Below are 114,630 nucleotides of genomic sequence, written 5' to 3' on the forward strand. Positions count from 1 at the left end.
GTTGAGTTCTCAAGGAACGGACGCTTCCTTCGTACTCACCCGAGAGACTCTCTCGCGGCTTTCCTCCGGGCGCTTCCCTTCGGTGCTTCCAACTCTATCAGATCCTTTCGGACCCGATTCCCAGTCGGCGGGATTCGCCTTTCGGCTGCCTTTCCAGGTTCCCGCTTCCGCGTTTCCCTTTCCGGCGCATCCGACTTTATCAGAGGTTTCAGACCGGACTGACCGGCCATCCATTTCCGATTCATCGGGAGGGCTTCTCTGAAATCACTGTTTCAAGAAGCAGATAGATGCTCACTGTTACCCCGGAGTGGGTGCTACCTCATCTCCAGGCAACTGTTCAAATCTACCTCCCCACCTGGTCCGTGTCAACGGCTCCCGTGGGGCGAAGAGGAGACTAGCAGCTCGGCAGAGGCGTCCGCACATCAGGCGGCCGTGGGCACCGTGGCGCTGCGCTCGGCGGTCTCGAGGTCGCCGGTCTCCCCGGTGCGGGCAGCACGTCCACCTAGGACGTAGACATAGGCCAGGAAGGCCAGCTCGGCGGCGACTCCGATGCTGATGCGGGCCCAGGTGGGCAGGCCGGATGGGGTGACGAAGCCTTCGATGGCGCCGGAGACGAAGAGGACCAGGGCCAGGCCGATCGCCATGCCGATGGCGGCTCGGCCCTCCTCCGCGAGGGCGGTTCGCCGGGTGCGTGGGCCTGGGTCGATGAGGGTCCAGCCGAGGCGCAGGCCGGTGCCGGCGGCCACGAAGACCGCTGTCAGTTCGAGGAGGCCGTGCGGGAGGACGAGGCCGAGGAAGGTGTCGAGGCGGCCGGCCGAGGACATCAGGCCGAAGCCGATGCCCAGGTTGAGCATGTTCTGGAAGAGGATCCACAGGACGGGCAGGCCCAGGAAGACGCCCAGGATGAGGCACAGGGCGGCGGCCCAGGCATTGTTCGTCCAGACCTGGGCGGCGAAGGACGCCGCGGGGTGGCTCGAGTAGTACGTCTCGTACTGGCCGCCGGGGCGAGTGAGCTCGCGCAGTTCACTGGGGGCGGCTATGGAGGACTGCACTTCGGGGTGGGCGCCGATCCACCAGCCGAGGAGGGCCGCGACTGCGGTGGACAGGAGCGCGGTGGGAACCCACCAGTGGCGCGACTTGTAGACGGCGGCCGGGAAGCCGTGGGCGAGGAAGCGGGTGGCATCGCGCCAGGAGGCGCGGCGGGTGCCTGTCACGGCGCTACGCGCGCGTGCCACCAGTTGACTGAGGCGGCCCGTGAGCTGCGGGTCGGGAGCGCTGGACTGGATGAGGGAGAGATGGGTGGCGGTGCGCTGGTAGAGGGCGACGAGTTCGTCGGTTTCGGCGCCGGTGAGGCGGCGCTGGCGGCGGAGCAGGGCGTCGAGGCGGTCCCACTCCGCTCGGTGGGCGGAGACGAAGACGTCGAGGTCCATCGGTGTGCCTGCTCCTCGGCTGTGCGTCGGCTCGTCGTGGATCAGCTTGTCGTACTGCGGCGCGCTGCGCCCTCAGCTTGGCAGACTGGCCTTGTCGGGGGCAGGCCAGGGGAAGGGCGGCGGGCGTGAGTGAGCTGGTGACGGGCGAGGCGGTGGCGTTGGAGCTGCGCCCCGCGAGGCTGCCCAGCAGGGCGCTGGCCGTGTTGCTCGATCTGGTGGTGGCCGTGGCGGTCTACGTCGCCGTGACCATCGCTCTGGTGGCTGCCACCGCTTCACTGGACGAGGCGGCGCAGACGGCTCTGTCGATCGCGTCGTTCGTCCTGCTGCTGGTGGGCGGGCCGATCGCGGTCGAGACGCTCAGTCATGGGCGGTCGCTCGGGAAGATGGCGTGTGGGCTGCGCGTGGTGCGGGACGACGGTGGGCCGATCCGGTTCCGGCATGCGCTGGTGCGGGGCTTGATCGGGGTGATCGAGATCCTGATGACGTTCGGGGTCGTGGCCTGCATCGCCTCGCTCGTGTCGGCGCGCGGGCGGCGGCTCGGGGATGTTTTCGCCGGGACTCTGGTCGTACGGGAGCGGGTGCCGGTCGCGCGGACCGGGTTCGTGCCGCCGCCTCCGCCCTGGTTGGCCGGGCGGTTTGCGGGGCTCGACCTGTCGGCGGTGCCCGACGGTCTGTGGCTGGCCATACGCCAGTACCTGACGCGGATGCAGCAGCTGGACCCGCAGGTGGGGTGGGCCATGGCGGAGCGGCTGGCCTCCGATCTGGCGGATCGTACGGGCGCTCCGGTCCCGCAGGATGTTCCGCCGCCGGCGTATCTGGCGGCCGTGGTGCAGGAGCGGCAGGCGCGGGAGGCGCGGCGGGCCCTCCGGGATGAGGGGGGTGCAGGCGGCGCGACCGGCGTGGGGGCGGAGTACGCGTCCGAGGCGCCGGGAGCGTACGCGCCGCCGGTCATGCCGGCCGCTTCGACGTCTGCGTGGACTGGCGGACCTGCCGTACCGCACACCGCCGGAAGCGGGATTCCGCGGTCTGCCGAGTCCGGCACGGGCGCGGATCCGGCCGGTGGTCAGGGCGAGGGCGGGCCCGCTGCGCCGCAGGACGGGCGGGCGGCCGACCGGCCTGCCACCGGGTTCGCGCCGCCGGCGTAGATCCGCCCGGCTCGCCGCTCCGTCAGGGGAACACCGACGGCGGTGATTCCAGGTCTTCCAGTTCGATGCCGGGGGCTGCCAGGACCACGTCGCCGGCGATGTGCACGGTGTGCTGCTCACCCGTGTCCAGGGCTGTGACCTGGTATTCGTCCACGATCAGAGGGCCGTTGTCAGTGGCGTGTGCTTCTCTTTTCCGCAAGGCCCAGGACTGGTCCACGGTGCGCGGGGCGAGGACCGGGTCGGTGAAGGCGACGAGGCGTACGCGGGTGGCCGAGTCGGAGGGGGTGAGGCGCAGGAGTCGGGTGGTGGCGATGAGGAAGGCCGGGGACGTGCCGGTGAAGGCATGGGCGCGCACATTGCCTTCGGTGGCTTCCGTTCCCGTGGGGTCGGTGCGGACCCAGGTGACGCCGTCGAGGGCGGCGCCGCGCACCTGCCAGTTCGCGGCGTGCAGTTCGAGGCGAATGGGGCGGCCGAGTTCGTCGAGGGTGAGGTCGACGGAGCCGCGGTGATCGCCCGAGGGGGTGGTCAGCTGGGAGACGTAGCGCCAGCCGGACGGGCCGGTGGCGCACTGGAAGTGTTCGTCTGCGAGGGGGGTGTGATCGTGCGGATCGTGGAGCGAATAGCGGCCGCGGGGCATGGAGGTCCTGGGTCTTGACGGGCTGGTCCGGCCGGATGCGCTGGTCCGGTCAAAGGGGCAGGCCCCCGGCACGGGGGTGCGGGGGCCTGCCACGGAGGACCTGCTGCTGAGGGGCGCGTCGGTGCACGGACGCGCCCACAACAGGCCGGCTCAGTAGCGGTAGTGGTCCGGCTTGTACGGGCCCTCGACCTTCACGCCGATGTACTCGGCCTGCTCGGGGCGGAGCGTGGTCAGCTTCACGCCGAGCGCGTCGAGGTGGAGGCGGGCGACCTTCTCGTCGAGGTGCTTGGGCAGCACGTAGACGCCGATCGGGTACGCGTCGGTCTTGGTGAACAGCTCGATCTGGGCGATGGTCTGGTTCGCGAAGCTGTTGGACATCACGAACGACGGGTGACCGGTGGCGTTGCCCAGGTTCAGCAGGCGGCCCTCGGAGAGGACGATGATCTTCTTGCCGTCGGGGAAGGTCCAGGTGTGGACCTGCGGCTTGATCTCGTCCTTGACGATGCCGGGGACCTTGGCGAGGCCGGCCATGTCGATCTCGTTGTCGAAGTGGCCGATGTTGCCGACGATGGCCTGGTGCTTCATCTTGGCCATGTCCGAGGCCATGATGATGTCCTTGTTGCCGGTCGTGGTGATGAAGATGTCGGCCGTCTCGACGACCTCGTCGAGGGTCGTGACCTGGTAGCCGTCCATCGCGGCCTGGAGGGCGCAGATCGGGTCGATCTCGGTGACGATCACGCGGGCGCCCTGTCCGCGCAGGGACTCCGCGCAGCCCTTGCCCACGTCGCCGTAGCCGCAGACGACCGCGGTCTTGCCGCCGATCAGCGTGTCGGTGGCGCGGTTGATGCCGTCGATCAGGGAGTGGCGGCAGCCGTACTTGTTGTCGAACTTCGACTTGGTGACGGCGTCGTTGACGTTGATCGCCGGGAACAGGAGGGTGCCTTCGCGCTGCATCTCGTACAGGCGGTGGACACCGGTGGTGGTCTCCTCGGTGACGCCGCGGATCTCGGACGCCAGCTGGGTCCACTTCTGCGGGTTCTCGCTGAGGGTGCGGGTCAGCAGTTCGAGGATGACGCGGTGCTCGTCGGACTCGGCGGTGTCGGGCGAGGGGACCTTGCCGTCCTTCTCGTACTCGACGCCCTTGTGGACGAGGAGGGTGGCGTCGCCGCCGTCGTCCAGGATCATGTTCGGGCCGCCGGTGGGGCTGTCCGGCCAGGTCAGGGCCTGCTCGGTGCACCACCAGTACTCCTCCAGGGTCTCGCCCTTCCAGGCGAAGACCGGGATGCCCTGGGGGTTGTCGGGGGTGCCGTTCGGGCCGACGGCGATGGCGGCCGCGGCGTGGTCCTGGGTGGAGAAGATGTTGCAGGACGCCCAGCGGACCTGGGCGCCCAGGGCGGCCAGGGTCTCGATGAGGACGGCGGTCTGCACGGTCATGTGCAGGGAGCCGGTGATGCGGGCGCCGGCGAGGGGCTGGGCCTCGGCGTACTCCTTGCGGATCGCCATCAGGCCCGGCATCTCGTGCTCGGCGAGGGTGATCTCCTTGCGGCCGAACTCGGCCAGGGAGAGGTCGGCGACCTTGAAGTCCTGTCGCTTGTCGACAGTCGTCATTACGAGCTGCTCCTCGGGGTTGGGTCGAGGTGGGTACGGCTGATCTGCGCGGCGGCGGACACAGGGGTGCCCGAAGAGGGCACAGGCATGCCCGCGTACGCGCAGCGCAGTCCGTCGGAGGCCCTCTCTCCCTCGGCCGGCCAACGTCGGGGCCGCCCGACCGCCATCAGCAGCGACGTCTGGCTCCGTCCCAAGCTACACCGGACGCCCCCGCCATCCCCAGTCCGCCTCCGAACACATCAGGACGATCACGAAACGTGCAGGAGGTCCGCTCGGGTGGCACGGAGAGTTCACGGTCGGCCGCTACCCTCTGCCGCCGCGGATGGGCCGCGTGGGGAGGGTGAGGGATGGGGACGGTACGGAAACTCGCGGTCCTGGCGGGGGTGTTCGGGGCGTTCGGGCTCGTGCTGGCGAGCGGGTGCGTCGTGGTTCTGGTGACGGGCTACGCGGCGAGGACGGTGGCGAGCGACAGCATGGCGCCGTCCTACGCGGCCGGGGAGCGGGTCGTCTTCGCGCGGGTCGGTGGGGACGAGGTGCGGCGCGGCGATGTGGTGCTGTTCAGCGCGCGGGAGCGGTACGGTTTCGACGCGGGGGTCATGCAGCGGGTCGTCGGCGTGGGCGGTGATCGTGTGGCGTGCTGCGCGGGCGCGGGTACGGCCGGCGAGCGGATCACGATCAATGGGAAGCCGCTGGATGAGCCGTACGTGGCGGACGGGGTCGCCGACGGGCTGCGGCGGCCGTACGACGTGCAGGTGCCCGAGGGGCGGTCGTTCCTGCTCGGTGACCACCGGACGAACTCGATGGACTCGCGGTTCTTCAGTCAGGACCAGGGTGGGACGGTGCCCGTCGGCGCTGTGCGGGGCAGGGTGATCGACGACTGGACCGGGCCGGCGCTGCTCGCGTCGGGTGCGTTGCTCGGGCTGGTCGCCTCGCTCGCCGGGCTGGGGCTCGCGATCGCCGCCGTGGTCGTACGGCGGCGGAGGGCGGCGGCCGCGGCGGCGCCGTGGCCGGTGCGGGTCTGACGGGTGGCAGGCGGCAGGCAGCGGGCAGAAGGCAGAAGGCAGAAGGCAGAAGGCAGCGGGCAGCGGGCAGCGGGCAGCGGGCAGCGGCGAACGGACGGGGCCCGCCGAAAGTTCGGCGGGCCCCGTGGGCGTAGTGGGGGTCAGTGTGCCTCGGGGTGCGGGGCGGGGCCGCCGGGGCTCGCCTCGCGGTCGGGGCCCTTGACCGCCTCGGTCTCGCTGTAGATGTCCGGCTCGAGGTAGATCACGCGGGCGATCGGGACAGCCTCGCGGATGCGGGTCTCGGCGGCGTTGATGGCGGAGGCGACCTCGGCGGCCGTGTCCTCGTGCTGGACGGCGATCTTGGCGGCGACCAGCAGCTCCTCGGGGCCGAGGTGGAGCGTGCGCATGTGGATGATGCGGGTGACCGTGTCGCCGTCGACGATGGCGGCCTCGATCTTGTGGACCTCCTCGACGCCCGCCGCCTCGCCGAGCAGCAGCGACTTGGTCTCCACGGCGAGGACCAGGGCGATCAGGATGAGCAGGACGCCGATGCAGATCGTGCCGATGCCGTCCCAGACGGCGTCGCCGGTGGCCAGGGCCATGCACACGCCGCCCAGCGCCAGGATCAGGCCGACGAGCGCGCCGAGGTCCTCCAGGAGGACCACCGGCAGCTCGGGGGCCTTGGCGTGGCGGACGAACTCCTTCCACGAGCGCTTGCCGCGCAGGAGGTTGGACTCCTTGATGGCGGTGCGGAAGGAGAAGGTCTCGGCGATGATCGCGAAGACGAGTACGCCGACCGGCCAGTACCAGTGCGTCAGTTCGTGCGGGTGCTTGATCTTCTCGTAGCCCTCGTAGAGGGCGAACATGCCGCCGACCGAGAACAGGACGATGGAGACGAGGAAGGCGTAGATGTAGCGCTCGCGGCCGTAGCCGAAGGGGTGCTGCGGGGTGGCCTCGCGCTTCGCCTTCTTGCCGCCGACCAGCAGCAGTGCCTGGTTGCCGGAGTCGGCGACCGAGTGCACGGACTCGGCGAGCATCGACGACGAGCCACTGAAGATGAACGCCACGAACTTCGCTACCGCGATCGCGAGGTTGGCGACCAGTGCCGCCACGATCGCCTTGGTGCCGCCTGACGCGCTCATGTGTTCGCGTTGTCCCTTCGTACGCCGTTTCCGGGCTCTGTCGTACGCCGTCGTACGCCGTCCCGGACATTGCCCGTGCTTGACGGTGGGCCATTGTTGCAGCCCGGTCGGGCAGCGGTATGTCAGGTAGCCGTCATGGGGACATTCATGCGACCACGGTGGCGCGGAAGAGGGTGCCGGTGCCGGACACTTCGGCCTTTTCGCCTGCGGGGACGAAGACGGACCGGCCCGGGTTCAGCTCGTGCTCCCCCGCCCGTACGGTGCCGGCGGTGCAGAGCAGGATCTGAGCGGTCGCGAGGGTGAGGTCGTGGGCGGCGGCGCCGGGCGGGAGGACGTACCGGGAGAGCCGGAACTCGTCGATCGGGGTCTCGTAGACCTCCTCGCCGTCGGGGGACGCCTCGGGGCGCAGCACGCCGGGGTCGCTCGGCTCGAAGCGGACGATGCGCAGGAGTTCGGGGACGTCGACGTGCTTGGGGGTCAGGCCGCAGCGCAGGACGTTGTCGGAGTTGGCCATGATCTCGACGCCGAGGCCGCTCAGGTAGGCGTGCGGGACGCCGGCGCCGAGGAACAGGGCCTCGCCGGGCTGGAGCCGGACGTGGTTGAGCAGCATGGCGGCGATGACGCCGGGGTCGCCCGGGTAGTGGTGGGCGATGTCGGCGTACGGGGTGTAGGCGCCGCCGAGGCGGGTGCAGGCGGCCGCGGCCTCGGCGACGGTGCGGGCCATCTCCTCGGGGTCGGCGCTGAGGATCGCCGTGAGGACCTCGCGCAGCGCCGCGTCCTCGGGATGGGCGTGCAGCAGGTCGACGTACGGCTTGAGGGAGTCGACGCCGAGGTCGTCGAGCAGGCCGGCGGCCTGGAGTGGGTCGCGGAAGCCGCACAGGCCGTCGAACTCGGTCAGCGCGCAGATCAATTCCGGCTTGTGGTTGGCGTCCTTGTAGTTGCGGTGCGGGGCGCCGACGGGGATGCCGCGGCGCTCCTCGTCCTCGTATCCCTGCTTCGCCTGCTCCCGGTCGGGGTGCACCTGGAGGGAGAGCGGGGCTCCGGCGGCCAGGATCTTGAGGAGGAAGGGCAGGCGAGGGCCGAACTTGGCGACCGACGCCGGTCCGAGTTCCTTCTCGGGGTCCGCGTCGATGACCTCGACGAGCGTGCCCCGGTCGGTGCGCGAGGGTGCGCCCGGGTGGGCGCCCATCCACATCTCCGCCTGCGGCTCGCCGGTCGGTTCGACGCCGAGCAGATGCGGGATGGCGGTGGGGGAACCCCAGGCGTAGGGGCGGATGGTGTTGTCGAGGCGGTCCATGGGGTTCTCTCTGCGGGTTCTGTGTGCGTACGCGCGCATGCGGTGGTTTCGGCGGGCCTACGACGGTCAGGGTCAGGGCGTCGTGGGCAAGGTCAAGCCCTCGAAGCGAGCGCCAGGTAAACGGCGGCGAAATCCGTCATGGCGATCAGTTCCGCGAGGGTCTCCAGTTCGTCGCCCGCCTCCGGCTCCAGCTCGCTGATCGGCGTGTCGTGGCTGAGGGCCAGGTCGCGGGCGGTCGGGGCGGCGGTGAGGTCGCCGATCGGGCGGTCGCGGAGCAGGACCACGCGCGCGTGCAGGGCGGGCGGCTCCTCGACGCGGTCGCGGAAGAAGTCCTCGGGGTCGGCGCCGGCAGCGAGAGGGCCGGCGAGCAGGGCGCTGTGCGCGGCAAGCGCCTCGGGCAGTTCGGCGACGACCGCGGGGGTGCCGGACAGTTCGGCGAGCGCGGCGGCGAAACGGCGGCCGGCCGGGCCGGCCGAGATGCCCTCGGTCCACACGATCGGGAGGGCGTCGGCGAGCTCGGCGGCCAGGGTCTTGGCGGGGTTGCTGTATGTCGCGATGGCGGGCCCGCAGCGTTCGGCGATGTGGTCGAGGCGGTCGGCGACCTTCTCGATCGCGTCGGGCGGGGCCGCGAGCAGGCCGGTGCGGTCCAGGAGCGCGAGGAACGGGGTCAGCAGCGCCCACAGCACGCCGGGCGCGGACGCGGCGAGCGGCTCGTCCTGGTCGTACGGGGCGGTGGCCATCGGGACGAACAGGCCGTGCGAGCCGTGCAGGGCGTCGGCGAGCGGGGAGCGGGACGGGGCGACGGCGACGACGGTGCAGCCGCGGCGGTAGGCCTGCTCGGCAAGGAGCGCCAGGCCCGGTTCGGAGCCGTCGGGCGTCGCGATCAGGAGCAGGTCGACGGAGCCGGCCCAGCCGGGCAGTTCCCAGCGCAGGGCGCCCGCGGCGGGGGCGACGCCGGTGGGGGCGAGGCGGGTGACGGGGCTGCCGGCGCCGGCGAGGGTGCCGAGCAGGTCCGCGGTGTGGGTGGCGGCGGCGCCGGGGCCCGCGATGAGGACGGCGCGGGGGCGGCCGTCGGGTTTGAGGTCGTTGATGCCGGCCTCGGCACAGTGCCGGGCTGCGGTGCGGACCCGGGCACCGGCCTCTGCGGCGCCACGGAGCAGGCCACGGTGGTCGGCCTGGGCGAGGCCCTCCGGGGAGTCGAGCAGCGATTCGTCGAGCATGGGCGGGCGCCTCCGATGGCCGGGGTCCGTTACGACGTGTCCGTTACGACGGTGTCCGTTGCGCCGGTTGTGTATGCACCGGGCGCCGGGCCGGATGGGTTCGCACCGGGCGCGTGAACGGGGTGAGGGCGCCGGGTGTGTGCCCTGCGGGTGGTGGCACCGGGTGTGCGCCGGGGCGTTACGCGGGGCGGCGGGCCTCGTCGACGAGGAGGACGGGGATGCCGTCGCGGACGGGGTACGCCAGGCCGCAGTCCTGGCCGGTGCAGATCAGCTCGGTGTCCTGCTCCTTGAGGGGGGCGTGGCAGGCCGGGCAGGCGAGGATCTCCAGGAGGCCGGCTTCGAGCGGCATGGGGGTTCCCTTCGAGGGCGGGTGTGCGCGTGTGGCTGTGGTGTTGTCCGTGTGCTGTGCGGATGTGCCTGGTCAGGGTACCGCCGGTGGGGGTGGGATGGCGGGGGTTGGGAGGGTCGGCTGGGGAGCTGGGCTGGGGCGGGTGTGTGGGTCGCCCCCGCCGCCCCTGCCCGTCCCATCCCGAGGGGCTCCGCCCCTTCGACCCCGCAGGGCGCTCGCCCCCCTGGCCCCCCGGCCTCGCCCGCCCACCACCCGGATCGGTTGGCCAGAGGGGCGAGGCAAGGTGTGGGGCTCTCAGCCTCTGATGATGGCCAGGGCCTCGTCGCGGATCTTGGTCATCGTCGTCTCGTCGCGTGCCTCCGCGTTCAGACGCAGCAGCGGTTCCGTGTTGGAGGGGCGGACGTTGAACCACCAGTCGGCGGAGGTGACCGTGAGGCCGTCCAGTTCGTCCAGTTCGATGCCCTCACGGCCCTCGTACGCGGCGCGGATGGCGGCGAGGCGGTCGGCCTGGTCGGCGACCGTGGAGTTGATCTCGCCGGAGCCCACGTAACGGTCGTACTGGGCGACCAGGCCGGACAGCGGGCCGTCCTGGCCGCCGAGGGCCGCCAGGACGTGCAGGGCGGCCAGCATGCCGGTGTCGGCGTTCCAGAAGTCGCGGAAGTAGTAGTGCGCGGAGTGTTCGCCGCCGAAGATGGCGCCGGTGCGGGCCATCTCCGCCTTGATGAAGGAGTGGCCCACGCGCGTGCGTACCGGTGTGCCGCCGTTCTCCTTTACGACCTCCGGGACCGACCAGGACGTGATCAGGTTGTGGATGATCGTGCCCCTGCCGCCGTGCCTGGCCAGCTCGCGGGAGGCCACCAAGGCGGTGATCACCGACGGGGAGACCGGGTCGCCGTGCTCGTCGACGACGAAGCAGCGGTCCGCGTCGCCGTCGAAGGCGATGCCGAGGTCGGCGCCCTCCTCACGGACCCGCTTCTGCAGGTCGACGAGGTTGGCCGGGTCGAGCGGGTTTGCCTCGTGGTTGGGGAAGGTGCCGTCCAGCTCGAAGTACATGGGGACGAGGTCGACGGGCAGGCCGGAGAGGACCGTCGGGACCGTGTGGCCCCCCATGCCGTTGCCCGCGTCGACGACGACCTTCAGGGGGCGGATGGAGGTGAGGTCGACGAGGGAGCGCAGGTGTGCCGCGTAGTCGTCCAACGTGTCGCGCTGCGTGATCGTTCCCCGGTGGGTGACCGGCTCGGGCGCGCCCGACTCGCTCCAGCGCTCGACGAGTTCGCGGATCTCGGCCAGGCCGGAGTCCTGGCCGACCGGGGCGGCGCCCATACGGCACATCTTGATGCCGTTGTACTGGGCCGGGTTGTGCGAGGCCGTGAACATCGCGCCCGGCAGGTTCAGCGCGCCCGAGGCGTAGTAGAGCTGGTCGGTCGAGCACAGGCCGATCTCGGTCACGTCGGCGCCCCGTGCCGTCGCCCCGCGCGCGAAGGCGCGCGACAAGCCGGGGGACGAGGGCCGCATGTCGTGCCCGACCACGATGGCGCTCGCGCCGGTCACCTGGACGAAGGCGGCCCCGAAGAGCTCGGCCAGGGACTCGTCCCACTGGTCGGGGACGACACCGCGTACGTCGTACGCCTTCACGACCTGCGACAGATCAGCAGCCACGGCCAGCCTTCCTTGAAGTCCTATCGGTCATCCCAAACTACCCGCACCCGCTGACACTCCGCTGTCCGTCCGCCGAGCGGACCACGAGACGTAACCTCAGGTCAGGGCAGCATCAGCTCAGGACCGGCGTGCTCTGCCCGACGACGACCAGGCACATCACCAGCAGCAGCCCCAGGCTCCACGGCAGCACCTCGCGCAGCAAGTCCCCCTCGCGGCCCGCCAGTCCGACGGCCGCGCAGGCGATGGTGAGGTTCTGCGGGGAGATCATCTTGCCGAGCACACCACCAGAACTGTTGGCGGCGGCCAGGAGTTCCGGCGACAGCCCGGACTCGCGGGCGGCGGTCACCTGCAGGGCGCCGAAGAGCGCGTTGGCCGAGGTGTCCGACCCGGAGACGGCGACGCCGAACCAGCCCCGCACCGGTGACAGGAAGGCGAGCCCGGCTCCGGCCGCCGCGACCAAGTGGCCGATGGTCGCGGCCTGCCCGGAGAGGTTCATGACGTAGGCGAGTGCCAGGACGGAAGTGACCGCAGGATCGCGAACCGCAGCTCGTGCACGGTCGCCACCCACTCCTTGACCGCCACGCGCCCGTGCACCCCGATCACGGCCGCCGTGCCCACCCCGGCGAGCAGTACGAGCGTGCCGCCGGTGGAGACGACCGGCCAGGTGATGAGGTTGCCGCCGACCGGCTCACCCTCCGCGTCGGCCACGTTCAGGAAGGGCCAGTCGTAGGTCTGCGTGGCTCCGGCCAGCCAGTCCTTGACGGCCGGGATCTGCGCGACGGAGAAGATCGCGACGACGAGCGCGTAGGGAGCGTACGCGCGTACGACCTCCGGGCGCGGGTCGTGCTCGTCGAGTTCCTCACTGCGTACGCCGGTCAGCACGGACGCGCGTACGGACTCGGTCGCGGGCACGCGCGCGTGCGGGACGGCGACCAGGGCGCCCGCTCCCGCCAGGGCCGCTGCGATGACGGCGAGTTGCGCGGAGACGTGGTTGGCGGCGGCGAACTGGGCCACGGCGAAGGCCGCTCCGCAGGCCAGCGCGGGCACCCAGGTCTCGCGCAACCCGCGCCGCCCGTCCACGAGGCCGACCAGCACCAGGGGCACGACGAGGGCCAGCAGCGGTGTCTGGCGGCCCACCACGGAGGCCACGGAGTCCAGGGGCAGCCCGGTGACCTGGGCGAGCGTCACGACGGGCGTGCCCATCGCGCCGAAGGCCACCGGCGCGGTGTTGGCGACGAGCGCGACGACGGCGGCCCGCACCGGCTCGAAGCCGAGCGCGACGAGCATCACCGAACAGATCGCGACAGGCGCCCCGAACCCGGCGAGCGCCTCCAGCAGGGCACCGAAGCAGAAGGCGACGACGAGCGCCTGGATGCGCGGATCGTCGGACAGCCGCCCGAACGACCGGCGCAGGATGTCGAAGTGCCGGGTGCGGACGGTCATCCGGTACACCCACAGGGCGTTGACGACGATCCACAGGATGGGGAAGAGGCCGAAAGCGGCTCCCTGTGCGGCGCTGGAGCGCGTCTGGCCCAGCGGCATGCGGTACGCGAGCCAGGCCACGAGAACGGCGGCCAGCAGGCCCGTCAGCCCCGCTACTGATGATCTTCGCGTCGTGTCGCGCTGGTGCTGGCGATCGCCGCAGCTCAGGCGCGCGGTCGTCGGCGACATCACGCGGCGAAATTCAGTAAGTGCGCTTTCATGCGGACACCGCCGAGCAGCACCAGGACGAGCACGAGGGGCAGGGCCGCCACGAGGGCGGACAGGCCGAGCGAGCCGGCGACGGGTTCCCGTTGCTGCACGTACACGGACGCCTCCCCGGATTCCGTCATGCGAAAGCGATTTCTCGCACTCAACCGGAATGGTCGTGTCCGCGCCAATTCGGCGTCAATGGGCCCGTGACACCGGGCGCAGCGGAGAGGGATGGCCGTGCTCAGGGGGGCCGGGCTCAGTTGTCAGGCGACCGCAGGACCCGCAGATGCCCGCGCCGCGCGACCTCCATCGGGTCCGCCGCCCGCGCTGCGCCGCCGGCCCCGGCCGCGCGCCCCTGAGGGCGAGCAGCCTCGCGTACGGCGTTGGCAAGCGCTTCCAGGTCGTCACCGCTGGGCCGGGCCGGAGCCGAGCCGTCGAGGAGCCGGACGACCTCCCAGCCGCGCGGGGCGGTGAGGCGCTCGGAGTGCTCGGCGCACAGGTCGTAGCAGTGGGGTTCGGCGTAGGTGGCGAGCGGGCCGAGGACCGCGGTCGAGTCGGCGTAGACGTACGTCAGCGTCGCGACGGCGGGACGGCCGCAAGCGGTGCGCGAACAGCGACGTACAGGGCTCACGATGTTGGACGGTACCGCACTCTTGAGCGGGCCGCGACGACTCTCCACCAGGTCACTCCACCGTGTCGTGCTGTGAAACGCCCCACACACCCCTCCTGACCCGCCTCTCTGACCTGCCCGGACAGCCCCGTCCGGGATGCCGAACGATCCTGAAACCGGTCACCACTCGATACAAATCCCATCAATTGACTTGTTCTCGCCGGTCTCGGAGAGAACGGAAACGAGCCCAACCTTGGCTGGAATGGTCATGTAGCGACATGCCGTACGGGTCGGCGGGATGCGGTCCGGGTTGCCGTGCGGTGCCGGGCACGCGGGCGCGGCGGGGACTACCCTTCACCAGTGATGGACAACCCCGTAACGCCCCGTGCCGCCGGCCGCGGGCCCCGCCGCCGTGATCGCCACGGTCGGGGCATGCGCGGCCCGATCGCACCGCCGCAGGTGCCGCTCGCCGCGAGCCGCGCAGAGGCGTTCGCGGACCTGGTGCAGGACTCCGTGGAGCGCCTGGAGCGACGCTGGCCGCAGCTCGCCGACATCGATTTCCTCGTCCTTGAGGTGCCGCGGCTGGACGGGCCCGGCCAGGCATGGAGCGACGAGGCGGTTCCGCTCGGCGGCACGATTCCCGCGCGTGAGGGACGTCCGGCGCGGGTGGTGGTGTATCGGCGGCCGGTCGAGATCCGCACGAAGGGGAGGGACGAGCGGGCGGCGCTGGTGCACGAGGTCGTCGTGGAGCAGGTTGCCGAGTTGCTCGGGTTGACGCCGGAGACGGTGGATCCGCGGTACGGGGAGGACTGAGGGGCGGTTGGGGGGCGGGTTGTCTTGCCGCTGGTGCTTGCAGGTGCACGTTGCTGCGGCTGGGACGGGCCACAGACCCACGGGCCACGGGCCCGCCCGCCCTACCGCTGCAGTACCGACAAGTCCTCGTCCGCCTCCGGTACCGCCACCGTCCCCCGGTCGTCCGGCAGGGTCTGCACCGTGAAGCCGGGGACCCCGTCCTCCGTCGCCGACAGCGTCCGAGCCGCGTAGACCGGGCCGCCCGACAGCGGCTCGACCGTGAGGGCGTACGTGCCCTTCAGGCCGTTCGGGAGCGGCGGCTCGACGTCCTGGGTCGTGCCGGCCTTGATCGTGTACGTCTTGGACACCGCCGTACCGCCCTCGCTGCCCGCCGACGCGGTGACCTTGACGGTGGCGGTACGCCCGGGAGCGGTCAGGGACAGGGTGCTGCCCTTCGCGCTGTTGTCCGCGGACGTCGCGCGCGTGCCGACCGGCCGTGTGGCGGGGATGAACGCCGTCTCCTGCTTGTCGCCCTTGCCCCGCACGACCCGGACCGCCGCCACGACCGGCACCGACCGGTCCGTCGGCGTCAGCACCAGGGACCCCGCCTCGCCGCGCGTGACCTCGCCGAGGTCGACGGCGGTCGTCATGCCCCCCTTGACGTGCAGCGTCTCGTGTCCGGCCGGTGTGATCAGCCCGGAGGGAGACGCCAGTCGCACCTTCAGGTCCGCGTCGGCGTCTCCGGGCGTGAACGCGATCAGCCGGACGGCGGTCGCGTCCTTGGGGATGCCCGGCAGGACCAGGCTGCCCGCCGGATCCGTGGACGCGGCCAGCCAGTCGCCGCCGAGCTTGTCGTCCAGGGCCTGCACGGCCGCGCCGATCCGCCCGCTGCGCACGCTGACGTGCACGGTGAGGTTGGTCTGCGGCTCGTCGGTGAGCGTGGACAGCAGGATCGGCTCGCTGGAGTGCGGCTGGACGGTGATGCCCTCCCCCGTCGTCGACTTGAGGTCGCCGTCCTTGCCGTACAGCTCGAGGTCGACCACGGCGGCCGAGTCGTCGGGGTTCGTCAGGTGCACGTAGTCGGTCCGGTCGGCCGCGGTGCTCGCGCCCGGGAACCAGAAGTCCGTGTCGGGCGGCGTGCAGTTGACGCCCTGCAGCCCCCGCCCCGTGCCCGCGGCGACCTCCGTCGTCTCCTGCACCGTCCAGCCGGGCGCGAACTTCCCCTCGGCGGTCCCGACGAGCGCGGGCGCGTCGGCGCCGGAGGTGTCCCCGGTCACCGGCGTGCCGGGCTCCTTGGGTTCCAGGACGGGCTTGTCTGCCGCCTTCTGGTCGTCCTTGCCCTTCTCGCCGCCGGTGTCCGTGTCCCCCGACTCCCGTTCGGCCGCCCGCAGTTCGGCCTTGCCGCCACTGTCCGCGCCCTTCGTGACGGGCGTGAACGACGTGTACGACGTCTCGGCCAGATCGGACGTGCTGGGCGCCGGACACAGCAGGCTCGTGCGCTCCACGGGCAGTTGGGCGGCCGCCTTGGCGGCGGTGTCCGGGCCGGAGGCGTCCGGCGAGGACAGCGCCGCGAATCCGGTGACGGCGGCGAGCGCGCTCGCGCCGGCGATCAGGGACAGGGTGGTGCGGTTCACTGCTGGCTCCCGTCGGGACGCTCGCTGCCCGTGCCGTGGGGGTGGTGCGGTTGCGCGGGGTCGTACGCCGGGTCGTAACCCTGCTGGTACGTCTGGTCGTACGACGGGTCGTACGAGGCCGGCTGGGACGAGCCGCCGTACGCGTACGGGTCGTACTGGCCGCCCTGGTACGGGTCCGCCTGGTACGGCTGCCCGTACCCGCCCTGCGTGTACTGCTGGCCGCCCTGGTACTGCTCACCGCCGTACCCGCCGTACTCGGCACCCGGGTAACCGGCCCCGTCCCACTGGCCGTGGGACTGCTGCTGCGGAACCGCCACCGGGGTCTCCTGGGGCGGCACCGGCGCAGCCGCGGGCGGCTGGGGGAACTCCTCGCCCCGGCCCGCCTCTCCGGCCTCGGCCTCGGCCTGGGCGCGCAGACGCCGCGCCCGGCGGCCCTCGCCGGCGACGGCCTGCGCGGGAACCACCGGCTCGTCGGGCAGGTCGTCGTCGACGTCGCGGCGCCGGCCGGGCAGGGCGAGCACGACGAGGACGACGGCGAGGAGGCCCTGCGCCCACAGCCAGACGGTGTGGCCGAGCGGGTCGTCGTAGGTGACGTCCAGCTTGCCGCCGCTTGCGGGGAGTTCGAAGCCCTGGGCCCAGCCGTCGACGGTCGTGCGGGTGAGCGGCTTGCCGTCCAGGGTGGCGGTCCAGCCCTCGTCCGCGGAGTCGGCGAGGCGCAGGATCCGGCCTTCGGAGCCGGACGGGATCGTGGTGTGGATCTCGACGGGCCCGGCGGCGACGGGCTGCGGCTCACCCGAGCCCGTGCCCGAACCCGAGTCGGAGCCCGACTCAGATCCGGCGCCGGCGCCGGATCCAGCCGCAGAGCCGGAACCGGAACCGGACACGATCGTCGCCCGCGCCACCTCCTGGTCGACCCGCCACAGTGCCCCGCCCGCCTGCTGGCTGAGCCGGGTCAGGCCCGGCGTGGCGTCCAGCACGCGGGTGACCTCGCGGGGCGCGCCCTTGTGGACGAGGACGTAGCGCACGGCGAAGCCGCCGAGCTGGTCGGCCTGGTCGGCGCCGGAGCCGGCGACGAGGTTGGCGACGACCTTGTCGAGCTTGGCGTTCTCACCGTCCGCCGCGGCGAGTTCGCCGTCGCCCATGCGCGCGCCGGAGCCGCGGACGAGCATGTAGCCGACGTGGGCGGCGGAGTCGCTGTCGAGGACGAGGGTGCGGGCCTGGTCGCGCGTGCCGCTCTCCTCGGCGACGAACGCGGGCACCTGTGTGGGGTCGCGCCGCTCCAGCGGACCGTCGGCGCCGCGGATCATCCAGCCGGCGGCGACGAGCAGCGGACCCGCGGCCGAGGCGAAGGCGATCAGCACGGCGACCGGCTGGCGCCAGCCGAAGCTCTGCTCGGCCACACGCGCGCGTGCCCCGTCGGCGCCGAGCACGGCGGCCGCCAGGAGGGCGATGCCGTAGACGAGGGTGGCGGGCCCGGCCCACGTGGAGCCGTTGGACAGGACGGCGAAGACGAACCCCACCAGCGCGACAGCCCAGGCCGTCCAGATTCCCAGCTGGCGCTCGGAGCGCAGCAGGGCGGCGAGCGCGGCCAGCACGACGCCGATGAGCATCAGCCCGCTGACGGTGCCGGGCCCGCCGGGGCTCGCGCCGAGCAGGTCGAGGGCGGACGCGGCGGAGGAGCCGTACTCCAGTCCCGCCTGCTGGAAGAAGCCGAACGGGAGCAGCGACAGCGACCAGGGCGCGAGGACCAGCAGCGGCGTTCCGACCTGTGCCAGGAAACGCGGTCCGTACGCCGTGATGTCGCCCCTGCGCAGGACCAGCACTCCGGCGCCGAGGAGCAGGGCGATGGGCCACACGATCGGCGTGAACGCCGTGGTGATCGTCAGCAGCAGCGCGTACGCCCAGGTGGCGCGCCAACTGCCGCGCGCGCCCGAGGGGTTCGCGAGGCCGCTCGCGGCGATGCCCGCGCGGGCGACGAGCGGCAGCAGGACGGCGAGGACGGCGGTGCCGATGCGGCCGCCGGCGAGCGCGCCGGTGGCGGCGGGCAGGAAGGCGTAGACGACGGCCGCCCAGGCGCGCAGCAGCCGGGACGGGACGAGGGGCCGGGAGGCGAAGTAGGCGGCGAGGCCGGCCAGCGGCACGGAGCAGACGAGCAGGACCGTGACCGCGAGCCCGGTCGAGCCGAACAGCAGGGAGGCGAGCAGCGCCACGATCGCGAGGTACGGGGGCGCGGCCGAGGTGCCGCCGGCGCCCACCGGATGCCAGGCGTCCGCATAGCGCGACCACAGCTCTCCCGAGCCCGCCGGGGCGGGCAGCAGGGCGCCGCCCGCGAGGGCTCCGCCGCCGAGGAGGGCGCGGCAGGCGACCAGGGAGACGAACAGCAGCACCAGGAAGAGCACCGGGCCGGGCTTGCGGGCGATGCGCTTGAGCCGGGCGAACTGCTCGATCTCCAGGAAGTCGGCATCGTCGCCGCCGGGGCCCGACTCGACGGCGCCGCCGTGCCGTCCCGCGCCGAAGGTGACCTCGGGGTCGGAGCGGCCGACGAGGTTGCCCGCGACCTGTTCGACGGTGACGCGGACGGTCGCGCCGGGCGGCGGGAACAGCGCCCGCAGCTCGCCCTTGTCGATCTGAGGGGCGCCTCTTCTGCGCCGCCCGGCGATGATCCGCTCGGGCCGCAGCAGCGTGCCCATGAGACCGCGGATCTCGTCGACGGCCTGCCCGGGGACCTTGCCGACGAGGTAGGCGAGGGTCCGCAGCAGCGTGCCCACAACGAGGCGCAGCAGCACCCAGGGCAGCACGGCCGTACGGGCGTTGACGAGGAGGGTGTAGACGGCGCCGGCCTTGTCGACCTTGTGCGGGGAGGCGGACGTACGGCCCACGCAGTCGACGGTGCGGCGCTCGCGGGAGGCCGCCTCGGCGTGTCGGACGACCGCCTCCGGGGCGACGAGGACCCGGAATCCGGCGGCGTGCGCGCGCCAGCACAGGTCGACGTCGTCGCGCATCAGGGGCAGGTGCCGGTCGAATCCGCCGAGCTGTTCGAAGACGTCGCGCCGGATGAGCATGCCGGCGGTGGACACCGACAGGACGGGACGGACGTGGTCGTGCTGGCCCTGGTCCTGTTCGCGGCGGTCCAGACCGGTCCAGCGGCGGCCGGAGTTGGCGATGGTGACGCCGACCTCCAGCAGCTGCCGGCGGTCGTACCAGCCGCGCAGCTTGGGGCCGACGACGGCCACGTCCTCGCGGCCGAGCTCGTACTCGTTGTCCACGACCCGCAGCAGCTGGGCGAGGGCGTCGGGTTCGGGGGCGCAGTCGTCGTGCAGCAGCCACAGCCACTGCACCGGCTCCCCGTGCGGGAGGTCGGGCAGGTCGTAGGTGTCGTCGCGCCACGTGCGCGTGACGGGGTCCCAGCCGCTGGGCCGCTTCAGGTACGGCAGGTCGTCCGGGGTGAGGTGGGGCGCGATGCGGTGGCACTCCTCGACGGCCTGGCCGAAACCGGTGCGCCGGGCGAGGTGCAGCACGCGGTCGTCGCCGAGCGCCTCGGTGACCAGCCGGGCGGAGGCGTCCGCGCTGCCGGTGTCGGCCGCCATGGCGTACTGAACGGGGCGCTCCTGGCCGAGCAGCCCGGCGAGCGCGTCGGGCAGCCAGCGGGCGCCGTCGTGGGAGACGAGGACCGCGGTCACCACATGACGCGGAAACTCAGGGGTGGCAGCCGTGTCGTGATGGGCTGCCGTGTGGCTGTGCACGGACATCGAGGTACGGGCCCCGGTTCGGTGGACTGCGGTGGACGCCTGTGCCCGGTGGGGGCAGCGTGGCGTCTCGGACGAGCGACCACACTATCGGCTGGGCAACACGGCGGCCCGCCGCCTGTGGATAACCCACCTGCGACGGGCCGTTCGAGACGTATGTACGGAAGAGTCCGTATGACGTCGGTACGGAAGCGTCCGTGCCGCCGTGTGCAAGAGGCTTCAGGAGCCTTACCGCTGCCGGTGACGTACCGGTGCGGCCGGTCGGTCAGACCGCGGCCTTCTTCAGCCTGCGACGCTCCCGCTCGGACAGGCCGCCCCAGATGCCGAAGCGCTCGTCGTTGGCGAGGGCGTACTCGAGGCACTCGGAGCGCACCTCGCAGGCGAGGCAGACCTTCTTGGCCTCCCGGGTGGAGCCACCCTTCTCGGGGAAGAAGGACTCGGGGTCGGTCTGGGCGCACAGCGCGCGCTCCTGCCAGCCGAGTTCCTCGTCCGCGTCGTCGACCAGCAGTTGCTGCACCAGCTCGGTCATGTGCGCCCCTCGTCTGTTCTTTCCGCGTCCCCGTGATGTAGCCGTTACCGATTTCGGCTGAACGACACGAGTGAAATTACAAGTGTGCTGCTCCGGGCGAGTCAAGCCGAGATCTGCTATTGAGCCCCTTATTCACTCTGCGGAACCAAGGCCATGCGGAAAGTGTTCAAATCGGCATAAACCTTGACACACGGACGAGGCTCACGCGGGTCACCTGTCCGCACAGAGCCTGTACGGAAAAGGACGCCCAGGCGTTCGATCTCGTTCCGGCGCGCGCGTCGAAGCGAACCGGATCACAGTCGGATCACGAGATCGCAACGAGGCTCGGCCGCCCGGTTGGACGCCATGTGTCCCGGGAGGGCCATGAGTAAACCTTTCACCTTCCAGGTGAACCGGATGAGGTGAAGCACATCCCACATATCGGGCGCCGAGTTGACAGTGGAGGTGTGAACCGGTGTCCTTGTGGGCATGCTCGCGAATTCGGCACTCACCCCGACCCGCTCCGCCGGGTCCCTCGGTGCTGCCCGCGCTCGCTGTAGCTGTTGCTGTTCCAGCTGTTGAGCCCAACGCGCTCCGGCTGCCGCTGAGTCACCCACGACTCGGCGTCCGATTCCTTCGCTCACACCAGGGCATCCCTCGTCGTCGCCCGCGACCCGGGCACAGGCGGCGCGACACCCCCCACCTACTTTCCTCTCCTGGCCAAGGAACCACCGCACCCCATGAACAGCGACAGCGACCTTCAGATCGCCGGCGACATCCTCGAAGTCCCGCACCTGCTCCAGGCCCCGCGCGAGCACCCGGCCACCGTCGCCGAGTTCGTCGGACTGGCCCGCTCCATCGCCGCCGACCGCTCCCAGTGGGAGCACCTCGTCCAGTACGACGCGACCACCCGCTGGTACCACCGGCTGCGCACCGGCCCCGGCTACGAGGTGTGGCTGCTGTCCTGGGTGCCCGGGCAGGGCAGCGGGCTGCACGACCACGGCCGCTCCTCCGGGGTGCTGACCGTGCTGGACGGCACGCTGACCGAGCGCACAGAGCGCGGCACGCGCGCGTTGCGGGCGGGCGCGGTGGGGCTCTCCCCGCTCGAGCGGAGCCGAGAGTGGGGGAGGGTGTTCGCACCCGGCTACGTCCACGAGGTCGTGAACGACGCGCTGGAGCCGGCGGTCAGCCTGCACATCTACTACCCGGGCCTGACCGAGATGCAAATGCTCCCCCAGTCTCAACTTCGTTCGACCGGGGGGACCCCCATCACCCCGCACTGCGAGGCGCGCCCGGAATCCCGCACCGTGACCGCCTGACGCGCGAACGCCACACCGTGACCGCCTGACGCCCCGCATCCCGCGACTGGCCGACGCGTTGTCGTACCCGCCTGCAAGACTGCTCCCATGCGCATTGTGGTTCTGGCAGGCGGCATCGGCGGTGCCCGTTTCCTGCGCGGTCTGAAGCGGGCCGTGCCGGACGCGGACATCACGGTCATCGGCAACACCGGGGACGACATCCACCTCTTCGGGCTGAAGGTCTGCCCGGACCTCGACACGGTGATGTACACGCTCGGCGGCGGCATCAACGAGGAGCAGGGCTGGGGGCGGGCCGACGAGACCTTCCATCTCAAGGAGGAGCTCGCGGCGTACGGCGTCGGGCCGGAGTGGTTCGGGCTGGGCGACCGCGACTTCGCCACGCACATCGTCCGTACGCAGATGATCGGCGCCGGATACCCGCTGAGCGCGGTGACGGAGGCGCTGTGCGACCGCTGGAAGCCGGGCGTGCGGCTGATCCCGATGACCGACGACCGCGTGGAGACCCACGTGGCCGTCGAGATCGACGGCGAGCGCAGGGCGATCCACTTCCAGGAGTACTGGGTGCGGCTGCGGGCCTCGGTCCCCGCCGAGGCGATCGTCCCGGTCGGCGCCGAGCAGGCCAAGCCGGCGCCGGGCGTGCTGGAGGCGATCGCCGAGGCGGACGTGATCCTCTTCCCGCCGTCCAACCCGGTCGTCTCGGTCGGCACGATCCTCGCCGTGCCCGGCATCCGGGAGGCGATCGCCGACGCCGGGGTGCCCGTCGTGGGCCTGTCCCCCATCGTCGGGGACGCGCCCGTGCGGGGCATGGCCGACAAGGTGCTCGCGGCGGTCGGCGTGGAGTCCACGGCCGCGGCGGTGGCCGAGCACTACGGCTCGGGCCTGCTGGACGGCTGGCTCGTCGACACGGTCGACGCGGCCTCGGTGGAGCGGGTCGAGGCGGCGGGCATCCGCTGCAGGGCCGTACCGCTGATGATGACCGACGTGGAGGCGGCCGCGCAGATGGCCCGGGAGGCGCTGGCGCTGGCGGAGGAGGTGCGGGGGGCGTGAGCGGACCGCTCACCGACGGCTACCGGGTCTGGGCCGTGCCCGGCCTGCCCGAGGTCCAGCCCGGCGACGACCTGGCCAAGCTGATCGCCGCCGCGGAACCGGGGCTCGCGGACGGTGACGTGCTGCTCGTCACGTCCAAGATCGTCTCCAAGGCGGAGGGCCGGATCGTCCAGGCGGCGGACCGGGAGGCCGCGATCGACGCGGAGACCGTACGGGTGGTCGCCCGGCGGGGCGCCCTGCGGATCGTCGAGAACCGGCAGGGGCTCGTCATGGCCGCGGCCGGGGTCGACGCCTCCAACACCCCTGCCGGGACGGTGCTGTTGCTGCCCGAGGACCCGGACGCGTCCGCGCGAGCGATCCGGGCCGGGCTGCGTGACGCCCTCGGCGTCGACGTCGGGGTCGTCGTCACCGACACGTTCGGCCGGCCCTGGCGCTCGGGGCTCACGGACGTGGCGATCGGCGCGGCCGGCATCCGCGTACTCGACGATCTGCGCGGGGGCACGGACGCGTACGGCAATCCGCTCAGCGCCACCGTCGTCGCCACGGCCGACGAACTCGCCGCCGCGGGCGACCTGGTCAAGGGCAAGGCCGCCGGGCGGCCCGTCGCCGTCGTGCGCGGCCTCCCCCACGTGATGGCCGAGGAGGACGGAGAGGGGGCGCGGGCCATGGTGCGCGGCGCGCGCGACGACATGTTCCGGCTCGGCACGTCGGAGGCGGTACGGCTGGCGGTGACCCAGCGCCGCACGGTCCGGTCCTTCACGGACGAGCCGGTCGACCTGGGGGCCGTACGACGTGCGGTCGCCGCCGCCGTCACGGCACCGGCGCCGCACCACACGACGCCGTGGCGTTTCGTCCTGCTGGAGTCGGAGGAGTCGCGCACCCGCCTGCTGGACGCCATGCGAGACGCCTGGATCGCGGACCTGCGCCGCGACGGCAAGACCGAGGAGTCCATCGCCAAGCGGATACGGCGTGGGGACGTGCTGCGCAACGCGCCGTACCTGGTGGTGCCCTGCCTGGTCATGGACGGCTCGCACACCTACGGGGACGCGCGCCGCGACGGGGCCGAGCGGGAGATGTTCGTGGTCGCCGCGGGCGCCGGGGTGCAGAACTTCCTGGTCGCGCTGGCCGGGGAACGGCTGGGCTCGGCCTGGGTGTCCTCGACGATGTTCTGCCGGGACGTGGTGCGCGAGGTGCTGGAGCTGCCGGCCGACTGGGACCCGATGGGGGCGGTGGCGGTCGGGCATCCGGCCGAGGAGCCGAGGCCGCGGCCGGAGCGGGACGCGGGGAGGTTCATCGAGGTGCGGTGACACAGGCCGGCCGGCGCCTACTCTCATAGGGCCCTACTCCTCACTCCGGGACTTCATTCGTGGCAGGACGGTTCGCTCCCCGGCCCACGCGTACGACGGTGCGCGGCGGCCATGTCGCCGTGCCCGCCGGCATACCGCGCCAGGCGCCGGCCACGGGGCGGGTGCGGACCTGGGTGCCGGACGGGCCGCTGGACCTCGGGCTGGTCCTCGGGCCGCTGCGGCGCGGGCCGGCGGATCCCACGTTCCGGGCGACGCCGGACGGCTCCGTGTGGCGAGCCAGCCGGACGCCGTGCGGGCCCGGGACGCTGCGGGTGCGGGCGTACGGCGACCGGGTGCGCGGTGAGGCGTGGGGGCCGGGGGCCGAGTGGCTGCTGGAGCAGTTGCCGGAGCTGCTCGGAGCCGCCGACGATCCGTCGGCCTTCGAGCCCCGGCACCGGCTGGTGGCACTCGCCCGGCACCGGCGGCCGGGACTGCGGCTGACACGGACCGGACTGGTGCTGGAGTCGCTGATTCCGTCGATTCTCGAGCAGAAGGTCACGACGGATGAGGCGTACCGGGCGTGGCGGCTGCTCGTACGTAAGTTCGGGGAGCCGGCGCCGGGGCCCGCGCCCGGGCGGATGTACGTGATGCCGGAGCCGCGGACCTGGGCGCTGATCCCCTCCTGGGAGTGGCACCGGGCCGGAGTCGACAACAAGCGGGCGTCCACGATCCTGCGGGCCGTACGGGTCGCTGCGCGGCTGGAGCAGGCGGTGGGGATGCCTCCGGCGGACGCGCAGGCCCGATTGGAGGTCGTGCCGGGGATCGGGCCGTGGACGTCGGCGGAGACGGTGCAGCGCAGTCATGGGGCGGCGGACGCGGTGACCGTCGGGGATCTGCATCTGCCGCGGATCGTGGGGTGGGCTCTGGCCGGGGACCGGGACGCGGACGACTCCGTGATGCTGGAGCTGTTGGAGCCGTATGCCGGGCAGCGGCATCGGGCGGCTCGGTTCATTCTGCTGAGCGGGCGGGTGCCGCCGCGGCGGCACCCGAAGATGCCTCGGGTGGATATCGGGCAGCTGTGACGTCAGCGCCCGTCTCCCCCGGCCGGGCCGGCCGGCGGCTGGCCGACGTGGCGCCGGAGGGCGGTCGGCGCCGCCGGGGAGCGGTGTCCTGCGCAGGACGGCTCCGCCCTCACGCAGGCCGGCCGGGGCACGAGCTTCGGCGTCGCGGGTTGCCGCCTGCCGCGCGTCTGCCGGAGTGGTCGTCGGTGCTGCTCGGTCTCGCGGGTGCCGGGCTGCTGGGTGTGGCGGCACGTCGGCGGTTCGGCGGGAGGAGGGTGGGCGGGCGTCCGTGACGGATCGTCACGGACGCCCGCGACGGGCGGTGGGCCGTCGCCCGCGCCCCGATTCCCCTACTGGTCCGAGGAGAAGCGCACCGCCCCCGCCGGAATCCGCGCGTCACACCACACCCGCACGCCCTCCCGCAGCTCGTTGTCCGCGCCGACCACCGCGCCGTCGCCTATCACCGTGCCGGTGAGGACGGAGCGTTCGCCGACGCGGGCGCGGGTGCCTATGAGGGAGTCGGTGATCACCGCGCCGGGCTCGATCACCGCGCCCGGCAGGATCGTGCTGCCGAAGACGCGTGCGCCCTCCGCCACGAACGCGCCCTCGCCGACCACCGTGCCGCCCGCCAGCTTCGCGTCGGGGGCGACTCTCGCCGTCGGCAGGACCAGACGGTCGCCGCAGCGGCCGGGGACCGCCGGGGACGGGGCACGCCCCAGCACCAGGTCCGCGGAGCCCCGTACGAACGCGGCCGGGGTGCCGAGGTCCAGCCAGTACGTCGAGTCGACCATGCCCTGCAGATGGGCCCCGGCGGTCAGCAGGTCCGGGAAGGTCTCCCGCTCCACCGACACCGGGCGGCCCAGCGGAATCGTGTCGATGACCGACCGCCGGAAGACGTACGCCCCCGCGTTGATCTGGTCGGTGACGATCTCCTCCGGGGTCTGCGGCTTCTCCAGGAACGCCAGGACCCGGCCCGTGTCGTCCGTGGGGACCAGACCGTAGGCCCGGGGGTCCGTCACCTTCGTCAGGTGCAGGGACACGTCCGCGCCCGTCGTCTCGTGGGTGCGGACCAGGGCCCTGATGTCCAGGCCGGTGAGGATGTCGCCGTTGAAGATCAGCACCGGGTCGTCGGGGCCCGAGTGCAGACGCGACGCCACGTTGCGGATCGCGCCGCCCGTGCCGAGGGGCTCCTCCTCCGTCACGTACTCGATGTGGAGCCCGAGCGACGAGCCGTCGCCGAAGTACGGTTCGAAGACCTCGGCCAGGTACGAGGTCGCCAGCACGATGTGCTCGACGCCCGCCGCTCTCGCTCTGGCCAACTGGTGTGTGAGGAAGGGGACCCCGGCCGCCGGGACCATCGGCTTCGGCGTGTGCACCGTGAGCGGGCGCAGCCGCGTGCCCTTGCCGCCGACCAGGAGGATCGCTTCTGTCACCTGTCGTCTCTGCTTCCTGCCGGGACCGGCCGAACTGTCTTTCGGCCGGCCAGTGTATGCAGACCGTTCCGTGGCGCCTTCGATGGCCGTGCGGTGTCCCGCCCCCTGCCCCCCGATGGCGGTGAACGCGGTCTCCGGCAGGTCAGCCGCCGTCTCAGCCGCCCGGCTCAGCGGCCCGGCTCAGCGGCCCTGGTAGCGGGCCGCCGTCTTTCGGGCCGAGCCGAGCTTGCCGTAGAGCTTCCCCCCAGGGCACTCCGTGGCGAAACCGTCCCGGTGACCGGAGATCACGTTCAGTCGTACGTTCTTGCCCTTTCGGTAGAGATTGCCACCGCCGGACTTCAGGTATGTCTTCCCTTTGGGATTCATCCCGTACAGACCGAGCTTCCACGCGGTGAGCCGGGCGATGGCCTTCACGGCGGAGGACGAGGGCTTGGTGGAGCCGTACGAGCCGATGACGGCGATGCCCATGCTGTTGGAGTTGAAGCCGAGGGTGTGCGCGCCCAGGACCGGCTTCGCCACGCCCCCGGCGCGGCCCTCGTAGATCCTTCCGCACTTGTCGATGACGAAGTTGTAGCCGATGTCGCGCCAGCCCATGCTCTTGACGTGGTAGCGGTAGATACCGCGAATGAGTGAAGGCGCCTGCGAGCAGCGGTAGTTGTTGCCGGAGGCCGTGTGGTGCACGAAGGCCGCCTTCACCTTCTTCGTGTAGACGAACTTCTTCTCGCGCAGCTTCTCGTTCGCGCCCCAGCCGCGGCGCGTGACGATGCCGGGGCGCGGGCCGATGTACGGCTTCGCCTGCTGCTGTCCCGTCAGGCCGGCGCCGCGCAGGGCGAGTGTTTCCCGCTCGGTGGCGGCGCGGCTCAGCGCCGGGATCTCGGTGGCGCCGAGGGGGGCGAGGTCGGCGTTGGCGGCCGAGGCGGCGGTCGCCTCGGCGTTCAGCCCGCCGGCGCGGAGGCCGCCCACGGCCGCGCCGGGCGGTGGGGCGGCCTCGCCGGGGTCGACGAGTTCCAGGCGCAGGCCGGCGGGAAGCAGCCGGGAGGCGGGCGTCACGGCCCGCGTACCGGCGTGGTCGTCGTGCCCGGGCTCCGCCCGGACGCGGACCTCGACACCGTCCGAGTCGCCCACCCACAGCGGTGCCGTGGCGCCGCGTACCCGGCCCGAGGTGCGCTCGGGGGTGTCCGGGTCGGCGGCGTGGTCGGCGTTGTGCGTCTCGACGTCCTGCCAGCCGGCCCAGGTGCCGGTGGCGACCGAGCGGGTGCGGACCTGGACGCGGCCGTGCAGTTCGGTGTCGGGGTCGTCCCAGACGACGCCGACGAGGGAGAAGTGCCGTACGTCCCGGCGGTGCAGGCCCTGGTCGGCGGCGCCGAGGGTGCGGTCCTGGGTGAGGGGTTCGAGGGGCAGGGACTGGGTGCTGCCGGGGACGTACGGCTCGGCAGCGGGCCCCGCGGGGCGGGCGACGGTCGTCCGTCCGGCCGCCGGCGCGGCGGTCGTGGCCGCTTCCGCGGTCGGCGCCGGGCTCGCGGTCGACGCGACTGCGGGCGGGGCCAGCGGAAGAACGAGGGTGGCCGCGCAGGTGACACCGATTGAGGAAGCAAGGAATCCACGCATGCCCCTGATCTTGGACATATCTACTTATATCTGTCCATCGGGGAGTTGACGGGGCGTCGGGGGGTGTTGGTCCGAACCGGTGGCGTCCGCGTGGCGATCCGGTGACCCGGTCGCGCGGTGCGGGACGGCCGCGCCGCGTAGGCTTGCACGGGTGAACGCCACCGATCGCACCCCTGCCGACCTGCTGAGTTCCGCGCTCGCCGCGGACCCGGGACGCCCCCTGGTGACCTTCTACGACGACGCCACGGGCGAGCGCGTCGAACTGTCCGTGGCCACCTTCGCCAATTGGGTGGCCAAGACCGCGAATCTGCTGCAGGACGAGCTGTCCGTCGAGCCCGGGGACCGGGTCGCGCTGCTGCTGCCCGCGCACTGGCAGACGGCGGTGTGGCTGCTGGCATGTGCGTCGGTGGGGGTGATCGCGGATGTCGCGGGGAATCCGGCGGCGGCCGATGCCGTGGTGAGCGGGCCGGACTCGCTGGAGGCGGCGCGGGCCTGTTCCGGTCCGCGGGTCGCGCTCGCGCTGCGGCCGCTCGGAGGGCGCTTTCCGCAGGCCCCGGAGGGGTTCACCGACTACGCCGTGGAAGTGCCGGGGCAGGGCGACCGGTTCGTGCCGTACGCGCCGGTCGATCCGGAGGAGCCGGCGTTGATCGTGGCCGGGCGGGAGTTCAGCGGGGCCGAGGTCGTCGAGCGGGCCCGGGCGGAGGCGACCGGGCTGGGGCTGACGGGGCCGGGGTCGCGAATTCTGTCGGGGTTGCCGTACGACACGTGGGAGGGGCTGAACGCGGGGTTGTACGGGCCGTTGGCCACGGGCGGTTCCGTGGTGCTGTGCCGGCATCTGGAGCGGTTGGGGGATGAGGCGCTGGACAAGCGGGTGGAGAGCGAGCGGGTCACGGCGATCGCCCGGTAGCCGAGCCGGGTCTGTGGGCACCCGGCGCCGGGGCTCCCCTCCCCCATTCGGCTCAGCACCACCCAGCCCCCACCGCTCCCCCGGGCCATGGTCGTAAGAGCAGCAGCACGCACCGCAATGCGACGCGACGCACCGCACGCTCGTACGCCATGAGGGGTGGAGCCGGTCATGAGCGACACCGCAGGGGGTCTCGGGTCCGGGAAGGCGGGGGCCTTTGCCACTGGGCGGGGGCTGGGGAGGCGACGTCGGCGGCGGTGGGTGCGGGGGGCCGGGCTCGTGACGGCCGTGGTGGTGCTCGGGGCCGCCGGCGTGGGGTGGGCGGTGTACGCGAAGCTCGACGGGAACATCACGCCCGACGAGGCGGCCGCGGCCGAGCTCGCGCGGTTCGAGAAGGAGCGGCCCACCTCGCTGGTCAAGGACGCGCGGAACATCCTGTTGATCGGGTCGGACTCCCGCTCCGGCGACGAGAACCGCCGCTACGGACGGGACTCGGGCACCGAGCGGTCCGACACCACGATCCTGCTGCACCTGTCCGGAGGCCGGCGCAGCGCCACCGCCGTGTCCATACCCCGCGACCTGATGGTGGACGTGCCCGGCTGCCGCCGGCCGGACGGCAGCCGCAGCGAACCCACGTTCGCGATGTTCAACTACGCCTTTCAGGTGGGCGGTTCGGCCTGCACCATCCGAACGGTCGAGAAACTCACCGGCATCCGCATCGACCATCACGTCGTCGTCGACTTCCACGGCTTCAAGGAGATGGTCGACGCGGTCGACGGTGTCCAGGTGTGCCTGAAGGAGCCGGTCGACGACAAGGCCGCCAAGCTCAAGCTGCCCGCCGGGCGGGTGACGCTCAACGGCGAGCAGGCCCTCGGCTACGTCCGCGCCCGGAAGTCCCTCGGCAACGGGAGCGACACCGACCGGATGGAACGGCAGCAAAGGTTCCTCGGCGCGCTCGTCAACAAGGTGCAGAGCGATGGCGTCCTGTTGAATCCGGTGAAGCTGTACCCCGTGCTGGACGCGGCCACGTCGTCCCTCACCACCGACCCGGCGCTGGCGAGTCTGCGTGGTTTGTACGAACTCGTGCGCGGCCTGCGCGACATCCCTACCGAACGGGTGCAATTCCTGACCGTTCCCAGGGAGTCGTATGTCTACAACGCCAATCGCGACCAACTCGTGGAACCCGAGGCGGAGAAGCTGTTCGAGCGGCTGCGCACGGACGCGCCGTTGGTGGTCGCGCGGGGCGTTCCCCGGAGTTCTGCCGCACAAAGCCGGGAAAGCGGGGATTCGTACGAGCTGTCGTACGGGAATTCGTACACGGATTCCGCCGCAGGGTCTACGGAGTCGTACGACCTCGGCACGGACGGTGACGGAAAGGCCGAGGGGAAGCAGGGTGGAAAGGCCGACGGGAAGGCCGCCGGGGAGCGGGCCGACGAACCGTCCGCCCCCACTTCCCCCGCACCGACCTTCCGCGGGAACACCGCCGCCGAGGACGGCTGCGGGTAAAGCCCTCGCAACGCGGTGAACTTTTGTCCGAGGAAATGGGCGAATTGCCCAGTTGTAGGGACGTGGAATTTGTCACCGGCGTCGCCCGACGCTGAACTGGGCGGTTAGTGTGAGCGATCCGGTGCGTCCGGCCCTGAGGTCCGTAGGTCCGTCCTGAGGTCGCGCACTGCAGAACGAGACCCGAGCGCCTTGGAGGGGAAAGGCGCCGCGTGGCCCCGACGGAGGATTCGGACAACCGTGGACGCGCAAGGCCGTGGGCGGGCGGAGAACATCGACCCCGCAGACCAGTGGGTGCTCAATCCGAACACCGGCGAATACGAACTGCGACTGGGCCCTTCCGCACCGCAGTCGGCGGTCCCCGGGCCCCGCAGACCGGCCTCCCCCGGCGCGGGCGCGAGGGTGCGCGGTCGGACGGCCGCACCCGGCCGTACGCGGCCGTCCGAGACGCCCGGCCGTGACGTCCCGCCCCCACGCAGGCGCCGCGGGGCGCCCGCCGAGCCGCCGCCGGGGCGGCGCGGGCGGCGCCCGGCGAAGAAGCCGAAGGCGAAGAAGGTCCTGCTGTGGACGGGCGGCACGATGGCGTTCGTGCTCGTCGCCGGGGCGGGTGCCGGTTATCTCTACATCGAGCACCTCAACGGCAACATCACGTCCGTCTCGGACGACGGCGCGAGCACCGGTGGCTTCAGCAAGGACAAGGCGATCAACATCCTGCTGATCGGCACCGACAAGCGCACCGGCAAGGGCAACGACAAGTACGGCGACCACGGCAGCCCCGGCCACGCCGACACCACGATCCTGCTGCACGTCTCCAAGGACCGCTCGAACGCGACCGCGCTGAGCATCCCCCGCGACCTCATCGTCGACATCCCCGACTGCCCGACCACGCAGGAGGACGGCTCGACGAAGATCATCCCGGGTTCGCAGGGTGTCCGCTTCAACACCAGCCTCGGCCAGGACGGCCGTACGCCGAGCTGCACCATGCGGACCGTCACGGAACTGACCGGGGTCAAGCCCGACAACTTCATGGTCGCCGACTTCAACGCGGTCAAGACGCTGACCACGGCGGTCGGCGGTGTGGAGGTGTGTCTGGCCAAGGACATCGACGACCCGGACTCCAAGCTCAAACTGTCCAAGGGCACGCACACCATCGAGGGCGAGCAGGCGCTGGCGTACGTGCGGACCCGGCACTCCGTCGGGTTCGGCGGCGACCTGAGCCGCATCGGGCTGCAGCAGCAGTTCCTCAGCGCGCTGATGCGGAAGCTCAAGTCCAACGACACGCTCACCAGCCCGTCGAAGATGATCAAGCTGGCCGAGGCGGGCACCAAGGCGCTCACCGTCGACTCGCAGCTGGACAGCATCAACAAGCTGAAGGACCTCGGCCTGGAGCTGGGCAAGCTCAACACCAAGAACCTGACGTTCACGACGATCCCGGTGAACGACAACCCCGCGGAGAAGGTCAAGGCGACCGTCGTCCTCGACGAGTCCAAGGCCCCGCAGGTGTTCAAGATGATCCGGGACGACGTGTCGTTCACCGAGGTCAAGCAGAAGGAGAAGCAGAAGAAGACCGCCGTCGCCGCCCGTCTGAAGGGCACCAAGGCGCCGGCCTCCGAGGTGCGGGTGCGCGTCCTCAACGGCGGAGCGGCCCCCGGCAGCGCCCAGGAGACCCTGACCTGGCTGCAGACCGAGGAGGGCGTCACCAAGTCCGAGAACGCGGGCAACGCGCCGGCCGTACTGAGCAGGACCACGCTCGAGTACGCGCCCGACCAGGCCGACCAGGCCCGCCGCCTCGCCGACATCATGGGTCTGTCCGCCTCGGCGATGAAGCCGGGCGAGAGCGTGACCAACTCGCAGGGGCTGCCTGCGATCACGCTGACCCTGGGCAAGGACTTCGAGGGCGCGGGCGTGCCCCTCACCACTCCGTCGAAGGCGCCGGAGGGGGTCCAGAAGTCCACGGCGGACAAGGTCGAGTGCGCCAAGTGACCTGACGGGCCTGCCGTACGTCCTGCGGGGCGTACGGCAGGCCTGTTCGATGCCGTACGCCGCACCGGGCGTACGCACGCCGTTCGACGGCGCAGGGGTGGGAGGCAGAACGATGACGCGGAGCGGTGTGCACGGGGAGGGAACGCGACCGGGTGTCGTACCTCGGCAACGGGGCGCGGACGACAGGGCGGCGCGGGACGGCGGCGGTGAGGGCCCCGGCAGAGACGGCGGCAACGACGGCGGGGGCAGACCCGGCGGCAGCCGGGGCGGAGGCGGCCGGGGCGGAGGCGGCCGGGGCGAAGGCGGCCGGCGCGGCGGACCGCGGTCCGGGCGGGGGCGCCGCGCGGTGCGCTGGTCGGCGACGACCCTGGCGCTGCTGATCTTCCTCACGGCCGGGGCGGGTTACCTGTACTACCGGCACCTGAACGGAAACCTCCACAAGGGGCAGCGCAGCAGCGGCGACTCCAAGGTGCGGAAGGCGGAGCCGAACGCGGCCGGGCAGACGCCCCTGAACATCCTGCTGATCGGCTCCGACAGCCGGAACACCGCCGCGAACCTGAAGCTCGGCGGCAGCAAGGACAGCGTCGGCAGCAAGCCGCTGGCCGACGTGCAGATGCTCATCCACCTGTCGGCGGACCGCAGGAGCGCGGCGGTGGTGAGCATTCCGCGCGACACCCGCGTCGACATCCCCGAGTGCACGGACCCGAAGACCGGCGAGACCTATCCGGCGACCAACACCATCATCAACGCGACGCTGGCCCGTGGCGGAGCCGGCTGCACCCTGGCCACCTGGCAGAACCTCACCGGCGTCTACATCGACCACTGGATGATGATCGACTTCGCGGGCGTGGTGAAGATGGCGGACGCGGTCGGCGGCGTCGAGGTCTGTGTGAAGCAGAACGTGTGGGACCGCCCGCTGCCGGGTGTGCCCGGCGGCTCCGGGCTGAAGATGACGGCCGGCACGAAGAAGGTCAAGGGCAAGCAGGCGCTGCAGTGGCTGCGCACGCGGCACGCCTTCTTCAGCGACGTGGGGCGGGCCAAGGCCCAGCACATGTACATGAACTCGATGATCCGCACGCTCAAGCAGCAGAACGTCTTCACCGACACCGGGCGCCTGACGGACCTGGCCGAGGCGGCCACCAAGTCCCTGAAGGTCTCGGAGGAGATCGGCTCGGTGAAGAAGCTCTACGACCTCGGCACGCAGCTCAAGACGGTGCCGACCGACCGGATCACCATGTCGACCATGCCGACCGCGCAGGACGCGCAGAACCCGAACCACCTCCTGCCGGCCGGGGCCGACGCCGAGAAGATCTGGTCGATGATCCGCGACGACGTGCCCTTCGACGACAAGGGCAGGCAGTCGGGCGCGAAGAAGATCCCCGAGAAGACCCCCGAGAAGACCTCCGAGGACCCCGCTGCCCCGGACGACGAGATCGGCGTCCTGGTGCGGAACGCCACGCGGTCCGCCACCCTCGGCCCGGTCGGCGGCCGCGCGGGCGCGCTGGCCCGGCTGCTCGTGGACAAGGGCTTCACGAGGGCCGCTGCGGACACCTCGGCGCCTGTGTCGGAGGAGAAGACCGTCGTCCGCTACCCGAGCGCGGATCTGGCGGGCGATGCCCTGCGCGTCGCCGAGTCGCTGGGGATTCCGGCGAGTTCGGTGCAGCGGTCGACCGGCGTCTCCGGTGTCACGCTGGTGGTGGGCGCCGACTGGCGGGAGGGCTCGGCCTATCCCAAGGAGCCGGCGCCGAAGCCCGGGGACGTCCCGGAGAGCGCCGACGCCATCAACGGGTCGGACAGCGGCCAGTGCATGGACGTGTACGCGCCCTACCGCTGGTAGCGGGCCGACCCCGAACGCCCTGGTGCGGTGGGCGAATCGGTCACCGGCCTCACGGTCCCTCACTGCTCCCGCCAAGGCGCCGGACGGGGAGAGGTCCACGGCCGACAAGGTCACCTGCGCGAGTTGACGTTTCCAGGGCAACTGACGGGCCCGTCGTGCGTCTAACAGGACGCATGACGGGCCTGTTCCATGGCGTGAGGGGCGGGAGGGACGGGGAGAGTGACCCAGAAAACGGTGGGACCGGACGAGACGGTCCGGGACGTCCGGGCTGAACCCGCCCCGAACGGCGGCCCGTTGGACGACGGCGGCCCGTCGGGCGGCAAGGCCGACACCCTGCACGGCCGGCGGCGTCCACGGCCCGGGCGCCGCGTGCTCAAGTGGTCGGCGGCCGTCCTCACGGTCCTGGTACTCGGCACGGCCGGCGCCGGCTACCTCTACTACCGGCACCTGAACGCCAACATCGAGCAGGACCCCCTCAACCTGGGCGACAGCAAGGTCGCCGCGCCGACGCCGAACGCCGCGGGCCAGACCCCGCTGAACATCCTGGTCATCGGCTCCGACGCGCGGGACACCGAGGAGAACCGGGAACTCGGCGGCGCCCGGGAGACGTTCGGCTCCACACCCCTCGCGGACGTCCAGATGCTGGTGCACCTGTCCGCCGACCGGACGAACATGTCGGTGATCAGCATGCCGCGCGACACCCTCGTCCACATACCGAAGTGCACCGACCCGGACGACGGGAAGGTGTACCCGGCGAGCAACGGGCGGGTGATGACGAACCAGAGCCTCGGGCACGGCGGCCCCGGCTGCACGGTGGCCACCTGGCAGGAGCTGACCGGCATCCACATCGACCACTTCGTCATGGTCGACTTCGCGGGCGTGGTGTCGATGGCGGACGCCGTCGGCGGCGTCCCGGTGTGCGTGGACGCCAACATCCACTCGCGCACCTCCGACGGCAAGGGCTCGGGCCTGAAGCTGGAGAAGGGCACCACGGACATCAAGGGCGAACAGGCCCTGCAATGGCTGCGGACCCGCTACGGCTTCGAGGACGGCAGCGACCTCGCCCGCGCCAAGGCCCAGCACATGTACCTGAACGCGCTGGTCCGCCGGCTGCGCGAGAACGCCACCCTGAGCAGCCCGAACAAGCTGCGCAGGCTGGCCGAGCGGGCCACCCGGGCCCTCACGGTCGACCCCGGCCTCGACACCGTCAAGAAGCTCTACGACCTCAGCGACGAGCTGCGGAAGGTGGAGCCGGAGCGGGTCACCATGACCACGATGCCGAACCGGTACGTGGGCGCACGGGTGGAGCCGACGGAGGACGCCGAGAAGCTCTTCCGGCTGGTGCGCGAGGACATCGCCCTGGACGGCAGGGACAACAAGAACAACGAAAACAACAAGGACGACAACGACAAGAAGGGCGCGACCGGCGAGAAGACCGAGGAACAGGCCTCGGACGACCCGGCCGCGGCCGACGGCGAGATCGCGGTCCAGGTGCGCAACGGCACGCGCACCGACACCCTGGCCGCGGCCCGCGGACGCGCGAGCGCCGTGGCCGGCGTGCTGGCCGAGAAGGGGTTCACCCGGGCGTATCCCGACACGACCGGGTCACTGAGCGAGGACCGCACCCTCGTCCGCTACCCGAGCGCCGACCTGGAGGGCGACGCCCAGCGGATCGCCGAGTCCCTCGGTATTCCGCCGAGTTCGGTCCAGCGCTCCACCGACGTCTCCGGCGTCACGCTCGTCGTGGGCGCCGACTGGCGCGCGGGTACGACGTACCGGGCGCCGAAGGAGGACGACAGCGTCCCGGAGTCGGCCCACGCGCTCAACGGTGCGGACGACAAGGCCTGCATGCACGTGAACCCGGCGTTCACCTGGTGACCGGGCCGGGGCCCGGCGGGCTCAGCCGCTCACCTGACGGGAGCCGAGCACCGCCGGACGCCGGGACGCGATGACCTTCCTCGCCAGCGACCGAGGGCTGGTCAGGAAGCCCCAGCCCCACGACATGTGCATGGTGGCCAGCGCGACGGGGATCTGCAGCCGCGCCTTCAGCGGCAGCCCCTTGCCCGCCGGTATCGAGCCCAGGACGATCGCCGCGAGGTAGCCGCCGGGCACCACGAAGCCCCACGGCGTCAGCACGGCGCCCACCACGATCCCGGCCGCGATCGCGCACACCGCGGTCGGCGGGGCCAGGTAGCGCAGGTTGATGGAGCCCTCGTGGTACCGGGCGACGACGTGCCGCCACCGGCCGTAGTCCTTGTACTGCTTAGCCAGCGCGCGCACGCTCGGCCGCGGCCGGTACGACACCTTCAGCTCGGGCGAGAACCAGATCAGCCCGCCGGCCTCACGGATGCGGTAGTTCAGCTCCCAGTCCTGGGCGCGGATGAACTCCTCGTTGTAGCCGCCCTGCTGCTCCAGCGCCTCCCGCCGGAACACGCCCAGGTAGACGGTCTCGGCCGGGCCGGCCTCGCCCCCGGTGTGGAAGGCGGCGTTGCCGACCCCGATCCTGGACGTCATCGCGGCGGCCACCGCGTGCTCCCAGTCGTTCTCGCCCTCGGCGTGCATGATGCCGCCGACGTTCTGCGCGCCGGTCTCCTTCAGGAGCCGTACGGCGGTGGCGATGTAGTTCGGCGAGAGCATGCCGTGCCCGTCGACCCGGACGACGATCGGATGCCGGGAGGCCTTGATCGCGGCATTGAGCGCGGCCGGCGTACGGCCGCTCGGGTTGGGCACGGTGTGCACGCGCGGGTCTTCGGCCACGAGCTCGGCGGCGATCTCGTCCGTACGGTCCGTGGACGGACCGAGGGCGATCACGACCTCCATCTCGCCGGCGTACTCCTGCGCGAGGATCGCTTGGACTGCTCCGCGCAGATGCCGCTCCTCGTCGAGGACCGGCATGATGACAGACACGGCGGGCAGCTGCACGTCGGGATTGGCGTTCATAGGGGGCTCACGTTACCGCGAACGGGGGACACCGTTGCGCGCCGCCGGAGCAGGTGACCCGGGCCACAGATCGTATGGGCCTACGGTGCTTCCGGATCCCACGTACGGCCGTCGTCCGGAGGAGTCCCCTTGCCCACACCGCCCCGGTCCCCCCGGCCCCAGCCCGCCCCGCAGCGCCGCCCGCAGCCGTCCCGCCGTCCGGCCCGGCCGCCCGTACCGCGCGGGAAGCCGCGCTGGGCCATGCGGGCCGTGACCACGCTGTCCGTGGTGGTGATGGCGTCCGCAGGGATCGGGCACACGGTGATGTCCAGCCTCGACGCGGACATCGACCGGGTCGACCCCTTCAAGGACATGAAGAACCGTCCCCGCGCCGGGCACGGCATGAACGTCCTGCTCGTCGGCACCGACGGCCGCGAGGAGATCTCGAAGGAGGAGCGGCGCAGGTACCGGCTCGGCGGGGCGCCCTGCCACTGCACCGACACGATCATGATCGTGCACATCTCGGAGGACCGGGAGCGGGCCAGTGTGGTGAGCCTGCCGCGCGACTCGTACGCCGTGATGCCCCCGCACACCGACCGCAACAGCGGGAAACGGCACGGCGGGCACGCCATCAAGCTCAACGCGGCGTACGCGGAGGGCGGGCCGCAGCTGACCGTGCGGACGGTCGAGCGGATGACGCGCGTGAAGATCGACCACTACCTGGAGGTCGACTTCACCAGCTTCATGAAGACGGTGGACGTGGTCGGCGGCGTGGAGATCTGCACCGCCGATCCGCTGAAGGACAGTCACACCGGCCTGGACCTGCCGGCCGGCCGCCACACCCTCAAGGGCGGGCAGGCCCTGCAGTACGTGCGCGCCCGGTACGTCGACGGGGCCTCCGACCTCAGCCGGATGAAGCGTCAGCAGCGTTTCATGGCGGCGCTGGTGGACCGGGTCACCTCCTCCGGGATCCTGCTGAACCCGATGAAGTTCCGGGAGGCGACCCGGGCGGTGCTCGGCTCGGTCCGGGCCGACAAGGGCTTCGGCACGGACGAACTGCTGGACCTGGGGCGGGCGATGCGGAACTTCTCCCCCTCCTCCTCCGAGTTCACGACCGTGCCGATCGGGCGCATGGGATACGCCGTGAAGGGCGTCGGCTCGACGCTGAAGTGGGATCCCGTGAAGTCCGAGCGCCTCTTCCGCGCCCTGCGCGAGGACCGGCCGCTGTCCGTCACGCGGCCCCGCAGCGCGGCGGTGCTCGTCCCCGTCGCCCCGCAGCAGGTCCGGGTCCAGGTGGAGAACGGCACGAACACGCCGGGCCTCGGCCGCAAGGTGGACGCGGCGCTGGCGGCGAGCGGGTTCCGTACGACCCGGTCGCCGGTGAACGCGAAGGACCGCTCCGTCCGGCGCACGATCGTCCTCCACGACCCCCGCTGGGACCGCTCCGCCAAGTCCCTGGCGACCGCCCTGCCGGGCAGTGAACTCCGGGCGGTGAAGGGGCTCGGGGCGACGCTGAAGGTGATCGCCGGGGCCGACTTCAGGCAGGTGCGCAAGGTGCGGGCGGAGAACCAGGCGGAGGGGGAGTTCGGGGTGGTGCGGGGGGATGAGGTCCGGTGCGCGTCTTAAGCCACCCGGCGCTGTTGTCAGGGGCCGGGTGGGTGTGCGACCCGCCCGGCACCACCAGCCCCGCACAGGCGCCGCGGGCACCAGTCAGTCCGCGTACCCCTCCGCCGCCCGCTTCTCGCGGAGTTCCATGATCGCGCGGCGGCGGGCCAGGCGGTGGGTGCGGCGGATCTGGGCCTCCTGGTAGCGGCGTTTGTCCTGTTCGGTCTCGGGGATGACCGGCGGCACCCTGCGCGGCTTGCCGTCGGCGTCCACGGCGGCGAAGACGAGGTACGCGGAGCCGACCTGGGTGGGCGGGGCGGACTCGTTCCAGCGTTCGGCCAGGACCCGGACGCCGACCTCCATGGAGGTCGAGCCGGTCCAGTTGACCTGGGCCTTCACATGGACGAGGTCACCGACCCGGACCGGCTCCAGGAAGGCCATCTCGTCCATCGACGCGGTGACGGCGGGACCGCCGCTGTGCCGCCCGGCCACCGCACCCGCCGCGTCGTCGACCAGCTTCATGATCACTCCGCCGTGCACGGTACCCAGCAGGTTCGTGTCGTTGTGCGTCATGATGTGGCTGAGGGTGGTGCGGGACGCCGAAGTCGGCTTGCCCGGGATATCCGGAGTTACCGAATCCGCAGCTGAGGCCTGGTCTGTCATGGCCTCCACCTTATGCCGAGGCGACATGCGGGGGATTTGTGTCAGCTTCGCCACAGCCTTGCCCTGATTTTCCGACGACCCTTGTATGGCGGACAGCCCTGGCCTGCACACTGGGGCGCATGAATGAGTGGCCCGAGGCATGGTCCGACGACAACCGCGGCAGACGGTACGGACGCGGAAGCGCGAGCGCACAGCCTGAGAGCGCACGTGTCATGCGGCAGGTCCGCCGCGGTCCGGCGGCGCCGCCCGGGCAGGGCGCCTACGGCGGCCCCGGCCGGCAGGCACCGCCGTACGGCGCCGCAGGCGTGCCGCAGCAGCCGTCGTACGTGGACGGCCGCGGCTACGGCGACGGCACCGCCGTCGACGGTTACGACAGCGGCTACAACACGGGGCAGGTCTACGGCTCGCCCGGCGGCCGGGGCCCCGGCGGCGACGGCACGTACGCGCCGCGTCCCGCGCCGAACTGGCGGCGCCGGATCAAGGTCACGGCGATCACGGTCGCGACCGTGCTGGTCGTGACGACCGTCGCCACGTACTTCTGGGCCGACTCCAAGCTCAACCGCGAGGTCGACCTGTCGAAGGTCATCGACCGGCCGGAGGTGGGCGAGGGCACGAACTACCTGATCGTCGGCTCCGACAGCCGGGCCGGCCTGTCCGACGAGCAGAAGAAGGAACTGCACACCGGGTCCGCCGACGGCAAGCGCACGGACTCGATGATGATCCTGCACACCGGCAGCAACGGCCCGACGCTGATCTCGCTGCCGCGTGACTCCAACGTCACCATCCCGTCGTACAAGGGCTCCGACTCCGGCAAGCTCTATCAGGCCACCGGCCGCCAGGTGAAGCTGAACGCGGCGTACTCGGAGGACGGCCCCGAGCTGCTGGTCCGCACGGTCGAGGCCAACACCGGTCTGCACATCGACCACTACGTGGAGATCGGCTTCGCCGGTTTCGCGAACATCGTGGACGCGGTCGGCGGTGTCGAGATCGACGTCCCGCAGGACATCAAGGACGCCAAGTCCGGCGCGGACCTCAAGAAGGGCAAGCAGACCCTGAACGGCGAGGAGGCCCTGGCCTTCGTCCGCACCCGGTACGCGCTCAAGGGCTCGGACCTGGACCGTACGAAGAACCAGCAGAAGTTCCTCTCGGCGCTCGCCAACCAGGTCGCCACCCCGGGCACGATCCTGAACCCGTTCAAGCTGTACCCGACCATGGGCGCGGGCCTGGACTCCCTGATCGTCGACAAGGACATGGGCCTGTGGGACCTGGCATCGATGTTCTGGGCGATGAAGGGCGTCAGCGGCGGTGAGGGCACGTCGATGAACATGCCGATCTCGGGCAACGCCCCCAACGGCAACCTCCAGTGGGACACCGCGAAGGTGAAGACGCTGGTGGACCAGCTGAAGAACGACGAGAAGGTCACCGTCTCGGGCAACTGAGCGGCCGGCACACAGGACTCGGGGGCACCCGGAAGGCAGGTGCCCCCGAGGGCTGTCGGACGGTCGTCACATCGTGGCGCCCGCCATCGCGCGGCACGTCTGTGCACAGCGGCGACACGCCTCGGCACAGCGCATCATCTGGGCGTCGTCCGGCATGGACATACACGCCTCGGCGCACATGTCGCAGGCCCGGGCGCACATCGCGCACATCTCGGCCGACATCGGCGAGCGGCGCATCATCATGTCGGCGCACATGCGGGTCATCTCGGCGCAGTCCATCAGCGCGCGCATGATCTGCATCTGGGCCTGGCCGCCCATCTGCAGGCAGGAGCTCATGGTCTCCTCGCACATGGCGTGGCAGGCCATGCAGGCGTCGACGCAGTCCTGCATCTCCTTGCTCATCGGGGTGGTGGTGGCGGGCTGCTGGGTCATGGTTCCTCCTGGGGGACGGCGGAGACCGGGTCGGCCCCCGGTCCTTCCGTCCTACGCCCACTTCCCCCGGTCCGCCACGGGGCGGACGGAAACAGCCCCCGGCCGGGTGGCGGGGGCTGTGCCGGAGCGGGAGCCGTTCGGTTACGGCAGGTTGCGCGCCATGACGATCCGCTGGACCTGGTTCGTGCCCTCGTAGATCTGCGTGATCTTCGCGTCGCGCATCATGCGCTCCACCGGGTAGTCACGGGTGTAGCCGTAGCCGCCGAGGAGCTGGACCGCGTCCGTGGTGACCTCCATGGCCACGTCGGAGGCGAAGCACTTGGCGGCGGCGCCCTGGTAGGTGAGGTCGGAGTCGCCGCGCTCGGAGGCGGCTGCCGCCTGGTAGGTCAGGGCCCGGGCGGCGGAGATCTTCATGGCCATGTCGGCGAGCATGAACTGGATGCTCTGGAAGTCGGCGATCGGCCTGCCGAACTGCTTGCGCTCCTGGACGTAGCCCTTGGCGTAGTCGAGGGCGCCCTGGGCGATGCCGAGGGCCTGGGCGGCGATGGTGATGCGGGTGTGGTCGAGGGTCTTCATCGCCGTGGCGAAGCCGGTGCCCTCCTCGCCGATCATGCGGTCGGCGGGGATGCGGACGTTGTCGAGGTAGACCTCGCGGGTGGGCGAGCCCTTGATGCCGAGCTTCTTCTCGGGGGCGCCGAAGGAGACGCCCTCGTCGGACTTCTCGACGACGAAGGCGGAGATGCCCTTGGAACGCTTCTCGGGGTCGGTGACGGCCATGACCGTGTAGTACTCGGAGACGCCCGCGTTGGTGATCCAGCGCTTGACGCCGTTGAGGACCCAGTGGTCGCCGTCGCGGACCGCGCGGGTCTTCATGCCGGCCGCGTCCGAGCCCGCCTCCGGCTCGGAGAGGCAGTACGAGAACATCCCGTCGCCCTTGGCGAGCGGGGTCATGTACTTCTTCTTCAGCTCCTCGGAGCCGGAGAGGATGACCGGGAGCGAGCCGAGCTTGTTCACGGCCGGTATGAGGGAGGAGCTGGCGCACACGCGGGCCACCTCCTCGATCACGATGACCGTCGCCAGCGCGTCGGCGCCCGCGCCGCCGTACTCCTCGGGCACGTGGACGGCGTGCAGGTCGTTGGCCACCAGTGCCTCGAGCGCCTCCTGCGGGAAGCGGGCCTCCTCGTCCACCGCGGCGGCGTACGGCGCGATCTTCGCCTCGGCCATCGAGCGAACGGCGTCACGGAGCATGTCGTGCTCCTCGGACGGGCGGTACAGGTCGAAGTCAGCCGATCCGGCCAAGGTCTCTCACGCTCCAAAACGCTGCGATGGTGGCGCTAACTACCGTTAAGTAATCAAAAGTTTATGGGGTCGCCCACACCAGTGATACGTGAGCTTGGCGACAGCGCGAAAGTCGCCCGGTGAAGCGCGTTCCCCTGCCCCGGATATGCTCGGGCGCGCACCACCTGCCGCAGACCTCTGGAGCATCCATGGCCCTCAAGATCACCGTGATCGGCACCGGTTATCTCGGCGCGACACACGCCGCGGCCATGGCCGAACTGGGCTTCGAGGTACTCGCCCTGGACATCGTCCGGGAGAAGATCGAGAAGCTGGAGCGCGGCGAGGCTCCGATGTACGAGCCGGGCCTGGAGGAGCTGCTGCGCAAGCACGTCGCCGGGTTCGAGGGGACCACGGGCCGGCTGCGCTTCACCCAGGACTGGGCCGAGGTCGGCGCGTTCGGCGATGTCCACTTCGTCTGTGTGAACACCCCGCAGCGGCACGGCGAGTACGCCTGCGACATGTCGTACGTCGACTCCGCGATCGCCTCGCTCGCGCCGCATCTGAAGGGCCCCGCCCTGGTCGTGGGCAAGTCCACCGTGCCCGTCGGCTCCGCCGACCGCCTGGCCGCCTACCTGGCCGACCACGCGCCGGCGGGCGGGGACGCCGAGCTGGCCTGGAATCCGGAGTTCCTGCGTGAGGGCTTCGCCGTCCAGGACACGCTGCACCCGGACCGGATCGTGGTCGGGGTGCGCAGCGAGCGCGCCGAGAAGCTGCTGCGCGAGGTGTACGCGACGCCGATCGCCGAGGGTTCGCCGTTCGTGGTCACGGACTTCCCGACCGCCGAGCTGGTGAAGACCTCCGCGAACTCCTTCCTCGCCACCAAGATCTCCTTCATCAACGCCATGGCCGAGGTGTGCGAGGCGGCGGGCGGTGACGTGGCCAAGCTGGCGGAGGCCATCGGCTACGACGACCGGATCGGCAAGAAGTTCCTGCGGGCCGGGATCGGCTTCGGCGGCGGCTGTCTGCCGAAGGACATCCGGGCGTTCATGGCCCGGGCCGGTGAGCTGGGCGCCGACCAGGCACTGACCTTCCTGCGGGAGATCGACTCCATCAACATGCGCCAGCGCGGCCAGATGGTGGAGCTGACCCGGCAGGCGCTGGGCGGCGGGCCGTTCCTCGGCAAGCGCGTGGCGGTGCTCGGCGCGACCTTCAAGCCCGACTCGGACGACGTACGGGACTCGCCCGCGCTCAACGTCGCCGGGCAGATCCACCTCCAGGGCGGCCAGGTCACGGTGTACGACCCGAAGGGCATGGACAACGCCCGCCGCATCTTCCCGACCCTCGGCTACGCCGACACCGCGATCGAGGCCGCGCGGGGCGCCGACGTCGTCCTGCACCTGACGGAGTGGCGGGAGTTCCGCGAGCTGGACCCGGAGGCCCTCGGCGAGGTCGCGGCGGCCCGCGTCATCCTCGACGGGCGCAACGCCCTGGACCCGGAGCGGTGGCGCAAGGCCGAGTGGACGTACCGGGCGATGGGACGCCCGAAGGCCTAGTAGCGGTACATACATACGGGTGACGCCGGTTCGGCCGAGGCTCAGTCGGCCGAACCGGCGTCTTGTTGCATTCTGCACCACCGGGCGTCGGCACGGCCGCGTCACGGCTCCTTCGCCCGGTACCGCCGCATCTTCGCCCGCGCCCCGCACACCTGCATCGAGCACCAGCGGCCCCGGCCCGCCGGGCTGCGGTCGTAGTACGCCCAGTGGCAGTCGGCGGCCTCGCAGGCCTTCAGCCGGGTCCAGGTGCCCGCGACCAGTGCCTCGGCGACGGCCGCGGCGACGCGGGAGAGCAGCGGGCGCCCGTCGGCGGGGGCGAGTGCGGCCGAGCCGTCCCCCGCGTCGACCGTCACCACCAGCGGCGCCCCGGCCAGCAGCTCGCCCAGCGGGGTCACCTCGCGGTGCGGGGCATGGCCGGCGTGGGCGAGCAGCGTCGCGCGCAGCGACTCGCGCAGCTCGCGCGCCGGCTCCACGTCCTCTTCCGTGAGCCCGAAACGCGCCCGGCCCTGCGCCGTGTCCAGCGAGTCGGCGCCCGACTCGATGTCCAGCGTGTTCACCAGGGACTCGACCAGTGCCAGGCCCCCGGGCGCGGGCGATCTCTCCGTCATGGCTGGACCGTACCTCCCGGGTTTCCCCTTGCGACGTTACCCCCAATAGGGGAGCATGGAGTAACGGTTACTGGTTACTCGCCTCTACAGGTAACTTCCGGCGGGTGACTTTCCGGCTTCGAGGAGGAAGTCATGGCTCTGGCCAAACTGGATGTCGTCGTCCTGGACTGTCCCGACCCGCACGCGCTGGCCGGTTTCTACGCCGAGGTGCTGGGCGGAACCGTCGAGGACCAGGGCGACTGGGTGGACCTGAAGGTGCCCGGCGGACCGTCCCTGGCCTTCCAGGCCGCCCCCGGGTACGTACCGCCGCGGTGGCCGGCGCCCGACCATTCGCAGCAGTTCCACCTGGACCTGACCGTCGACGACCTGGACACGGCCGAGAAGGGCGTGCTGGCCCTCGGCGCGCGGCCGCTGGACGCCGAGGACCGTTCGCGCAGCTTCCGGGTTTACGCGGACCCGGCCGGGCACCCGTTCTGCCTCTGTGCCTGCTGACAACCCGCTGATACCGGGAGGCCTCATGCCCGCTGCGGTACGTTTCCGTTCCGTCGTCGTCGACTGCCCCGAGCCGCTCGAGCTGGCCCGCTTCTACGCGCAGGTCGGGGGCGGCACGCCCGAGGAGGAGGAACCCGACTGGGTGGTGCTCCAGGTACCCGGCGGGCCACGGCTCGCCTTCCAGCGGGTGTCCGGGTACACCCCGCCGGAGTGGCCGCGCGCCGACCGCAACCCGCAGCAGTTCCACCTCGACTTCGACGCCGGGTCCACCTGGGAGGAGGTCGACGCGGCCGAGGAGAAGGTGCTGGCACTGGGGGCGCGGGTGCTGGACCGGGAGGACTACGAGAAGAAGGACTTCCGGGTGTACGCCGACCCGGCGGGGCATCCGTTCTGCCTCTGCCGGCTCGACCACACGTAACGCGTCGACCCCGCGCAACGCTCAGCCACGCCTCACCCGTCGAGCCCGGCGATCGTCGCCATGGACGGCTCGCGGCGCTGCTGGACCGCGCGGGCGGTGAAGTCGGCGCCGCGCAGTACGCGCTGGACGTTGCCCCAGGTCAGCAGCGCCACGTCGGACTCCTCCCAGCCGCGGTGCAGCAACTCGGCGATCAGCCGCGGGTAGCAGGAGGCGTCGCCGAGCTCCTGCGGGTGGGCGGCCCGGAGTCGTACGTGGCGGACAGGCCGACGCACTGCGGGCCGGCGACCGTACGGACGTGGTCGAGGTGGTCGGCGACGTCGCGGACGGTCGGCCCGGTCTGCTCGGCGGTCAGCGGCACCATGCACAGGCCCCCCGCGGCGCCCAGCTCGGCGAGCAGGTCGTCGGGGAGGTTCGCCGGGTGGGGGCGCAGCGCTCGGGCGGCGGAACGGCCGCACAGCACGGGTGCCCTGGAGACGGTGAGGACGCGGTGGATGGTCTGCGCGGAGGCACCGGAGAGGTCGGCGATCACGCCGAGCCGGTTCATCTCGCGCACGACCTCCTCGCCGAACCGGGTCAGCCCGGCCGGGCTCGCCCAGGACACGCCGGTCAGGGTGAGGATGCGCAGGCCGAGGGCGTGCAGCTGGCGCAGGATGCCCAGCGAGTCGCCGAGGGCGGCGGCCCCGGCCGGGCCGAGCAGCACGGCGACGCGTCCGCAGTGGTGGGCGTCCGCGGTCTCCCCGGCGGTGCGGGCCAGCCGTAGGGCCTCGTCGTGGGCCCGGACCACCGTCTTGACCAGGTCCAGCTGCTCCAGGGTGGCGCCCACGACCCGGTCGCCGTCGAGGCTCTCGGGCAGGTGCAGGGAGCAGAACAGGGCGCCCACCCGGCCCCGGCGCAATCTGGGCACGTCGGTGTCGACGGCGCTCTCGCCGAGCTCCAGGTCGTACCAGGACAGGTGCCTGAGCGCCCAGGGCAGTCCGTTGTAGCCGTCGGCGACGGGGTGCACGGCGAGGATGGCGCGGGCCCGGGCCAGGGGAGCGTCGTCCGGGTCGGAGACGGGCTCGCGGGGACCGTCCGGGACGACGGCCTCGGCGGGGTAGCCCGGCCAGGCCGTGGAGCTCGCCGACTCCGCCGGCGGAGTGCAGGTCGTCCTGGAGGTCTGCCATGGCGGGCTCCGTACGGTCGTCGTGCGGTACGGTCACCGTCCCACGGAGCCGAGGGGGTTTCCTGGTGGGCGGGGCGTTCGAGGTACGGGACACCGGGGCCCCGGGGCTCAGCGCTGCCGGGCCGCCTCGATCACCTCGTCCAGGGTCTCCGGGAGCGCACCAGTCGGCGATCATCCGGTCGCGCGCCTGCTGGCCGCCGGAGCCGACCTGATCGCCCTCGGCCGGCCCTTCCTCGCCAACCCCGACCTGGTGGCGCGGCTGCGGCTGGGCGCGCCGCTCAACCCGGTCCGGGACCGGTACCTGATGTACGTGGGCGGGGCGGACGGCTACACCGACTACCCCACCCTGGACGAGCTCGCGGGTCAGCCGTCCAGGTCCTCGATGCGGGCGTTGGACGGCGGGCGCGTGGCCTGAAGCTCCCGGGCCACGTCCTCAGCCGCGCCCAGCACCCGCACGGCGTTCCGCCAGGTCAGCTTGGTCAGGTCGGACCGGGACCAGCCGCGGTCCAGCAACTCGGCGATGAGGTTCGGATATCCGGAGACGTCGTCGAGTCCGTCCGGGGTGAAGGCCGTGCCGTCGTAGTCGCCGCCGATGCCGAGGTGGTCGATGCCCGCCACCTCGCGCATGTGGTCCAGGTGGTCCGCCACCGTCGCGACCGTGGCGACGGGGCGCGGGTGCCGCTCCTCGAAGGCGCGGTGCACCTTCATCGCCTCGGCGGTGGTGTCCAGGGGGTGGAAGCCGTGCGCGCGCATGTTCTCGTCGGCCTCGGCCGTCCAGTCGACCGCCGCCTGGAGCACGAACTTCGGGACGAACGTCACCATCGCCACACCGCCGTTGGCGGGCAGGCGTTCGAGGATGTCGTCGGGGATGTTGCGCGGGTGGTCGCAGACGGCCCGGGCGGAGGAGTGGGAGAAGATCACCGGGGCCGTCGTCGTGTCCAGCGCGTCCCGCATGGTCGTCGCCGCGACGTGCGAGAGGTCGACCAGCATGCCGATCCGGTTCATCTCCCGGACCACCTCGCGGCCGAATGCCGACAGTCCGCCGACGCCCGGTGCGTCCGTCGCCGAGTCCGCCCACGGCACGTTGTCGTTGTGGGTGAGCGTCAGATAGCGGACGCCGAGCGCGTACAGGCCCCGCAGGGTGCCCAGGGAGCACGCGATGGAGTGGCCGCCCTCCGCGCCCATGAGCGAGGCGATACGGCCTTCCGCGCGCGCGGCCTCCAGGTCGGCGGCCGTCAGCGCGGGGGCCAGGTCCTTCGGGTGGCGGGCCAGCAACTGCCGTACGCAGTCGATCTGTTCGAGGGTGGCCGCGACCGGGTCGGGCAGGTCCGTGCGGACGTACACCGACCAGAACTGCGCACCGACCCCGCCCTCGCGCAGCCGCGGGAGGTCGGTGTGCAGGTGGGCGCCCTGGCGGACGGCGATGTCGCGGGCGTCGAGGTCGTAGCGGACCTGTTCGCGCAGCGCCCAGGGCAGGTCGTTGTGCCCGTCGACGACGGGGAACTCGGCGAGGAGCGCGCGGGCGTCGTCGAGGGACGTCATGGGGGTCACTTCCCGAAGTTCATTTCCCGAAGGCCACGTGCCGAAGGTCACTTGCCGAAGCCGAAGCCGCCGCCCGTGCCGTCGACCTTGGCGCGCAGGCGCTTGCCCTTCTCGGTGGCCTGGTCGTTCAGGTCCTGCTGGAACTCCCGCATCTTCTGCAGGAGGTCCTCGTCGTGCGCGGCGAGGATGCGGGCGGCGAGCAGACCGGCGTTGCGGGCACCGGCGACGGAGACGGTCGCGACCGGGACACCGGCCGGCATCTGCACGATCGACAGCAGGGAGTCCATGCCGTCGAGGTACTTCAGCGGCACGGGCACGCCGATGACCGGCAGCGGGGTGACGGAGGCGAGCATGCCGGGCAGGTGGGCGGCGCCGCCCGCACCGGCGATGATCACCTTCAGCCCGCGCTCCGCGGCCTGCTCCCCGTACGTGATCATCTCGCGCGGCATACGGTGCGCGGAGACGACGTCGACCTCGTACGCGATCTCGAACTCGTCGAGGGCCTTGGCGGCGGCCTCCATGACGGGCCAGTCGGAGTCCGACCCCATGACGATGCCGACCAATGGAAAGCTGCGCGCGTCAGCGCTCGTTGAGGGGTGGTGGTCGGGCGACGGGTGGGCGGGGCTCATTCGGTGATCGTGCCTCTCAGGTAGCCGGCTGCGTGACGGGCGCGCTCCAGCACGTCGTCCAGGTCGTCGCCGTAGGTGTTGACGTGGCCGACCTTGCGGCCGGGCTTCACGTCCTTGCCGTACATGTGGATCTTCAGCTGCGGGTCGCGGGCCATGCAGTGCAGGTACGCGGAGTACATGTCCGGGAAGTCGCCGCCCAGGACGTTGACCATGACCGTCCACTTCGCGCGCGGGCGGGGGTCGCCGAGCGGCAGGTCGAGGACGGCCCGGATGTGGTTGGCGAACTGGGAGGTGATCGCGCCGTCCATCGTCCAGTGGCCCGAGTTGTGCGGGCGCATCGCGAGCTCGTTGACGAGGATGCGGCCGTCGCGGGTCTGGAACAGCTCGACGGCGAGGTGACCGACGACGCCGAGTTCCTTGGCGATGGTCAGGGCCATCTCCTCGGCCTTCAGCGCGAGGCTCTCGTCGAGATCGGGGGCGGGGGCGATGACCGTGTCGCAGACGCCGTTGACCTGCCGGGACTCGACCACCGGGTAGGCGACGGCCTGCCCGTGCGGGGACCGTACGACGTTGGCGGCCAGCTCGCGCACGAAGTCGACCTTCTCCTCGGCGAGGACGGGGACGCCCGCGCGGAAGGGGTCCTCCGCCTCTTCGGGCGAGTTCACCACCCATACGCCCTTGCCGTCGTAGCCGCCGCGGACGGTCTTGAGGACGACCGGGAACCCGTCGCCCTCGGCCGCGAAGGCGGCCACGTCCTGCGGATCGGAGACGATCCTGTGCCGCGGACACGGCACGCCGATCGCGTCGAGCCTCGCCCGCATCACGCCCTTGTCCTGGGCGTGCACGAGCGCGTCGGGGCCCGGGCGCACGGGGATGCCGTCCGCCTCCAGGGCCCGTAGGTGCTCGGTGGGCACGTGCTCGTGATCGAAGGTGATCACGTCACAGCCGCGTGCGAAGGCGCGCAGCGTGTCCAGGTCGCGATAGTCGCCGATGACGACATCGTTCACGACCTGCGCCGCGGAATCCTGTGGTGTGTCACTGAGGAGCTTGAACCTGATGCCCAGCGGGATGCCAGCCTCGTGTGTCATACGAGCGAGCTGGCCCCCGCCGACCATGCCGACTACCGGGAACGTCACACGCCTAGGGTATCGGCCACGCCGCAGTGGCTTGTTTCCCGGTCTTTCCCTGCCTTTCTTCGGCCTTTCTCCGGCCTTTCTCCGGACGCCTTCCCGTCTCCGGGGCTCGTCCGCAGGAAGATCGCGCGGAAGGGTGGTTAGCATGGCGGGGTTGACGCCAACCGACGGACGGGGGCCTGTACGACCATGGGACGTGGTTCCTCGGGGCTCCGACGGCTTGTTCACGAAGTCGCCAAGTTCGGCGCGGTGGGCGGCGCCGGTGTGCTGGTCAACCTCCTCGTGTTCAACCTGGTACGGCATGTGACCGACCTCCAGGTGGTGCGGGCGAGCGTCATCGCGACCGTCGTCGCGATCATCTTCAACTACCTGGGCTTCCGCTACTTCACGTACCGGGACCGCGACAAGAGCCGCCGCACCCGGGAAATGACCCTGTTCCTGCTGTTCAGCGCGGTCGGCCTGGTGATCGAGAACGGCGTGCTGTACGTGGCCACGTACGGCTTCGACTGGAACAGCCCGCTGCAGAACAACATCTTCAAGTTCCTCGGCATCGGCATCGCCACGCTGTTCCGGTTCTGGTCCTACCGCACGTGGGTGTTCCGGGCGCTGCCGGTCCCGGAGTCGGCGACGGGCGCGGAATCGTTCCTGAAGAAGGAGCGGGCCAAGCAGAAGGCGCGGCAGCGCGTTCCGTAGGCCGGGGGGCCACGGATGCTGGGGGTGTCCGGTGGTGTCGGGGGGTGTCTCCCGGTCCTCCGCCTATCGGACCGTCGGCGTCTCCTCGTGCGCCTTCTGCTTCGACGGTGGCGTGCGCGACAGGAACAGCCCGAACACCGGCGGCTTGGCCTGCAGCATCTCCAGGCGGCCTCCGTCGGCCTCGGCGAGGTCCCGGGCGACCGCGAGGCCGATCCCGGTCGAGTTCCGGCCGCTGATGGTCCGCTCGAAGATCCGCGCCCCGAGATCCGCGGGCACGCCGGGGCCCTCGTCCGTCACCTCGATCACCACCTGGTTCCCGGTGACCCGGGTGCGCAGCGCGACGGTCCCGCCGCCGTGCATCAGCGAGTTCTCGATCAGCGCGGCCAGCACCTGCGCGACCGCCCCCGGGGTGCCCACCGCCTGCAGATGCCGCTTGCCGGAGCTGACGATCGCCCGACCCGCGCTGCGGTAGGCGGGCCGCCACTCCGCGAGCTGCTGCTGGATGACCTCGTCGAGGTCGAAGGTGACGGCGGAGCCGGTGCGCGGATCGCGGGAGTTCGTCAGCAGGCGCTGCACCACGTCCGTCAGCCGCTCCACCTGCGTGAGCGCGATCGTCGCCTCTTCCTTCACCGTGTCGAGGTCGTCGGTGAGGGTGATCTCCTCCAGCCGCATCGACAGCGCGGTCAGCGGGGTGCGCAGCTGGTGGGAGGCGTCGGCGGCCAGCCTCCGCTCGGCGGTGAGCATGCGCCCGATGCGCTCGGCGGAGGCGTCCAGCACGTCCGCGACCCGGTCCAGCTCGGGGACGCCGTACCGCTTGTGCCTGGGGCGCGGGTCGCCCGAGCCGAGGCGTTCGGCGGTCTCCGCGAGGTCGGTGAGCGGGGAGGCGAGCCGGTTGGCCTGGCGGATGGCGAGCAGGACGGCGGCGATCACCGCCAGCAGCGCCACCAGCCCGATGATCAGCAGCGTACGGCCGACCTCCCGGGTCACCGTCGAGCGCGGCTCCTGGACGGTGACGGTCTCGCCCTCCTCGCCCGGGGCGGTGGCCGTGATGACGTCGCCGCTCGGTTTGGTGCCGACCTCGATGGGCTGCTCGCCGGGGATCCGGATGACGGCGTACCGGTCCTGCGTGACTTGGTCGCGCAGCACCTCCGCGTCGACCTGCTGCGCGACGAGGAGCCGGCTGTCGACGATGCTGGCCAGCCGGACCGCCTCGGACTCCACGCGGTCCTGGGCGCTGTTGCTGATCGTCCGGGTCTCGACGATCACGAGGGATACGCCGAAGACGGCGATCACGACGAGCACCACGGCGAGCGTGGACTGGATCAGTCGACGGCGCATGTCCTCTTACCCAATACGAACCCGGCGGGGGATCCCGGTGGGTTCAGCTCTTCTCGAAGCGGAAGCCCACGCCGCGCACGGTGGCGATGTAGCGGGGGTTGGCCGCGTCGTCGCCGAGCTTCTTGCGCAGCCAGGAGATGTGCATGTCGAGGGTCTTGGTGGACGACCACCACGTGGTGTCCCAGACCTCGCGCATCAGCTGGTCGCGCGTGACGACCCGACCGGCGTCGCGTACGAGCACCCGCAGCAGGTCGAACTCCTTGGCGGTGAGCTGGAGCTCCTCGTCGCCCATCCACGCGCGGTGCGACTCGACGTCGATGCGCACACCGTGCGTGGCCGGCGCCTGGTGCGGCTCGGCGGCGCCGCGCCGCAGCAGGGCGCGGACGCGGGCGAGCAGCTCGGCGAGCCGGAACGGCTTGGTGACGTAGTCGTCGGCGCCCGCGTCGAGGCCGACGACCGTGTCCACCTCGTCGGCGCGCGCGGTCAGGATCAGGATCGGAATGGTGTGACCCTCGGCGCGCAGCCGCCGGGCCACCTCCAGACCGTCCATGCCGGGCAGACCGAGGTCCAGTACGACCAGGTCGACGCCGCCCTGGATTCCGGCGTCCAGCGCGGTGGGGCCATCCTCACGTACCTCGACCTCGTACCCCTCCCGGCGCAGGGCGCGGGCCAGCGGTTCCGAGATGGACGCATCGTCCTCGGCGAGCAGTACTCGGGTCATGAAGTGATGGTAGTCCCGCCGGGGCAAGAGCCGGGGTGTGATCGCAGGCCTTGATTCTTACCGGCCGCATACGCGTTCTTACCCTCGGGCGTCCGTGCGCGGACCTCTGCCTGTGGGATGAGATCCTGTTATGGACCTTGGAAATACTGGCTGCGGTTCCCGCGACACCTGTGATCCGCGTCTCAAGTCCTTCCATATCCGGCTGTGTCCTGCCGTATGGTGAACCAACGCCTGTAGCACCGCAGGGACCTTCAGCGGGGATTTGACGCTGAAGGTCTCTTTTGCGTGCGGGCCGGCTCCGGCCGGCCCTCTCCAGCAATGACCTGTGGCCGGGCCTCGTGGCGCAGCGACGCGCGTAGAGGCGTGGATCCCGGTGGACGCCGTCCGCCGCTCCGTGATCCGGAGCGGACGCCCTGGGCGTGGGGTGGACGGACCGGTCCGCCGGTGCCGGCCGCCCCCACCGGGCGCGCACCCTCGCGCGACGCGTCCCCACCAGCAAGGAACGACCATGGCGTCCAGCCTGACGAAGGACTCGGCCCGCCCGGGCACCCCCGGTTCCGAGAAGACCTTCTTCGGCCACCCCCGCGGACTGGCCACCCTCTTCATGACCGAGATGTGGGAGCGCTTCTCCTACTACGGCATGAGGGCTCTGCTCCCGCTGTACCTCGTCGCGCCGGGCGGCCTGCATCTGAGCGCCGGCACCGCGACGGCGATCTACTCGGTGTACGTGTCGCTGGTGTACCTGCTCGCGATGCCGGGCGGCTGGTTCGGCGACCGCGTCTGGGGCCCGCGCAAGACCGTCGCCGTGGCCGGCGCGATCATCATGCTCGGCCACCTCACGCTGGCACTGCCCGCCTCGGGCACGTTCTACGCGGGTCTCGGCCTGGTCGCCATCGGTTCAGGCCTGCTGAAGGCCAACATCTCCACGATGGTCGGCCACCTCTACGACGGCCCGGACGACCCGCGTCGCGACGGCGGCTTCACCGTCTTCTACATGGGCATCAACCTCGGCGCCTTCGCCGCGCCGCTGATCATCGGCACGATCGGTGAGAGCGTCGACTGGCACCTGGGCTTCGCGCTCGCCGCGCTCGGCATGGCGCTGGGGCTGGCCCAGTTCCTGCTCGGCAGCCGCCACCTGGACGCCCGCTCCAGCGTCGTCCCGAAGCCGCTGTCGGCCGAGGAGAAGACCTCGACCCTGCGCAAGGCCGCGCTCTGGGCGGGCATCGCCGTCGTCGCCTACGCGGCCCTCGGCTTCTCCGGCCACTACACCCTGAACTGGATCCTGGTCCCGCTGACCCTCCTCGGCGTGATCATCCCGACCATGGTGCTGGTCCGCATCAAGCGCGACCGGGAGCTGGACCGTGCCGAGCAGTCCAAGATGTCGGCGTACATCTGGTTCTTCGTGGCCGCGGCCGTCTTCTGGATGATCTACGACCAGGGCGGCTCGACCCTGTCGATCTTCGCGGACTCCTCCGCCGAGAACAGCGTGCTGGGCTGGGCCTTCCCGGTCTCCTGGTATCAGTCGGTCAACCCGGTCCTGATCATGGCGCTGGCCCCGGTCTTCGCCTGGTTCTGGCTGGCGCTGAACCGGCGCGGCAAGGAGCCGAGCACGATCGTGAAGTTCGCCTCCGGCCTGGTCCTGGTCGGCGCGTCCTTCTTCCTCTTCCTGGCCCCGCTGTCCATCGCGGACGGCGGCCACAAGGCGGCCGCGCTGTGGCTGGTGGCGATCTACTTCGTCCAGACCGTCGGTGAGCTGCTGCTCTCCCCCGTCGGCCTGTCCGTCACCACGAAGATGGCGCCGGCCAAGTACGCCTCCCAGATGATGGGCGTCTGGTTCCTGGCCGTCACGGCAGGTGACGCCACGACCGGCCTGCTCTCCATCGCCGGGGTCGACCTGAACAAGACGGGCATCGTGGCCCTGGAGGCCACGCTCGCCGTCGTCGCCGGTGCGGCGGTGTGGATGTACCGCAACAAGGTCAAGGAGCTCATGGGCGACGTCCGCTGAGGCCTGGCCGACCGGGCCGAGCGGCGTTCCAGGAGGGCCATCGCACCCGAGGGTGTGGTGGCCCTCCGTGCGTGTGGTCGCCGCGACGCCGACCGAGACGGAGCGCAAGGCAGGTGCTGACCGCCGCACCTGAGGCCCCTACCGGCACGGGAGTGTGGGCCGTCGGCATCGGCGCACCCTGAGCTCTTCACGCGTGCCGCTTGCCGACGGGGGGCGCCTGGGCCGGGGGATCCGAGCCCGGCGGGCGCAGGGCCCGAGGGTGGGCCGGCCCCCCGGACCGCGGTGGCCGCACCCGGTCCACCACAGCCATCCCCGCCCGGAACACGGACGCCGGTACCACCAGGAACACCAGCACCCAGAACAGGGTCACCCCCCAGGGCCGGCCGACCGCCCACGGCTGTTCGGTGAGGACCCTCCCGCCGTACTTGAGCGTGACGGTGTAGTCGCCGTGCGCCCCGCCCGCGAGCTGCACCGGGAGCTCGATCCGCGCCTTCCCGCCGGGCCGGACCGTGCCCCGCCACCGCTGCTCCTCCCACTGCGGGGCGAACACGCCGTGAGAGGTGCCGATCTCGAAGACCGGGTTCTTCACGGCGGACGCGCCGACATTGCCGACGGTGACCACGAGCGTGCGGGCGGGCGGCGAGCCGAACCAGGTCAGCAGCCCGTCGGAGCCCTCCAGCCGAGGGTCCGCAACGACCGACAGCCGCCCGGCGGCCGACTCCGCGGGCAGCGGCTCGACCGCGTGCCCGGCGACCTGGAACACCGCGTCGGCCTCGGCCTTCGGCCCCGTGACCGTCGCAACGTGCACCACACACGGGCACGGCACCGGCGGCTCGACGACCGGCAGCGCCCGCCGGAAGCGTCCCTCGGCATCGGTGGTGACGGCCCGTCCGTCGCCGTTGGCGCAGGAGTTCATACCGCCGGTCACGCCCCGGGACGGCACGGACTGCCCGCAGATCAGCAGCATCAGCAGGGCGCGCGGCCGCCACCCCTCGCCGGTGACGGTGACCGAACCGCCCGTCCCCGCCTGGGACTTCGACAGCGCGACGGAGGGCCGGGCGTCCGCAGCCGCGGCGGGCACGGCCCCCGCCAGGGGCAGCAGGAACAGCAGCGCGAGCACCACCGCCCACGCCGGGATCCGCACCGTGCCGTTCACCTCGCCGCTCCCGTCGACTCGGCCGCTCGCAACGGGTCTTCGCGGGCGGTCAAAGGGGTGCCCGCGCCGCCTGGTTCCGCCGGGTCAGCCACAGCACGCCCGCCGTGCCCACGAGCAGCACCGTCCCGCCGAGCGTGCCGAGGGCGATCGCCGAGTCCTCGGGACCGGTCTGCGGGAGTTCGGCACCGTTGCCGGAGCCCGTGCCGGAACCGGAGCCGCCGCTCTGGGCGGAGCCGGTCGTGCCGCCGCCGCCCGCGGCCGTGACGTCGAGGGTGAGGGACGGCCCCGGGTCGTTCGTGGGCGTGCACGTGGTCGTCGTACCGAGCGCCTTGATGGTGAGGACACCCGCCGTGAAGGTGACCTCACCGCTGTTCCTGGGCGTGTACGTGCCGCTCAAGTCGCTGATCTTGATGGGGGTGTTGGCGGGGATGGCGGCCTCGTTGGCCGGGCCCCGCACCGTCAGGACGCCGTTGTCGGCACCGCCCAGCTCGATGGTGGCGCTCGGGTTCATCGCGCCCCTGCCCAGTTCGACCGGGCTGGACGAGACGCCCTTCCGCCACGACATGGTGATCTTGTAGCCGCCGCCGTTCTTGACGCCCTTGATGTCGATGGGCGAAACGGCGCTCTTGTCGCCGATCGGCGTCTTGCACCGGTAGTGGACGTCGACGACCTCGGCCCGGGCTGCGGGGGCGGCCATCAATACCGCCGAGCCGGCCAGGGCCGCGGCGGACGCGAGCGCGGCGGTTCGTTTCCGGTACGACACGACTCCCGCTCCCCTTCCTGTTCCTGACGGCAATATTTTCTGACGAGACATCAGATCGGGCCGTCAAGGTACGCCCGGGGTCGTAAGGAGGGAAGACACGGAGCACGCCGGAGTTGTGGCGATCCGGCGCGTGAGGCAGGGAACCGAAGGGAGAGGGCGGCCTTCGGGTGGCCCTCGGCAACAGATGACCCTTGGTGACAGGTGCCCCTTGGCGCCAGGGGACCTCGGTAACGGATGACCTCGGCAACGGATGACCCTCGGTAACTCCGTTAACCCGAACGGGGTATCGGCGGTCCGGCTTCTTACGCCGGTGCGCCCAGCTCCGCCCACACCGTCTTGCCCGCGACACCCGGGGTCCGCACCACACCCCAGTCGAGGCACAGCCGCTGCACGATGAACATGCCGTGCCCGCCGGGGCGTCCCGCGCGGTGCGGGGTGCGCGGGGCCGGCTGGCCCGTACCGCGGTCGGAGACCTCGATGCGGATCACCTTGTTGTCACAGGAGATCCACAGCTCGTCCGGCCCCCCGGCGTGCAGGCAGGCATTGGTGACCAGCTCGGAGACGACGAGCAGGACGTCCTCGGCCGCGGCCCGCTGGTCGGCGCCCGCGGCGGGCAGCCAGCCCCACGCGTACAGCGCCTGGCGGGTGAAGTCGCGCGCGAGCGGGACGACGCCGCTCTGGCCGCCGAAGCTCAGTCGGCGGGCCTGGCGGCTCCCCGACGACGCCGGCGCGTCGGGCGGCGCGGCCACGCCCCCGTCGGCCGACCCGGACAGCGCGGCACCGCCCCCTTCGGACGCACCGGCCGCCGGTACGCCGCCCTCGGACGCCGCGGAAGCGCCGCTGGGCTCCGGACCGCGGTCGCCCGGCGAGTAAGGCCGGGTGGTGCTCATCAGCGCTTCACCTCACCGATTCACCAGTTCACGATTCAAAAACTTCTGTACACAGTCAGTCACGCGGTGCGCGGCGCGTCGGTTGCGGCGCCCCCGCCACCTCGGCAGCCGACAGGTCCAGGATGTCTCCTGCCCGACCGGACCGGCAGAACACCCCGGATTCGGCACGAAAGCCGTGACGGAAGGAAAACACCGGTCCGAAGGGGCATGCGAGGCACGGCGCCGACCCGCCCGCGGGCTCAGCCGGCCTCGTCGGCCAGCGCCGCCTCGAGGGTGTCATGGACGGTGAAAACAGCGTCCGCCCCCGTGATCTCGAACACGCGTGCCACCACCGGCTGCATTCCCGCGAGATGCACCCCGCCCCCGGCGGCCTCCGCCTTCAGGCGCGCACCGAGCAGCACGTTCAGCCCCGTGGAGTCACAGAATTCCAGGCGTGCGCAGTCGATGACGAGCCGCTTGAATCCCTTGGCGAGGCAGGCCTCGAGTGGTTCACGCAACAGATCGGCGGTGTGGTGATCCAACTCACCCGCCGGGGTCACGACGGCACTAGAGCCTTCTTCTCGCACCTCCACCAGAAGCCGGCCCGACTGTGCGCTGCCGACTGTCCCGCGGTCCATGCCGTCTCTCTCTCCCGACGTCGTGGCTGCTTGCTGACGCCCTCGAACACTACGCCTTCTCCACACGCTCCGACACCCGAACAACCACCCACAAACGGACATATGCCAACAGAACGCACTTGCGGTGGGCTCAGGAAAGCGGGTAGGGCTAGTAAGGACACGTAACCGACACGGCCGGCTTTGGAGGCGCCGCACACCGCAGTGCACGCAACTGGCTTCGGCAGCCATATGCCGAGAACGATGGAGGACATCATGTCACCCCGGCTCGACGAATCGCGTACCCACAAAGCGACGTCGACACCCCCTCCGGAACATCTGGATCCCATCGAGCACGACGACGTACGCGTCGCGGACGACGTACTCGCCGGACTTCCGGACATTCCCCCGTACGACGAGGTAGGCCCGGTCGACGCGCGGGCCCTGTCCAAGACCCTCTTCGAGCGCCTGGAGTCGCTGGAGGAAGGCACCCACGAGTACTCGTACGTACGCAACACGCTCGTCGAACTCAACCTCGCCCTGGTCAAGTTCGCCGCCTCCCGGTTCCGCTCGCGCAGCGAGCCGATGGAGGACATCATCCAGGTCGGCACCATCGGCCTGATCAAGGCGATCGACCGCTTCGAACTCTCCCGCGGTGTGGAGTTCCCCACCTTCGCGATGCCGACCATCATCGGCGAGATCAAGCGCTTCTTCCGCGACACGTCGTGGTCGGTGCGCGTACCGCGCAGGCTCCAGGAACTCCGGCTCGACCTGGCCAAGGCCGGTGACGAGCTGTCCCAGAAGCTGGACCGCGCGCCGACCGTGGCCGAACTGGCCGAGCGCCTCGGCATCTCCAACGACGAGGTCGTCGAGGGCATGGCGGCGTCCAACGCCTACACGGCGAGCTCCCTGGACGCCCAGCCGGAGGAGGACGACTCCGAGGGCGCGCTCGCGGACCGGATCGGGTACGAGGACCACGGGCTCGAAGGCATCGAGTACGTCGAGTCGTTGAAGCCGCTGATCGCCGAACTCCCGCCCCGGGACCGGAAGATCCTGTCCCTGCGCTTCGTCGCGGGCCTGACCCAGTCGGAGATCGGCGAGGAACTCGGCATCTCGCAGATGCACGTGTCGCGGCTGCTGTCGCGGACGCTGGTGCGGCTGCGCAAGGGGTTGACCGTCGAGGAGTGACGGTCGCTCGGTCGAGCTGTGGCGGTCGCCGACCGCCGGGAGTGACGGGCTCGCGCCCGGCGCCCCGTCGGCGCCGGATGTCCAGGCTGTCCCGCTTGGGCACCGGGTGCCGACCGGGCGCCGGGCGCGCCTCTGTTACCCGTGGACACCTCTTTCCTCAAGGGCCTCCTTCCACCACCATGGGCAGCCCCGAACTGGCTGGTAGGTCAGGACCGGGTCATGAGGAGGCGGGTCGATGGTGGGGGTCGACAGAACCGGCGACGGGGCCGGGGGCGGCGGCGGCGAGTACGGCGGTGCGTCCGACGCGCGGTTGACCGAGCTGCTGCGTGCCGACACCCCGGCGGCGTATGCCGCCCTGCGGGAACTGCGTGCCCGGCACGGTGCGTCGGTGCACGCCTACGCCCGCCGGTGCGCCGCGAGCGAGTCGGCGGCCCGCCGGCTCGCCGCTCAGACCTTCACGCTCGCCGCCCGCCAGACCGCGCACGGCACGGACCCCGGCGGCCCCCTGCGCCACCACCTCCTGCTGCTGACCGCCCGGATGGCCGCTTCCTGGGCCGCGGACGAACGGGCCGCCGGACTCGACCCGGGCCTGCTCCTCGTCCTGAACACAACGGGCTCCGCCGGCCCGGTCCCGCCCATGCTCGCGGCGTTGCGGACGCTGCCCCACCGCGCCCAGGGCCTCATCTGGTACGGCATCGTGGACCAGGAGTCCGAGGACCGGACGGCCACGCTGCTCGGACTCACCCGCCAGGACGTGACGTACGGCACAAGCTCCGCGCTCCAGAGCCTGGCCCAGGCCTGCCTGCGGGCCCGGCTGGCCGCCTCCGACGACCCCCGCTGCGGTGACTTCCGCCGCCTCATCGAGGAGGCGGTACGTCCGGGCAGTCCCCGCTCCAGCACCGACCTGCACACCCACATGGCGCGCTGTGCCCACTGCACGGTGGCGTACGAGGAGCTGTGCGCCCTGCGGGACACCCCGCGCACCGCGCTGGCCGAGGGGTTGCTGCCGTGGGCGGGTACGGCGTACGTGACGCACGGCACGGCGGAGGGTGAGCCACGCCTCATGGCGCCCGCATCGGCCGGTGGTTGGCCTGCACGCCGTTTCGTGCTGGCCTCGGCGGCGCTCGGGGTGGCCCTGGCGCCGCTGCTGGTGCTCCTGCTGTGGCAGGGCGGCTCGCCGTCCCAGGACAGGGCGGGCTCGACGACCACCCCGGCCGGCCCGCCGCCGGTGACGGTCACGGCGACGGTGTCGGCCTCTTCCTCACCCAGCCCTACGCCCTCTCCCTCGGCGACCAGCAAGTCCCCGTCCCCGACCCGCAGTTCCGCCCCGCCGCGCACGGCACGCCCGACGCCCTTCCCCACGCGCAGCGCACCGACGTACGCACCGCCGGGCGGCACGTACGCCCAGGTGGTGAACGTCGCCTCGGGGCTGTGCCTGGACATCGACGGCGACCTGGAGAACCGCACGGACGTCGTCACGGCCCGTTGCGCCTCCTCCCCCACCCAGCTGTGGCGGGTCGACTCGGCGCGTGGCGTGGTGCAGTCGTACGCCGACCCCGACTACTGCCTGGACAGCCGCGGCGCCGTGGACCGGGGCGCGGGCATCTGGGAGTGCGCCTCGGTGGACGGCCCCAACGGCCAGAACCTGAGGTTCGCGGTCGACGCCCGCGGCGTGATCCGCCCGAACATCGCCCCGGACCACGCGGTGACACCGGGCGGGGGCGGCTCGGTGTCGCTGGTGAGGGAGGCGGGGCGGGCGGATCAGCGGTGGCGGGCGGGGGGTTCTTGAGCGGGGAAGCTGCGGGTCAAAGGAGCTGCTGGTCGGAGGAGATCCTGGTCAGAGGAGTTCCTGGTCAGAGGAGTTCCTGGTCACAGAAGCGGCCGGTCAGACGACCCGCACGCCGCGCCGCCACACCCCGCTGACCAGCGGTACGCCGGGCCGGTAGGCCAGGTGGACGTGGCTCGGGGCGTCGAGGAGGGTCAGGTCGGCGTACGCGCCCGGCGTGAGGCGGCCGATGTCGGTGCGGCGCAGGGCCTGGGCGCCGCCCGCCGTGGCGGACCAGACCGCCTCGTCGGGGGTCATGCCCATGTCCCGGACCGCGAGGGCGATGCAGAACGGGACCGAGGACGTGAAGGACGAGCCCGGGTTGCAGTCCGTCGACAGGGCCACGGTGACGCCGGCGTCCAGGAGGCGGCGGGCGTTCGGCCACTGCGCGCGGGTGGAGAACTCGGCGCCGGGCAGGAGCGTGGCGACCGTACGGCTGTTGGCGAGGGCGTCCACGTCGGCGTCGGTGAGGTGGGTGCAGTGGTCGGCGCTGGCCGCGTCGAGTTCTACGGCGAGCTGGACGCCCGGGCCGTGGGAGAGCTGGTTGGCGTGGATGCGCGGGTGCAGGCCCTTCGCCTTCCCGGCGGTGAGGATCGCGCGGGCCTGGTCGCCGTCGAAGGCGCCCTTCTCGCAGAAGACGTCGATCCAGCGGGCGTACGGGGCGCAGGCGTCGAGCATCTCGCCGGTGACGAGGGCGACGTAACCGGCCGGGTCGTCGGCGTAGTCCGGGGAGACGATGTGGGCGCCGAGGTAGGTGACCTCGTCGGTGTGGCGGGCGGCGATGCGCAGGGCGCGGGACTCGTCTTGGGTGGTGAGGCCGTAGCCGGACTTCGTCTCCAGGGTGGTGGTGCCCTGGCGCAGGGCCTCTTGCTGGTAACGGGTGAGGTTGGCCTCCAGTTCCTCGTCGGTGGCGGCGCGGGTGGCGGCGACCGTCGTCCGGATGCCGCCCGCGCTGTAGGCCCGGCCCGACATGCGGGCGTTGAACTCCTCGGTGCGGTCGCCCGCGAAGACCAGGTGGGAGTGGGAGTCGACGAAGCCCGGGAGCACCGCCCGGCCGGCGGCGTCGACCCGACTGTCAGTGGCGGGTGCTTTGCTTGATTCACCGGTCCACGCGATGCGGTCGCCGTCGATGACGACGGCCGCGTCCCGGACCAGGCCGAGGGTGGAGTCGTCGCGGAGGGAGGGGTCGTTGGTGACCAGGGTCGCGATGTTCGTGATGACCGTGCTGCTCATGGTGTCCTCGTGGGCGGTCGGCGGTGCGGGGGCGGTCGTCAGGCACGCAGGGCTTCGACGGCCCGCGCGAGAGCTTGTGGCACGTCCGGCACGAGCGTGTGCACCCCGTCGCGTACGACGTGCCGGCCCGCGACGACCGTGTGCCGTACGTCCGCTGCCGTCGCGGCGAATACGGCCGTCTCGGCGCCGAGCCTGGGCGGCGGCCCCGCTGTCCTGACCGAGTCGAGGGCGAGGGTGGTCAGGTCGGCGAGCGCTCCGGCCTCGATGGTGCCCGCGTCGTCCCAGCCGAGGGCGGCGTGGCCGTCGGCGGTGGCGGCCCGCAGCAGGGCGGCGGCCGTCCAGTGACCGCGGGTGCGGCTGCGCAGCCGCTCGTCGAGTTCCATCGCGCGGGCCTCTTCGAGCAGGTCGATGACGGCGTGGCTGTCGGAGCCGAGACAGAGCGGGGAGCCCGCCTTCTGGAGGGCGGCGGCGGGGCCGATGCCGTCGGCGAGGTCCCGTTCGGTGGTGGGGCACATGCAGGTGCCGGTGCCGGATCCGCCGATCAGCGCGATGTCCTCGTCCGTCAGGTGCGTGTTGTGGACGCCGGTGGTGCGCGGGCCGAGCACGCCGTGGTCGGCCAGGAGCCGGGCCGGGGTGCGGCCGTGGGCGTCCCGGCAGGCGTCGTTCTCGGCGGTCTGCTCGGACAGGTGCACATGCAGCGGGGCCCGCCGCTCCGCGGCCCAGCGCGCCACGGTCGCCAACTGGTCGGCGGGCACGGCCCGTACGGAGTGGATCGCCGCTCCGATCCGTGCGTGATCTTGTTCCTTGAGAACTGAACAGCGTTCGGCCCAGGCCTCCGCCGTCCCGTCGGAGAAGCGGAGCTGGTGGGCGGTGGGCGGCTGTCCGAAGCCGGAGGACAGGTAGCAGGTGTCGAGGAGGGTGATGCGGATCCCGGCTTCGGCGGCGGCCGCGATGAGGGCCTCGCCCATCGCGTTGGGGTCGGCGTAGCGGGTGCCGCCGGGGGCGTGGTGCAGGTAGTGGAACTCGCCGACGGAGGTGATGCCGGCGAGGGCCATCTCAGCGTACACGGCGCGGGCGAGGGCGTGGTACGTCTCGGGGGTCAGCCGGTCGGCGACCGAGTACATGACCTCGCGCCAGGTCCAGAAGGTGCCGGAGCCGACCTGGACGGTGCCGCGCAGGGCCCGGTGGAAGGCGTGGCTGTGGGCGTTGGCCAGGCCGGGGACGGTGAGCCCGCGCAGGATCCCGGCGCCGGGCGGCGGGGCGGTGACGTCCGTGTGGACGGCGGTGATGCGGCCGTCGCGGATGTCGACGGTGACGCCCGGCTCGACGTGCGTGCCGAGCCAGGCGTGCTCCAGCCAGAAGGTCGTCGGTGTCACCTGCAAGCCAGCCCTTCCAGTACGTCGGCGAGCGCGAGGACCCCGGCCACGCAGTCGTCCTCGGCGGCGAACTCGGCAGGGGAGTGCGAGACGCCCGTGGGGTTGCGTACGAACAGCATGGCGGTCGGGACGCTCCCGGACAGGATCCCGGCGTCATGTCCGGCGCCGGTGCCGAGGACGGGGACCTTGAGGTCGATGCCCCCGGCCTCGTTCTTGCCTTTGTCCTTGTCCTGGTCCTCGCCCTTGTCCTCGCCCTTGTCGAGGATGCGGGCGAGTTCGTCGCGCAGGGCGTGGTCGAACTCGACGACGGGGGTGAACGACTCGCGGACCACGTCCAGGTCGACGCCGTGTTCCTGCGCGGACGCGCGGGCCGCCTTCTCGATGCCGCCGATCACGGTGTCGAGGGTCTCCTGCTCGGGTGCGCGGGAGTCGAGCCAGCCGCGTACCAGGGAGGGGATGGCGTTGACGCCGTTCGGCTCGACGGCGATCTTGCCGAAGGTGGCGACGGCACCGGCGAGGTGGGCCTCGCGACGGGCGGCGAGCACGGTCTCGGCGTAGGACAGCATGGGGTCGCGCCGGTCGGCGAGCCGGGTGGTGCCGGCGTGGTTGGCCTCGCCGCGGAAGTCGAACCGCCACCGCCCGTGCGGCCAGATGGCGCTGGCGATGCCGACCCGGTCGCCGGACAGGTCGAGGGCGCGGCCCTGCTCGACGTGGAGTTCGACGAAGGCGCCGATGCGGGCGAGGCGTTCCGGGTCCGGTCCGACGGCGTCGGGGTCGTATCCGGCGGCGGCCATGGCCTGCGGCAGCGTGACGCCGTCGCCGTCGGTGAGCCGGTGGGCCTGCTCGCGGGTGAGCAGCCCGGCGGTGAGCCGCGACCCGACACAGGCGAGCCCGAACCGGGCCCCTTCCTCGTCGCCGAAGTTGACGATGCCCAGGGGCTTGCTGAACCGCGCGTCCCGGCCGCGCAGTTCGTCGAGGGCGGCGAAGGCGGACACGACTCCGAGGGGCCCGTCGAAGGCCCCGCCGTCCGGCACGGAGTCCAGGTGCGAGCCGGTGACGACGGCGTCCCCCTCGGCGGGATCCCCGAGCCAGGCCCACTGGTTGCCGTTCCGGTCGACCTCGTAGCGCAGGCCGCGGGACTCGGCCTGCGCCCGGAACCAGGCCCGGCACTCGGCGTCGGCCTCGGTCCAGGCGAAGCGGCGGTAACCGCCGGAGGCGGCGCTGCGGCCGACCGGCAGCAGCTCCGCCCACATGCTGTGGAAGCTCACGCGTCGTCACCCTCGCGCATCGGCACCCGCACGCCCCGCTCCCGGGCGACCGACTCGGCGATGTCGTACCCGGCGTCGACGTGCCGGATGACGCCCATCCCGGGGTCGTTCGTCAGCACCCGGCGGATCTTCTCCCCGGCCAGCTGCGTACCGTCGGCGACCGTCACCTGCCCGGCGTGGATGGACCGCCCGATGCCGACTCCGCCTCCGTGGTGAATGGAGACCCAGGAGGCACCGGAGGCCACATTGACCATCGCGTTCAGCAGCGGCCAGTCGGCGATCGCGTCGGAGCCGTCGAGCATGCCCTCGGTCTCGCGGTACGGGGAGGCGACGGAGCCGCAGTCGAGGTGGTCGCGGCCGATGACGACCGGCGCGGACAGCTCGCCGCTCGCGACCATGTCGTTGAACCGCTCACCGGCCTTGTCGCGCTCGCCGTAGCCGAGCCAGCAGATCCGGGCGGGCAGGCCCTGGAAGTGGACGCGCTCCCCGGCCATGCGGATCCAGCGGGCCAGGGACTCGTTCTCGGGGAAGAGGTCGAGGATGGCCTTGTCCGTCCTGGCGATGTCGGCGGGGTCGCCGGACAGGGCGGCCCAGCGGAAGGGGCCCTTGCCTTCGCAGAACAGCGGCCGGATGTAGGCGGGGACGAAGCCGGGGAAGGCGAACGCCCGGTCGTATCCGGCGAGTCGGGCCTCGCCACGGATGGAGTTGCCGTAGTCGAAGACCTCGGCGCCGGCGTCCTGGAAGCCCACCATCGCCTCGACGTGCTTCGCCATCGACTCGCGGGCGCGGGTGGTGAAGCCGGCCGGGTCCTTGGTGGCGGCCTCGGCCATGTCCTCGAAGGCGATGCCGAGCGGCAGGTACGCCAGCGGGTCGTGGGCGGAGGTCTGGTCGGTGACGATGTCGATGGGGGCGCCCATGGCGAGCAGCTGGGGGACGAGCTCGGCGGCGTTGCCGAGGACGCCGACGGAGAGGGGCTTGCGCCGGTCCCGGGCCTCGACGGCCAGCTGCAGGGCGTGGTCCAGCGAGTCGGCCTTCACGTCGAGGTAGCGGTGCTCGATGCGGCGCTCGATGGCGCGCGGGTCGCAGTCGATGCAGAGGGCGACGCCGTCGTTCATGGTGACGGCGAGCGGCTGGGCGCCGCCCATGCCGCCGAGGCCCGCGGTCAGGGTGATGGTCCCGGCGAGGGTGCCGCCGAACTTCTTCGCGGCGACGGCGGCGAACGTCTCGTAGGTCCCCTGGAGGATGCCCTGCGTGCCGATGTAGATCCAGGAGCCGGCGGTCATCTGCCCGTACATGGTCAGGCCGAGGGCCTCCAGGCGGCGGAACTCCTCCCAGGTGGCCCAGTCGCCGACGAGGTTGGAGTTGGCGATCAGCACGCGCGGGGCCCACTCGTGGGTCTGCATGACGCCGACCGGGCGGCCCGACTGGACGAGCATCGTCTCGTCCTGCTTGAGGGTCCTCAGCGTCCGGACCATGGCGTCGAAGGACCGCCAGTCACGTGCCGCCTTGCCCGTGCCGCCGTAGACGACGAGCTTGTCGGGGTGCTCGGCGACCTCCGGGTCGAGGTTGTTCTGCAGCATCCGCAGGGCGGCCTCCTGCTGCCATCCCAGGGCGCTCAGTTCCGTGCCGCGTGGTGATCGGACAGGGCGGGGTCCTGACATGGTCTGCCTCCTGGGGGGTGCTCCCGCGGATTGTTGCTGTGGATATTCACATCCTGGCTGCCTGAATAGAACTAGTCAATACGTCGGGGTGTCGGCATGGGCGCGGCCCGGATGTTTCGCTGGATGCATGGGCTCGTGCATCGACAGGACGGGGGACGCGGTGGGCAGGGGAGACGACGGCCGGGTTCAGGTGCCGGTACCCGACTCCGGGGTCGAGCGGGCGGTGCGGCGGGACGAGGCGGTGCGGGCCGCCGTGGAGCAGGGGCTGCTCGGGCCCGACAGCCCCATCGTCGGCCTTCTCGACGTCACCGGCATCCGGGAGTCGGCGGCGGAGCTGAGGGCGGCGTTCGAGGCGGTGACGGCACCCGGCACGCCGGTGCTGCACGCGTTCGCGGTGAAGGCGACCCCACTGGTTCCGGTGCTGCGGCTGCTGCACGAGGAGGGCATCGGCGCGGAGGTGGCGAGCCCGGGCGAGCTGGCCCTGGCGCGGGCGGCGGGGGTGCCGTCGGCGATGACGGTCCTCGACTCACCGGCGAAGACGCCCGCCGAGCTGCGGGAGGCACTGGCGCTGGGGATCGCCGTCAACGCGGACAATCCGCAGGAGCTGGAGCGCATCGACGGGCTGATGCGGTCGGCCGCCGGCCGGACCCCCACCGACCGGACCCCCACCAGCCAGTCCCCCATCGGCCGGTCCCCCACCGGCCGGTCCCCCATCGGGATCCGGGTGAACCCGCAGATCGGCGCGGGTTCCATCGGGGCACTGTCCACGGCGACGGCCACCTCGAAGTTCGGGGTGGCGCTGCGTGACGAGGGTGCCCGGGAATGGGTCGTACGGGCGTACCTGGACCGGCCCTGGCTGACCCGGCTGCACGCGCACACCGGCTCGCAGGGTGTCCCGCTGTCCCTGATGGCGCGGGGCGTGGCGGAGACGTACGAGCTGGCAGAGGAGATCAACCGGCGCGCCGGGCGGCGGCAGGTCGACACGATCGACATCGGCGGCGGGCTCCCGGTGAACTTCGCCTCGGACGCGACGACCCCGACGCACGCACAGTACGCGCGGCTGCTGCGCGAGACCGTGCCCGGGCTGTTCGACGGGCGGTACGGGCTGGTCACCGAGTTCGGGCGGTCGCTGCTGGCCAAGCACGGCACGGTGGTGGCGCGGGTCGAGTACGCCAAGAGCGCGGGCGGGCGGCGGGTCGCGGTGACGCACGCGGGCGTCCAGGTCGCTGCGCGGACGGTGTACGTGCCGGGGAGCTGGCCGCTGCGGATCGCCGCCTACGACGGCAAGGGGCGCGCCAAGGAGGGCCCCGCTGTCGTGCAGGACGTGGCCGGTCCGGCCTGCTTCGCGGGCGATCTGCTCGCCGAGGGGCGGGAGTTGCCGTTGCTGGAACAGGGGGATTACGCGGCGGCGCTGGATACGGGCGCGTACTACTTCGCGCACCACTACACGTACAACTCGCTGGTCCGGCCCGGGGTTCATGGGTTCGTGGCGGGTGACGGCGGGGGCGGGGGCGGAGCCGGGGGTGTCGCCTTCGCGCTGGTGCGTTCGCCGCAGACGATCGAGGAAGTGGTGGTGGAGGCCGGTGGTGCGCATGCCGATGCGCTCACGTCCGGTCTCGCGCCATAGGGCCTCGGCGGTTCGCCGGCTGGCGGGCCCGTTGTGGCTGGTCGCGCGGTTCCCCGCGCCCCTTTCGGAGCGTCGCAGTCCTGCGCGGCCAGCCAGTGACGGCGTGTTGGTCACACCAGTGCCGGGGTCTTCCGCCGCGACCCGCCCGGTGCCGCGTCGCCCGCCGCGATGCCCGTGCTGCGGTAGGTCTTCACCGGCTTGCCCGCCGGGCGGCCGCCGGCCCGCAGCCAGTCGACCCGGACCCACAGCAGGACCTCGTCGGCCCGCTCCCGCCGCCCGATCCAGGCGGCCTTCAGCCACAGCCCGGCGCCGCAGCCGGCCAGCAGCATGCCGCCCGCGGCGGGTGCGGCGAACGCGCTGCCCAGGGCGGCGAGGAAGGCGAGCAGCAGCCACCAGCGGTGTCCGCGGCGCCAGTTGCGCGTGGTCACCGCACGGTCCTGGAGCACGTCGTGCTTGCCCGCGCGGGCCGCCGAGCGGGCCAGGGCGGCGTACCGCCCGCGCCGCGCCAACGCCACGACGGCCGTCGCCACGATGAACAGCGCAGCCCCGGCCAGGACGCCGATCCGACGTCCGGTCAGTCCCGGCACCAGCAGCCCGACGCCCGCCGCGCACACACCCAGCCACCACAGCGGTGCCGCCCCCGCCCGTACGACGACGGCCACCCGAGCCAGACCGTGCCCTCCGCGTACTCCGCGCGCCACGTTCAGCCTCCCGTCTTCGGATCCGTGAAGTCTGCGAAGCGTTTGAAAGGTGTATTAGGACACGGACGCTAGCGAGGCAAGGTGAGACGAGTCTGAGAACGGCACCGGAACGCGGCACCGGGCACGCGGCACCGGTGCCGTCACTCCACGAACAGGCCCCGCGCCGCCGCCTTCGTGTCGAACTCCTCCAGCCGGGCCTGGGCGTCGGGCAGGTCGTCGCACATGGCCTCCAGCAGGACCCGCCCCAGCAGCATCGGCGCGCAGGCCGTGTCGAAGGCGAGGCCGGTGCCGACGGCGGCGGGCAGCAGCAGGTCGGACACCTTGGCGACCGGGGCGAAGGCGGAGTCGGCGACCGTCACCACGGTCAGCCCGGCCTCCTTGGCGTAGACGAGGGTGTCGAGGACCTCGCGGGGATGGCGGGGCAGGGCGAAGCAGAGCAGGGCCGTGGCCCCGGCGTGCACGGCGGCGTCGATGCGGTCGTGGAGCATCGTGCCGCCCTCGCCCAGGAGCCGTACGTCGGGGTGGACCTTGGCGGCGAAGTACGCGAAGCCGTGGGCCTGGGCGGCCGCCGCGCGCAGGCCGAGGACGGGCAGCGGCCGGGAGGCCGCGAGCAGCCGCCCCGCCCGCTGCACGGGACGGGGGTCGGCCAGGGCCTCCGCCAGGTGCCGCAGGTTCTCGATCTCGGCCTCGACGGCCTGCTGGTACTCGTTGTACGAGCCGGTCTCCGCCGCCGGTTCGGCGGGCGCGACCTCGCGCAGGTGGCGGCGCAGGGCGGGGTAGCCGTCGAAGCCGAGGGCGACGGCGAAGCGGGTCACGGACGGCTGGCTGACCCCGGCCAGCTCGGCGAGCTCCACGCTGGACAGGAACGGCACGTCGGCGGCGCGCCGCACCATGCTGTGCGCGATGCGGCGCTGGGTCGGCGTCAGCCGGTGCCCCTCGAAGAGCGCCTGCAGCCGCGCGGCAGGGCTGTCGGTCGCGCTCATGACGTGCTCCCCCTCGCCTATTCAGTAGCTGAGGATTCTGCATGAGCATATGCAGACCAGCAAGCGTTACCGAAGTCCGCCCGGCAGGCCCCAGCCCGGACAGGGGGGATATCCCCAGTGCGGCGGGCCGCCCGGCTCCCTACCGTGGGGGCATGACCGGAATGGACGCGCGGGACACCGACCTGAAGAAGGAACTCGACGCCACCCTGCACGCCCGCAGGGAACTGGGCGAGGAGTACGAGTCCGCGCTGGTCGACTCGTTCCTGGAAAAGGTCGACCAGCGCATCGACGGCGCGGTCGAGCGCCGAGTGCGCCGGCAGATCGCCGAGCAGCAGATGGCGGTGGCCCGGGACTCCCGTGCCCCGAAGGCCACGGACTCCTGGGGGGAGCGCTTCGGGTTCGGGATCGTCTCCCTCGTCCTCGCGATCCCGCTGTCCGGCATCGGCGGGGGCGTCGCCGGCCTCTCCGGCCTGCTGGTCGCCTGGGCCGGCATCGTCGGCGTCAACGTCGTACAGGCCACCCGTACCCATCCCCACCTGTTCCGCCGCCGCAGGTCCGCGCAGGACGGCGACTGGGAGGAGTGACCCCCAGACCCGCCGGCCCAGCCAGACCCGGCCCAGCCAGTCACGGCCGGCCCAGCCAACGATGCCGGACCCGCCAGACCCGCCGGACCCGCTAGACCTGTGCCGTGGGCAGCACGACCACCTGCCGCAGATTGACCCGCCGCGGCCGGCTCGTCACGTACGCCACGACATCGGCGACCTCGTCCGACGACAGGCTGCCCACCGCCTCGAACAGATCCTCCAGCTGCCCGGCCAGGTCCGCGTTGCCGAGGTGGGTGCGCAGCTCGGTGTCGGTGAGACCCGGTTCGATGTTGGTGACGCGTACGTCGCGCGGCCCGAACTCCGTGCGCAGGCACGCCGAGAGATGTGTGAGCGCGGCCTTGGTCGCCGCGTACACCGCGTAGTTGGGGAACGACGTGACATGCGCGCCGACGGACGAGATGTTCACCAGGTCCGCGGTACGGCCCCGCTCGGCCGCCGCCACCAGGTCCCCGGTGAAGGCCCGGACGACCCGCAGCACCCCGGTCACGTTGGTGTCGATCATCCGCTGCCACTCGTCGATCCGCCCGTCGTCGACCGGGTTGGCCAGCATGACGCCAGCCGAGTTGACGACGAGGTCGACGGGCCCGTACGCCTCCCCGATCCGCGCGGCGGCCCGCGCCACCGACTCGTCATCGGTGACATCCGCGACCACGGCGAGGGCCTGTCCCCCGGCGGCCCGGATCTTCCCGGCGACGGCCTCCAGCCGTTCCCCGCGCCGCGCCAGCAGCGCCACCCGCGCCCCCTGCGCGGCCAACAGCACGGCCACGGCCTCGCCGATCCCGCTCGCGGCCCCGGTGACGACGGCGGTCCGTCCGGCCAGATTCTCGTACGACATCACGCGCTCCCTGGGTGATCCGATCGCCGCCGGTCCGTCCGGCGGCACCGACCACCCTGGGCGCGCGCGCCACCGCTACCCAGGGGTGCGTTCTTCCTGGGTCTGCCAGTACCAGGTTCGGCGCCCGCCGGCCGCCTAGCATCGACGGCATGGACGGGGAACTGGGAGACTTTTTGCGCTCGCGCCGCGCCCGCATCCGGCCGGAGGAGGTGGGGCTGCCCTCGTACGGCCGCCGCCGCGTGCCCGGCCTGCGCCGTGAGGAGGTGGCGCAGCTGGCCGGGGTAAGCGTCGACTACTACGTCCGGCTGGAGCAGGGCCGGGGCCCCCGGGTGTCGGACGCCGTCCTGGACGCCCTCGCCCGCGTGCTGCGCCTGGACGACACCGAGCACGCCTACCTGCGTACGGTGGCCCGCCCGGGCCGGCGGCGCGAGCGCCGCGCGCCGTCCGTGCCCCGCGTCCGCCCCGGCGTGCGGCGGCTGCTGGACGGCATGGAGCGCACCCCGGCCTTCGTGCTGGGCCCCCGCATGGACGTGCTGGCCTGGAACGCGCTCGGCGACGCGGTGGGCGGCTTCAGCCGTATGGCGCCCGCCGAGCGCAACATCGCCCGTCAGATCTTCCTCGACCCCGAGGCCCGCGCCCGCCATCCCGAGTGGCACGCCGTGGCCGCCCAGACCGTCGCCCATCTGCGACTGGACGCGGGCCACCACCCCGACGACCGCGAGCTGTGCGCGCTCATCGGCGAACTCTCCGTCCGGAGCGAGGACTTCCGCCGTCTGTGGGCCGACCACCAGGTCAGGGCGTGCCTGTACGGCGTGAAACAGGTCCGGCACCCCGTGGCGGGCCTGCTCACCCTCCCGTGGGAGACGCTGACGGTTCCGGCGCAGCCCGAGCTGACGATCGTGGCGTACACCCCGGAGCCGGGCTCGGAGACGGCGGAGCGGCTGGCACTGCTGGCCAGTTGGACGTCAGTCGTCCCCGAAGCCACGGAACGTGCCTGAGGCGTCCGCGGCGTCGGCGTATTCGGCGAAGTCCATGTTGCCGATGCTGAGGTTGGCGGATATCTCCGGATACCAGCGCACCGGCACCCGGAAGGTCCTCCCCGGCGCGTAGAAAAGGTCGACGGCCAGCAGGCGGTGCTCCGGGTCGCCCAGGGTCGTCGCGTCCGCGAGGAACACCTCGCAGACCCGCTCGTCCTCCTCGGCGGCGTTCTCCTCGTCGAGGAGTGTCTGGACGCTCACCCCGGCGAACCGGGGGTCGCTCACGTACGTGGCGCACGGATGGGTGTCGGCGGCGTCGAGGGCATCGCACAACGCGTGCCAGGCCGCGTCGTCACCGAAGTCGGTGCGCAGGACGAGCGTGGTCAGGTCCTCGGGCTGGGGAAGGGGCATGCGGGTGATCGTCTCACCCGCCACTGACAACGAGCCGCCGTCGAACGCCGTAAAACAACAGGACACCAGCCAACAGAAGCCGCCGGTAGCCGCCGTCGAAAGCCCCTCAAAAGACTTGCGCGGGGACCGCCGCACCCCCGTTGCCGGGGGGCGGGACGACGGCGGTCCCCGCGAGGGACGCGGGCCGGGTCAGGGCCGGGCTTGCGCGTCCGTGGCGTCGATGGAGGTCCGGGAGCCGCTCCGGAGGTCCTGTGACGCCGTTCGGCGCCGGCTGGGGCGGGGAGCCGCTCCCGCCCTGCCGACTCCCACCAATCTGCCGGACGCGTGTTAAGCGGGTGCTGCGCGGACGTGACGCGCTCGTACCACTTCCGCGAAGTCCACGAAGATCGCGGACGCCGCAAGTTCACCGCGTCAACGGGCAGTTCACCGGACGTTCGCCGCCGGTTTCCCGGCCGCGGGAAGGAAGCTCCTTTCCGGCCCTCGTGAGCGCTACTTCCCGGTCTTGGCGAGGAAGGCCAGCAGGTCCTGCCTGCTGACCACACCGGTCGGCTTGCCCTCGACGAGGACGATCGCCGCGTCCGCCTTGCCCAGTACGGCCATCAGGTCCCCGACCGGTTCGCCGGAGCCGACCTGCGGCAGCGGGGCGGACATGTGCTTCTCGAGCGGGTCGTCCAGCGAGGCCCGCTTGTTGAAGAGGGCGTCCAGCAGCTCGCGTTCCACCACGGAGCCCACGACCTCGGCGGCCATCACGTCGGGGTGGCCGGCGCCCGGCTTGACGACCGGCATCTGGGAGACGCCGTACTCGCGCAGCACCTCGATGGCCTGGCCGACCGTCTCGTCCGGGTGCATGTGCACGAGGGAGGGCATGGTGCCGCCCGCCTTGTCGTTGAGGACGTCACCGACGCGGGCGCTCGGGCCCTCGTCCTCCAGGAAGCCGTAGTCGGCCATCCACTCGTCGTTGAAGATCTTGCTCAGGTACCCGCGCCCGCTGTCCGGCAGCAGCACCACCACGACGTCGTCCGGCCCGAGCCGCTCGGCCACCCGCAGCGCCGCCACGACCGCCATGCCGCAGGAGCCGCCGACCAGCAGGCCCTCCTCCTTGGCCAGCCGCCGGGTCATCTGGAAGGAGTCCTTGTCGGACACGGCGACGATCTCGTCCGCGACCGTGCGGTCGTACGCGGTCGGCCAGAAGTCCTCGCCGACGCCCTCGACGAGATACGGCCGCCCGGACCCGCCGGAGTAGACGGAGCCCTCGGGGTCGGCGCCGATGACCTTCACCCGGCCGTCGCTGACCTCCTTCAGGTAGCGGCCGGTGCCGGAGATGGTGCCGCCGGTGCCGACGCCCGCGACGAAGTGGGTGATCTTCCCCTCCGTCTGCTCCCAGAGCTCAGGGCCCGTCGAGTGGTAGTGCGACAGCGGGTTGTTGGGGTTGGAGTACTGGTCGGGCTTCCAGGCGCCGGGCGTCTCGCGCACCAGTCGGTCGGAGACGTTGTAGTAGGAGTCCGGGTGCTCCGGATCCACCGCCGTCGGGCACACGACCACCTCGGCCCCGTACGCGCGCAGCACGTTGATCTTGTCCGTGGACACCTTGTCGGGGCACACGAAGATGCACTTGTACCCCTTCTGCTGCGCCACGATGGCCAGCCCCACACCGGTGTTCCCGCTGGTCGGCTCGACGATCGTGCCGCCCGGCTTGAGCTCCCCGCTCTGCTCGGCCGCCTCGATCATGCGCAGGGCGATGCGGTCCTTCACGGAACCGCCTGGGTTGAAGTACTCCACCTTGGCCAGGACGGTCGCCCTGATGCCCTGGGTCACGCTGTTGAGCCTCACCAGCGGGGTGTTGCCGACGAGGCTGATCATCGAGTCGTGGAACTGCACCGTTGTCTCCGGTCGCTGCAAAAGATGTGGTCGTCGTGGTTCCGCCAGCCTAGGCCCTGCCGACGCCCCCGTGCCGGTCGTTCACTCCCCGTTGAGATTGGGCGACGCCCTGTACGGGGCAAGCACTGGGTGTAAGGGTTCGAGGAGGTGGCGGCGACGCATGACAAGCATGTCGAGGGCGAGGGTGGCCCGGCGGATCGCGGCCGGCGCGGCGTACGGCGGCGGCGGGATCGGCCTGGCCGGTGCGGCCGCCGTCGGGCTGGTGCTGGCCGAGGTGCAGCTGGCACGGCGCCGGGTGGGCAACGGCACGTCTCCTCACGTACCGAACGCGGACGGTCTGTACGGCCGTACCTGCGCCGTCCCCGGTGAACCGCCGCTGAGGCTGACCATGCTGGGCGACTCCACGGCCGCCGGGCAGGGCGTCCACCGGGCCGGGCAGACACCGGGGGCGCTGCTGGCGTCCGGCGTCGCCGCGATCGCGGAGCGAGCCGTGGAGCTGCGCACGGTCGCGGTGCCCGGGGCCCGCTCGGACGACCTGGACCGGCAGGTGGCGCTGGCGGTGGCCGACCCCTCCCGGGTGCCCGACATCTGCGTGATCATGATCGGCGCGAACGACGTCACCCACCGCATGCCCCCGACCCGCTCGGTCCGCTGCCTGTCGTCGGCGGTACGGCGGCTGCGTACGGCCGGCGCGGAAGTGGTGGTCGGCACCTGCCCGGATCTCGGCACGATCGAGCCGGTGCGGCAGCCGTTGCGCTGGCTGGCCCGGCGGGCCTCCCGCCAGCTGGCGGCCGCGCAGACGATCGGAGTCGTCGAACAGGGCGGCCGCACGGTGTCCCTGGGCGACCTGCTGGGCCCGGAGTTCGCGGCGAACCCCCGGGAGCTGTTCGGCCCCGACAACTACCACCCCTCGGCGGAGGGCTACGCCACGGCGGCCATGGCGGTCCTGCCGACGGTGTGCGCGGCCCTCGGCCTGTGGCCGGCCGAGGAGGAGCGCCCCGACGCCTCCCGCCGCGAGGGCTTCCTGCCGGTGGCCAAGGCGGCGGCGGAAGCGGTGGAGGAGGCCGGTACGGAGGTCACGGCGGCGATGGCGACCGGCCAGCGCGGCCCGTGGGCCCTCCTCAAGCGCCGCAGGCGCCGCCGGCTGCCCGAGCCGGAGCCGGCGACGCCGTCGGCTTGAGGGAGGCGCCGGTCGGCAGGTCCCAGCCCGTCCGGCGTTTGAGGACGAGACCGTTCAGGCAGACGGTGGTTTGGGGGCGCGGCCCCCAGGGGCGGCGGCACGCGTGCCCGCCGCCCCTGCTCCACCGGAGAGCCAAGCAAGCGCTTAGACAATTGCGGTCAGGGTCACACCGCGCCATCCGTGACCCAGCCCATACGTACGGGTAACTTCCCAAGCAGCTCAGCCAACCACCCGGTATGCCCTTGGAGCCGTGATGCCCGAAGCCGTGATCGTATCCGCCGCCCGCTCCCCCATCGGCCGCGCCAACAAGGGCTCCCTGAAGGACCTGCGCCCGGACGACCTGACCGCCACGATCATCCAGGCCGCCCTCGCCAAGGTCCCGCAGCTGGACCCGAAGGACATCGACGACCTGATGCTCGGCTGCGGCCTGCCCGGCGGCGAGCAGGGCCACAACCTCGGCCGCATCGTGGCCGTGCAGATGGGGATGGACCACCTGCCCGGCTGCACCATCACCCGCTACTGCTCGTCCTCGCTGCAGACCTCCCGCATGGCCCTGCACGCCATCAAGGCCGGTGAGGGCGACGTCTTCATCTCGGCCGGTGTGGAGATGGTCTCCCGGTACGTGAAGGGGAACTCCGACAGCCTGCCCGACACACACAACCCCCTCTTCGCCGAGGCCGAGGCCCGCACCGCCGCCGTGGCCCAGTCCGAGGGCTCCACGTGGCACGACCCGCGCGAGGACGGTCTGCTGCCCGACCCGTACATCGCGATGGGCCAGACCGCCGAGAACCTGGCCCGCTGGAAGGGCGTCACCCGCCAGGAGATGGACGAGTTCGGCGTGCGGTCGCAGAACCTCGCCGAGGAGGCCATCAAGAACGGCTTCTGGGAGCGCGAGATCACCCCGGTGACCCTCCCCGACGGCACCGTCATCAGCAAGGACGACGGCCCGCGCCCCGGCGTCACCCTGGAGGGCGTCGCCGGCCTCAGGCCGGTCTTCCGCCCGGACGGCCTGGTCACCGCCGGCAACTGCTGCCCGCTCAACGACGGCGCCGCGGCCCTCGTCATCATGAGCGACACCAAGGCCCGCGAGCTGGGCATCACCCCGCTCGCCCGCATCGTCTCCACCGGCGTCTCCGGTCTGTCCCCGGAGATCATGGGCCTGGGCCCGGTCGAGGCCTCCCAGCAGGCCCTGCGGCGGGCCGGGCTGACCATCGAGGACATCGACCTGGTCGAGATCAACGAGGCCTTCGCGGCGCAGGTGATCCCCTCCTACCGCGACCTGGGCATCCCGCTGGAGAAGCTGAACGTCAACGGCGGCGCCATCGCCGTCGGCCACCCCTTCGGCATGACCGGCGCCCGCATCACCACCACGCTGATCAACTCGCTCCAGTTCCACGACAAGCAGTTCGGCCTGGAGACGATGTGCGTCGGCGGCGGCCAGGGCATGGCCATGGTCATCGAGCGGCTCAGCTGACCACGCTTCCGCGGCGTGCCGCACGGTAGCCGCCGCGGCACCGTCGGTGAAGCCTGGGCCCAGAACCCTGGAAACACCAGGGTTCTGGGCCGTTTTGTGACCTGATCGCCATCAGGATGTGACCTATCTCCCTCGCCAGGGAGATCGCGCAGGTCAGAGCCGCGCACCCCGATGCCCCGGACCCGGAGAGCTGTCCGTTTCGTGACGTTACGCACTGACAGCGGGTTAGTCCGCCCTTCAAGCTGATGTAGGAAGTCGGGGGTCGACTTTGAACCGGGAGTACGTCAGTGAGCGCCATGCCGATCGCCTTGCTGGTCACCACGGCCGCCACGGGCGCCGTGGGCGTCGCCGTCCTGCGCACCCTCTTGGTGCTGCGCCGCCAGGTCGCGGCGCTGCACACCGAGCTCGCCGAGCACCGCGCCGCCGCCACCCGTGCCCTCCTCCCCGCCGCCCGCACCACCGCGGACGCCGGCGAGATACGCGCCGCGGTGGCCGAGGCGCTCGCCGAGGAGCGGGAGCGGGAGCTGGCCGAGGCGCGGGCGTTCTGGGCCGCCCAGGAGGCCCGTGACGGCTCCGACGCACCCTCCCTGCTGGGTCTGACCGACAGCGACCTCTTCCTGCCCCGGCAGGCCGATTTCGCGGGCCTGGAGCCGGTCACCGAGCCGGGTCCCGAGGCCGACGAGTTCTCCCCCAAGGACTTCGTCCAGGGAGGTACCCCGATGGACTCCCCCGAACTGGCCGCGGCGCGCCGCCGCCACCCCTCGCACCCCGACTTCGTACCGACCCCGTCGCCGGTCGTGAACGACCACGAGCGCACGGTCGCCGCCCTCGAGGAGCTGGCCGCCTCCCGCGTCGAGCTGACCGACGTCCGCCCGGGCCCCCTGGGCACCCTCGACGTCTACGTCTTCGGCGACGGTACGACCCTGTGCATGACGCCGGGCCACCGTGAGACGGCAGAGCGCCTGGCGGCCGCGGTACGCGCGGGCGAAACGCCCCTCCTGCTGGGCGGCTCGGGAGTCTCGGGCGCCTACACGCTGACGTTCCAGTGCGGCGACGAGAGGGTCTACATCCTGGCCGACCGGGTCATAGCGTCCCTCTAGCCGGTCACACTCCCGCCCGCTTCTGCGCCTCCTCCACCAGCTTCACGGCTTCCTCCACCTCACCCTCACTGCGCAGCACGACCGCCAGGTCGTGCCCGGCAACGGTGATCTGGTCGGCCGCCGCGAACATGCCCGCATCAGGCATCTGCCGAGGCTCCGCCCCGGGCTTCTCCAAGAGCTGAGCTCGCCGTGCCAACTCCCTGGCCAGTCCCAGGGCTTCCGCGGCGGCGCCCCGCTGCAGACGGCTCTGCGGAGCCGCCCTCAGACGGTCGGCGAAGTAACCCACTGCACGGATGAGAGGCGTCGTATCAACCACGCCGCGAGCCTACGCACCGCTGCGGGACTGTTGCCAACGGGCGAACACTCAGGCACCGTGACCTGAAGGACCGGCTTACATCCCATGCGTCCGGAGGCGCCGATGTCCCAAGTCTTCTCCGAGGAGACCCACCGCAATCTGCTCGCTCGAATCCCCCACTGCACCGGTCGTGATATCTCCGACTGGCTCCGCACCGTCGAAGAAGGCCCCGCCCTCCGCTTCGAGGAGAAGGTCAGCTGGCTCCGCCACGAGCACAACCTCGCGTACGGCCACGCCAAAGCGATCATCCATGAGTACGACCTGAGGAGGGCCGCGCGAAGGCTCTAGGCGCGCACTGCCTGGACCACGACGAAGGGCCCCGGAAGGATCCGGGGCCCTTTCACGCGGACTGCTCGCGTCAGTCGTTGCTGTTGAGGATCGCGATGAGCCGCAGGAACTCCAGGTAGATCCACACCAGCGTCAGCGTCAGGCCGAAGGCCGCGAGCCAGGCCTCCTCGCGCGGGGCGCCGTAGGCCACGCCGTCCTCGACCTGCTTGAAGTCCAGGGCGAGGAAGCAGGCACCGAGGATGATGCCGACGATGCCGAAGATCACGCCGAGCGCACCGCTGCGGAAGCCGAGGCCGTCACCGCCGCCGAACACCGCGAACAGCAGGTTCACGGCCATCAGCAGGATGAAGCCGAGCGCGGCCGCCATCACGAAGCCGACGAAGCGGCGGTTGACGCGGATCCAGCCCGCCTTGTAGGCGACGAGCACACCGGCGAAGACCGCCATGGTGCCGAGCACGGCCTGCATGGCCGCACCGTCGGCGATGCGGTTGTCGACGATGTTGGAGATGACGCCGAGGAATACACCCTCGAACGCCGCGTAGGTCAGGATCAGCGCCGGCGAGGCCTTGCGCTTGAAGGACTGCACCAGCGCCAGCACCATGCCGATCAGCGCGGCGCCGATGCCGATGCCGTACGACCTGCTGATGTTCGCGTCGTCGACCGGCAGCAGCGCCCAGGCGAGCGCGGCCGTCACGATGAGCACGCCGAGGGTGGTCCCCGTCCGCATGACGACGTCATCGATCGTCATCCGGCCGGTGGTGACCGGTGCCTGCGGCGGCGCTCCGTACTGCAGGTCCTGCTGGGCGTAAGGGTTCTGCGCGTACGGGTTGCCCGCAGGCTGGGCGTACGGGTTGCCCTGCGTACCGACAGCTGCGCTCCCGGCCTGCGGCGCGGTGTTGAAGCCCGCGTAGCCGTTGTCGCGGCTGAACCCCCGTCGCGAGAAGACCGGGTTGCTGCTCCTCATTTCACTCCTCCATGGCCACACTGCGTAGCCTTGGCTCAAGAGTAATGGAAAGGCAAAGGATTGACCCTAGTGCTTGGGGAGGATCTTTCCCTCGTCGTGCTGCGCAACACGCTACGCGGGTCCGTGATTCCCGGCACAGCAGGGGCCCATTCATGACCAACCCGCGACACGTCCGGAACCGGCCGGAGATCACCCGCTTACGTCATCCGTATGTCACCCGAACGGGAAGCCGGTGTAGCCCTCGGCCAGGTCGGTCTCGGCGGCGCGGGAGGAGACGAGCCGTTCCAGGCGGGCGAGCTGGAGGCGGTCGTCGAATCCGGTGGCGTCGGGGGCGCGGTGCAGCAGGGTCGTCATGTCGTGGGAGAACCGCTCGGCCTGCCAGATCCGGCGCAGGCACGTCTGCGAGTAGGCCTCGAGGAGCTCGGGCGATCCGGTCTTCCGCTCATGGGTCAGCGCCCGTGCGAAGGTGACGACGTCTCCGACGGCGAGGTTCAGGCCCTTGGCGCCGGTGGGCGGCACGATATGCGCGGCGTCGCCGGCGAGGAAGAGACGGCCGTACCGCATGGGCTCGTGGACGTAAGAGCGCATCGGGGTCACCGACTTCTGGGTGATCGGGCCGCGCTCGAGCTTCCAGTCGTCGGCGGTCTCGAAGCGGCGCTCCAGCTCGTCCCAGATCTCCTCGTCGGCCCACTCCTCGGCGTCCGTGCCCTCGGGCACTTGGAGGTACAGGCGCGAGACGAAGGATTGAATGGGGAGCGAAGCGACTTCCCTGGAAGGGTGGTGGTGGGTGACGGGCGGGCGCATGGACAGCAGGGCGAAGCCGCGGTCGTGGCGGGCGTAGACGAGCTCGTCGTGCGAGGGAGGTACGTCGGCCAGGATACCGAGCCAGCCGAAGGGGTACCTCCGTTCGAAGACCTGTGTGAGCCCGGAGGGGATCGCCTTGCGCGAGACTCCCCAGAAGCCGTCGCAGCCGACGGCGTAGTCGCACTCCAGGACATCCTCGGCACCCTTGTGCCGGAACCGGATCCGCGGGCGGTCGGTGCCGGCTCCTTCGACGGCCAGTGCCTCCGTCTCGAACAGCAGCGGGCCGCCGTCCTCCAGCTGGAGGGCGATGAGGTCCTTGCAGACCTCGGTCTGGGCGTAGACCATCACGGACTTCCCGCCGGTGAGCGCGGGGAAGTCGACGCGATGGCGCCGCTTGGCGAACCGCAGCTCGATGCCGTCGTGCCGTAGCCCCTCGCGGTCCATGCGCTCCCCGGCGCCGACCGCGCGCAGCACGTCCGCCGTGCCCTGCTCCAGGATCCCGGCACGCTGGCGTCGCTCGACGTAGGCGCGGTCGCGGCTCTCCAGGACGACCGAGTCGATGCCGGCGGTGTGGAGCAGCCGGGCGAGGAGGAGGCCGGCGGGGCCGGCTCCGATGATGCCGACGGTGGTGCGCATCGGTCGTCCCCTTTTCTTGTGCTCTTGTGCGCGGATTCTTGTGCTCTTGTGGGCGGAGTTCTCGCGGGGTTGCGATGTTCTCGTGGGGTTGGGATCACGCCTGGTTCGCGTGGTGAAATTTTCTTCACCGTCTTCGCGTGTGAGTCTCCGACGGAGCACCGCCGCTGTCAACGGGTGTGCCGTGAAGTCCTCAATGGACGATGCAGGGAAAGCCGCTCAGTGCGACCGGGAACGAGGACGGGAGGTGCCCGGAGCCGGACTCGAACCGGCACGCCCGCGAAGGGGCAGCGAGGTTTAAGCTCGCCGTGTCTGCATTCCACCATCCGGGCAGGCCATGGGCTCCGCGTCGAGGTTCCGAGCCTATCGGGAGGCATCCCCCGAACAGCGGAAGGGCGGGCCGATGTTGTCTTATTTTATTGACGTCTGAGGGTGCATCAGCACACGGAACGCGCCATCCGCACTTGCCAATAGCCTTACGCGCGGTGGTCGGCCACGTATGCGGAATGACGGAATTTCACCGTCTCAACGAGGGCACTCCACCTGTTCTCGACATGACCGGTCCTCCTGATGTCGACCTGACCGGTCCTCAGGGTCGTCCGTCATCCCCAGGTATGACGCGGCCCCGTGCGGTCCGACCCGAGTCGGCCCCAGGAACGGGAACAGCGGGTGACTTCACGGCGGTGAACGGGCGCAACGATGGGACACGTCCTCCGAGAACACCCTCGTCCCTACAGGAGCGCCATCCCGTGACCACCGCATCCATCGCCGACCGGACCACCGCCGTGGCCGCGCGCGCCACGGACCTGTCGAAGATCTACGGACAGGGCGAGACCCAGGTGGTCGCCCTGGACCGGGTCTCCATCGACTTCCGGCAGGCCGAGTTCACCGCGATCATGGGCCCCTCCGGCTCCGGCAAGTCGACGCTGATGCACTGCGTGGCCGGTCTGGACACCTTCTCCTCCGGTTCCGTGCGCATCGGCGACACCGAACTGGGCTCCCTGAAGGACAAGCAGCTGACCAAACTGCGCCGGGACAAGATCGGCTTCATCTTCCAGGCGTTCAACCTGCTGCCGACCCTGACGGCCCTGGAGAACATCACCCTTCCGATGGACATCGCGGGCCGCAAGCCGGACAAGCAGTGGCTGGACTCCGTGATCCGGATGGTCGGGCTCGCGGACCGGCTGAGCCACCGGCCCTCCCAGCTGTCCGGCGGCCAGCAGCAGCGCGTGGCCGTGGCCCGGGCGCTGGCCTCCCGGCCCGACATCATCTTCGGCGACGAGCCGACCGGGAACCTCGACTCGCGCTCCGGCGCGGAGGTGCTGGGCTTCCTGCGCAACTCCGTGCGGGAGTTGGGACAGACCGTCGTGATGGTGACCCACGACCCGGTGGCCGCCGCCTACGCGGACCGGGTGGTCTTCCTCGCGGACGGCCGGATCGTGGACGAGATGTACCAGCCGTCGGCCGACTCCGTACTCGACCGGATGAAGCAGTTCGACGCCAAGGGCCGCACCAGCTGACGTTCCCTCACCCCCCAGCGCCCCCATAGCCCCTCGTACGTCTGGACTCGAGACACCCATGTTTCGTACCGCCTTGCGCAACGTGCTCGCGCACAAGGCCCGGCTCCTGATGACCGTGCTCGCCGTGATGCTCGGCGTGGCGTTCGTCTCCGGGACCCTGGTCTTCACCAACACCATCTCCGACGCCTACCAGAAGAGCTCCGCCAAGGGCTTCGACCGGGTCGACGTCGCCGTACAGCCGACGTACCAGGACGCCGAGGGCGACAAGGTCGGCAAGCTCAACGAGCTGCCCCGGACGGTGCTCGACCGCAGCGCCCGGGTGCCGGGCGCCGCCCAGGCCATCGGTACCGTCAGCGGCTTCACCGCCATGGCCGACAAGGACGGCAAGCTGATCGGCGACGGGTTCCAGTCGCAGGGCGGCAACTACTGGGGGACCAAGGACCCCCGGTATCCGCTGAAGTCCGGCCGGGCACCGCACGGCCAGGGCGAGATCCTCATCGACGCCAAGACCGCCGAGCGCACCGGCTACAAGGTCGGCGACACCGTACGGCTGTCGGTCGACGGGCCCGTCCTGACGCCGAGGATCACCGGCATCTTCACCACCGACGACGGCAATGTCGCGGCCGGCGGCAGCCTCGCCCTGTTCGACACCGCGACCGCGCAGAAGCTGTTCGGCAAGGCGGGCACGTACGACCAGATCGAGGTCACGGCGAAGGCGGGTGTCACGCAGGCCGCGCTCAAGGCGGAGCTGGACAGGGCGCTGCCGAAGGACGTCGTCGAGACCACGACCGGCAAGCAGCTCGCCGACGACCAGGCCGAGATGATCGCCCAGTCGATGAGCGGGATGCAGACGGCCCTGCTGGTCTTCGCCGGGATCGCGCTGTTCGTCGGCACGTTCATCATCGCCAACACCTTCACCATGCTGGTCGCCCAGCGCACCAAGGAGCTGGCACTGCTGCGCGCGGTCGGTGCCTCCCGCCGGCAGATCACGCGGTCGGTGCTGATCGAGGCGTTCGTGGTGGGCGCGGTCGCCGCCGTGACCGGTCTGCTCGCCGGTGTCGGCATCGGGGCCGGACTGCGTTCCCTGATGGGCTCGTTCGGGGCGACCGTGCCCGACGGGCCGCTGGTGATCACGCCGGGCACGGTCGGGGCCGCCTTCGCGGTCGGCATCCTGGTGACCATGCTGGCGGCGTGGCTGCCGGGCCGCCGGGCGGCGAAGATCCCGCCGGTGGCGGCGATGAACAGCCTGCACGCGAAGGCCACGGCCAAGTCGCTGGTGCTGCGCAACACGCTGGGCGCGCTGTTCTCGGCGGCGGGCATCGCGGTCGTGCTCGCGGCGACCACGATGGACGGCTCGGACGGGCAGGCCCCGATGGGCCTGGGCGCCGTCCTGCTGATCATCGGCGTGTTCATCCTGACCCCGCTGCTGTCCCGCCCGCTGATCGCGGCCGCGGCGCCGGTCCTGCGCGCGTTCGGCGTCTCCGGCAAGCTGGCCCGGCAGAACTCGGTGCGCAACCCCCGCCGTACGGCCGCCACCGCGTCCGCGCTGATGATCGGGCTCACCCTCATCACCGGCATGACGGTGATGGCGGGCAGCCTGCAGAAGTCCATCGACAAGATGGCGGCCTCCGCGATCCGCGCCGACTACGTGGTGTCCATGGCGAACGGCAACCCGCTGTCGCCGGACGTCGAGCAGAAGCTGAAGCGGACCGACGGTGTCACCGCCACCAGCCCGCTGCGCCTCGCGCCCTCCCGCGTCAACGGCGAGACCGAGTACCTGACCGGCGTCGACGGCGCCACGATCGGCGGGCTGACCGACCTCAAGGTCGACGACGGCTCCTTCAAGGTCGGCGGCACGCAGGTGGTGGTCGACCACGACACCGCCAAGCTGCACGGCTGGCAGGCCGGTTCGCGCTTCACGGCCGCCTACGAGGACGGCGAGAAGCAGAAGCTGACGGTCGCCGGGGTCTACGAGGGCAACGAGCTGGTCCGCGGCATCATGATCGACACCGCGACCCTCGCCCCGCACGAGTCGGACCCGGCCGACATGCAGGTCATGGTGAAGACCGCCGACGGCGCCTCCGGCGCGACGAAGGACCGGCTGGTCGAGGCCCTGGGCACCAACCCGGCGATCAAGGTGCAGGACAAGAAGGGCCTGTCCAACGAGATCGCGCAGATGTTCACGCTGATGCTGAACATGGTCTACGGCCTGCTGGCCATGGCGGTGATCATCGCGGTGCTCGGCGTCATCAACACCCTGGCCATGTCGGTCTTCGAACGCTCCCAGGAGATCGGCATGCTCCGCGCGATCGGCCTGGACCGCAAGGGCATCAAGCGGATGGTCCGCCTGGAGTCCCTGGTGATCTCCCTCTTCGGCGGGGTGCTGGGCATCGGCCTGGGCGTGTTCTTCGGCTGGGCGGCCGGTGAACTGCTGGCCTCGAAGATGGCGACCTACGAACTGGTCCTGCCCTGGGCGCGGATGGCCGTCTTCCTGCTGCTGGCCGCGACGGTCGGCGTCCTCGCGGCGCTGTGGCCGGCGCGGCGGGCGGCGCGGCTGAACATGCTGGCGGCGATCAAGGCGGAGTAGGGAGTACGTGCCAAGGGCCCCGTTCCTGCCGGCAGGAACGGGGCCCTTGGTGTGTCAGTTCCAGGTACGGGCACGCAACGGCATGCCGGAGGTGCCGGACTCGGGGGTCTTCACGGCCAGGACCTGGTTGACGCCGATGTGGTTGTGTTCGAAGGCCAGTGCGGAGGCCGCCATGTACAGGCGCCAGACGCGGGCCCGGCCGGGGCTGGTGAGCCGTACGGCCCGGGCCCAGTCGGCTTCCAGGTTGGCGACCCAGCGGCGCAGGGTGAGTGCGTAGTGCTCGCGGATCGACTCCACGTCGCGCACCTCGAAGCCGGCGCGTTCCAGCTGGCTGACGGTGATCCCGACGGGCTGGAGCTCGCCGTCGGGGAAGACGTAGGAGTCGATGAACGCGTCCACGTGGTACGCGGACTCGTCCCGCTGCGGGCGCCGGGCGATCTGGTGGTTCAGGAGCCGTCCGCCCGGTGTGAGGAGACGGAACAGCGCGGTGGCATACTCCAGATACCGCTCGGCGCCGACGTGTTCGGCCATGCCGATGGAGGAGATGGCGTCGTACGGGCCGTCGCGGACGTCCCGGTAGTCCTGCACGCGGATCTCGACCTTGTCCGTGAGCCCCTCGTCGGCGACGCGCTTGCGGGCGTAGGCGGCCTGCTCCTGGGACAGGGTGATGCCGACGACGTTCACGCCGTGCTCGCGGGCGGCGTGGATGGCCATGGAGCCCCAGCCGCAGCCGACGTCGAGCAGGCGCTGACCCGGCTTCAGGGCGAGTTTGCGGCAGACCAGTTCGAGCTTGTCGTGCTGGGCGGTTTCGAGGGTGCTGTCCGGGGCGGGCCAGTAGGCGCAGGAGTACACCATGGACGGGCCGAGGACGATCTCGTAGAAGTCGTTGCCGACGTCGTAGTGGTGGCTGATGGCGCGTCTGTCGGCACGTTTGGTGTGCAGGCCGCGGCGGGGCCTGCGGGCCTCCTCCGGGGGCGGGGCGGGGGGCAGCGGCGGGCCGGCGAGCCGGACGAGTCCGCGTACGGCGGAGCGGACCTCCCGGTCGCGGAGCGCCTCGGCGAGCGTGCGGGCGTCCTCGCCGCGCTCCCAGATGAGGCCGGCGAGCAGGTCGAGGGCGGTGTAGAGGTCTCCGTCGATGTCGAGGTCCCCGGCGACCCAGGCGCGGGCCAGGCCCAGCTCGCCGGGCTTGAACAGCAGACGGCGCAGGGCGCGGCGGTTGCGCACGACCAGGGTCGGCGCGCCCGGCGGGCCCGCCAGCGAACCGTCCCAGGCGCGGATGCGCACCGGGAGCGGGGCTCCCAGCGTCTGCTCTACGAGGCCCTTCAGCCGCGGCGCGGCATCTGGCATGGTGCACCACCTCCGTGACAGGTGATCCCGGAATGTCCGACACCCACGTAAACACCTGCGGGGCCCGGGCGCAGTCCCCGGCGCGCGTTACGTCTGCGCAAAACCGTTCCTGCACGCATCGGGCCGTTCCCGTCCGCCCCGGCAGCCTCACGGGGAACGCCGAAGGGGCCGCCCGCACCACGGATGGCAGGCGGCCCCTTCAGGGGGGTGCGAAGTGACCTCGGTCAGGAGGCCTTGGCCCTCTCCTCGGTCTTCTCCTTCGGCGCGGCGGCGACCGGCGCCGGCTTGGCGGCCTCGTAGAACTCCTCGCGCGGGGACTCGATGGCGCCCAGGGACACCACCTCGCGCTTGAGGAACATGCCGAGCGTCCAGTCGGCGAAGACGCGGATCTTGCGGTTCCAGGTCGGCATCGCCAGACCGTGGTAGCCACGGTGCATGTACCAGGCGAGGCGGCCCTTCAGCTTGATCTTCATCTTGCCCATGACGATCATCGCCACGCCCTTGTGCAGGCCGAGGCCCGCCACGGCGCCCTTGTTGGCGTGGCTGTACTCCTTCTGCGGGAAGCCCCGCATGCCGGAGACCACGTTGTCGCCGAGCACCCTGGCCTGACGCAGAGCGTGCTGGGCGTTCGGCGGGCACCAGGCGTTCTCGTTGCCGGCCTTGCGGCCAACGAGGTCGGGGACCTGGGCGTTGTCACCGGCGGCCCAGATGTAGTCGGTGCCCTTGACCTGGAGCGTCGGCTCGCAGTCGACGTGACCGCGCGGACCCAGCGGGAGGCCGAAGCGAGCGAGGGCCGGGTTCGGCTTGACGCCCGCGGTCCAGACGATGGTGTTGGAGTCGACCTCGAGGCCGTTCTTCAGCACCACGTGGCCGTCGACGCAGGACTCCATGGAGGTGTTCAGGTAGACCTCGACGCCGCGGCCCTCGAGGTGCTCCTTGCCGTACTTGCCGAGCTTGGGGCCGACCTCGGGGAGGATCTTGTCGGCGGCGTCGACGAGGATGAAGCGCATGTCCTCACGGGACACGTTCTTGTAGTACTTCGCCGCGTCCCGGGCCATGTCCTCGACCTCGCCGATGGTCTCCGCACCGGCGAATCCGCCGCCCACGAAGACGAAGGTGAGCGCCTTGCGGCGGATCTCGTCGTCGTTGGTGGAGTCGGCCTTGTCGAGCTGCTCGAGAACGTGGTTGCGCAGGCCGATGGCCTCCTCGATGCCCTTCATGCCGATGCCCTGCTCGGCGAGGCCGGGGATCGGGAAGGTGCGGGAGACCGCGCCCATCGCGATGACCAGGTAGTCGAAGGGCAGCTCGTACGCCTCGCCCACCAGCGGGGCGATCGTGGCGACCTTGCGGTCCTGGTCGATGGTGGTGACCCGGCCGGTGAGGACCTCCGCCTTGGGAAGCACGCGCCGCAGCGGGACGACGACGTGACGCGGGGAGATGCTGCCGGCGGCGGCTTCGGGGAGGAAGGGCTGGTAGGTCATGTACGACCGGGGGTCGACGACCGTGACGGTCGCCTCGCCGTAACGCATCTTCTTCAGAATGCGTCGAGCTGCGTACAGGCCTACGTACCCACCGCCTACTACGAGGATCCTGGGACGCTCCGTGGTGCTCATGCCATCGAGTATCCACCCGCCTCAGGGGGGTGGCTCGTGCGCCCCTTCACAAGCTCGGGCAGCGCCTGTGTTACACTCCCGCGCCCACGTGGCGGAGATCATGACGGTGAGCGGGAACCAGTGCGCGGGGCGGCCCGTTGTCAATGCCGCGTGAGCTGCCTCTCTGGCCCCCGCGACCCCTTGTGAGGGCCCTCGGCGGAACCGCTGCGGGGCCCCGCCGTAGCCCTCGCGCTCAGCCCTTCTGAACGTGCTCAGGGGCCTGTTGACCCCCTGAACGGGTCAACCGAACCCTTCCCGTCGTCCTCCAGGGCCCAATTCCTTGTGAAGAACTTCACGAACTTTTCCGACGGGCCGTTCCCAAGGGGTGCTGCCGGGCTTCCCGGACACCCCTCGGACCCGCTCATACGCTATCCAGACCGCTCAGCCGAGGGCTACCGATCGGTAGTAAAGGAGACGCAGACCACCGGTCTCCGGAGACCTACGCCACCGACCAGGCGATGCCGTCCAGGATGTCGTGCTCGCTCACCACGACCTCCTCCGCGCCGACGCGCTCCATGACCGACAGCAGGACGAGGGCGCCGGCGCCGATCACGTCCACCCGGCCCGGGTGCATCGACGGGATCGCCGCGCGCTCGGCGTGGGTGGAGTGCAGCAGGCGGGTGGTGATCTCGCGGACGCGGTCGTGGGAGACGCGGGAGTGGTGGGTGGCCGTCGAGTCGTACTCGGGCAGGTTCTGCGCGATCGCCGAGACCGTGGTGACCGAGCCGGCCAGGCCGACCAGTGTGCGGGCCTCGCGCAGTGGCACGGTCTGCTCGGCGAGGTCGAGGGCGGCCTCGATGTCGGCGCGCATCGCCGTGATCTGCTCCTCGGTCGGCGGGTCGGTCACGACCCCGTCCCGGACCAGGTGCCGCTCGGTCATACGGACGCAGCCCACGTCGACGGAGCGCGCCGCGCGCACCTGGTCGTCGCCGACGACGAACTCGGTGGAGCCGCCGCCGATGTCCACGACCAGGAACGGGCGGTGCAGGTCCTGCCGTCCCGTCAGCTCCTTGGTGGCGCCGGTGAAGGAGAACTCGGCCTCCTGGTCGCCGGTGATGACCTCGGGTTCGACGCCCAGGATGTCGAGCACCCCGCGCACGAAGTCGTCGCGGTTCTCGGCATCCCGGGACGCGGAGGTCGCCACGAAGCGCAGCCGCTCCGCGCCGTGCTCCTTGATGACCCGGGCGTACGCGCGGCAGGCCGCGAAGGTCCGCTCCAGCGCCTCGGGGGCGAGTCGGCCGGTGCGGTCGACGCCCTGGCCGAGACGGACGATCGTCATGCGGCGGTCCAGGTCGACGAGCTCGCCGGTGGCCGGGTCCGCGTCGGCGACGAGGAGCCGGATGGAGTTCGTACCGCAGTCGATGGCGGCGACACGGGTCACTTGTCGTCCTCCTCGATCGGCCCGGCGGCGAAGTGGCCCGTGTCCGTGCTGTCCACCTGCCACCCGTCACCGGTGGGCGGCGCACCAGTCGTCACACAGGGCCCCTTGCGCCACCACTCGGGCAGCATCGCGAGCGCCTCGTCGCCGAGCGGGTTCACGCCCGGTCCGGCCGCCAGCGAGTGGGCGACCAGCACGTGCAGGCACTTCACCCGGTCCGGCATGCCGCCCGCGCTCGGGAAGCCCTTCAGCTCCTCGATCTCGTCGCGGCGCCGGATGTAGTCCTCGTGCGCGGCGCGGTACGCGGCGGCCAGCTCCGGGTCGGTCTCCAGCCGGGCCGTCATCTCCTTCATCACGCCCTCGGCCTCCAGCGTGCCGATGGCCGAGGAGGCCCGCGGGCACGTCAGGTAGTACAGCGTCGGGAACGGCGTGCCGTCGGGCAGCCGCGGCGCCGTCTCCACGACGTCCGGCTGCCCGCACGGGCAGCGGTGCGCGATCGCGCGCAGCCCGCGCGGGGGCCGCCCGAGCTGCTGCTTGAAGGCCTCGACATCCGCGTCGGTGGGTTCGGTGCGCGGGGTGGGCGGCGGGGGCGTTTGCATGACTGTGTTCAGGCTGTCTTTCTGTCCGGTCACTGGTCGGAGGCGTCGGACTTGTCGACTCCGTCCCAGACGTTCGAGTACCAGGGGCGGTCGGCCGCCCCCGCGTCGGCGCGCGACTGTTCGGCGGCGCCCGGGTCGATCACGATGTAGCCGGTCTCCCCGGGCATGACGTAGTGCAGCCGCTGCCGGATCTGCTGCTCGGCGTAGGCGTCGTCCTGCCAGCGTGCCTTGAGGTCGCGCAGCCGCTCGACCCGCTGCCGGGCCTGCTCCTGCTCGCGCTGGAGGTCGGCGATCTCGGCGCGCTGGGAGACGTACTGCCGCATCGGGTAGGCCAGGGCGACGATCAGTGAGCAGAGCACGAGAGCGAGCAGCGCGGCCCGGCCGGTCAGCCGGGAGCGGCGGGCCTGGCGCCGGGTCTGCGAGCGGTAGACCCGGGCCGCCGTCTGCTCGCCGATCAGCCGGATCCTGGTCGCGGTGGAGAACCGGTCCCGGTCCTTCACGGCCATGGCTCCCCGCCTCCCGTTCACCCTCATACGCGCGTACGTCCCCGGACACGGTACGGGACCGAGTACGGGGACGTACGTACGACGCTTCCTACGAAGCCGTGCTCAGCCCTTGAAGCGCGGGAACGCGCTGCGGCCGGCGTACACCGCGGCGTCGTCGAGGATCTCCTCGATGCGCAGCAGCTGGTTGTACTTGGCGACGCGCTCGGAGCGGGCCGGGGCGCCGGTCTTGATCTGGCCGCAGTTGGTGGCGACGGCCAGGTCGGCGATGGTGACGTCCTCGGTCTCGCCGGAGCGGTGGGACATCATGCACTTGAAGCCGTTGCGCTGGGCCAGCTCGACGGCGTCCAGGGTCTCGGTCAGCGAGCCGATCTGGTTGACCTTGACCAGCAGGGCGTTGGCCGCGCCCTCCTCGATGCCGCGGGCCAGGCGCTCGGGGTTGGTGACGAACAGGTCGTCGCCGACGAGCTGGACCTTGTCACCGAGCTTGGCGGTGATGGTCTTCCAGCCCTCCCAGTCGTCCTCGAACAGCGGGTCCTCGATGGAGACCAGCGGGTACGCCTCGACGAGCTCGGCGTAGTACTCGGTCATCTCGGCCGCCGAGCGCTCCTTGCCCTCGAAGACGTAGGAGCCGTCCTTGTAGAACTCGGACGCGGCCACGTCGAGGGCGAGGGCGATCTGCTCGCCGGGGGTGTAGCCGGCCTCCTTGATCGCCTCGAGGATGAGGTCGAGGGCCTCGCGGTTGGAGCCGAGGTTCGGGGCGAAGCCGCCCTCGTCACCGAGGCCGGTGGCCAGGCCCTTGCTCTTCAGGACCTTCTTCAGGGTGTGGTAGACCTCGGCGCCCCAGCGCAGGGCCTCGGAGAAGGACTCCGCGCCGATCGGGGCGATCATGAACTCCTGGATGTCCACGTTGGAGTCGGCGTGCGAGCCGCCGTTCAGGATGTTCATCATCGGCACCGGCAGCAGGTGCGCGTTGGGACCGCCCAGGTAGCGGAAGAGCGGGAGGTCGCTGGCCTCGGAGGCGGCGTGGGCGACGGCGAGCGAGACACCGAGGATGGCGTTGGCGCCGAGGGAGCCCTTGTTGTCGGTGGCGTCCAGGTCGAACATCGCCTGGTCGATCAGGCGCTGCTCGGTGGCGTCGTAACCGACCAGCTCCGGGCCGATCTGCTCGATGACGGCGAGGACGGCCTTCTCGACACCCTTGCCCATGTAGCGGTTCGAGTCGCCGTCGCGGAGCTCGATGGCCTCGAAGGCGCCCGTGGAGGCGCCGGACGGGACGGCGGCACGACCGGTGCTGCCGTCGTCGAGGCCGACCTCGACCTCGACCGTGGGATTGCCTCGGGAGTCCAGGATTTCCCGGGCTACGACGACGTCGATGGACGGCACGAGCATCTCCTTCGTGGGATGTGACGCGGGTTGGCAGGACCGCGATGGCTCTGTGAGGTGAACCGTGTGGTTCTGCGAGATGAGCCTAACCGGCCCGGGGCGATCGGCCAGCCGGTCGCCCACCCCATGGACAGAACCGAGAGTAAATTGTTTCCGAACGGAACAAAGACGGGGTCGCACGCTCTCCCCACGACCGCGTGAAAAACCCGCACGACCGCGTGAAAAACCCCGCCCCGGCGCGTACGGGGGAACGCGCACCGGGGCGGGGAGTCAGGGGGAGCAGCGCCCTCTTGCTTCAGGCCTGCTTCGGGCTTACTTCAGGTGCAGCTGCTGGCCCGGGTAGATGAGGTTGGCGTCCTCGACGATGCCCTTGTTCAGCTCGAACAGCTTCTCCCAGCCGCCCTTGACGTCGTGCTCCTGGGCGATCGAGCTGAGGGTGTCGCCCTCGACGACCTTGTACTCGCCGTCACCCTTCTTGACCTTCTTGCCGGTCGGGGTGGTGACGGTCTTCTGGCTCTTCTGGGTCTGGGCCGGGCGCTCGGCGGAGCGGGAGGCCGGCTGCTGCTCGGTCTCCCGGGTGGCCGTGCTGTTCGAGGAGCCCGAGCCGCTGTCGGCGGAGCCGCCGGTGTAGGCGGCGCTGGACAGGTTCTTGCCGCAGACCGGCCAGGCACCCTTGCCCTGGCCCGCGAGGACCTTCTCGGCGATCTCGATCTGCTGCGCCTTGGTGGCCTGGTCGGCGGTGGAGGCGTACTTCGTGCCGCCGTACGCGGCCCAGGTGGAGGCGGAGAACTGCAGACCGCCGTAGTAGCCGTTGCCGGTGTTGATGGACCAGTTGCCGCCGGACTCGCACTGGGCGACGGCCTCCCACTCGGAGGCGGTGGCGGCGGAGGCGTTGCCGGCCGCCATCAGCGGGGCGGCGACGGCGGCGCCGGTGACACCGGCGAGCGCGAGGGCGCGGGTGGCCTTGGACGGACGACGGTGCTTGCCCTTGCCGGAAAACAGCATGAATGGATCCCCTCACCGACGCCTGCGAGGTGAGCTGTCGGGTTCGGGCCGGTTGAGTTGCCCGGCCGCGTCCCTTGCGGGACACGGCTTCACCCCTAGCCGGAACCAGCCTCAACTGCTGGGCCCGGCACTTACCTTGGGTCCCCCGCTCCTGCCTACGGCGCTTGACGCGACGACTTTTCCCGGGCGGCCGCTGGCAGGATTCGGCGTTGCGGCAGCCGGGGCCCGCGATGGCGAGCGGTCACGACCGTAGACACGCGATCCGCGGAATTTCAAAGACGATCAGGGCTTCTGAGATCTATCTCTCATCGCTCTTACATGGGACATTCACCGCGAACCGCCGCTACTTTTCGCCCGGTTCGACCCCGACTTGAAGCGTCTGACCGGGGCGGATGAGGTCCGGGTCGGCGCCGATGACCTTCTCGTTCTCCACGTAGAGCGCGCGCCATCCCCCGCTGAGGTCAAGGGAGTCGGAGATGGACCACAGGCTGTCCCCGGGACGCACGGTGTACGAGCCGTCCATCGCGTCGCGCGCGGCCGCGTCACCGCGCGAGGCGTGCCGGCCCGCCGGTTCGGCCGTACGCCCGTCGCCCGCGGCCTCGTCCGCGCTGGGGCCGCGGTGCCGGCCGGTGCCGGATGCCCCGGGGTCGGTCGCGCCGGTGTCGGTCGCGCCGGTGTCGGTCAGCGCCGAAGAGCCGCCGTTATGACCCGAGTTGTCCGGGTATTCGCTCTCCGGGTCAGCCGTGGGCGTGGACGCGGAGGACGTGCCGGACTTGGCCGATTCGTCCCCGGTGTTCGACGCCCCGTCGGACGACGGGGAAGGGGAGGTCGACTCGGGCGACGAAGCGGAGGAGTCGGAAGAGCCGGAGGAGCTGGAGGAGCTGGAGGAATCCAGGGAGTCGAGCAGGCCGGGCGAATCCGGCGATGCCGATGAACCCGACGAGTTGGACGAGTCGGACGACCCGGACGTATCGCTCGCCACCCCGGTGTCGATGTCGGCCGAGGACGAGTCCTTGTCCAGACCGGCGAGCAGTCCGCAGGTGCGCCAGACGCCGACCCCCTGGTCGGCGAGGATTCTCTCGGCGACGGCTATCTGCTGGGAACGGCTGGCCAGGTCGGGGCTCGCGGCGTAGTCGAGGCCGCCGTACTTGTCCCAGTCCTCCTGGGACAGCTGCAGGCCGCCGTAGTAGCCGTTGCCGCTGTTCTGGCTCCAGGCGCCGCCGGTCTCACAGTCCGCGACCCGGTCCCAGGTCGTACCGTCGGCCGCGCTCGCGCCGGTGGCCCCGAGCAACGGGATCGCGATGGCGGAGCCGGTCACTCCGGCCGCTACGAGGAGAGCCGGAGCCTGGCGGGGGCGACGGTGACGACCGTTCCCGGAGAGCATACGGAGACCTTTCGCGAGACAGCGGTGACCGGCGCGGCGGGTGGTGCCGGGGGCGCCGCGCCGATGGGTGAACGTATCGGCAGACGATCACTTGTCACAAGTTCATGCCGCGCAGATCACGTGAAGATCACAGAGTTGAAGGCGTGTCACTTTTGCCCTGATGGAGGGGTGTGAAGGTGACCGGCAAGGTGCGCAGTCCGCGCATGATGAGGCCGCCGCGCCAGCGCAGCTCGGCCGGGTCCGCCGCGAGCCGGAGGTCCGGGAGGCGGGTGAGGAGCGTGGCGAGCGCGGTCTGGCCCTCCAGGCGGGCGAGCGGGGCGCCCAGGCAGTAGTGGATGCCGTGGCCGTATCCGAGGTGCTGGTTGTCGCGGCGGGAGAGGTCCAGGACATCGGGATCGGCGAACCGTTCCGGATCCCGGTCCGCGGCGGCCAGGACGACGAGGACGGGGTCGCCGGGTGCGATGTCCTGCCCGCCGATGGTGAGCGGCCGGGTGGCGAACCGCCAGGTGGCGAGCTCGACGGGGCCGTCGTAGCGGAGGAGTTCCTCGACGCCGGTCTCGAGCAGCTCGCGTTCGCCCGCGGCGAGGGAACGCTGCAGACGGGCGCGCTGGTCGGGGTGCGTGAGCAGGGCGTACGTGCCGTTGCCGATGAGGTTGACGGTGGTCTCGAACCCCGCGAAGAGAAGGATGAAGGCCATGGCGGCGGCCTCGTTCTCGGTGAGGTGCTCGCCGTGGTCGGAGGCGCGGATGAGGCCGGAGATGAGGTCCTCGCCGGGGACGGGTTCGGCGGGCAGGGCCTGGCGCTTGCGGTGGATGAGGTCGGCGAGATAGCCCCGCATCTTCTTCACGGACCGCGCGACACCGCCCCGGGGGCCGCCCTGGTGGCGGATCATCATGCCCGCCCAGTCGCGGAAGTCGTCCTGGTCCTCGCGGGGCACGCCGAGCATGTCGCAGATGGCGTAGATGGGGAGCGGGAAGGCGAACTCGTGGATGAGGTCGGCGGAGCCGGCGGGGGCGAACCGGTCGATGAGCTGGTCGGTCAGCTCCTGCACCCGAGGGGCGAACTCGGCGACCCGGCGGGGCGTGAAGGCCTTGGAGACCAGGCGGCGCAGCCGGGTGTGGTCGGGCGGGTCGATGTTGAGGAGGTGGGTCATCAACTCGGCCTTGCGCTCCCCGGGGATCCCGGTCTTGCCCTTGGCGTGCGCGGGCTCGTCGTGATGCGCCGGGTTCTTGGAGAGCCGCTGGTCGGCGAGGGCCTGCTTGGCGTCGGCGTACCGGGTGACCAGCCAGGCCTCCACTCCGCTGGGGAGCTTCGTCCTGTGGACGGGGGCGTGGTCGCGGAGCCAGGCGTAGGCGGGGTAGGGGTTGGTGGCGAACTCCCAGGTGAAGAGGGTGGGGGCGGGAGTCGGTGGGTGGGGCTGGTTGGTCACTCCTTGACGGTATCCGGCTCGCGGGCGGGTCGGACCGGGGCGGGGGCGGGGGAAGCCTTCCGGGCAGACGGGTGAGGTCCTCGGCGGCGGCCTTGCGCAGTCATTCCTCGGCCTGGACGTCCTGAGCGTCGAGTCCTTCGGCAGCCCGCACCGCATCCCGATAAGCCCGGGCCGCCGCCCGCAGCGCCGCCTCCGGGTCCACTCCCTCCGCCTCGGCCCGCACCGCCAGCGACAGCAACTCGTAGCCGATGCCCTCGACCTGCGGCAGCGGGACGTCCAGGCCCGCCGTACGGACCCGGGAGGCCAGCTTCGCCGCGAGGGCCAGGCCGGGCTGGCCCAGGGGGATGCCCTCGGTGATCGACGTGCGCTGCTTCTCGGCCGCCTTCGTGCGCAGCCAGTGCTCCTTGACCTCCTCGGGCGTCGTCGCCGTCTCGTCACCGAAGACGTGCGGGTGGCGGTGGATGAGCTTCGCGACGATGCCACCGGCCACGTCGTCGATGGAGAAGGGGGCCTGCGCGTCCTCCTCGGCGATGCGGGCGTGGAAGACGACCTGGAGCAGGACGTCCCCGAGTTCCTCGCGCAGTTCGTCGCGGTCGCCTTCCTCGATCGCCTCGACGAGTTCGTACGCCTCCTCGATGCCGTACTTCGCCAGGCCCTTGTGGGTCTGCTGCGAGGACCACGGGCACTCGGCGCGGATGCGGTCCATGACCTGGACGAGGTCGAGGAGGCGGGCGCCGGGCAGGTCGTAGGAGGCGGGGAGCAGCTCCAGCTCGGGCATGCGGACGCGGCCGGAGCCGGCGAGGCGCGCCAGGCCGTCCGTGAGGGCCGGCTCGCCCTCGCCCGTCGCCACGACCACGACCGTCCGGCCGCCGGCGCAGGCGTCGACCAGTTCCTCGGCGGTCGGGGTCGCTTCGGCCACCGGTATACCCGCCTCGCGCAGATACGGCAGCTGCGGGTGCGTGCCGTCCGCGCACAGCACCTGGTCGGCCGCGTGCAGCGCCTGCCAGGCGGGCCAGGACAGCAGGCCGGGGGCGACGCGGTGGCTGGTGGTGAGCAGGACGATGCGGCCGGGGGTGGCCTCAGGGCCGGTGCCGGGGGTGGCTTCGGGACTGGTTGCGTTCACGATTCGACGCTAACCCACGGCACCGACGGGGCGATCAGTTGTCCACAGGAGGGAGGGGGGATCTGTGGTGGTCTTGTGGGTGGTCGTGCCGGTGGTCGGGGCGTGCTCCTACGCCGTCTGGTCCGTCTGCGCCGCCGAGACTTCCCGTACCCACGGGGTCTTCGCGTCGACGCGGCTGCTCTTCTGGACGTCCCAGGTGCCGTAGCGGGGGTTGAGGTCGACGTTCAGTTTGTCGGAGGCCTCGGACAGGGCCTTCCAGAAGGCGGGGCGGTTGGTGTCGGTGCCGAGCTTCTCGGCGAGCTTCTGGGCCTCGAGCTGGAGGCGGAGGTTCTCCTCGAGGCGCTGCGGCGGGATGCCGTACCGCTGGAGCCAGGCCGTCTCCAGCGCCTTGGCGCCGCCGGCCTGCTGCTCCAGGCCGGTGCGCATCTGCTGGATCTCCTTGCGGGTGACGGTGACGCCCGCGTCCTGGGCGGCGCGGTGCAGCACCTGGTCGAGGACCATGGTGTGCAGGGTGTCGCGGGTGAGGGTGCCGGTCCCGGCGATGGCCTGCTGGTACTGGGCGTCGTTCGGCACGGCCGCCCGCTGGGCCGTGCGCACCTCGTCGACCCTCTCCTCCAGCTGGGAGACGGTGATCCGCTGGCCTCCGACGACGGCCGCCGCACCGGGGTGCGCATCGTTTCCGCAGGCGGTCAGGAGGGGCGCCGCGGCGGCGATCGCGGCGGTGAGGACGAGCGCGGTACGACGGCGGCGGTGCAAGGAAGCCTCCCGAGGAGATTGCAATAGACAGGTGCGGCGCGCAGCGCCTCGTTGAGGGGTGGTGGTCGGGCGACGGGCGGGCGCACAAAGTCTTGCGGTGATCGATGGTAGGCAGCGACCAGGCTCTGGCCAACCCATTCGACCAACGATTCACCCCGACTTCCGGCATCGCCGCGCTGGGGGCGAGACGTCAGCCGCGTACCTGTCCCAGCCACTGCAGTGTCCGTCGGAGCTCCGCGGCGAGGGGGTGGGCGGGGCCCTGGGTGCGTTCCACGTCATGGAGCAGGCGGACCAGGGTGTCGTGGGCGGCGGCGCGGTCGCCGAGGGCGAGGAGGAGGTGGCCGATGCGGCGGCGCACGTCGTGGGCGAGGTCGGGGTCGCCGGCCGAGACGTACTGGTTCTCGTAGTACGGCAGCAGCGCCCGGTACTCGGCGAGCGCCGCCGCCGGTTCGCCGAGCTGCTCCAGGCACTGGGCGCCCTCGTAGCGGAAGCGCAGCGACTGCGGGTCGGCCTGGCCGGCCTCGGCGGCGCGTTCGTCGGCGAGGCGGCGCAGTTCCGGCAGCGCGCGCCGGTACTGGCCGTCGTCCAGGAGCGTGGCGGCGTACTGCTTGCGCAGGGTGCGGACGACCGGGGAGTGCACGCCGTGCTGTTCGGCGGCGACCGGCAGGATCGCGCCGAGGATGTCGACGGCCTGGGTGATGCGGCCCTCGCCGAGGAGGCGCTTGACCTCGTCGACGGCCCGGGCGACGTCCGGCTTCTCGGCTTTCTCGGCGACCGGCGTGACCGGGGCGGGCTGGGGCGCGGGCGTGCGCGCACGGTCCGGCCAGGGGGCGTGCGGGCGCAGGAAGGGGCGGGTGGGGTCGAGGGGTGCCCCGGTGGGCGTCCCGCGCGCGGGCAGGAGCAGCTCCAGGTGCTCGTACACCTCCTGCGCGGAGGCGGGGCGGTGCTGCGGGTCCTTGGCGAGCAGGCGCAGGACCAGCGCTTCCAGCGCCTCGGGGACTTCCGGGCGGGTGCGGCGCACGGGCAGCGGCGGCTCGTACAGGTGCCGGTGAAGCACGCCGAGCGCCGTCGAACCGGAGAACGGCACGTCTCCGCTGAGGAGTTCGTGCAGGAGTACGCCGAGCGCGTACAGGTCCGTGTACGGGCCGACCGCGCCGCCCATCGCCTGTTCCGGGGCCATGTAGGCGGGCGAGCCGATGGGTGAACCGGTGTGCGTGAGGCGGGTGGTGTCGGTGTCCATGACGGAGGCGACGCCGAGGTCGAGGACGGTGACCGTGCCGTCCTGCTTCACCATCACGTTCCGTGGTTTGAGGTCACGGTGCACGATCGGCACGGCGTGCACGGCGCTCAGCACGGCGCACAGTTGCGCGGCGACCGCCACCGCCCACTGCCAGGGGTACGGGTCGTGTTCGGCGAGGTGGTCGGAGAGGTCGGCCCCGTCGACGTACTGCATGACGAGGAACAGCTCCTCGCCCTCACTGCCCGCGTCGTGCACGGTGACCAGGCCGGGATGGTCGACCTGAGCCGTCACCCGGCACTCGCGCACGAAGCGGCGGCGCAGCTCGTCGGCCTCTTGGCCGGCCACCCGGTCGGGGCGCAGCAGCTTCACCGCCACGCGCCGGTCGAGCCGCTGGTCGTAGGCCGTCCAGACCTGTCCCATGCCGCCCTGCCCGATCAGCGTGGACAGTTCGTAGCGGCCGGCGACGACGCGTCCTGTCGCCCCGCTCACCGTCCGCCCTCGTGGTCGCCGTCGTGCCGTCCTTCGTGCCGTCCCTCGTTGCGGCCTTCGTGCCGTCCCTCGTCGCGTGCTTCGTCGCGGCCTTCGTTCTGGCGCAGGTAGTGGCTGAGTTCGTCGAGTTCGGCACGTACCTGGTCGATGCGGGCGGGCGCGGGGCGCTGCGGCGGCGGGCTGTGCAGCGGGGGCTCCGGCACGGGCGTGCGGGACATCGGGGGCGGGGTGTGCGGGGCCTGCGGCGGCTGCGGCGTCTGGTGGGTCTGCGGGCTCGGCGGGGTCTGCGGCTGGGGTGTCGCGGAGTACGGCACCGGCGGATAGCCGTACGCCGGTGCGGGCGTGGGCATGGGCATGGGCATGGGCTGGGGGGCGTATCCGCCGTAGCGGAGCTGGTGGAAATGGCGTACGTCCGCCGCCAGGTAGTACGCCATGGCGGCCACGAGCGTGCCGAAGAGCAGGCCCATACCGGTCCAGCCGCCCACGGTGTGGACCTCGTCGCCGGGCTCGGTGCCGACGAGCACGAGCGCCAGGGTGTCGGCCACGAGCGCGGCCACGAACAGGCACCAGTCGAGCGCCCTGCGGGTGACGATCGCCAGGCGCAGCAGCATCGTCCACGCCAGGATGCCGATGCTGAGGATCGAGATCGCCACGAACAGCACGCGCAGGAAGACCAGCCACCCCGCGGCGGGCGGCCGCTTCACCGGCTGCGTGTAGCCGTGGCCATGCATGACAGCTCCTGGTCCCTGAGGTGGGCGTACGAGGGCGGCCGGCGTCGGGCAACGCCGGTCGTGCGCATGTCGCTTCGTGCGAATGTCGCTTCGAGCGTATAGGCCGACACGGACAAGCGGTCCCGGGTTGTACCGAACCGTTGTCGTGCTGATCACTCCGACCACCTCGTACGACGTCGCAGGTGCGGCGGGTCGGGACCGTCGCGGGTCAGTCGGGGCCGTCTCCGTTCGGCGGACCGTCTCGGTTCGGCGGGACCGTCTCCGTTCGGCGGGACCGTCTCGGTTCAGTCGGGTGCGACCGTGCCGTCGGTGAGGCCGTCGTACATTCCGCGCACGAGCTGTTCCCCGAGCCGGCCCGCGTGCCTCAGCGCCCGTTCGAAGTCGTCGAGTGCGCGGAAGCGTGCGCCGTAGCGCCGTTGCTCGTCCAGCGGCAGTCGCGGCAGTTGGAGCCGGCGTACGTCCAGGCGTGTGGCGGTGGACGCGTAGCTGCTGGCCTGGCGGTTGTTGGCGGTGCCGCGCAGGAAGCCGGCGAGGAACCAGGGGTCGAGCGCGGTGGGGTCGGGGCGCAGGAGGACGAGGTTGCGCCCCAGGGCGGCGCCCTGTGTCTCCTGGTCGATCACGCGCGCCACGGAGCCGCCGCCGAGCACCGGGACGACGACGTCGCCCTGCTCGGTGAGCACGGGTGCCTCGTCGCTCTCGGGCAGCGTCCCTGAGGGGGCCGTTCCGGAGAGGACGTCGTGGTCGGTGAGCACGGGCACGCGCGCGTGGCCACCGTTTCCGCCGGTGCGCATCACCAGGGCGCCGCCGCGCGCGAGTTCACCGACGGTGGTGAGCGGCCAGCGGGGCGCGGACGGTGCGGTGCGCGCGGGCGGCGGGGTGAGGTCGGCGGTCAGCCGCAGGGTCTCGCCGAGCCGTTCGCGTACGCCGGTGAGCTGTTCGGCGCCGTCGGCCGCTGTCGCGGGCGGCAGGTGGCGGGCCGGGGCGAGGTCGACGTCGTCGTCGAGGAGGTCGATGACGGGCAGGGAACGGGCCAGGCCGGGTCGCTCGTCCAGACGGCCGGCCCGGTCGAAGGCGCGCCAGGCGTCGAGGACGGTGTCCCGCACGGCCCGCCAGTCGGGTCCGCCGCGCCCCTCTGCGGCGAACTGCCCCGCGTCGGCGAGCAGCACCTCGGGATGGGCGGGCGCCTGCGCGGACGTCCGTTCGGGCCGGCGCAGCACCCACAGGTGGAGCGGGATGTTGTACGGGGGTGCCGCGCCGACCGGCAGCGCGATCACGGCGCGCAGCGCGCCCCGGCGCAGCAGGTCGGCGCGGATGCGGCGGCCGGAGCGGCGGGAGGCGGCGGCAGGAGGCATCAGGAGTACGGCGGTGCCGCCGTCGCGCAGGCGGGCGAGGGCGTGCTGGACCCAGGCGAGCTCGGACTCGTTGCGGGCCGGGAAGCCGTACTCCCAGCGCGGGTCGTAGGCCAGTTCGTCGTGGCCCCAGTTGCGCTCGTTGAACGGGGGGTGGCACAGGACGGCGTCGGCGTGCAGCCCGGGGTGGGCGTCGGCGCGCAGGGTGTCGCCGACGGCGGCGTGCACGGGGGCCCGGGTGTGCAGGGCGAGCCGGAGCGCGGCGAGCGCGGCGAGGTCCGGCGCGCTGTCCTGAGCGTACAGCTCCTGGTCGGGGCGCTGGGCGGTGGCGCGCAGCAGGGCGCCGGTCCCGCAGGCCGGGTCCAGGACGGTGCGGGCCGGGCCGGCGAGGTCGGCCATGAGTCCGGCGAGGTCGGCGGGGGTGAGCGTGTACTGGCGCGGGTTGGCGTCGAGGTGCCGTCCGAGCAGGAACTCGAAGGTCTGGCGGGCGCCCAGCTCGGCGGCGAGTTCGGCTGCGCCGCGGAGGAGGGGGGTGGAGGGGAGGTAGGCGGGGCCGGTGGGGGGTGTTAGGGCGGGGCGGGTGGTTGTGGGGGTTGGGGTGAGTGCGGGATGCGGGGTGGGTGAAGGGAGCGGCGGGGTGGTTGCGGGGTGCGGGGTGTTGGCGGGGGCCGGGCTGTGTACGGGGTCATGGGTGTTCACGGGGCGTGGGCTGTTCACGTCGGTCGGCCTGTTGGCGGAGTCCGGGGCGTTCACGGCGCCTGGGGCGCTCACGGAGCCCGATTCCTTCACGGAGCCCGATTCCTTCACGGAGCCCGGTCCGTTCACAGAGTCCGAGCCGTTCACAGCGGGGGTCGTGTGAACTGCCGACGCCGGGTGCGGGGAGGCTGGGGTGTTCACAGGTGACGCCCCCCGCGCCCCGGCGCCGCTGTGAACACCGCGCTCGCGACCAATCCTCCCTCGCCCCACCCCGAACCGCGGCGTGAGCACCTGCTCCAGCGCCCCGGGCAACATCGCGGCGAGCCGTTCGTCGGAGCCGGCGCTCACCTCCAGCCAGACGGTGGGGCGCTCGTGGATCAGCAGCAGAGCGCAGCCGACGTGGGTGAGGGCGGTGACGGGGCCCTCGGGGTGGCCGACGAGCTGCTGCCAGACCCGTTCCCGCAAGGGGACTTCGGCGAGTTTGCCGTGTCGGCGCAGCCAGGTCTCGACCTCGACGAGGGCGAAGGAGGGGCTGGTCTCGGTGCCGCCGACCGGCTTGGGGAAGTCGGCATGCCGACGGCGCCAGTTGCTGACGGCGGCGCGGCCCACGCCGGCCAGTCGTGCGATCCCGGCGGCGGTCACTTCTGTCGCGTTGTCCTGCACCCGCCACGCTCCCCTCGTCCTGTGTGTGTCGCCGAGCATACCGATGCCCGATGGACCGAAGCATTCACGGCCGTGTACACAGCTAACCTTGTGAATCGTGTTGACTCGGTTCACAGGCTCTGTTCTTATTGACCCAGCGAGCGAGCGACCGCTGATCGGCGGCGGTCGTGTCACAGGGGCGGCGCGTTGCCGTCTGGGGAGGGGACACAGCCATGGGCATGAAGGGCAAGATCGCGCTGGGGGCGGTCGTGGGGATCGTCGTCATCGGTGCCGTGTCGGCGAACACCGGTGGCAACGGGGACGGCGGCGGCACCGGCAGCTCCAAGGGCTCCGCCGCGGAGCGCGCGACCGGCGGCAAGCAGGACGGGGACGGGGCGGAAGTCGCCGAGAAGAAGGCCGCGTTCGAGGGGGACGGGGACTTCCAGGTCGGTACGGACCTCAAGCCCGGCACCTACCGCACCACCGGCAACACCGACGGAATGTGCTACTGGGAGCGCGCCAAGGACGCGTCCGGCGAGATGGACTCGCTGCTGGCCAACGAGAACGTCAGCGGCACCAGTTACGTCACCGTCAAGCCCACCGACAAGATCTTCAAGTCGAGCGGCTGCAACGACTGGGAGGCCGTCGACCCCAAGGCGAAGGGCTCTCCCGACGCCACACCGGTCGGCGACGGCGGCATGCTGAGAGTCAGCGTCGACATCGCCCCCGGCACCTACAAGTCCACCGGCAACAACGACGACTCCTGCTACTGGGAGCGCACCAAGGACGCCGAGCACTCGATCGGCTCGATCATCGCGAACGACAACGTGACCGGCACGGCCGTCGTCACCATCAGCTCCTCCGACGGCTACTTCAAGACGACCGGCTGCCAGGACTGGAAGAAGACCGCCTGACCACCGGCTGACCACCGCCTGAGCACCGCTCAGGCCGCCGCCCGGCACCAGCCCCGGGCCACCCGACTCATCTCATCACCAGGGAACTCTCATGCATCGCACCGCACTTGCCGCCCTCTGCCTCGCCACCGCGGCCACCGCGGGACTCACCGGCTGCCTGCCCGGCGAGGACAAGGCGGACAGCAAACCGAGCGCGTCCCGCCAGGCCGGCCAGAACGACACCAACGGCCGGAGCGGCCAGTCGGGCACACCGACGGAGACGAAGAAGAAGGAGCCGTTCGCCGGCCTGACGGGCGGTGAGATCGCCGAGCGGGCGGTCAAGGCCACGACCGGCGCCTCGTCGCTGCGCACGAAGGGCGACATCCCCGACGACGAGACCGGCGGCACCATCCGGATCGACATGGCCCTGAACAGGAAGGGCGAGTGCGCCGGGACGATGAGCGTGGACGGCGAGGGCGAGGCCGAACTGATCAAGACCGGCGACACCGTCTACATGAAGTACGACGAGGCGTTCCTGCGCGCCCAGAGCGAGGGCGAGCCCAAGGCGGACACCGACGCGGCCGTGGCCCTGCTGGCCGGGAAGTGGACCAGGATGTCCGCCAAGGGCGCCGACGCCAAGGACCTCGCGAGCTTCTGCGACCTCGACTCGGTGCTCGGCGGCGCGGAGGACGGCGACTCCGACGCCACCCGCGGGAAGACGACCACCGTCGACGGCACGCCCGCGATCGTCCTGCACGAGAAGGACGGCAAGGAGCGCTACACGCTGTACGTCGCCACCGAGGGCGAGCCGTATCTCCTGCGGTTCGACAGCCTCACCCCCGGCGACCAGGGGTCCCTCATCCTGAGTGACTACAACGAGCCGGTCCCGACGCAGAAGCCCAGCGGAGAGGTCCTGGACCTGGACGCGCTCGGCGGCTGACCCGCGGGGCGCCCGGGACCGCACGTCGGTCCCGGGCTGTCGCCTCTACCGAACCGTCGCCCATACCGAACCGTCGCCGGTCCCGAGACTCGCCTCGGGGCCGGCGCTCACAAGGGATGCCGCATCCACACGTTCGGCTCGACATACACCGCGTAGCCCCGCTCCAGCTCGCAGCGCACCGGCACCAGGGCGCCGGGCACCTCCACGGAGCCGTCGGTGTCGAAGGGCAGCCCCGTCCAGCGGCGCCACTCCTCCAGCGAGGCGGACACCGTCATGGACGCCGGTGCCACGGAGTCGATCGTGGCGCCGGCCCGGGCGTGGACGCGCAGTCACGGGTCGTGGGGCAGGCCGTCGGGGCGGACGCGGCGGGCGTACTCCTCGATGGGCGTCTGCGGCTCCAGGTGCTTGGCGTTGGGGCGGACCGGGGCGACGACCTCGCGGAAGCCGAGGGCCCGGGCGTTGTCGCGCATCGCGGAGAGCATCAGCGCGGACAGGCCCCGGCCCTGGGCGTGCGGGGCGACGGAGACCGAGATCGCGCTGACGGTGTCGGGCCGCACCTCGCGGCGCAGATCGGCGAAGGCCCACACGAGTATCTCGTCCCAGCCGCGGTCCGGCAGTTCGCCACGGCCCTCGCTGGAGAGGGCGAACGGCACGCTGTACGCGTTCGCGACGACCTCGCCCTGCTCGTCCTCGGCAGCACGTACTGCGGGAGTTCGTGAGGGATCCGTGGGAAGTGCGCGGTGCCCACGAGCCCCTCGATCAGGAACTGCGGCCAGCTGTCCGCCATCTCGACGACGCGCTCCAGCATGTCGGGACGCTCGGCGAGGCTCGAGACCTTCAACTCCATGCGGTCACCGTAGGTGTGGCGGCCGAACCGGGGAAACCGCTTTTCGCCCGGCCTGTCGAGAGCGCGAAGCGCGTGTCCGGAGGTCCTCGACGCCGAGCACCGAGCTGATCATTGAGCCGTGCGCTACATCGATGGGCGGCGGAACGTCGATGCAGTGGACTTCCGCCCATGGCACGAACAACTCATGAGCCCCGCACCGCGATTGTCACCGGTGCGGCACGCGGGATCGGCGCCGCGGTGGCAACGCGTCTGGCGGGTGACGGTCTGGCGGTCGGCTTGATCGACCTGGACGAGGCGGACTGTGCCGACACCCTGGAGGCCATCACAAGCATGGGCGGGTCAGCGCGGGCGGTTGCCGCTGACGTCGCCGACGAGGCCGCGGTCACCGAGGCCGTCGCCCGGATCACCGCCGAGTTGGGGCCGCCGACCGTTCTGGTCAACAACGCCGGCATCGGCCCCCGCGCCGAGCTCGTCGAGATGACCACGGAGCAGTGGGACACAGTCACCGGGATCAATCTGCGTGGCCCGTTCCTCGCGACTCGGGCCGTCTGCCCACACATGGTGGCGGCCGGCTGGGGACGCATCGTCAACATGTCGAGCATCTCCGCGGTCGGCGATGCCGCTCGCGTCGACTACGGCAGCGCGAAGGCCGGTCTGATCGGTTTCACCAAGTCGCTCGCCCTCCAACTCGGACGGCACGGCATCACCGCCAACGCCATAGCCCCGGGTTTCGTCGTGAGCGACATGACCAGGGCGTCCGCCCGACGCCTCGGCCGCGACTTCGCGGAGTACCGGCGCAGCGCGGCGCAGTCCATCCCGGTCGGGCGGGTGGGAGAGCCGGAGGACATCGCGCACACCGCGTCCTTCCTGGTGAGCCCCGAGGCGGGGTTCGTCTCCGGCCAGGTCATTTACGTCGCCGGCGGGCCGGTGGACTGAGAATGAGCCGTCGGATGCCGATGCCCCCTTGGTGAGACCACTCGCACTGCTCGTCAACCACCGCACTGGCGCAGCATCATCTGCTTGTCCGGTTCGGTGACCGGCATCTCGTACTTGACGGCGACCTGGGCGAACCGGACCGCGTAGGCGCACCTGATCCGTTTGTTGGGCGGCAGCCAGGACGCAGGTCCGGAATCACCCTTGGCCGAGTTGGCTCGCCCCTCGACCGGCATCAAATCGAGCGCGTCGTTGGCAAGCTGCTTGCGCTTGCTCTCCGGCCAGCGCGACGAACCCATCTGCCAGCTGTACGACAACGGCACCACGTGATCTATCTGCACCTCGGAGGCCTGCTGCTTGCGCCATTCGATGGTCGTCCCGGTGTACGGGTCGTCCAGCGTCATGGCGATGACCACGCAGTCGGAGCCGGCTCGGAAACGAAGGTTCTGACCATCACGACGAAGAAGATCATTTCGAGTGTCGCACCCGTTTCTCGCGAGCGGCACCCCGTCGGCCGTGTCCATCCAGGCATAGCCGAACTCGTCACGGTCGTAGCCCGTCTTCGGCCCCCTGCCCTTCGTGGACAGCTCCCCGATGAGCTTGCGGGCCGCAGCCTTGTCGGCGTCCGCCGTCACGGACGCGAGCCCTGGCTTCGTACCGTCTGGGTTCCTGAGTGGACTGACCGCCCGCTCGTCAGACGCAGCCGGCCCGGATCCCGCGGATGAGTCGTCTTCGCCGAGACCCTCGCATCCCGAGACGAGGAGCGTGGCGACCGCCAACGCCGTTGCCGCGCGGAAGAAGCGCGCGTTCCCCATCCCCCTGTGACTCACGTGCCTCTCACCAAGCACAGCTCACCACTTCCTGCGCAAGCTGCGCAAACGGCGTGCGTCCCTGCACGGCCGGCGCCGTCCCGCCCCTCAGACGCGTCACGGTGTGCCCCTCCCCTTGCTCCCGGTGCCGCCCCCGCACGGGCGGGCTGTGCGTGATCCCACGGTACCGAGCGAGAGGTCCAGACCACAGTGAGCTCAAATGGGCATTCCTCCTGAAGTGCGCGTATCGTCATTTTTGAGCCACCCCTCGGAAGGAGCTCTGGATGGGCATCTTCGACAAGTTCAAGAGCCAGAGGCGGAACAAGGCCAAGGAAGCCTCCGACGCCGCGGAACGGAAGGCCAACGAGAGGACCGGCGGCAAGTACGAGGACCAGGTCGACACCGGGCAGCAGCGGATCGAGGGCTCGCTCGGCATGGACCGGGACCGTGACCGGCCCGAACAGCAGTAGAGCCTCGGTCAGCCGCAAAGCCGGAGACTCACTCGGGACGCGAGATCCGTCGACCGCTGCACGGCACCCGGCAGGGGCCGCCCTCCTGCGGGATCACGCCGGACCGCCTCAAGCCCCTGAACCACCAGAACCACCTGAACCACCTGAACCACCTGAACCACCTGGAATGCAGAGGCCGTCCGCGAAGACCGGTTCCCGCGGGCGGCTTCGCGCGTCCAGGGGAACCATGGGCCGAAACCCCGTCCCACCGCTCAGGCGGAGCGGAACTGCGGCATGCCCGCGCAGCGATGCACCCTTCACACCTTGCCGATCCCCAACGTCGTCTCCGAGGGCAGCAGCCCGGAGGACAGGACCGCCACCCAGTAGTCGCCGAGCAGTTCGGCGAGGCGCGCGGTACCGTCCGGGCCGAGGGCCTGCCAGGGGCCGGCGGCGAGCCGGTCGGTGTCCTGCTCCACACGGTGGCGCAGGTCGCGGCCCGACTCGGTGGCCGTCCCGTCCGCGCCGACCAGCCCGCGGGCGGCCAGGCGGTCGCGTGCGGCCGCCCATTCCGTGGCGCTCCAGCCCCGGCTCTCGAAGCGCTCGACGGACGCGGCGCCTATCGCGGCGAAGGAGACGAGGGACTCCGCAGGGTCGAGGCCGGCCACGAGCAGGGCCGCGAGGTGGCCGTCGCCGCGGTGCTCACGCAGGATCGTCGCCGCGTGCCACAGCTGGAGGTGCGCGGGGTCGGGCCAGTCCAGCGCGGCGTTGGCGGCGGCGAGCGGGCGGCCCGCCGTATCGACCGCCTCGGCCGCGCGCCGGGCGAGCGCGGCGGCCTCCACCAGCTCGGGCCTGTCCAGCAGATCGCCGAAGATCGCGCGGTAGGCCCGGTCGATCGCGCGCGACCTCGCCTTCAGCACCGCGTCCGGGCCGGCGACCGCCCAGGCCCGTTCCACGTACTCAACGACCATGCGCGGGCTGAAGCTGTAGAAGGCGGAGGTCACCTGCTCCGCACCGGCCGCTCCCAGCGGTGCCGCACGGTAGGGGAAGTAGCTCGGCCAGCGCTCCCGCGTGTCGCATCCCAGCGCGGCCGCCTCCTCGAGCGCCTCCGGCGCGTAGTACAGCACCGCGTGCAGTGGCTCCAGCAGGTGCCACATCCGGCGCACCCGACCGAGCTCCACGCCGCCGCTCTGCGCAGCCGCACCCCCGCCGATCTCGCTGACCTGCTCCGACATAACACAACCCCCGCTCGCTGAAGCACCCACAACTTGACACTGACAAGATTGCCCGAGCCGCACCAACTTGTCAATGACTAGATTCGGCGTACGCTGCGGACCATGAGTTCCAGCAAGGCATCCGGGGACACACCCGATCCGACCCCGGCCAAACGTCGCCCCTACCACCACGGCGACCTGCGCCGCGCCATCCTCACCGCCGCCCTCGACGTCCTGGCCACGGACGGCCCGTCCGCGCTGAGCCTGCGCGACCTGGCCCGCCGCGCCGGCGTCTCGCACGCGGCACCGGCCCACCACTTCAAGGACCGCACCGGACTGCTCACGGCGATCGCCGCCGAGGGCTTCGGTCTGCTCGCGGCCACCCTCAAGGAGGCGGCGGACCTGAAGGACGCGGGCGTGCGCTATGTGCGCTTCGCCCGCGAGCACCCGGCGCACTTCCAGGTGATGTTCACGCCCGAGTTGCTGCGCGACGGCGACCTGGAGCTGACCACGGCGCGCGCCCTGGCCGGCGACGCCCTGCGCGAGGCCGTCGCCACGGTGCCGCCTGAGGGCCGCGGTGCCGATGCCCGCCTCGCCGGGGTCGCCGCCTGGTCCCTGGCGCACGGCTTCGCCACCCTGCTGCTCAGCCACAACCTGGACGGCCCGGTGGGCGACCAGGACCCCGAGGACGTGTTCCGGAACCTGGCGACGATGCTGTTCCGCTCGGTGGAGTAACGGTGGAGTAATGGAGTAGCCGTGCCCGCTTGACCTTGACACCTGCGTCAAGGTTCGACGATCCCCGTATGAAGACGCCGCACATCCAAAACCGAACCGTCCTCGTCACCGGCGCCGGTACCGGCATAGGCCGCGCCACCGCCCACGCGTTCGCCGCCGAGGGCGCGCAGGTCGTGGCCGTCGGCCGCCGTGCGGCGCCGCTCGCCGAGACCGCCGCCTACGACGAGTCCCGCATCACCCCGCTCACCGCCGACATCACGGCCCCCGACGGCCCCGAGACGATCGTCCGTGCGGTGCTCGAACGGCACGGCCGCATCGACGTCCTCGTCAACAACGCCGGAATCGTGAACACCCAGTCCCTGCGCACCTACACCCGCACCGCCATCGAACCGCAGCTCGCGACGAACCTCCTCGCCCCCGTCCTGCTCACCCAGGCCGCGCTCGCCGCGCTGGAGGACAGCGGCGGCGTCATCGTGAACGTGACGACATCGGTCGGTCAGCGCGGCTGGCCCGGCAACTCCCTGTACGCGGCGGGGAAGGCGGCCCTGGAGGTGCTCACGCGCAGTTGGGCGGTGGAGCTGGCGCCCCACGGGATCCGCGTCGCCGCCGTGGCCCCGGGCGCGATCGAGACCCCGATCGCCGACCACGCCGGTTACCCGCCCGAGCAGCTCGCCGCGATCCGCGCGTGGCAGCTCGGCCACACCCCGCTCGGCCGGATCGGCCGCCCCGAGGAGGTCGCCTGGGCGATCACCCAACTGGCCTCGCCGCGGGCGTCGTTCATCACCGGCGTGATCCTCCCGGTGGACGGCGGCGCGGTCGTCGCATGAGACTGGCCCGCATGGCAGAACCGCGCGGGGCGCACCCGCCCACGCCCCACCCCCGTATGCGGATCGGCGAACTCGCCGAGGCGACCGGCACGACACCGCGCGCCCTGCGCCACTACGAACAGGCGGGGTTCATCACCTCCGAGCGCGCCGCGAACGGCTATCGCCTGTACGACGCCGGTACGGCCGTCCGCGTCCGCAACATCCGGTACCTCCTGGACGCCGGTCTCACCCTGGACGACGTACAGGTGTTCCTGCCGTGTCTGGACGGCGACGTCACCTCCGGGCCCGCTTCCGAGCGGGCCCTGCAAGTCGCCGCCGAACGTCTCGCGGTGATGGACGCGCGCATCGCCGCGCAGATCGCGGTCCGCGACCGGCTGGCGGCGGCTCTGCGGGAGGCCACCGGCGCGCGCGTGCGGCCGGTGGCCTGACGGGTCCTGCGCCCGCCCCGGGTCACGACCCCAGGATCGACGTGAGGAACTCCCCGACCCACGCCAGCAAGTCCCGCCCGACCAGCGGCTTCCCGCCCACCTTCGCGGTCTTCGGGCGCGGCACCAGCACCTGGCGCACCGCCGGCTTGATGACGCTGCCGGGGTACAGCCGCTTGACGCGCAGCTCCTGCGACTCGCGCAACTCCACCGGCGCGAACCGGATGTTGTTGCCCTGCAGCACGATCTCGCCGACGCCGCACGCGCGTGCGAGCATGCGCAGACCGGCCACCAGCAGCAGGTTCTCCACCGGCTCGGGCAACTTGCCGTAACGGTCGACGAGTTCCTCGCGTACGGCCTTGATGTCCTCCTCCGTGTTCGCGGAGGCGATGGAGCGGTACGCCTGGAGGCGCAGCCGCTCGCCCGGCGCGTAGTCGTGCGGGACGTGGGCGTCGACGGGCAGCTCGATCTTGACCTCGAGCGGCGGCTCCTCTTCGATCCCGCCGGTCTCCAGCTGACGCCGGTAGTCCGCGACCGCCTCGCCGACCATGCGGACGTACAGGTCGAAGCCGACGCCCGCGATGTGGCCGGACTGTTCGCCGCCGAGGAGGTTTCCGGCGCCCCGGATCTCCAGGTCCTTCATCGCGACATACATGCCCGCGCCCATCTCGGTGTGCTGGGCGATGGTCGCGAGCCGCTCGTGCGCGGTCTCGGTGAGCGGCTTCTCCGGCGGGTACAGGAAGTACGCGTATCCGCGCTCCCGGCCACGTCCCACGCGGCCGCGCAGCTGGTGCAGCTGGGACAGGCCGAAGGTGTCGCCGCGCTCCACGATCAGCGTGTTCGCGTTGGAGATGTCGATGCCGGATTCCACGATCGTCGTGGACACCAGCACGTCGAACTTCTTCTCCCAGAAGTCGACGACGACCTGCTCCAGCGCCGACTCCGACATCTGGCCGTGGGCGATGGCGATGCGGGCCTCGGGGACGATCTCGCGCAGACGGGCCGCCGCGCGGTCGATCGACTCGACCCGGTTGTGGATGTAGAAGACCTGGCCCTCGCGCAGCAGCTCGCGGCGGATGGCGGCGCCGATCTGCTTCTCCTCGTACGGGCCGACGAAGGTCAGCACCGGGTGGCGCTCCTCCGGCGGGGTGGTGATCGTCGACATCTCGCGGATGCCGGTCACCGCCATCTCCAGGGTGCGCGGGATGGGGGTGGCCGACATGGTCAGCACGTCGACGTTCGCGCGCAGTTTCTTCAGCTGCTCCTTGTGCTCGACGCCGAAGCGCTGCTCCTCGTCGACGATGACCAGGCCCAGGTCCTTGAACTTCGTCTCGGCCGAGAACAGGCGGTGGGTGCCGATGACGACGTCCACCGAGCCGTCCCTCAGGCCCTCCAGGACCGCCTGCGCCTCGGTGTCGGTCTGGAAGCGGGACAGCGCCCGCACGTTGACCGGGAACTGCGCGTACCGCTCGCTGAACGTCCCGAAGTGCTGCTGCACCAGCAGTGTCGTCGGCACCAGGACGGCGACCTGCTTGCCGTCCTGTACGGCCTTGAAGGCGGCCCGCACGGCGATCTCGGTCTTGCCGTAGCCGACGTCGCCGCAGATCAGGCGGTCCATGGGGACCGACTTCTCCATGTCCTCCTTGACCTCGGCGATGGTGGTGAGCTGGTCGGGCGTCTCCGCGTACGGGAAGGCGTCCTCCAGTTCGCGCTGCCAGGGGGTGTCGGCCCCGAACGCGTGCCCGGGGGCGGCCATGCGCGCGCTGTACAGCTTGATGAGGTCGGCCGCGATCTCCTTGACGGCCTTCTTCGCGCGGGCCTTCGTCTTCGTCCAGTCCGCGCCGCCCAGGCGGTGCAGGGTCGGGGCCTCACCGCCGACGTACTTGGTGATCTGCTCCAGCTGGTCGGTGGGGATGTAAAGGCGGTCGCCGGGCTGGCCGCGCTTGGCGGGGGCGTACTCCACCACCAGGTACTCGCGGGTCGCGCCCTGCACGGTGCGCTGCACCATCTCGATGTAGCGGCCGACGCCGTGCTGCTCGTGGACGATGTAGTCGCCCGCCTCCAGGGTGAGCGGGTCGATCGTCTTGCGGCGCCGGGCCGGCATGCGCGCGCCGTCGCGGCCCGCGGCCCTCTGCCCGGACAGGTCGGTCTCGGTGAGCACGGCCAGCTTGAGCGCCGGGTCGACGAAGCCGTGCTCGATCGAGCCGCACGCCACGTGCACGACGGACGGGGAGATCTCGGCGAGGTCCCCCGTTCTTGAATCGGACACAGCCAGGCGGGCCGCGATGCCCTCGCCGCCCAGCACCTCGACCGTACGGACGGCCGGACCGTGGCCCTCGGTGACGAACACCGTGCGCCAGCCGTCGGCGAGCCAGCCCTTGGTGTCGGCGAGGGCCCGGGCGGTGTCGCCCCGGTAGGTCTCCGGGGCGTGCATGCCGAGCTTGAGCGTGTCGGCGTCCAGCTCCTCGTCGGCCGCGAAGGGCGACACCGACCACCACATCATGTCCAGCTCGCGGGCCCGGTCCCGGACGTCCGCGATGGACCACAGGGAGGCCGCGCCCACGTCGATGGGTGCCTCGCCGCCGCCGGCCGTGGCGGCCCAGGAGGCCTGCAGGAACTCCTGGGAGGTGGCGACGAGATCGGCGGCACGCGTGCGTACCCGCTCCGGGTCGCACACCACGGCCATGGAGCCCTTGGGCAGGACGTCGAGCAGCAGCTCCATGTCGTCGACCAGGACCGGAGCGAGGGACTCCATGCCCTCGACCGCGATGCCCTCGGCGATCTTGCCGAGCAGTTCACCGAGCTCGGGGTGCTGTTCGGCGAGGGCACGCGCACGCGCGCGTACGTCCTCGGTGAGCAGCAGCTCGCGGCACGGCGGGGCCCACAGCCCGTGCTC

Annotated in this window: 94 protein-coding genes, 1 tRNA gene, 4 pseudogenes and 1 riboswitch (1 of these 100 only partly in view); of the genes and pseudogenes, 38 read left to right on the forward strand and 61 right to left on the reverse strand. The window is 71.5% G+C overall.

The genetic code is table 11. From position 1 onward, the window contains the following. Positions 1-422: 422 nt before the first annotated feature. Complete coding sequence (locus ACYVMZ_RS22505; RefSeq protein WP_461082418.1) at positions 423-1,430, reverse strand: stage II sporulation protein M; 1,008 nt, start codon at positions 1,428-1,430, stop codon at positions 423-425. Between the two features lie 125 nt (positions 1,431-1,555). Here ACYVMZ_RS22505 and ACYVMZ_RS22510 point away from each other — a divergent pair, with 125 nt between their 5' ends. Then, entirely contained in the window at positions 1,556-2,575 is a 1,020-nt protein-coding gene (locus ACYVMZ_RS22510; RefSeq protein ID WP_461082420.1) for an RDD family protein, read from the forward strand. A 22-nt stretch (positions 2,576-2,597) separates the two neighbouring features. Here the strand turns inward: ACYVMZ_RS22510 and ACYVMZ_RS22515 are convergent, their stop codons facing one another. Both ACYVMZ_RS22515 and ahcY read right to left on the reverse strand, forming a co-directional pair. Next, positions 2,598-3,212, reverse strand: coding sequence for a hypothetical protein (locus ACYVMZ_RS22515; RefSeq protein WP_461082422.1), 615 nt, complete (start codon positions 3,210-3,212; stop codon positions 2,598-2,600). A 150-nt stretch (positions 3,213-3,362) separates the two neighbouring features. Next, entirely contained in the window at positions 3,363-4,820 is a 1,458-nt protein-coding gene (gene ahcY, locus ACYVMZ_RS22520) for an adenosylhomocysteinase (RefSeq protein ID WP_461082424.1), read from the reverse strand. Positions 4,821-5,167: 347 nt separating this feature from the next. On the opposite strand from ahcY, the gene lepB reads away from it, so the two are divergent. Then, complete coding sequence (gene lepB, locus ACYVMZ_RS22525) at positions 5,168-5,842, forward strand: signal peptidase I (RefSeq protein ID WP_461082426.1); 675 nt, start codon at positions 5,168-5,170, stop codon at positions 5,840-5,842. A 140-nt stretch (positions 5,843-5,982) separates the two neighbouring features. Here lepB and ACYVMZ_RS22530 read toward each other — a convergent pair whose 3' ends face one another. From ACYVMZ_RS22530 to ACYVMZ_RS22560, 7 genes and pseudogenes are all read right to left on the reverse strand, one after another. Next, positions 5,983-6,963 carry a cation diffusion facilitator family transporter gene (locus tag ACYVMZ_RS22530; protein WP_461082428.1) on the reverse strand — a complete coding sequence of 327 codons (981 nt, stop codon included), beginning with the start codon at positions 6,961-6,963 and terminating at the stop codon, positions 5,983-5,985. 145 nt (positions 6,964-7,108) lie between these two features. Next, positions 7,109-8,260, reverse strand: coding sequence for a mannose-6-phosphate isomerase, class I (manA, locus tag ACYVMZ_RS22535; protein WP_461082430.1), 1,152 nt, complete (start codon positions 8,258-8,260; stop codon positions 7,109-7,111). Between the two features lie 92 nt (positions 8,261-8,352). Beyond that, positions 8,353-9,480, reverse strand: coding sequence for an SIS domain-containing protein (locus ACYVMZ_RS22540; RefSeq protein ID WP_461082432.1), 1,128 nt, complete (start codon positions 9,478-9,480; stop codon positions 8,353-8,355). A gap of 178 nt (positions 9,481-9,658) precedes the next feature. Further along, positions 9,659-9,829, reverse strand: coding sequence for a Trm112 family protein (locus ACYVMZ_RS22545; protein ID WP_007382472.1), 171 nt, complete (start codon positions 9,827-9,829; stop codon positions 9,659-9,661). A gap of 294 nt (positions 9,830-10,123) precedes the next feature. Continuing rightward, positions 10,124-11,488, reverse strand: a complete 1,365-nt coding sequence (locus tag ACYVMZ_RS22550) for a phosphomannomutase/phosphoglucomutase (protein WP_461082434.1) — start codon at positions 11,486-11,488, stop codon at positions 10,124-10,126. Between the two features lie 112 nt (positions 11,489-11,600). After that, positions 11,601-13,296: pseudogene (locus tag ACYVMZ_RS22555) on the reverse strand (L-lactate permease). Between the two features lie 140 nt (positions 13,297-13,436). Next, positions 13,437-13,859, reverse strand: a complete 423-nt coding sequence (locus ACYVMZ_RS22560; RefSeq protein ID WP_461082436.1) for a DUF3499 domain-containing protein — start codon at positions 13,857-13,859, stop codon at positions 13,437-13,439. Between the two features lie 294 nt (positions 13,860-14,153). Between ACYVMZ_RS22560 and ACYVMZ_RS22565 the strand changes: the two genes are divergently transcribed. Further along, positions 14,154-14,603, forward strand: coding sequence for a metallopeptidase family protein (locus ACYVMZ_RS22565; RefSeq protein WP_461082438.1), 450 nt, complete (start codon positions 14,154-14,156; stop codon positions 14,601-14,603). A gap of 101 nt (positions 14,604-14,704) precedes the next feature. Here the strand turns inward: ACYVMZ_RS22565 and ACYVMZ_RS22570 are convergent, their stop codons facing one another. The 3 genes from ACYVMZ_RS22570 to ACYVMZ_RS22580 form a co-directional block, all read right to left on the reverse strand. After that, positions 14,705-16,216: a DUF5719 family protein gene (locus ACYVMZ_RS22570; protein WP_461082440.1), complete on the reverse strand. Its 1,512-nt coding sequence runs from the start codon at positions 16,214-16,216 to the stop codon at positions 14,705-14,707. Further along, positions 16,213-19,965 (reverse strand): glycosyltransferase family 2 protein, encoded by a 3,753-nt coding sequence (locus ACYVMZ_RS22575; RefSeq protein ID WP_461082442.1) that lies wholly within the window; start codon positions 19,963-19,965, stop codon positions 16,213-16,215. The genes ACYVMZ_RS22570 and ACYVMZ_RS22575 overlap by 4 nt, the downstream gene beginning before the upstream one ends. A 262-nt stretch (positions 19,966-20,227) precedes the next feature. Further along, a complete protein-coding gene (locus tag ACYVMZ_RS22580; protein ID WP_003975777.1) occupies positions 20,228-20,491 on the reverse strand; it encodes a WhiB family transcriptional regulator in 264 nt (87 codons plus the stop codon). Positions 20,492-21,210: 719 nt separating this feature from the next. On the opposite strand from ACYVMZ_RS22580, the gene ACYVMZ_RS22585 reads away from it, so the two are divergent. The 4 genes from ACYVMZ_RS22585 (at position 21,211) to ACYVMZ_RS22600 (ending at position 25,204) form a co-directional block, all read left to right on the forward strand. Beyond that, positions 21,211-21,789: a cysteine dioxygenase gene (locus ACYVMZ_RS22585; protein ID WP_461082444.1), complete on the forward strand. Its 579-nt coding sequence runs from the start codon at positions 21,211-21,213 to the stop codon at positions 21,787-21,789. An 87-nt stretch (positions 21,790-21,876) separates the two neighbouring features. Next, complete coding sequence (gene cofD / locus ACYVMZ_RS22590; RefSeq protein WP_461082446.1) at positions 21,877-22,836, forward strand: 2-phospho-L-lactate transferase; 960 nt, start codon at positions 21,877-21,879, stop codon at positions 22,834-22,836. Further along, positions 22,833-24,143 carry a coenzyme F420-0:L-glutamate ligase gene (locus ACYVMZ_RS22595; protein ID WP_461082448.1) on the forward strand — a complete coding sequence of 437 codons (1,311 nt, stop codon included), beginning with the start codon at positions 22,833-22,835 and terminating at the stop codon, positions 24,141-24,143. The genes cofD and ACYVMZ_RS22595 overlap by 4 nt, the downstream gene beginning before the upstream one ends. A gap of 59 nt (positions 24,144-24,202) precedes the next feature. After that, positions 24,203-25,204, forward strand: coding sequence for a DNA-3-methyladenine glycosylase family protein (locus tag ACYVMZ_RS22600; RefSeq protein WP_461082450.1), 1,002 nt, complete (start codon positions 24,203-24,205; stop codon positions 25,202-25,204). 329 nt (positions 25,205-25,533) lie between these two features. Here the strand turns inward: ACYVMZ_RS22600 and manB are convergent, their stop codons facing one another. Together manB and ACYVMZ_RS22610 are read right to left on the reverse strand one after the other, a co-directional pair. After that, complete coding sequence (gene manB, locus ACYVMZ_RS22605) at positions 25,534-26,616, reverse strand: mannose-1-phosphate guanylyltransferase (protein WP_461082452.1); 1,083 nt, start codon at positions 26,614-26,616, stop codon at positions 25,534-25,536. Between the two features lie 180 nt (positions 26,617-26,796). Continuing rightward, the gene (locus ACYVMZ_RS22610) at positions 26,797-28,224 is read right to left on the reverse strand and encodes a peptidoglycan recognition protein family protein (RefSeq protein WP_461082454.1); all 1,428 of its coding nucleotides are present in this window, start codon (positions 28,222-28,224) and stop codon (positions 26,797-26,799) included. A 151-nt stretch (positions 28,225-28,375) separates the two neighbouring features. Here ACYVMZ_RS22610 and ACYVMZ_RS22615 point away from each other — a divergent pair, with 151 nt between their 5' ends. The 5 genes from ACYVMZ_RS22615 (at position 28,376) to ACYVMZ_RS22635 (ending at position 36,329) form a co-directional block, all read left to right on the forward strand. Continuing rightward, complete coding sequence (locus ACYVMZ_RS22615; protein WP_461082456.1) at positions 28,376-29,131, forward strand: TIGR03089 family protein; 756 nt, start codon at positions 28,376-28,378, stop codon at positions 29,129-29,131. Between the two features lie 168 nt (positions 29,132-29,299). Further along, complete coding sequence (locus ACYVMZ_RS22620; protein WP_461082458.1) at positions 29,300-30,634, forward strand: LCP family protein; 1,335 nt, start codon at positions 29,300-29,302, stop codon at positions 30,632-30,634. A 237-nt stretch (positions 30,635-30,871) separates the two neighbouring features. Further along, on the forward strand, positions 30,872-32,614 hold the full coding sequence (locus ACYVMZ_RS22625) for an LCP family protein (protein WP_461082460.1): 1,743 nt from the start codon (positions 30,872-30,874) through the stop codon (positions 32,612-32,614). Positions 32,615-32,726: 112 nt separating this feature from the next. Beyond that, on the forward strand, positions 32,727-34,451 hold the full coding sequence (locus tag ACYVMZ_RS22630) for an LCP family protein (RefSeq protein ID WP_461082462.1): 1,725 nt from the start codon (positions 32,727-32,729) through the stop codon (positions 34,449-34,451). A 219-nt stretch (positions 34,452-34,670) separates the two neighbouring features. Further along, the gene (locus ACYVMZ_RS22635) at positions 34,671-36,329 is read left to right on the forward strand and encodes an LCP family protein (RefSeq protein WP_461082464.1); all 1,659 of its coding nucleotides are present in this window, start codon (positions 34,671-34,673) and stop codon (positions 36,327-36,329) included. 21 nt (positions 36,330-36,350) lie between these two features. Here ACYVMZ_RS22635 and ACYVMZ_RS22640 read toward each other — a convergent pair whose 3' ends face one another. After that, complete coding sequence (locus ACYVMZ_RS22640) at positions 36,351-37,391, reverse strand: glycosyltransferase family 2 protein (protein ID WP_461082466.1); 1,041 nt, start codon at positions 37,389-37,391, stop codon at positions 36,351-36,353. A gap of 129 nt (positions 37,392-37,520) precedes the next feature. Here ACYVMZ_RS22640 and ACYVMZ_RS22645 point away from each other — a divergent pair, with 129 nt between their 5' ends. Further along, positions 37,521-38,996 carry an LCP family protein gene (locus ACYVMZ_RS22645; protein WP_461082468.1) on the forward strand — a complete coding sequence of 492 codons (1,476 nt, stop codon included), beginning with the start codon at positions 37,521-37,523 and terminating at the stop codon, positions 38,994-38,996. Between the two features lie 84 nt (positions 38,997-39,080). Here ACYVMZ_RS22645 and ACYVMZ_RS22650 read toward each other — a convergent pair whose 3' ends face one another. Further along, positions 39,081-39,638: an acyl-CoA thioesterase gene (locus tag ACYVMZ_RS22650; protein WP_461082470.1), complete on the reverse strand. Its 558-nt coding sequence runs from the start codon at positions 39,636-39,638 to the stop codon at positions 39,081-39,083. 119 nt (positions 39,639-39,757) lie between these two features. Between ACYVMZ_RS22650 and ACYVMZ_RS22655 the strand changes: the two genes are divergently transcribed. Beyond that, positions 39,758-41,077: an LCP family protein gene (locus ACYVMZ_RS22655; protein ID WP_461082472.1), complete on the forward strand. Its 1,320-nt coding sequence runs from the start codon at positions 39,758-39,760 to the stop codon at positions 41,075-41,077. Between the two features lie 66 nt (positions 41,078-41,143). Here the strand turns inward: ACYVMZ_RS22655 and ACYVMZ_RS22660 are convergent, their stop codons facing one another. Beyond that, positions 41,144-41,509, reverse strand: a complete 366-nt coding sequence (locus ACYVMZ_RS22660; protein ID WP_461082474.1) for a four-helix bundle copper-binding protein — start codon at positions 41,507-41,509, stop codon at positions 41,144-41,146. Positions 41,510-41,650: 141 nt separating this feature from the next. Beyond that, entirely contained in the window at positions 41,651-42,808 is a 1,158-nt protein-coding gene (locus ACYVMZ_RS22665; RefSeq protein ID WP_461082476.1) for an acyl-CoA dehydrogenase, read from the reverse strand. A gap of 188 nt (positions 42,809-42,996) precedes the next feature. On the opposite strand from ACYVMZ_RS22665, the gene ACYVMZ_RS22670 reads away from it, so the two are divergent. Continuing rightward, entirely contained in the window at positions 42,997-44,340 is a 1,344-nt protein-coding gene (locus ACYVMZ_RS22670) for a UDP-glucose dehydrogenase family protein (RefSeq protein ID WP_461082478.1), read from the forward strand. Between the two features lie 101 nt (positions 44,341-44,441). Here ACYVMZ_RS22670 and ACYVMZ_RS22675 read toward each other — a convergent pair whose 3' ends face one another. After that, the gene (locus tag ACYVMZ_RS22675; protein WP_461082480.1) at positions 44,442-44,948 is read right to left on the reverse strand and encodes a CGNR zinc finger domain-containing protein; all 507 of its coding nucleotides are present in this window, start codon (positions 44,946-44,948) and stop codon (positions 44,442-44,444) included. Positions 44,949-45,080: 132 nt separating this feature from the next. Here ACYVMZ_RS22675 and ACYVMZ_RS22680 point away from each other — a divergent pair, with 132 nt between their 5' ends. Together ACYVMZ_RS22680 and ACYVMZ_RS22685 are read left to right on the forward strand one after the other, a co-directional pair. Continuing rightward, a complete protein-coding gene (locus ACYVMZ_RS22680; protein ID WP_461082482.1) occupies positions 45,081-45,440 on the forward strand; it encodes a VOC family protein in 360 nt (119 codons plus the stop codon). Positions 45,441-45,465: 25 nt separating this feature from the next. Continuing rightward, positions 45,466-45,858: a VOC family protein gene (locus ACYVMZ_RS22685; protein ID WP_461082484.1), complete on the forward strand. Its 393-nt coding sequence runs from the start codon at positions 45,466-45,468 to the stop codon at positions 45,856-45,858. Positions 45,859-45,890: 32 nt separating this feature from the next. Here the strand turns inward: ACYVMZ_RS22685 and ACYVMZ_RS22690 are convergent. Continuing rightward, a pseudogene (locus ACYVMZ_RS22690) lies at positions 45,891-47,021 on the reverse strand (dipeptidase). Between the two features lie 180 nt (positions 47,022-47,201). Between ACYVMZ_RS22690 and ACYVMZ_RS22695 the strand changes: the two are divergent. Then, positions 47,202-47,435: pseudogene (locus tag ACYVMZ_RS22695) on the forward strand (alkene reductase); the annotation flags it as partial. Here ACYVMZ_RS22695 and ACYVMZ_RS22700 read toward each other — a convergent pair. The 3 genes from ACYVMZ_RS22700 to ACYVMZ_RS22710 all read right to left on the reverse strand — a co-directional run bounded on the left by ACYVMZ_RS22700 (position 47,384) and on the right by ACYVMZ_RS22710 (position 50,327). Next, on the reverse strand, positions 47,384-48,562 hold the full coding sequence (locus ACYVMZ_RS22700; RefSeq protein ID WP_461082485.1) for a dipeptidase: 1,179 nt from the start codon (positions 48,560-48,562) through the stop codon (positions 47,384-47,386). The pseudogene ACYVMZ_RS22695 and the gene ACYVMZ_RS22700 overlap by 52 nt on opposite strands. Positions 48,563-48,609: 47 nt before the next feature. Further along, positions 48,610-49,110, reverse strand: a complete 501-nt coding sequence (gene purE, locus ACYVMZ_RS22705; RefSeq protein ID WP_461082700.1) for a 5-(carboxyamino)imidazole ribonucleotide mutase — start codon at positions 49,108-49,110, stop codon at positions 48,610-48,612. A gap of 77 nt (positions 49,111-49,187) precedes the next feature. Beyond that, the gene (locus ACYVMZ_RS22710) at positions 49,188-50,327 is read right to left on the reverse strand and encodes a 5-(carboxyamino)imidazole ribonucleotide synthase (protein WP_461082487.1); all 1,140 of its coding nucleotides are present in this window, start codon (positions 50,325-50,327) and stop codon (positions 49,188-49,190) included. Between the two features lie 186 nt (positions 50,328-50,513). Here ACYVMZ_RS22710 and ACYVMZ_RS22715 point away from each other — a divergent pair, with 186 nt between their 5' ends. Continuing rightward, a complete protein-coding gene (locus tag ACYVMZ_RS22715; protein ID WP_461082489.1) occupies positions 50,514-51,017 on the forward strand; it encodes a GtrA family protein in 504 nt (167 codons plus the stop codon). A gap of 63 nt (positions 51,018-51,080) precedes the next feature. Here ACYVMZ_RS22715 and ACYVMZ_RS22720 read toward each other — a convergent pair whose 3' ends face one another. Beyond that, entirely contained in the window at positions 51,081-52,355 is a 1,275-nt protein-coding gene (locus ACYVMZ_RS22720) for an ATP-binding protein (RefSeq protein WP_461082491.1), read from the reverse strand. 43 nt (positions 52,356-52,398) lie between these two features. Then, entirely contained in the window at positions 52,399-53,076 is a 678-nt protein-coding gene (locus ACYVMZ_RS22725) for a response regulator transcription factor (RefSeq protein ID WP_461082493.1), read from the reverse strand. A 508-nt stretch (positions 53,077-53,584) separates the two neighbouring features. Between ACYVMZ_RS22725 and ACYVMZ_RS22730 the strand changes: the two genes are divergently transcribed. Continuing rightward, entirely contained in the window at positions 53,585-55,081 is a 1,497-nt protein-coding gene (locus tag ACYVMZ_RS22730) for an oligopeptide:H+ symporter (RefSeq protein ID WP_461082495.1), read from the forward strand. 187 nt (positions 55,082-55,268) lie between these two features. Here ACYVMZ_RS22730 and ACYVMZ_RS22735 read toward each other — a convergent pair whose 3' ends face one another. From ACYVMZ_RS22735 to ACYVMZ_RS22750, 4 genes are all read right to left on the reverse strand, one after another. Then, positions 55,269-56,237: a hypothetical protein gene (locus tag ACYVMZ_RS22735; protein WP_461082497.1), complete on the reverse strand. Its 969-nt coding sequence runs from the start codon at positions 56,235-56,237 to the stop codon at positions 55,269-55,271. Positions 56,238-56,286: 49 nt separating this feature from the next. Then, complete coding sequence (locus tag ACYVMZ_RS22740; RefSeq protein WP_461082499.1) at positions 56,287-57,000, reverse strand: LPXTG cell wall anchor domain-containing protein; 714 nt, start codon at positions 56,998-57,000, stop codon at positions 56,287-56,289. A 302-nt stretch (positions 57,001-57,302) separates the two neighbouring features. Continuing rightward, positions 57,303-57,890: an ATP-binding protein gene (locus ACYVMZ_RS22745; protein WP_461082501.1), complete on the reverse strand. Its 588-nt coding sequence runs from the start codon at positions 57,888-57,890 to the stop codon at positions 57,303-57,305. A 239-nt stretch (positions 57,891-58,129) separates the two neighbouring features. After that, positions 58,130-58,507 carry an STAS domain-containing protein gene (locus ACYVMZ_RS22750; protein WP_461082503.1) on the reverse strand — a complete coding sequence of 126 codons (378 nt, stop codon included), beginning with the start codon at positions 58,505-58,507 and terminating at the stop codon, positions 58,130-58,132. Between the two features lie 252 nt (positions 58,508-58,759). Between ACYVMZ_RS22750 and ACYVMZ_RS22755 the strand changes: the two genes are divergently transcribed. Together ACYVMZ_RS22755 and ACYVMZ_RS22760 are read left to right on the forward strand one after the other, a co-directional pair. Next, positions 58,760-59,671: an RNA polymerase sigma factor SigF gene (locus ACYVMZ_RS22755; RefSeq protein WP_461082505.1), complete on the forward strand. Its 912-nt coding sequence runs from the start codon at positions 58,760-58,762 to the stop codon at positions 59,669-59,671. A gap of 235 nt (positions 59,672-59,906) precedes the next feature. Next, on the forward strand, positions 59,907-61,460 hold the full coding sequence (locus ACYVMZ_RS22760) for a ricin-type beta-trefoil lectin domain protein (protein ID WP_461082507.1): 1,554 nt from the start codon (positions 59,907-59,909) through the stop codon (positions 61,458-61,460). 96 nt (positions 61,461-61,556) lie between these two features. Here the strand turns inward: ACYVMZ_RS22760 and hutI are convergent, their stop codons facing one another. Genes hutI through hutU form a run of 4 tightly spaced genes read right to left on the reverse strand, consistent with a single transcriptional unit; the run spans position 61,557 to position 67,034 of the window. Beyond that, positions 61,557-62,729, reverse strand: coding sequence for an imidazolonepropionase (gene hutI, locus ACYVMZ_RS22765; protein ID WP_461082509.1), 1,173 nt, complete (start codon positions 62,727-62,729; stop codon positions 61,557-61,559). Between the two features lie 38 nt (positions 62,730-62,767). After that, positions 62,768-64,105 carry a formimidoylglutamate deiminase gene (locus ACYVMZ_RS22770; RefSeq protein ID WP_461082511.1) on the reverse strand — a complete coding sequence of 446 codons (1,338 nt, stop codon included), beginning with the start codon at positions 64,103-64,105 and terminating at the stop codon, positions 62,768-62,770. Then, positions 64,102-65,373, reverse strand: coding sequence for an allantoate amidohydrolase (locus tag ACYVMZ_RS22775; protein WP_461082513.1), 1,272 nt, complete (start codon positions 65,371-65,373; stop codon positions 64,102-64,104). The genes ACYVMZ_RS22770 and ACYVMZ_RS22775 overlap by 4 nt, the downstream gene beginning before the upstream one ends. Next, complete coding sequence (gene hutU, locus ACYVMZ_RS22780) at positions 65,370-67,034, reverse strand: urocanate hydratase (protein WP_461082514.1); 1,665 nt, start codon at positions 67,032-67,034, stop codon at positions 65,370-65,372. The genes ACYVMZ_RS22775 and hutU overlap by 4 nt, the downstream gene beginning before the upstream one ends. A 127-nt stretch (positions 67,035-67,161) precedes the next feature. Between hutU and ACYVMZ_RS22785 the strand changes: the two genes are divergently transcribed. Then, on the forward strand, positions 67,162-68,661 hold the full coding sequence (locus tag ACYVMZ_RS22785; RefSeq protein ID WP_461082516.1) for a type III PLP-dependent enzyme domain-containing protein: 1,500 nt from the start codon (positions 67,162-67,164) through the stop codon (positions 68,659-68,661). Between the two features lie 110 nt (positions 68,662-68,771). Here ACYVMZ_RS22785 and ACYVMZ_RS22790 read toward each other — a convergent pair whose 3' ends face one another. Both ACYVMZ_RS22790 and ACYVMZ_RS22795 read right to left on the reverse strand, forming a co-directional pair. Next, positions 68,772-69,362: a hypothetical protein gene (locus ACYVMZ_RS22790; protein WP_461082518.1), complete on the reverse strand. Its 591-nt coding sequence runs from the start codon at positions 69,360-69,362 to the stop codon at positions 68,772-68,774. A 140-nt stretch (positions 69,363-69,502) separates the two neighbouring features. Next, positions 69,503-70,345 (reverse strand): MurR/RpiR family transcriptional regulator, encoded by an 843-nt coding sequence (locus ACYVMZ_RS22795; RefSeq protein WP_461082520.1) that lies wholly within the window; start codon positions 70,343-70,345, stop codon positions 69,503-69,505. 152 nt (positions 70,346-70,497) lie between these two features. Between ACYVMZ_RS22795 and ACYVMZ_RS22800 the strand changes: the two genes are divergently transcribed. Continuing rightward, entirely contained in the window at positions 70,498-70,929 is a 432-nt protein-coding gene (locus ACYVMZ_RS22800; RefSeq protein ID WP_461082522.1) for a hypothetical protein, read from the forward strand. Positions 70,930-71,020: 91 nt separating this feature from the next. On the opposite strand, the gene ACYVMZ_RS22805 is transcribed toward ACYVMZ_RS22800, so the two are convergent. Continuing rightward, complete coding sequence (locus ACYVMZ_RS22805) at positions 71,021-71,785, reverse strand: SDR family oxidoreductase (protein ID WP_461082524.1); 765 nt, start codon at positions 71,783-71,785, stop codon at positions 71,021-71,023. A 149-nt stretch (positions 71,786-71,934) separates the two neighbouring features. Here ACYVMZ_RS22805 and ACYVMZ_RS22810 point away from each other — a divergent pair, with 149 nt between their 5' ends. Further along, positions 71,935-72,783: a helix-turn-helix transcriptional regulator gene (locus ACYVMZ_RS22810; protein WP_461082526.1), complete on the forward strand. Its 849-nt coding sequence runs from the start codon at positions 71,935-71,937 to the stop codon at positions 72,781-72,783. On the opposite strand, the gene ACYVMZ_RS22815 is transcribed toward ACYVMZ_RS22810, so the two are convergent. Beyond that, positions 72,751-73,173: a DUF6924 domain-containing protein gene (locus tag ACYVMZ_RS22815; RefSeq protein ID WP_461082528.1), complete on the reverse strand. Its 423-nt coding sequence runs from the start codon at positions 73,171-73,173 to the stop codon at positions 72,751-72,753. The genes ACYVMZ_RS22810 and ACYVMZ_RS22815 overlap by 33 nt on opposite strands. Before the next feature lie 489 nt (positions 73,174-73,662). Next, on the reverse strand, positions 73,663-75,051 hold the full coding sequence (locus tag ACYVMZ_RS22820; RefSeq protein ID WP_461082530.1) for a cystathionine beta-synthase: 1,389 nt from the start codon (positions 75,049-75,051) through the stop codon (positions 73,663-73,665). A gap of 160 nt (positions 75,052-75,211) precedes the next feature. Between ACYVMZ_RS22820 and ACYVMZ_RS22825 the strand changes: the two genes are divergently transcribed. From ACYVMZ_RS22825 to ACYVMZ_RS22835, 3 genes are all read left to right on the forward strand, one after another. Beyond that, positions 75,212-76,231, forward strand: coding sequence for an SGNH/GDSL hydrolase family protein (locus tag ACYVMZ_RS22825; RefSeq protein WP_461082532.1), 1,020 nt, complete (start codon positions 75,212-75,214; stop codon positions 76,229-76,231). 253 nt (positions 76,232-76,484) lie between these two features. Then, positions 76,485-77,705 carry an acetyl-CoA C-acetyltransferase gene (locus ACYVMZ_RS22830; RefSeq protein WP_461082534.1) on the forward strand — a complete coding sequence of 407 codons (1,221 nt, stop codon included), beginning with the start codon at positions 76,485-76,487 and terminating at the stop codon, positions 77,703-77,705. A 287-nt stretch (positions 77,706-77,992) separates the two neighbouring features. Next, positions 77,993-78,805 (forward strand): hypothetical protein, encoded by an 813-nt coding sequence (locus ACYVMZ_RS22835; protein ID WP_461082536.1) that lies wholly within the window; start codon positions 77,993-77,995, stop codon positions 78,803-78,805. A 4-nt stretch (positions 78,806-78,809) separates the two neighbouring features. Here ACYVMZ_RS22835 and ACYVMZ_RS22840 read toward each other — a convergent pair whose 3' ends face one another. Beyond that, on the reverse strand, positions 78,810-79,121 hold the full coding sequence (locus ACYVMZ_RS22840) for a hypothetical protein (protein WP_461082538.1): 312 nt from the start codon (positions 79,119-79,121) through the stop codon (positions 78,810-78,812). Positions 79,122-79,223: 102 nt separating this feature from the next. Here ACYVMZ_RS22840 and ACYVMZ_RS22845 point away from each other — a divergent pair, with 102 nt between their 5' ends. Beyond that, a complete protein-coding gene (locus ACYVMZ_RS22845; RefSeq protein ID WP_461082540.1) occupies positions 79,224-79,448 on the forward strand; it encodes a DUF4287 domain-containing protein in 225 nt (74 codons plus the stop codon). Between the two features lie 70 nt (positions 79,449-79,518). Here the strand turns inward: ACYVMZ_RS22845 and ACYVMZ_RS22850 are convergent, their stop codons facing one another. From ACYVMZ_RS22850 to ACYVMZ_RS22860, 3 genes are all read right to left on the reverse strand, one after another. Then, positions 79,519-80,412: a Bax inhibitor-1/YccA family protein gene (locus tag ACYVMZ_RS22850; RefSeq protein WP_461082542.1), complete on the reverse strand. Its 894-nt coding sequence runs from the start codon at positions 80,410-80,412 to the stop codon at positions 79,519-79,521. Between the two features lie 213 nt (positions 80,413-80,625). Then, positions 80,626-81,852: a 4-hydroxybenzoate 3-monooxygenase gene (locus ACYVMZ_RS22855; protein ID WP_461082544.1), complete on the reverse strand. Its 1,227-nt coding sequence runs from the start codon at positions 81,850-81,852 to the stop codon at positions 80,626-80,628. A 245-nt stretch (positions 81,853-82,097) separates the two neighbouring features. Next, positions 82,098-82,181, reverse strand: a tRNA-Leu gene (locus ACYVMZ_RS22860). 417 nt (positions 82,182-82,598) lie between these two features. Here ACYVMZ_RS22860 and ACYVMZ_RS22865 point away from each other — a divergent pair. Both ACYVMZ_RS22865 and ACYVMZ_RS22870 read left to right on the forward strand, forming a co-directional pair. Further along, entirely contained in the window at positions 82,599-83,369 is a 771-nt protein-coding gene (locus tag ACYVMZ_RS22865) for an ABC transporter ATP-binding protein (protein ID WP_461082546.1), read from the forward strand. Positions 83,370-83,427: 58 nt separating this feature from the next. Next, positions 83,428-85,956 carry an ABC transporter permease gene (locus tag ACYVMZ_RS22870; protein WP_461082548.1) on the forward strand — a complete coding sequence of 843 codons (2,529 nt, stop codon included), beginning with the start codon at positions 83,428-83,430 and terminating at the stop codon, positions 85,954-85,956. Between the two features lie 54 nt (positions 85,957-86,010). Here the strand turns inward: ACYVMZ_RS22870 and ACYVMZ_RS22875 are convergent, their stop codons facing one another. From ACYVMZ_RS22875 to ACYVMZ_RS22940, 14 genes are all read right to left on the reverse strand, one after another. Beyond that, the gene (locus ACYVMZ_RS22875) at positions 86,011-87,303 is read right to left on the reverse strand and encodes a class I SAM-dependent methyltransferase (protein ID WP_461082549.1); all 1,293 of its coding nucleotides are present in this window, start codon (positions 87,301-87,303) and stop codon (positions 86,011-86,013) included. A gap of 224 nt (positions 87,304-87,527) precedes the next feature. Then, entirely contained in the window at positions 87,528-88,916 is a 1,389-nt protein-coding gene (locus ACYVMZ_RS22880; RefSeq protein ID WP_461082551.1) for an NAD(P)/FAD-dependent oxidoreductase, read from the reverse strand. Between the two features lie 478 nt (positions 88,917-89,394). Beyond that, on the reverse strand, positions 89,395-90,336 hold the full coding sequence (locus ACYVMZ_RS22885; protein ID WP_461082553.1) for a Ppx/GppA phosphatase family protein: 942 nt from the start codon (positions 90,334-90,336) through the stop codon (positions 89,395-89,397). After that, entirely contained in the window at positions 90,333-90,932 is a 600-nt protein-coding gene (locus ACYVMZ_RS22890) for a DUF501 domain-containing protein (RefSeq protein ID WP_461082555.1), read from the reverse strand. Before ACYVMZ_RS22890 ends, ACYVMZ_RS22885 begins: the two co-directional genes overlap by 4 nt. Before the next feature lie 29 nt (positions 90,933-90,961). Next, positions 90,962-91,438, reverse strand: coding sequence for an FtsB family cell division protein (locus tag ACYVMZ_RS22895; protein ID WP_461082557.1), 477 nt, complete (start codon positions 91,436-91,438; stop codon positions 90,962-90,964). A gap of 102 nt (positions 91,439-91,540) precedes the next feature. Beyond that, on the reverse strand, positions 91,541-92,821 hold the full coding sequence (gene eno, locus ACYVMZ_RS22900; RefSeq protein WP_461082559.1) for a phosphopyruvate hydratase: 1,281 nt from the start codon (positions 92,819-92,821) through the stop codon (positions 91,541-91,543). A gap of 312 nt (positions 92,822-93,133) precedes the next feature. Further along, complete coding sequence (locus ACYVMZ_RS22905) at positions 93,134-93,826, reverse strand: transglycosylase family protein (RefSeq protein WP_461082561.1); 693 nt, start codon at positions 93,824-93,826, stop codon at positions 93,134-93,136. A gap of 4 nt (positions 93,827-93,830) precedes the next feature. Further along, positions 93,831-93,999, reverse strand: a riboswitch (cyclic di-AMP (ydaO/yuaA leader). A 170-nt stretch (positions 94,000-94,169) separates the two neighbouring features. Further along, a complete protein-coding gene (locus tag ACYVMZ_RS22910; RefSeq protein WP_461082563.1) occupies positions 94,170-95,210 on the reverse strand; it encodes a transglycosylase family protein in 1,041 nt (346 codons plus the stop codon). Positions 95,211-95,337: 127 nt separating this feature from the next. Further along, a complete protein-coding gene (locus tag ACYVMZ_RS22915; RefSeq protein ID WP_461082565.1) occupies positions 95,338-96,639 on the reverse strand; it encodes a cytochrome P450 family protein in 1,302 nt (433 codons plus the stop codon). Between the two features lie 100 nt (positions 96,640-96,739). Beyond that, a complete protein-coding gene (locus ACYVMZ_RS22920; RefSeq protein WP_461082567.1) occupies positions 96,740-97,762 on the reverse strand; it encodes a nucleoside triphosphate pyrophosphohydrolase in 1,023 nt (340 codons plus the stop codon). Between the two features lie 108 nt (positions 97,763-97,870). Further along, positions 97,871-98,518: a SurA N-terminal domain-containing protein gene (locus ACYVMZ_RS22925; RefSeq protein ID WP_461082569.1), complete on the reverse strand. Its 648-nt coding sequence runs from the start codon at positions 98,516-98,518 to the stop codon at positions 97,871-97,873. 190 nt (positions 98,519-98,708) lie between these two features. After that, positions 98,709-100,205 (reverse strand): protein kinase domain-containing protein, encoded by a 1,497-nt coding sequence (locus ACYVMZ_RS22930; RefSeq protein WP_461082702.1) that lies wholly within the window; start codon positions 100,203-100,205, stop codon positions 98,709-98,711. Positions 100,206-100,243: 38 nt separating this feature from the next. After that, positions 100,244-100,978, reverse strand: a complete 735-nt coding sequence (locus ACYVMZ_RS22935; RefSeq protein WP_461082571.1) for a hypothetical protein — start codon at positions 100,976-100,978, stop codon at positions 100,244-100,246. Between the two features lie 284 nt (positions 100,979-101,262). Next, a complete protein-coding gene (locus ACYVMZ_RS22940; RefSeq protein WP_461082573.1) occupies positions 101,263-103,686 on the reverse strand; it encodes an N-6 DNA methylase in 2,424 nt (807 codons plus the stop codon). Positions 103,687-103,898: 212 nt separating this feature from the next. Between ACYVMZ_RS22940 and ACYVMZ_RS22945 the strand changes: the two genes are divergently transcribed. Beyond that, the gene (locus ACYVMZ_RS22945) at positions 103,899-104,579 is read left to right on the forward strand and encodes a hypothetical protein (protein WP_461082575.1); all 681 of its coding nucleotides are present in this window, start codon (positions 103,899-103,901) and stop codon (positions 104,577-104,579) included. A gap of 91 nt (positions 104,580-104,670) precedes the next feature. Beyond that, positions 104,671-105,498, forward strand: a complete 828-nt coding sequence (locus ACYVMZ_RS22950; RefSeq protein WP_461082577.1) for a hypothetical protein — start codon at positions 104,671-104,673, stop codon at positions 105,496-105,498. Between the two features lie 107 nt (positions 105,499-105,605). On the opposite strand, the pseudogene ACYVMZ_RS22955 reads toward ACYVMZ_RS22950, so the two are convergent. Further along, positions 105,606-106,345, reverse strand: a pseudogene (locus tag ACYVMZ_RS22955) (GNAT family N-acetyltransferase). Positions 106,346-106,513: 168 nt separating this feature from the next. On the opposite strand from ACYVMZ_RS22955, the gene ACYVMZ_RS22960 reads away from it, so the two are divergent. Next, entirely contained in the window at positions 106,514-107,281 is a 768-nt protein-coding gene (locus ACYVMZ_RS22960; protein WP_461082579.1) for an SDR family NAD(P)-dependent oxidoreductase, read from the forward strand. A gap of 53 nt (positions 107,282-107,334) precedes the next feature. Here ACYVMZ_RS22960 and ACYVMZ_RS22965 read toward each other — a convergent pair whose 3' ends face one another. Then, positions 107,335-108,093 carry an HNH endonuclease family protein gene (locus ACYVMZ_RS22965; RefSeq protein ID WP_461082581.1) on the reverse strand — a complete coding sequence of 253 codons (759 nt, stop codon included), beginning with the start codon at positions 108,091-108,093 and terminating at the stop codon, positions 107,335-107,337. A gap of 278 nt (positions 108,094-108,371) precedes the next feature. On the opposite strand from ACYVMZ_RS22965, the gene ACYVMZ_RS22970 reads away from it, so the two are divergent. Continuing rightward, positions 108,372-108,557, forward strand: a complete 186-nt coding sequence (locus ACYVMZ_RS22970) for an antitoxin (protein WP_461082583.1) — start codon at positions 108,372-108,374, stop codon at positions 108,555-108,557. A 296-nt stretch (positions 108,558-108,853) separates the two neighbouring features. On the opposite strand, the gene ACYVMZ_RS22975 is transcribed toward ACYVMZ_RS22970, so the two are convergent. Beyond that, on the reverse strand, positions 108,854-109,768 hold the full coding sequence (locus ACYVMZ_RS22975; protein WP_461082585.1) for an SCO6745 family protein: 915 nt from the start codon (positions 109,766-109,768) through the stop codon (positions 108,854-108,856). A gap of 102 nt (positions 109,769-109,870) precedes the next feature. On the opposite strand from ACYVMZ_RS22975, the gene ACYVMZ_RS22980 reads away from it, so the two are divergent. The 3 genes from ACYVMZ_RS22980 to ACYVMZ_RS22990 all read left to right on the forward strand — a co-directional run bounded on the left by ACYVMZ_RS22980 (position 109,871) and on the right by ACYVMZ_RS22990 (position 111,737). Continuing rightward, a complete protein-coding gene (locus tag ACYVMZ_RS22980) occupies positions 109,871-110,482 on the forward strand; it encodes a TetR/AcrR family transcriptional regulator (RefSeq protein WP_461082587.1) in 612 nt (203 codons plus the stop codon). A 68-nt stretch (positions 110,483-110,550) separates the two neighbouring features. Then, on the forward strand, positions 110,551-111,309 hold the full coding sequence (locus tag ACYVMZ_RS22985) for an SDR family NAD(P)-dependent oxidoreductase (protein WP_461082589.1): 759 nt from the start codon (positions 110,551-110,553) through the stop codon (positions 111,307-111,309). 56 nt (positions 111,310-111,365) lie between these two features. Continuing rightward, positions 111,366-111,737: a MerR family transcriptional regulator gene (locus tag ACYVMZ_RS22990; protein WP_461082704.1), complete on the forward strand. Its 372-nt coding sequence runs from the start codon at positions 111,366-111,368 to the stop codon at positions 111,735-111,737. Between the two features lie 22 nt (positions 111,738-111,759). Here ACYVMZ_RS22990 and mfd read toward each other — a convergent pair whose 3' ends face one another. Beyond that, positions 111,760-114,630 carry the 3' portion of a transcription-repair coupling factor gene (gene mfd, locus ACYVMZ_RS22995; RefSeq protein ID WP_461082591.1) on the reverse strand. 681 nt of this gene lie beyond the right edge of the window, so the window shows 2,871 of its 3,552 coding nt (coding positions 682-3,552); the start codon falls outside the window, past its right edge — the gene reads right to left on this strand; the stop codon is at positions 111,760-111,762.

The sequence above is a fragment of the Streptomyces deserti genome, from assembly GCF_054782695.1.

Coding starts and splice junctions, on each gene's coding strand:
- ACYVMZ_RS22505 (WP_461082418.1), bottom strand. CDS start 1,430: ATGGACCTCGACGTCTTCGTCTCCGCCCACCGAGCGGAGTGGGACCGC.
- ACYVMZ_RS22515 (WP_461082422.1), bottom strand. CDS start 3,212: ATGCCCCGCGGCCGCTATTCGCTCCACGATCCGCACGATCACACCCCC.
- ahcY (WP_461082424.1), bottom strand. CDS start 4,820: ATGACGACTGTCGACAAGCGACAGGACTTCAAGGTCGCCGACCTCTCC.
- lepB (WP_461082426.1), top strand. CDS start 5,168: ATGGGGACGGTACGGAAACTCGCGGTCCTGGCGGGGGTGTTCGGGGCG.
- ACYVMZ_RS22530 (WP_461082428.1), bottom strand. CDS start 6,963: ATGAGCGCGTCAGGCGGCACCAAGGCGATCGTGGCGGCACTGGTCGCC.
- manA (WP_461082430.1), bottom strand. CDS start 8,260: ATGGACCGCCTCGACAACACCATCCGCCCCTACGCCTGGGGTTCCCCC.
- ACYVMZ_RS22540 (WP_461082432.1), bottom strand. CDS start 9,480: ATGCTCGACGAATCGCTGCTCGACTCCCCGGAGGGCCTCGCCCAGGCC.
- ACYVMZ_RS22545 (WP_007382472.1), bottom strand. CDS start 9,829: ATGCCGCTCGAAGCCGGCCTCCTGGAGATCCTCGCCTGCCCGGCCTGC.
- ACYVMZ_RS22565 (WP_461082438.1), top strand. CDS start 14,154: ATGGACAACCCCGTAACGCCCCGTGCCGCCGGCCGCGGGCCCCGCCGC.
- ACYVMZ_RS22575 (WP_461082442.1), bottom strand. CDS start 19,965: ATGTCCGTGCACAGCCACACGGCAGCCCATCACGACACGGCTGCCACC.
- ACYVMZ_RS22580 (WP_003975777.1), bottom strand. CDS start 20,491: ATGACCGAGCTGGTGCAGCAACTGCTGGTCGACGACGCGGACGAGGAA.
- ACYVMZ_RS22585 (WP_461082444.1), top strand. CDS start 21,211: ATGAACAGCGACAGCGACCTTCAGATCGCCGGCGACATCCTCGAAGTC.
- cofD (WP_461082446.1), top strand. CDS start 21,877: ATGCGCATTGTGGTTCTGGCAGGCGGCATCGGCGGTGCCCGTTTCCTG.
- ACYVMZ_RS22610 (WP_461082454.1), bottom strand. CDS start 28,224: ATGCGTGGATTCCTTGCTTCCTCAATCGGTGTCACCTGCGCGGCCACC.
- ACYVMZ_RS22620 (WP_461082458.1), top strand. CDS start 29,300: ATGAGCGACACCGCAGGGGGTCTCGGGTCCGGGAAGGCGGGGGCCTTT.
- ACYVMZ_RS22630 (WP_461082462.1), top strand. CDS start 32,727: ATGACGCGGAGCGGTGTGCACGGGGAGGGAACGCGACCGGGTGTCGTA.
- ACYVMZ_RS22640 (WP_461082466.1), bottom strand. CDS start 37,391: ATGAACGCCAATCCCGACGTGCAGCTGCCCGCCGTGTCTGTCATCATG.
- ACYVMZ_RS22650 (WP_461082470.1), bottom strand. CDS start 39,638: ATGACAGACCAGGCCTCAGCTGCGGATTCGGTAACTCCGGATATCCCG.
- ACYVMZ_RS22655 (WP_461082472.1), top strand. CDS start 39,758: ATGAATGAGTGGCCCGAGGCATGGTCCGACGACAACCGCGGCAGACGG.
- ACYVMZ_RS22660 (WP_461082474.1), bottom strand. CDS start 41,509: ATGACCCAGCAGCCCGCCACCACCACCCCGATGAGCAAGGAGATGCAG.
- ACYVMZ_RS22670 (WP_461082478.1), top strand. CDS start 42,997: ATGGCCCTCAAGATCACCGTGATCGGCACCGGTTATCTCGGCGCGACA.
- ACYVMZ_RS22675 (WP_461082480.1), bottom strand. CDS start 44,948: ATGACGGAGAGATCGCCCGCGCCCGGGGGCCTGGCACTGGTCGAGTCC.
- ACYVMZ_RS22680 (WP_461082482.1), top strand. CDS start 45,081: ATGGCTCTGGCCAAACTGGATGTCGTCGTCCTGGACTGTCCCGACCCG.
- ACYVMZ_RS22685 (WP_461082484.1), top strand. CDS start 45,466: ATGCCCGCTGCGGTACGTTTCCGTTCCGTCGTCGTCGACTGCCCCGAG.
- ACYVMZ_RS22700 (WP_461082485.1), bottom strand. CDS start 48,562: ATGACGTCCCTCGACGACGCCCGCGCGCTCCTCGCCGAGTTCCCCGTC.
- purE (WP_461082700.1), bottom strand. CDS start 49,110: ATGGGGTCGGACTCCGACTGGCCCGTCATGGAGGCCGCCGCCAAGGCC.
- ACYVMZ_RS22715 (WP_461082489.1), top strand. CDS start 50,514: ATGGGACGTGGTTCCTCGGGGCTCCGACGGCTTGTTCACGAAGTCGCC.
- ACYVMZ_RS22720 (WP_461082491.1), bottom strand. CDS start 52,355: ATGCGCCGTCGACTGATCCAGTCCACGCTCGCCGTGGTGCTCGTCGTG.
- ACYVMZ_RS22725 (WP_461082493.1), bottom strand. CDS start 53,076: ATGACCCGAGTACTGCTCGCCGAGGACGATGCGTCCATCTCGGAACCG.
- ACYVMZ_RS22730 (WP_461082495.1), top strand. CDS start 53,585: ATGGCGTCCAGCCTGACGAAGGACTCGGCCCGCCCGGGCACCCCCGGT.
- ACYVMZ_RS22745 (WP_461082501.1), bottom strand. CDS start 57,890: ATGAGCACCACCCGGCCTTACTCGCCGGGCGACCGCGGTCCGGAGCCC.
- ACYVMZ_RS22750 (WP_461082503.1), bottom strand. CDS start 58,507: ATGGACCGCGGGACAGTCGGCAGCGCACAGTCGGGCCGGCTTCTGGTG.
- ACYVMZ_RS22755 (WP_461082505.1), top strand. CDS start 58,760: ATGTCACCCCGGCTCGACGAATCGCGTACCCACAAAGCGACGTCGACA.
- ACYVMZ_RS22760 (WP_461082507.1), top strand. CDS start 59,907: ATGGTGGGGGTCGACAGAACCGGCGACGGGGCCGGGGGCGGCGGCGGC.
- hutI (WP_461082509.1), bottom strand. CDS start 62,729: ATGAGCAGCACGGTCATCACGAACATCGCGACCCTGGTCACCAACGAC.
- hutU (WP_461082514.1), bottom strand. CDS start 67,034: ATGTCAGGACCCCGCCCTGTCCGATCACCACGCGGCACGGAACTGAGC.
- ACYVMZ_RS22785 (WP_461082516.1), top strand. CDS start 67,162: ATGGGCTCGTGCATCGACAGGACGGGGGACGCGGTGGGCAGGGGAGAC.
- ACYVMZ_RS22795 (WP_461082520.1), bottom strand. CDS start 70,345: ATGAGCGCGACCGACAGCCCTGCCGCGCGGCTGCAGGCGCTCTTCGAG.
- ACYVMZ_RS22800 (WP_461082522.1), top strand. CDS start 70,498: ATGACCGGAATGGACGCGCGGGACACCGACCTGAAGAAGGAACTCGAC.
- ACYVMZ_RS22805 (WP_461082524.1), bottom strand. CDS start 71,785: ATGTCGTACGAGAATCTGGCCGGACGGACCGCCGTCGTCACCGGGGCC.
- ACYVMZ_RS22810 (WP_461082526.1), top strand. CDS start 71,935: ATGGACGGGGAACTGGGAGACTTTTTGCGCTCGCGCCGCGCCCGCATC.
- ACYVMZ_RS22815 (WP_461082528.1), bottom strand. CDS start 73,173: ATGCCCCTTCCCCAGCCCGAGGACCTGACCACGCTCGTCCTGCGCACC.
- ACYVMZ_RS22825 (WP_461082532.1), top strand. CDS start 75,212: ATGACAAGCATGTCGAGGGCGAGGGTGGCCCGGCGGATCGCGGCCGGC.
- ACYVMZ_RS22830 (WP_461082534.1), top strand. CDS start 76,485: ATGCCCGAAGCCGTGATCGTATCCGCCGCCCGCTCCCCCATCGGCCGC.
- ACYVMZ_RS22845 (WP_461082540.1), top strand. CDS start 79,224: ATGTCCCAAGTCTTCTCCGAGGAGACCCACCGCAATCTGCTCGCTCGA.
- ACYVMZ_RS22850 (WP_461082542.1), bottom strand. CDS start 80,412: ATGAGGAGCAGCAACCCGGTCTTCTCGCGACGGGGGTTCAGCCGCGAC.
- ACYVMZ_RS22855 (WP_461082544.1), bottom strand. CDS start 81,852: ATGCGCACCACCGTCGGCATCATCGGAGCCGGCCCCGCCGGCCTCCTC.
- ACYVMZ_RS22870 (WP_461082548.1), top strand. CDS start 83,428: ATGTTTCGTACCGCCTTGCGCAACGTGCTCGCGCACAAGGCCCGGCTC.
- ACYVMZ_RS22875 (WP_461082549.1), bottom strand. CDS start 87,303: ATGCCAGATGCCGCGCCGCGGCTGAAGGGCCTCGTAGAGCAGACGCTG.
- ACYVMZ_RS22880 (WP_461082551.1), bottom strand. CDS start 88,916: ATGAGCACCACGGAGCGTCCCAGGATCCTCGTAGTAGGCGGTGGGTAC.
- ACYVMZ_RS22890 (WP_461082555.1), bottom strand. CDS start 90,932: ATGCAAACGCCCCCGCCGCCCACCCCGCGCACCGAACCCACCGACGCG.
- ACYVMZ_RS22895 (WP_461082557.1), bottom strand. CDS start 91,438: ATGGCCGTGAAGGACCGGGACCGGTTCTCCACCGCGACCAGGATCCGG.
- ACYVMZ_RS22905 (WP_461082561.1), bottom strand. CDS start 93,826: ATGCTGTTTTCCGGCAAGGGCAAGCACCGTCGTCCGTCCAAGGCCACC.
- ACYVMZ_RS22910 (WP_461082563.1), bottom strand. CDS start 95,210: ATGCTCTCCGGGAACGGTCGTCACCGTCGCCCCCGCCAGGCTCCGGCT.
- ACYVMZ_RS22935 (WP_461082571.1), bottom strand. CDS start 100,978: ATGCATGGCCACGGCTACACGCAGCCGGTGAAGCGGCCGCCCGCCGCG.
- ACYVMZ_RS22945 (WP_461082575.1), top strand. CDS start 103,899: ATGGGCATGAAGGGCAAGATCGCGCTGGGGGCGGTCGTGGGGATCGTC.
- ACYVMZ_RS22950 (WP_461082577.1), top strand. CDS start 104,671: ATGCATCGCACCGCACTTGCCGCCCTCTGCCTCGCCACCGCGGCCACC.
- ACYVMZ_RS22960 (WP_461082579.1), top strand. CDS start 106,514: ATGGCACGAACAACTCATGAGCCCCGCACCGCGATTGTCACCGGTGCG.
- ACYVMZ_RS22965 (WP_461082581.1), bottom strand. CDS start 108,093: ATGGGGAACGCGCGCTTCTTCCGCGCGGCAACGGCGTTGGCGGTCGCC.
- ACYVMZ_RS22970 (WP_461082583.1), top strand. CDS start 108,372: ATGGGCATCTTCGACAAGTTCAAGAGCCAGAGGCGGAACAAGGCCAAG.
- ACYVMZ_RS22975 (WP_461082585.1), bottom strand. CDS start 109,768: ATGTCGGAGCAGGTCAGCGAGATCGGCGGGGGTGCGGCTGCGCAGAGC.
- ACYVMZ_RS22980 (WP_461082587.1), top strand. CDS start 109,871: ATGAGTTCCAGCAAGGCATCCGGGGACACACCCGATCCGACCCCGGCC.
- ACYVMZ_RS22985 (WP_461082589.1), top strand. CDS start 110,551: ATGAAGACGCCGCACATCCAAAACCGAACCGTCCTCGTCACCGGCGCC.
- ACYVMZ_RS22990 (WP_461082704.1), top strand. CDS start 111,366: ATGCGGATCGGCGAACTCGCCGAGGCGACCGGCACGACACCGCGCGCC.